This is a genomic window from Flavobacterium succinicans (assembly GCF_001662485.1).
Taxonomy (GTDB): domain Bacteria; phylum Bacteroidota; class Bacteroidia; order Flavobacteriales; family Flavobacteriaceae; genus Flavobacterium; species Flavobacterium succinicans_A.
In genome coordinates this window covers 288,358-381,731 of record NZ_JMTM01000046.1, presented here as the reverse complement: position 1 = coordinate 381,731, position 93,374 = coordinate 288,358, and the positions used below count along the sequence as shown (strand labels likewise).

Genomic DNA, 93,374 nt, shown 5'->3' with positions numbered 1-93,374 from the left:
AGCAATTTAACTAATCTTAAATGAAAAATCACCAACTATTTTTGACCACATTACCCCAAAAAAAATACCCGACAAGCCAAAAGCTCATCGAGTACTTCCAATTGAAATAATATAATCCTTCTATTTAAAAAATCTGACTTGCGATTTGTCTGATGTTTTCTGATTTTCCCATAGAATAATAATGCAAAACAGGAACTCCCGCGGCTTTTAACTCTATAGATTGTTGAATCGCCCATTCTATTCCAACTTGGCGGATTTCGGCATTGTTTTTACATTTTTCTACCCCAGCAATTAAATCCTCAGGCAAATCGATACGGAAAATTTGTGGCAATACTTGCAAATGTCTTTCTACCGCAATAGGTTTTATCCCAGGAATAATAGGAACTGTAATGCCCATTTCTCTGGCTTTGGCTACGAATTCGAAATATTTAGCATTATCAAAAAACATTTGAGTCACGACATAATCCGCTCCAGCGTCAACTTTTTCTTTAAGACGTTTCAAATCGGTTTGCAAAGAAGGGGATTCCAAATGCTTCTCAGGATAACCCGCCACCCCAATACAGAAATCGGCTTTATTATCAATGTCCATTACTTCGTGCAAATACTTCCCTTGGTTCAATTGATAAATTTGGCTTACTAAATCAGAAGCATATTTATTCCCACCGTTGGTTGGCACAAACGATTGCTCGTCTTTCATCGCATCACCACGCAAAGCCATCACATTATCAATGCCTAAGTAATGACAATCCACCAACAAATACTCGGTTTCTTCTTTGGTAAACCCTCCACAAAGTACGTGCGGCACCGTGTCGACATTATATTTGTGTTTGATTGAAGCACAAATCCCCAAAGTCCCTGGACGCATTCTTGTCAACTTCTTTTCTAATAACCCGTTCCCTTTATTTACGTAGATAAACTCTTCACGAGAAGTGGTCACATCAATAAATGGCGGCTTGAACTCCATCAAAGGATCGATGTTGTCGTATAATTCCTGAATGCTTTTGCCTTTTTGTGGCGGAATAATTTCAAAAGAAAACAAGGTTTCTCCTTTGGCGTTTTCTATATGTTGTGTTACTTTCATTTCCTTTAGTTTGAAGTTTAAGGTTTAAGGTTTAAGGTTCTCACGAACAACTTTAAACTTTAAACTTTAAACAAATTTTCAACTTTAAACTATTATTAATCAGCTATATTCGGATTCAACCATTTCATGGCTACATCGGTCGAAACATTTCTTCGTTTGGCGTAATCAATTACTTGGTCTTCTTTGATTTTACCAAGTCCGAAATACTTGCTTTCTGGATTTCCAAAATAGTACCCAGAAACAGATGAAGCTGGCCACATCGCCATACTTTCCGTCAAAGTCACCCCGATTTCTTCTTCAACGTTCAATAATTTCCAGATAGTCGGTTTTTCTAAATGGTCTGGACAAGCTGGATAACCAGGTGCTGGACGGATTCCTTTATACGATTCTTCAATCAAATCTTCTTTACTTAACACCTCATCAGCGGCATAGCCCCAAATTTCTTTACGGACTTTTTCGTGTAAATATTCGGCAAAAGCCTCTGCAAAACGGTCGGCCAAGGCCTTCACCATAATCGAATTATAATCGTCTAATGCTGCCTCAAATTCGGCAGCCCATTCGTCTACTCCAAAACCAGTGGTTACACAAAAAGCTCCCATATAATCCACTTTCCCACTTTCTTTTGGCGCAATAAAATCAGACAAAGCAATGTTGGGCGCTCCTTTGGTTTTTTGAGCTTGCTGACGCAAAGTCAAAAATGTTTGTAATGGATTTCCATTTTCATCTTTCAATTCGATATCGTCGTCGTTGATTTGATTCGCAGGGAAAATTCCGTAAACGCCTTTTGCGGTTAACTTTTTCTCCTCCAAAATAACTTTCAACATCGCTTGTGCATCCGCAAAAACTGAAGTGGCTTGTTCACCCACAACTTCATCGGTTAAAATTGCAGGATACTTCCCGAATAATTCCCACGTTCTGAAAAATGGCGTCCAATCGATATAAGGCACCAAAGTTTCTAAATCGACTTCTACGATTTGTTTGCCAATTACTTTGGGTTGTACTGGAGTAAAATTATCCCAATCCAATTGCAATTTATTTTTTCTAGCTTCCTCGATAGATAAGAAATTCTTATCTCGTGAACGATTCAAAAACGTTTCTCTAAACGCATCGTATTCTGCACGAATATCGCTGGCATAAATTTTTCTGTTATGGTCCAATAAATTACCCGCTACGGTCACCGCTCTCGAAGCATCGTTTACGTGAATTACCGTTTCTCTGTATTGAGGCGCGATTTTCACCGCGGTATGCGCACGCGAAGTAGTGGCTCCACCAATCATTACAGGGATTTTCATATTGCGTTTGTCCAGCTCTTTCGCCAAATACACCATTTCGTCCAAAGACGGCGTAATCAATCCACTCAATCCAATAATATCTACCTCGTGCTCAATAGCTGCAGCAATAATTTTTTCTGGAGGCACCATCACACCCAAATCGACTATCTCATAGTTATTACAAGCCAATACCACCGAAACAATATTCTTTCCAATATCGTGTACGTCACCTTTTACAGTAGCCATCAATATTTTTCCGTTCCCAGATTTGTCTCCAACTTGCTTGGCGGCTTCAATGAAAGGTAAAAGATAAGCCACTGCTTTTTTCATCACACGTGCCGATTTTACCACTTGTGGCAAAAACATTTTACCCGAACCAAACAAATCTCCCACGACATTCATTCCTGCCATCAAGTTGATTTCGATTACTTCGATTGGTTTTTCGGCGGCCAAGCGTGCTTCTTCTACATCAATTTCTATAAAAGCATCCACTCCTTTTACCAAAGAGTGCGTGATTCTTTCCTGTACGGTTCCATTACGCCATTCTTGTATTACTGCTTCATTTGTTTTGGAACCGTCTCCTTTTACATTTTCAGCAAAATCCAATAAACGTTCAGTAGCATCGTCGCGTCGGTCCAGAATCACATCTTCAACGTATTCTAATAAATCTTTTGGAATCTCATCGTAAATCGACAACATTTCTGGGTTTACAATTCCCATCGTCATTCCGTTTTGAATCGCGTGATACAAGAAAACCGAGTGCATCGCCTCTCTCACCACATCGTTTCCTCTAAACGAAAACGACACATTACTCACCCCGCCACTAATATGTGCGTGCGGTAAATTTTCGCGAACCCATTTAGTCCCTCTAAAGAAATCCAAAGCATTCAAGCGGTGTTCTTCCATTCCTGTAGCCACAGGAAAAATATTCAAATCGAAGATGATATCTTGTGGTGGAAATCCAATTCCCAACAAAATATCATACGAACGCTGGCAAATTTCGATACGCCTTTCGTAATTATCGGCTTGACCTACTTCGTCAAAAGCCATCACAATCACCGCCGCACCATAGCGTTTGATTAAGTTCGCGTGATGTATGAATCGCTCCTCGCCTTCTTTCAAAGAAATCGAATTCACAACACATTTCCCTTGCACCACTTTCAAACCCGCCTCAATGATTTCCCACTTCGAGCTGTCAATCATAATCGGCACACGCGAAATATCTGGTTCCGCCGCAATCAGATTCAGGAATTTGGTCATAGCATATTCACCATCCAACATTCCTTCGTCCATATTCACGTCGATAATCTGTGCGCCCCCTTCTACTTGTTGGCGCGCAATATCAAGCGCCTCATCGTATTTCTCTTCCTTTATCAATCGAAGAAATTTTCGCGAACCCGTCACATTGGTTCGTTCCCCCACATTCACAAATACGCTTTCCGGCGTGATGATTAAGGGTTCCAATCCTGATAATACTAGGTTTCTTCTTTTTTCTGCCATTTCTTTATTTTGAGTTACTCAGTGGCTAAGTAGCTTAGTTACTAAGTGATTTTCTATTCTATTTTTTATCTCCAGCTCGTCTTCAAAACTAAACTGGGTTTTCTTTTTTTATTTTGGGCGTGTCCCAAGGGCCGGGCTATCCGTTCCCGCTTTTTTTCTTGATAAAAAAATCAAGAAAAAAAGCTCCACTACTATCCCTCACGCAGTATTGTGCATACAACACCTTTTTTGTTTCAACGAAACGATTCCGTTTTTATAATTCACAACGGAATCAATTTCGTTGCTATTGTCCTTCCGACGAAGGAGGAATCGCATCAAGTGACTCACGTAATGTGATTCCTCCTTCGTCGGAAGGACAAAACCGGAACAGTCTTTTACATCACCGCCGTCGAAACCCTCGGCTTATACTCCTTGGCGATATCGGCAATTAATTTGATATGCTCTGGGGTGGTGCCGCAGCAGCCTCCTATGATGTTGATTAAATTATCTTCTAAATAAGAACGAATTTGAGCTTGCATTTCCTCAGGCGTTTCGTCGTATTCTCCAAAAGCATTCGGCAAACCTGCATTAGGATGCGCCGAAATATTGAAAGAAGTATTATGCGACAAAGTTTGCAAATAAGGCTTGAGCAAATCGGCACCCAAAGCGCAATTGAATCCTACACTCAACAACGGAATGTGCGAAACCGAAATCAAGAAAGCCTCAACGGTTTGTCCAGAAAGAGTTCTTCCTGAAGCATCGGTGATGGTTCCTGAAACCATAATAGGCACATCGATGTTGCGTTCTTCTTTGACTTCTTCGATGGCAAAAAGTGCGGCTTTGGCATTCAGCGTATCGAAAATGGTCTCTACCAAAAGAATGTCACAACCACCATCCAACAAGGCTTCGACTTGTTGTTTGTAAGCGATGCGTAAATCATCAAAAGTTACGGCGCGGTATCCTGGGTCATTCACATCGGGCGACATACTTGCAGTTCTGTTCGTGGGTCCAATGGAACCTGCAACAAAACGCGGTTGGTCTGGATTTTTGGCGGTGAATTCATTGGCTACTTCACGCGCTAGTTTAGCCGATTCGTAGTTGAGTTCGTATACCAAATCCTCCAAATGATAATCGGCCATTCCGATTGTGGTTCCTGAGAAGGTGTTGGTTTCTACAATATCGGCTCCTGCCTCAAAATAGGCGGCGTGCACGGCTTTGATGGCCTGTGGTTGCGTGAGAGACAATAAATCATTGTTCCCTTTTAACGGATGTGGAAAATCTTTGAATCGTTCGCCACGAAAATCTTCTTCGGAGAAATTGTAGCGTTGTAACATCGTTCCCATCGCTCCGTCGAGCACGAGAATTCTTTTTTTAATTTCTTCTTGTATTGTTGACATACTTTATTTTAAACCGCTAAGTCGCAAGGGCGCAAAGCTTTATTACTATTTCCAAATATTCACTATTTGAGGCTCTTTAGCCCCGATAGCAGTGTAAATCCTTGTGTGCCGGGGTTCGGCATACAAGATTGTAACGGATAGCGGGAACGTTGATACCAAAAAAGCGGCAATGATGCGCTCATTCAATTATTTAAAAATGTATCGGGAAAGGGGTTTGAAAAAATACGAGACTGTATTTTGTTGTTATCTATCCGAGCTATGCTTGGTAGAATGTAGCACCTTCTTTAAAAAAGTAAAGGGTTGCTAAGGTTTCATCGGGTCTTTTCCCTCCGCCTTTCGTGATAACTTTCAATAAAAATAGGAACAGTGCAAAGTAACGACATAACGCTAACAATTGCAAGTGTTTTTTTAGAAGTTTAAAAGTTTAAAAAAAGGTTTAAATTGTTTAAAGTTGTTTAAGATTGTCGCCGAATCGAGGCAACACTTAAACTTTTAAACAATTTAAACCTTTAAACGGAATAAACGAAACTATACAATAGCTTTCACTACTGCTTTTGGCGCTTCTTTACGAGTACCGTCGAATCCGTCAACACCTGAAACGGTGGTGTATTTCATCACATATTTTTTACCTGGATTGATAATTTGGTAAGCCGCTTGACACATTAACGTGGCTTCGTGGAATCCGCAAAGAATCAATTTTAATTTGCCTGGATAGGTATTTACGTCACCAATGGCGAAAATCCCAGGAATATTGGTTTGATAATCTAAAGCATTGTTTACTTTGATGGCGTTTTTTTCGATTTCTAATCCCCAATCGCCGATAGGTCCTAATTTTGGAGTCAATCCGAAAAGTGGAATAAAATAGTCGGTAGCGATGGTTTGCTTAGCGCCTTTGTCGTCTTCTACCACTACAGATTCGATGCGTTCGGCACCATTTAAGCCAACTACTTCTCCTGGAGTTATCAATCTGATTTTTCCAGCAGATTTTAATTCTTGTACTTTCTCTACAGAATCTAATGCGCCACGGAATTCGTTACGACGGTGAATCAAGGTTACCTCTGATGCTACATTCGACAAGAAAATACTCCAGTCTAAAGCAGAATCTCCACCACCAGCAATCACAACTCTCTTATCGCGGAATTTTTCTGGATTCTTGATAAAGTATTTGATTCCCTTGTCTTCGTAAAACTCAATGTCTTCGATTAAAGGTTTTCTAGGTTCAAAACTTCCTAAGCCTCCTGCAATAGCAATAACTGGAGCGTGGAATTTTTTTCCTTTATTAGATGTTACAATAAAGCTACCATCTTCTTGTTTTTCGATGGTTTCTGCACGTTCTCCTAGGGTAAATCCTGGCTCGAATTGCTTGATTTGTTCCATTAAATTATCCACCAAATCTCCGGCTAGTACTTCTGGAAATCCTGGAATATCATAAATAGGTTTCTTAGGATACAATTCTGACAATTGTCCGCCTGGCTGTGGCAAGGCATCCAAAATATGACATTTTAATTTTAATAATCCTGCTTCGAAAACGGCAAAAAGCCCTGTGGGTCCTGCTCCTATTATTAATATATCTGTTTTAACCATTTTTTTTTATTTATACTTATTACTTCCTTTTTTTTTTTATTTTTTTCGAGCAGATTGCGACCTGTCCCTTGGTGTTCAAATAAACGATTAATTCCTTTGAGAATTCGTGATAAATATCACTTGGGTGTTTTTTTTATTGTGATGAAGAACAGGTCGCGACCTGTCCCTACGGTATTATTTATTATTTTTTAATGCCTCGGTGATTTCATTCATACGTTGCACCTTTTCTTCAAAATTTCCTTTCAACGTTTTGCGATATTCATTCAGGTTTTCGACCATTTTATTCACATCATCAGGAATGACCTCTTCAAAAAATTCGCGCAATCGCTTGGCGGTTGTCGGTGATTTCCCGTTCGTTGAAATAGCGATTTTCACATTGCCTTTGGTCACAATTCCGCCTAAATAATAATCGCATAAATCGGGCGTATCGGCAATATTACAAATCAAATAACGCTTTCTGGACAAATCATACACACGCTTGTTTACCTTCAAATCATCCGTGCAAGCTATTACTAAATTACGCTTTCGAAGCATCCAACGATTGAATTTTTTGGGCGTCAATTTTACTGAAGGATGTTTTTCAGCCAAAGCTTCCAACTCGGGAAGAAATCGCGGTGCGACCACTTCAACATTCGCATTTGGGCTTGATTTCAACATAAAAGACAACTTTTCTAAACCCACATTTCCGCCACCTACAATCAAAACATTTAATTGATGTAGTTTTAAAAACACGGGATATAATTCGTTTCTTTCCATTGTTTATTTTGTTGGGTCAGGTCACGACCTGACCTTACTGTTTTTGTTTTTTAAGTCAGGTCTCGACCTGACGCTACGATAAATTCTTCGTAAAATCCTTTTAACTTCATCGGGTTAAAACCCGAAGCTATTCAATTAATTGTTCCTATGAACTTTTATTTATCGGATTTCTTTCGAAATGAACTCTTCGTAAAATCCTTTTAACTTCATCGGGTTAAAACCCGACGCTATTCAATTATTTGTTCCTACGGAACTTTTATTTATCGGATTTCTTTTGAAATAAATTCTTCGTAAAAACCTTTTAATTTATTGCTTTCTTTTACCACTTCGCCAATTACAATGATGGCGGGATTGCTCAAATTATGCGCTGCTACAACAGCTTCTATCGTATCAATAGTTCCTACCCCAATTCTTTCTTCTGGAGTCGTTCCGTTTTGAATGATGGCAATAGGCGTTTCACCTTTGCTTTCCTCTTGAAATAGCGCCACGATTTGAGCCAACTTACTCATTCCCATCAAAATCACCACTGTTGCCGTTGATTTGGCAGCTAGCTGAACATCATTTGATAATTTTCTTGCCGATGTTGTACCAGTAATTACCCAAAAACTTTCAGATACACCACGTTTTGTCAACGAAATCCCTTGATAAGCAGGAACTGCAATTGATGATGAAATACCTGGAACGACAAAGGTAGGAATTCCAAAGCTTTCAGCGTGCTCAATTTCTTCACTTCCACGCCCAAAAATAAATGGGTCACCTCCTTTTAATCGAACAACGTGACCGTAAGTCAAGGCATTATCAACGATTAACTGATTGATTTGCTCTTGCGAATAGGCGTGACTTCCTTTACGTTTGCCTACAAATATCTTTATGGAAGATTTTGGTGCAAACTCCATTAATTCTTCGTTAGCCAAAGCATCATACAAAACGACATCGGCTTCGGCCAAGGCTTTTACTCCTTTTATAGTCAAAAGGTCTGGGTCACCTGGGCCTGCACCTACTAAAGTAACTTTAGGACCACTCCTACTCAATCCAATAGAACGAGAGGAGGAACTATTTCCTGTTATTTTATAGCTCATCTGATTCTTCTTTAATTTTTAGACAAATCCTCTGCTCTGTATGTTTCAATCGTTTCAAAAAACGCAGTTGCTGTCGCAATGTATTCTTTGGCAAAAGTTTCAGATGGTTCGTTTTCTTTAATTTGATAAACCAATTCTTTAAAAGAAGTGGCTAATTGTATTTTATTCGTCTCCACAAAAACGGTATCAAACAAATCGATGATTCCTGCGTGATGGTTTGTTTTTTGGTTTTCGGCTAATAACAAAGCTTTGGCTCCATTTACAAATCCAGCATAAGCCAAGTAAATCGCATCCGACCATTTTTGATCCTCGAAAGCTTCTTGTGCAAACGTCAATTTGTCTTTGGCTTCGTATAACAAAGTTGCTACTAAATCAATCACAACACCAGCACATTCACCCACACCTACTGCTTTTACATAATTATCAGCGTTACCCCAATCTACAAAATCAGCTTCGGTTAAATTGGTTACATCGGCCAAAGGTTTCAAAAATTCGTAGAAATATTTCTCCCCTTTAGCATCGTAATAGTTCAAGAATGACTGACCGTTGGCATTGGCTTCAAAATCATTCAGGATTAATCGTAGGGCTTCTGGACCACGACGGCTCGGGATTTTGATTACTTTATCCGAAAAACGTCCTTGTCCGTTTCCTAAATTTCCTCCACCTAACAATACTTGTAAAGCTGGTGCCACCAGTTTACCTGCGTTGATAGACATTCCTTGGAAACCAATTTCGGCCATATTGTGTTGGCCACAAGCGTTCATACAACCACTAATTTTTATTGTGATTTCGTTTGAATTGGCATAGTGTGGATATTCTGTCGCTAAAACTCTTTCTAATTCTACTGCAATTCCAGTACTACTTGCGATTCCTAAATTACACGTATCGGTTCCTGGACAAGCGGTAATATCAGCGGTGCTATTGTATCCTAAAGCAACAAAATCTAATTTGGCTAATTCTTGATAAAAGAAAGGCAACGCTTCTTCTTTTATATGACGAATTAAAATATCTTGACGCAACGTAAAACGCAATTCGTTGGTTGCATAATTCTTAATTAAATCAGCCAATTGTCTTGCTTTATCAATATAAAAATCGCCAAGAGCTACTTTGATTCCGATAGCCACATAACCCGCTTGTTTCTGCTGAATAACATTGGCCTTTTTCCAAGCTTCGAAGGCAGCGACATCATCAATCACAACTTGTGGAGCATCCAATACTGGCGTTGGAATGGCTTTTTCAAAAGGAGTTGTATCAATTTCAACTACTTGATGCGATAAAGCTTTTTTCTCTTCATCGACCAAACGCAAAAATTCCTCTTTCCCAATTTCTTTAATCAAAAACTTCATTCTCGCTTTCAATCGTTTGGCTCTTTCGCCAAAACGGTCAAAAATTCTTAGAACCCCTTCGGTTGTTGGAATGATTTGATTGGCAGGAATAAATTCAGATAATAATTCGGCGTGATGGGGTTGAGAACCTAATCCACCGCCAAGCATTACTTTGAATCCTTTTTCTCCATTTACAATCTTTGGAATAAATCCTAAATCGTGCAAATAGCTCAAAGCGGTATCTTTATCAGAAGAAGAAAAAGACATTTTGAATTTACGTCCCATTTCTTGACATACTGGATTTCTCAAGAAAAATTCGAATAGTGCGTGTGCATATGGAGACACATCGAAAGGTTCGTCTGGGTCGATACCAGCAGTTTCGCTAGCGGTAATGTTTCTAACCGTATTCCCACAAGCTTCTCTTAGGGTAACATCATCTTTCTCTAGCTCAGCCCAAAGTTGTGGTGTTCTATCCAAACTCACATAGTGAATTTGAATATCCTGACGCGTAGTAATGTGCAAACGTCCCGTAGAATATTCTTCAGAAACTTTACAGATACGGTGCAATTGTTCGCTAGTCACTTTACCAAAAGGCAACTTGATACGAATCATTTGCACGCCTTCTTGACGTTGCCCATATACACCTCTTGCTAAACGAAGAGAACGAAAACGTTCGTCATCGATTTTTCCATCGCGGAATAAAGCAATTTTTCTTTCTAAATCGATTATATCCTTTTGGACAATCGGATTCTCTATTTCGGTTCTAAAACTTTCCATAAGCCCCACCCCAGCCCTCCCCAAAAGGGAGGGAGCCGAGTCTATTATTTAGTTAATAATTTGTTTCATTTTACGTTATTCCCACTAATTTCCCACTTGGGGCTTAGGGGCTTATTTTATAAATCCAACGCCTGCAGTGGTGTTGGTTGCAGCATCAATTAAAATAAAAGCTCCATTTGATTTGTTATCGTTGTAAGCATCAAAATAAATGGCTTTGCTCAATTTTATAGTTACTTCACCAATTTCGTTTATAGCTAATTGATTAGCTGGTGTCACTCCAGAATAATCGGTTGCGATTACGTTTTTCACACTGTCAATTTTAGCCAAAACTCTGTTGGTGTTGTGTTGCACAAAATACTTTGCTCCTGCTACTAATTTTTTGCTATCCATCCAACAAACGGTTGTGGTGATGTCTTTTTCAATTCTAGGAAGCTCGCTTGATTTTACAATCATATCACCGCGAGTCACATTGATGTCATTTTCCAATTCGATTGTAATGGAAGAACCAACGCTCGCCTCATCAAATTGTTTGTCGAAAAAGTGAATATTCGTAATTGTAGATTCCGTCAAAGAAGGCAGTACCGTTACCGCATCGCCAACCTTAATATTGTTTCCGTATAATTTTCCAGCGTATCCTCTAAAATCGTGGTACTCTTCCGTTTTTGGACGAATTACGGTTTGTACTGGGAAACGAGCTTGTCCATTATCGTAAATATCTTTGGGCTCTAAACCTTCTAAATGCTGCAAAATAGTTTGTCCAGTATACCAAGGCATTTTTCCCAAAGTTTCTACTACATTATCTCCTGTCAAAGCACTCAATGGAATGTAGCTTACGTTTTGTTCTTTGTAGGCACTTTTTGCATTTAAGGCTTGGAAATCAGCTTTGATTTTATTAAAAACTTCTTCCGAATAATCCACCAAATCCATTTTGTTGATGGCAACAATCACATCTTTCACTCGCAATAAATTATTGATAAAAAAGTGACGGTACGTTTGCTCAATTACTCCTTTTCGAGCATCAATCAAAATAATTGATACTTGAGAAGTCGAAGCACCAGTTACCATATTACGGGTATATTCTACGTGACCTGGTGTATCGGCAATGATGTAACTTTTTTTCGCAGTAGAAAAATAAATATGCGCTACATCTATCGTAATTCCTTGCTCTCTCTCGGCCACCAAACCATCCGTCGCCAAAGAAAAATCTAAGTAATCGTATCCTTTTTGCTTGCTACTTTTTTCTATTGCTTCAATTTTATCGGTAGTCAAGGATTGTGTATCGTATAATAATCTTCCGATTAACGTACTTTTTCCGTCGTCTACACTTCCTGCTGTTGCTATTTTTAAAACTTCCATTTATTTTTTGTTTAAAGTTTAAGGTTTAAAGTTGTTTAACTTTCTCCTTACATCTTTTAATTTTTTAAATCCTTAAATCTTTCAATTGCTATTCTAAAAGTACCCTTGTTGTTTTCTTTTTTCCATAGCGGCTTCCGAACGTTTGTCGTCGATTCTGGCGCCTCTTTCAGAAATGGTAGAAGAACGAATTTCTCCTACTACTTCAGCAATAGTGGCGGCATACGACTCTACTGCGGCAGTACAACTCATATCACCAACGGTTCTGAAGCGAACAATTCGTTCTTCGATTTGTTCGTCTTCTTCTTGGTACACATAAGGAGAGTGTGACCAAATTAAACCGTCTCTCAAAAAAACTTTTCTTTTGTGTGAAAAATAAATCGACGGAATCTCGATTTGTTCTTGTTCGATATAACTCCAAACATCCAATTCGGTCCAGTTTGAAATTGGAAAAACACGAACGTTTTGACCATTTTCGATTTTACCATTCAACAAATCAAACAATTCAGGACGTTGGTTTTTTTCATCCCATTGACCAAAATCATCACGTACTGAGAAAATACGCTCTTTGGCTCTCGCTTTTTCCTCGTCTCTACGTGCTCCACCGATACAAGCATCGAATTTAAATTCTTCGATGGCATCCAAAAGTGTTGTCGTTTGCAGTGTATTTCTACTAGAATACTTTCCTGTTTCTTCTATTACTTTACCTTCGTCAATAGCATCTTGTACATTGCGAACGATTAATTCTAATCCTAATTCTGCCACCAATTTATCTCTAAACTCAATGGTTTCTGGAAAATTATGTCCTGTATCTACGTGCAACAACGGAAAAGGAATTTTTGCTGGAAAAAAGGCTTTTTGTGCCAAACGCACCAAGGTAATCGAATCTTTCCCGCCCGAAAAAAGCAAAACAGGTCGGTCAAATTGAGCAATTACTTCTCTGAATATGTAAATAGCTTCGCTTTCTAAAGCATTTGTTTTTAATACTGAACTCATTATTTTTAGTTTAAGAGTTTAAAGTTTAAAGTGTAAGGTTGTTGTGACCTCGACTAAAATCTTACCACTATTATTGTTTTTTCTATTCTCTTTATTCTATTTTCTAAAATCTGCCTTCTATTTTTGGTGCAACCCACATTCTTTGTGACTGGATTCCCAAGACCATCTTCCGGCTCTGATGTCTTCACCCTCTGCAATAGCTCTCGTACAAGGTGCACAACCGATGCTCACAAATCCTTTTTTGTGCAATGCGTTTTGTGGCACATTGTTGGTATCAATATATTCTTGAACTTCTTTTAGACTCCACTTCAGCAAAGGATTGAATTTGATGATGTCAAAATGGGCATCGTATTCAAAAAAGGCTAAGTCACTTCTATTCTCAGATTGCTCGGCTCTCAAACCTGTAACCCAAATTTGATTCCCTGATAATGCCTTTTTCAATGGCACCACTTTTCGGATAAAACAGCATTCTTTTCTGTTTTCTACCGATTCATAAAAACTGTTAGGTCCTTTGGTATTCAACAAGTTTTCTACTTGACTCGTTTCTGGATAGAAAGTCTGAATAGTCACTTTGTATTTCTTTAGCGTCTTATGAAAAACATCATAAGTTTCTTGAAACAATCTTCCAGTATCAAGGGTAAATATTTTTATCGGCAACTCGTTTGTTGCAATTAAAGCTGTTATTACCTGGTCTTCTTGCCCAAAAGAAGTCGAGAAAACCACTTTTTCTGGAAATTCATTAGCCAAAAAAGCCAAGGTTTCCTCGATGGAAAGGTTTTCGGTTTTTTGTATTAACTCTTGTACTAGTAAAGCACTCATATTTTTTTAATTTAAAATCTATTACCCTATCGGCTTTGTAGATTACTTTGCAAAAGTACTATTATTTTCTAAAACACAAAATTTATTTTAAAAAAAATAAGGCTGAGTTTTTTATCAAAAAACCCAGTCAATTAAGCAATTAAAAGATTTAAGAGTAATAAAAAGAATAAAAAAGTGAATTGAAAAAATATACTTCTGTTATAGCCCCGGGAGTAGCGGCATCCTTTGTTGCCGGGGTTCGGCAACAAAGATATAGCGAATCACGGGAGGAGACGTGATGAAAAAGAACAATTCGTGCTCCGAAAAAATTTAATTCTACTTAATCCATAGGATTATTGTAAAATTGTTTTACATTTGCAAAAAAAAGTTTCAATGGATTTTCATATAGGATTTGTAATTGCAGGTTTAGTAGTAGGTTTTGTGGTCGGAATGACCGGTGTTGGCGGTGGGTCATTGATGACTCCTATTTTGTTATGGTTTGGTATTCCTCCTACTACAGCGGTTGGTACCGATTTATTGTATGCCGCTTTTACCAAAATGGGCGGAATTTTTGTCCATAACAAAAAGAGAAACATCAACTGGACCATTGTGGGTTGGCTTTCGCTAGGAAGTGTACCTGCCGCTGCTGTAACGCTGTGGATTTTGGAAAGCTTTAAGGCGGATATTACGGGATTGAATACTATAATTAAATACAGTTTAGGCTGGGCTTTATTGTTTACCTCAATTGCAATTGTTTTCAAACAAAAATTATTAGTGTTTTCACAAAAACACGCGGGAGATAAATTTCACAGTGAAAGCAAAACTCAAAATTTACTGACCGTTGCTATTGGGGTGATGCTAGGTGCAACAGTGACATTGACGTCTATTGGTGCTGGTGCCCTAGGAACTGTAACGCTGTTTTTTTTGTATCCACTTTTACCTACTCCAAAATTGGTTGGTACCGAAATTGCACACGCCGTTCCTTTAACACTTGTGGCTGGCTTTGGGCACGCATCGATGGGTAATATGGATTGGCCATTACTAGGTCAATTACTTATGGGCTCACTTCCTGGTATCTACATCGGCAGTATGCTCAGTGGAAAAGTTCCAGACTTATTACTTAGAAATTCAATTGCAGTGATGTTGTTTTTTGTGGGATATAAATTAATTTTTTAATTCTCTCATACCACTAAATAAACTTTCTAGAACCGAAACGGTAACTAAAAACATACCAAATAACCGCAAATTCGCAAATTTTAAAACCTAGTTAAAATTTGTGAATTTGCGGTTAATTTTTTTAAAAAGCAATGTCTGCCAGGGTGTTGTTCTCCAAAATCATCAAGGTATTGTCACGTACTTCCATCATCAATTTACGAACGGCGCAGGTGGCTTCGTCGTTGCAATCGTCGCAGGGCTCATAAAAATTATGACTAGCACAAGGCAATAACGCAATAGGCCCTTCTAGAACACGATACACTTTGGCCATATTGATGTCTTTGGGTTCTTTGATTAAATAGTATCCGCCACCTTTTCCTTTTTTGGCGCCCAGAAAACCTGAATGACGGAGTAGTAATAAAATGCTTTCCAAAAACTTCAAAGAAATATGTTCTGCTTTAGCAATTTCGGCAATTTGCACAGGCGTATTGTCCTTTTGACGTGCCAAAAAAGTAAGCGCTTTGATTCCGTATTTCGTTTTTTTTGAAAGCATAATGATTTTGGGTTGACGTATAACGATTGTAGCTTTTACCTACAACAATCTTTACCTTATTATGGTAACAAAAATATACTTTTTAACAATATAAACACAAAACCCACGGCTGAAACCGTGGGCTATTGTATATGAATCAATAATTAAACTTTTTATGCTAAAGCCTGATTCAAATCAGCAATCACATCTTCTACGGTTTCTAATCCTACAGAAACACGTACTAAACCATCAGTGATGCTGACCGCCAAACGCTCTTCTACTGATAATTTACTATGCGTGGTTGAGGCTGGATGCGTTACAATAGTTCTAGTGTCTCCCAAATTAGGCGATAACGAACATAATTTTATTTTATCCAAAAAGGCTCTTCCTGCTTCAAGTCCGCCTTTGATTTCGAAGGCTACAATGTTACCACCCAATTTCATTTGCTTTTTGGCAATTTCGTATTGTGGATGCGATTTCAAGAAAGGATATTTCACTTTATTGACTTGGGGATGATTTTCCAAAAACTCCGCTACTCTCAAGGCATTTTCACAATGTCTATCGACACGAACCGCCAAAGTTTCTAAACTTTTAGACAATACCCAAGCATTAAATGGCGACAAAGAGGGGCCTGTCAATCGAGAAAAAAGATAAATATCTTTAATCAAATCGGATCTTCCAACGGTAATTCCTCCTAACACTCTGCCTTGTCCATCGATTAATTTGGTAGCCGAATGAATCACCAAATCCGCTCCCCATTTGATAGGTTGTTGGATGTAAGGCGTAGCAAAACAGTTATCGATAATCAAAATCAAATTGTGCTTTTTGGCAATGGCACCCAATAATTCCAAATCAATGATATCAATGGCTGGATTCGTTGGGGATTCCGCATAAAGAATCTTAGTGTTGGGTTGAATACAACTCTCAATCGTCTCGGGTTGATTAATATCGAAATAAGTCGTTTGTATATTCCACTTTGGAAAATAATTCATAAACAAAGAATGCGATGCTCCAAAAACACTGCTCGACGAAACAATATGGTCGCCCGACTTCAGCAAAGCTGCAAACGTAGAATAGATGGCCGCCATTCCTGATGCAAAAGCATAACCAGCTTCAGCGCCTTCCATTTTGCAAATTTTATCAATAAACTCAATGGTGTTGGGGTTGCTGTAGCGACTGTAAACATTACGTTCTTTTTCTTCTGCGAATGAAGCTCTCATATCTTCGGCATCCTCAAACACAAAACTTGACGTTAAGTATAAAGGCACCGAATGCTCTAAATATTGTGTTCGTTCTATCTGACCGCGAATGGCTTGGGTTTCAAAACCAAAATCTTGTTCGTTCATTTATTTTTTTGTTTTTAACACGAATTGCACGAATTTGCACAAATTCTTATTGTTTTAAATTTCAAAAACAAACTGACAAATCTGTGTAAATCTGTGCAATCTGTGTGTTTTTTTGCTTGAATAATTTATAATTCCTCTCCGTTCAAAACCACTTTGTAATGAATGGTTGCGGTTGGTTCTAATGTTTTGGAAACAGAACAATATTTCTCAAAAGAAAGTTGTGCTGCACGAGCGGCTTTTTCGGGGATAATATTACCTTCCAAATAAAACACTACGTGAATGTCTTTGAAGGGTTTGGCTTCGCCCACTTGTACACGTTCTCCTTCTACCTCAGCTTTAAAAGAGGTGATTTCCTGACGTTGTTTTTTCAAAATCGAAATCATATCGATGCCGCTACAACCTGCCACACCCATCAATACTAATTCCATTGGACTTGGTCCCATATCATTTCCACCAAATTCAGGACGCGCATCTACATTTACTAGATGGCCTCTGTCATTTTTTAACTCGAAATGGAAATTTTCGTTTACTCTGTTAAGTGTAATTTTCATTGTTTAATTTATTGTTTAATTCTATAGTTGGATATAGGTTATTATGTGATTCTTCAATAACATTAATTTTACTTTCAATATCAATGTGAGTTATTCCTGATGCTAATAAAAGTACTCCTCCAAACCAAACAAAAAGAAGAGAAACACCAATGTAATTTTTACTTTTTTCTTGATATACAGATAATACTATCCCAATCATAGTAAAATTCCACATTATTGAAAAAATTAAAATAAATAAAATCGAGTCATTTAAACCTGTAATGATTACAGATTCATTATTGTCATTTGGATTAACATAAACAATGATTCTAGTAGCATTGCCTAGTATAAAAAATAAATCATCATGGTCTTCTATGTTACTCCCCTTATAACCAAAAGCCAATCTATCACCTGTATATTTTTTTGAATTAATTTCATACTCATATTGAATTAAAACTTGTGATGTCGTTTTTAAATCATGACTTCTATGAGTTTTTAAATCAGTTTTTACAATATCCGCAGGAATTTGCAACCAATCTTTAGACTGTTCTGATTTGAAAATGCTATAACAACTAAAAAGCAAAGTCCATAATCCAACCAATAAAAAAGGAGCAATAAGACCGATTCCACAACCCCAAACAGTAATTTTTTCCTTTATATGATCTAACTTATTATTTATCATACTTTATTCCTAAAATCATTTATCTTTTTATTCCCCCTTCGGGGGCTAGGGGGCTTTTACCCTTTATCCGACAACCTCAAAACATCTCCAAAAACACCTCTCGCCGTTACTGCTGAACCTGCTCCTGCTCCTTGAATTACAATAGGTCTATCACCATACGATTCGGTGTAAATTTCGAAGAAAGAATCCGAGCCTTTCAAACCTCCCAAAGCGGTATCCGAAGGTACGGAAACTAATTTTACTTCTAGATTTCCTTTGTCGTTTTGCAAATCGCCAGACAATTCTCCAATGTAGCGCAAAACGTGGTTGGGTTGTTGTTCCGCTTTTATTTTGGAATAAATAGGGTCGAACTCTTTTAGTTTATTCAAGAAAGTCGACACATCACCTTCACGCAAATGCTCTGGTATCAAATTTTGAATAGCAATCTCATCAAACTCGTTTTGCAAATCCAATTCTCTCGCCAAAATCAACAGTTTTCTACCTACGTCGTTACCACATAAATCTTCTCTTGGGTCGGGTTCGGTGTAACCGTTATCGATGGCTTCTTTCAAAATTTCGCTAAAAGGAACATCTTTGGCCGAGAAATTATTGAACAAATAACTTAACGTACCTGAAAATACTCCTTTGATTTTGGTGATATTTTCACCTGACAAATGCAACAATTTAATGGTATCAATCAAAGGCAAACCTGCACCAACATTGGTTTCGTACAAATAACTTTTTTGATTTTCATCCAAAACCTTTCTCAATTTTTTATAAAAACTATAGCTCAACGTATTGGCCACTTTATTAGAAGAAATCAAGTCAAAACTACTTTCAACTAATGGAATATAATTTTCAACAAAAGCTGCACTAGCGGTATTATCGATAGCAATTAGATTTTCTAGATGATGCTCCTTCGCGTAGGCGATAATCTCATCAATAGAGTAAGAATGTCCGTTAGTTTGAATTTCATTTCTCCAATTCGGCGATACTCCATTTTTGTTCAACAAGACATTTTTAGAATTGGCTATTGCAAAAACATTCAATCGGATGTCTTTTCGTTTTTCAATGGCATCTGCCGATTCCAAAATTTGGTTAATCAACGTTCCACCTACCAATCCGTGTCCGAAAATCGCGATATTAATTTTCTTCGAAACACCAAAAATTTCCCCGTGGATTACGTTCAAGGCACGGTTCAATTCAGACTTATGCACCACCAAACTCACGTTTTTTCCTGTCACAGTGTTGTTGAACAAAATCGGAACAATCTTGTTTTTGATTAAAGCCGTGTAGGGTTTGTGAAACGTACTCAAATCCTGCCCGATAATTGAGATTACAGAAACTTCATCAGTAACCGAAATTTTATTTACGTCTTTGGAATAAAAGTCATTTTCGAATTCTTTTTCCAATTCTATCATCGCTTTACTCGCTTTGTCAGCCGCAACTACCAAACCAATACCACGTTCAGAAGACCCTTGCGAAATAATACTAACACTAATATCATTATCGCCCATCACTCTAAAAATACGCGCATCAACACCCGTTTTCCCAAGCAAACCACGGCCTTCTAAATTCACCAATGCCACATTCTCCAATACCGAAAGTGTTTTAATTCCTTCTTTTCCAGCATTCGAAGTAATCAAAGTTCCTTTGTTTTCGTGATTGAACGTATTTAAAATTCGTAGCGGAATATTTTTTTCCAAAAGCGGGATGATAGTTTTGGCGTGCAAAATAGTAGCGCCAAAATTGGCTAACTCATTGGCTTCGTTAAACGATAAAAAGTCAATTTTTTTAGCATCTTCTACTAATTCAGGATTGGCGGTATAAATTCCGTCCACGTGCGTAAAATTCTGCAATTCGGATGCATTCAAATAATTAGCAAAAAGTGATGCTGTGTAGTTACTTCCGTTTCTACCCAAAGTCGTTGCCTCATTTTTGTTATTCGAACCAATAAAACCTGTAATTATATTGACTTTATCGCTGTGTTGTTTAAAAAACTGCACCACATTTTTCTTAGAAACCTGCTCGATAGGCTGCGCATCACCAAATTTTCCATCGGTTTTTATCAATGCTCTAGCGTCAGCAAAATTGGCGTTGATACCTTTTTCTTTCAAAATAGCTGTAATCAATTTGGCCGATAGCAATTCGCCTTGCGACAAGACTTGGTCTTTTATTTTTTCGCTATAATCGCCAATCAAACTTACACCTTCGAACAATTTTTCGAGCACGGTAAATTCCTCAGACAAATCCACTGTTGGATAATCCGCTTGTTGATAAGCTTTAAACTTCTCGAACAAAGGTTTGTAGTTTTCATTCTTAGACGCAATCGCTAACAAATCTTCCAACTCATCCGTTGCATTCCCTCTTGCCGAAACTACAACGGCAAATTCTTCACCCTTCAATACTTTATCAGTAAGGATTGCCAAAACTTTTTGAAGTCCTTCTCCATTGGCCAATGATTTTCCTCCGAATTTTAATATCTTCATTTTATTCTATTTTACGAGTCATTCAACTCCTTTTATTTACTTTATTTTTACTCTTTCCCCTCATTTAATTAGGGCGTGACCCTGTTACAAAAAGGGGCTTATTTATAGCGCCGTTTACAAAGCCCCTTTTTGTAACAGCGTCGGGCTATACGCGCTACTTTGGTAGCCAGCTGCTATCCCTCACGCAAGATTCCACAAGAACTTGTAGTGGAATCTCATTTCTTCAACTATTCAAAAACCGTTGCAAGCAAACGATTCAACTGTTCAAATTCTATCAAAAAAGCATCGTGTCCGTGAATCGATTCAATTTCTTGATACGATGTTTGAAGCTGTAATTGTTGCAATTCTAGATTTGTTTTTCGGTTTTCCGTTGGGGTAAAAAACAAATCGGTATTGATTCCAATGATATGAATATTGGCCGTTATGGGCGCTACCACACTTTCAAAAGAACCTCTTCCACGAGTGATATCAATGGTTTTCAACAACTGATTCATCAATTTATAAGAAGCCAATTGAAACCGTTGTTGCAATTTCTCTCCGTGATGCGCCAACCAACTTTCGATATTAAAAACACCCAATTCGCTATTAATCGTTCGGTTGAATTTGGCTTCAAACGATTCGGGAGTACGGTAACACAACATCGCGTGTATTCTTGCGTCTTCAATAGGACGAGAGGAGTTATTCAGAATTTGTTCTTGCAAATAGCAATTGGCCATCAACCAATCGGTCGCCTTCCAGTCCGTTGCAATTGGAATTAAATGCTGAGCGAGTTGTGGCGACAAAGCGGCCATTTCCCAAGCAATTCCTCCACCAACAGAACCTCCAATAATAGCATAAACAAGATTAATCTCGAGTTGTTGTAAACCTAAATTAAAAAGCTGCGCCACATCACGAGCAGTAAAATCCAAATAGGATTCAATTACACTGCCGTCAAAACCATTGCCTGGCACATTAAAGGCAATGACGGTATATTTTTGAGTGTCGATAGTTTTTGCAGGTCCAATTAAATCGTTCCACCAACCTGTTGCGCCAATCACTTGTGAGTTTCCTGTCAACGCGTGATTTACTACCACAATCGGAGCGGTATGCAAAGCAGGTCCAAAAACTTGATAACTTAAGTTTAGCGTAGCATAAAAAGCACCACTTTCGGTGGTAAAATTAGTAAGGGTAAGTATGTTGGGTTTATTTTCCAATCTCAAATCTTTGATGTTGTTGATTTGTATTTGGAATATTAGAAAGAAAAACTAGTGGAGACTAGAGGTATTTTGTTGCGTTATCTTTTTCGCTAGGCGAATAGAATGTAGCACCTTCTTCGATTTCCGAAGGGTTGCTAAGGCTTCATTGGGTCTAATCCCTCCGCCTTTCTTTATAACATTTCAATACGTTTGTGAACTTAAAGCTGCAAAGTAACTATTTATTTTTTTAACACGCAAATTTTTAAAACAACAACCAAGTTACAAATCAATTGTGAACTTGGTTATTGCTAGCTTATTGAATAGTATATTCTTTAAATGAAAAGCGTATCGTTTTCGTTAGAATACATATGAAACAACATTGATTTTTTAGTAGTTTCATTCGTAGCTTCAGAAGATTTATCCATAATAAAACGTGGATGAATCAACTCGTGTACGGTTTGGTCTACTTTTTCTATTTTGTTTTTGATGTTTTTTCTACTAAAGAAAGAAACTATTTTGCGGAAGGTTATATTTGTTATCATGATGATTGTTTTTTATATGTTTGTCTATTTATTTAATCTGGAAAGCTGTCAAACACAGCTTTCAAATCGGCTTTTAAATCCTCTATATCTTCTAATCCGACCGAGAGTCGAATCAAATCTTTGGTCACTCCTGTTGTTACTTGGTCATCATCAGACAATTGCTGATGTGTGGTACTCGCGGGATGAATGATTAACGACTTGGTATCTCCGATGTTAGCCAAGAGTGAAAATAGTTGGGTTTCATCGGCTACTTTTTTCGCTGCTTCAAATCCTCCTTTGAGTCCGAAAGTTACGATACCACTCTGACCCTTAGGTAAATATCTCGTTACCAAATCGTAATACTTACTAGAGGACAAACCAGGATAATTTACCCAAGCTACAGCATCTTGTTCTTCTAACCATTGGGCCAAGGCCAACGCATTTTCACTGTGCTTCTGGACTCGGATTGGCAAAGTTTCTAAACCTTGAATGATTTGAAAAGCATTGAACGGACTCAATGCTGCTCCGTAATCTCGTAATCCTTCGATACGAACTTTAGCGATAAAAGCAGCATTCCCTAACGCTTCGTGATACACTAATCCGTGATACCCTGCGGATGGCTCGGTAAATTCAGGAAACTTTCCGCTACTCCAGTCAAAAGTTCCAGCATCAATGATAACCCCACCTAGCGAAGTCCCATTTCCCGAAATGTATTTCGTTAAAGAGTGAATTACAATATTCGCGCCAAATTCAATCGGATTGAGCAAATAAGGAGAAGGAACGGTGTTATCTACAATGAAAGGAATTTTAAGCGATTGAGCCTCAGATGAAATAGCTTTTAGGTCCAAAACATCTAATTTTGGATTCCCTAACGATTCGGCAAAAAAGACTTTCGTATTTTCTGTAGCGGCTTTAGTAAAATTCACCGCTTCCGATGGATCAACGAAAGTGGTAGTAATCCCAAGTCTTGGTAAAGTCACACTCAAAAGATTATACGTCCCTCCATACAAACTGTTAGAAGCTACAATATGATCACCCGCTTTTAAGAGTACCAATAAAGTTGTAGCTATTGCAGCTGTACCCGATGCAGTAACTACAGCTCCAATACCTCCTTCAAGCGCTGCTAAACGTTGTTCCAAAATATCGTTTGTTGGGTTATTCAATCGAGTGTAAATAAAACCAGCTTCTGATAAACTGAATAAATTAGAAGCGTGTTCAGAATTATTAAAAACATAAGAACTGGTCTGAAAAATAGGAACCGCACGTGTCCCAGCAGTTTTAGTAGTATCGTGTCCTGTATGTAGTGCCTTAGTGGCGAATTTAGTTGTACTCATTTTTTTTAATTTTTTACTTGTAATTTTTAATTGTTTTGGTAACAAAAAACCCTTTTAGAAATGGATCCAAAAGGGTTTAAAAAAGTTATTTATAAACTTACTTTCGGAATCAGCACATATCAATCATACACATACCCATAACCATTGCCATGGCATTCTTAATAGACTTGACATTTAGAGATTTGGACTGATGTTGATTGATTTGCTTCATAAGATTCAAATTTTTAGTATTATTTTCTTTTGTTGTAAATAAAAAAGCCTCCCGTTTTTGGCGGGAGGCTTTTGCTATATTTTGGTGAATTTAAATATTTGCAATACACAACCCGCAGGAATGATCCTGAATGGCTTTCATCATTTTACAAGAGACTAAAATCATTTTTTATTGTTTTGTTTTCACAAATGTGCAAACTAAATTCCGAAAAACCAAACAATTAGTAAGCTTTTATGAAATGTTTCGGTTAAAACTAACAAAATCGCTGACATATGGGTGCTATCCTAACATTAATTCAAAAAAAAGTTAAGATTAATTTGAAATTAAAAATCGTTTCATACCTTTGCGCCCGAATACAGAGGAAAAATTTGAACTGATTGCAACCTCTTCATAATGAACTATTCATTGTGAATACTGAAAACAATTTTCAGTATAAAAAATGCTAAAGCAGGAACACTCCCCCTTTAGTTTTTTCAGCAATTTCACTTTCCTCTATTAATTTTTAATATACAAATTATTATGGCTTATTTATTTACGTCAGAGTCTGTTAGTGAAGGACATCCAGACAAAGTTGCCGATCAAATTTCGGATGCATTAATTGATAATTTTTTGGCATTTGATGCAGACTCCAAAGTAGCATGTGAAACTTTAGTAACTACTGGACAAGTAATTTTGGCTGGTGAAGTAAAATCAAATACGTACTTAGATGTACAACAAATTGCTCGTGAAGTCATTCGCAAAATTGGCTATACTAAAAGCGAATACATGTTTGAGGCCAATTCTTGTGGTATTCTTTCGGCTATTCACGAACAATCTGCCGATATTAATCAAGGAGTAGATAGAGCGAGTAAAGAAGAGCAAGGAGCAGGTGACCAAGGAATGATGTTTGGTTACGCAACAAACGAAACCGAAAACTACATGCCATTGGCACTAGATTTATCGCACAAATTATTACAAGAATTAGCGATTTTAAGACGTGAAAACAACGAAATCAAGTATTTGCGTCCTGATGCTAAGTCTCAAGTAACTTTAGAATACAGCGATGATAACAAACCCACTCGTATCGATGCGATTGTGATCTCTACACAACATGACGATTTTGATGAAGAATCAGTGATGTTAGCTAAAATCAAAAAAGATATTGTAGCCATTTTGATTCCAAGAATTATCGCTAAAAATCCAGAACACGCACATTTGTTTAATGATAAAATCCAATACCACATCAACCCAACAGGAAAATTCGTTATTGGAGGACCTCACGGAGACACTGGTTTAACTGGAAGAAAAATCATTGTAGACACTTACGGCGGAAAAGGCGCTCACGGTGGTGGAGCTTTCTCAGGAAAAGATCCAAGTAAAGTAGACCGTAGTGCAGCTTATGCTACTCGTCATATTGCTAAAAACTTAGTAGCTGCTGGTGTAGCTGATGAAATTTTAGTACAAGTTTCTTATGCGATTGGTGTAGCAAAACCAATGGGGATTTTCATCGAAACCTATGGAACTTCAAAAGTGAATTTGACTAATGGTGAAATCGCTAAAAAAGTAGAAGAAATTTTCGACATGCGTCCTTACTTCATCGAACAACGATTAAAATTAAGAAACCCTATTTATAGCGAAACAGCGGCTTACGGACACATGGGACGTACTCCTGAAACCGTAACCAAAACTTTCTCTGCTCCAGGCGGATTAACAAAAACTGTAACTGTTGATTTGTTCACTTGGGAAAAATTAGATTTTGTAGATCAAGTAAAAGCTGCTTTCGAATTGTAAGATCAAAGCATTTCAATAAATCAAAAGCCTTCTTGTTGTAAAAACTTGAAGGTTTTTTTTATTTCTCAATTTTAAAATACCATCTTAATACAACAACTTTTGATTCAAAACAAAGTCGAATACACTAAACCCAAAAAAAATGATTTCATTAACAAAAAACAATTAATATTGTTAATTTAAAATTAATATTTCTTTTTACATGGTCTTTTTTCTTAATTTTGTTGAATATTTCATAATTAATTAACCGATTTATACAATAACAAAATATGAAAACTTATTTTAAATTACTACTTGTAACCTTTGCATTAACTTTATTTACTACTTCCGTTGAAGCTCAAGGCAACAGGGACAAAAATAAAAATTGGGGCTCCTCAAATTCTATTGGAAAATGGGAAAAAATAGGTACACAAACCGTTCAAAAAACTGGAGAAAAAGATGATTTCAGACCTTCCAACAGAAAAAGCTATTCAGCTCTGAAAGTGATGGTTAGAAAGAACACTGTCAATTTCAACAAAATGACCATTTATTTTGAAAATGGACAAAAACAAGATGTTGAATTAAGAAACATCATTAAAGACGGCGGTGAATCTAGAGTCATCAACCTATCTTTCAAAAGAAGAATAGACAAAATTCGTTTCGAATACAGAACCAGAAACTTAATAGGTAGCCGCGCCGAAGTAGATGTTTGGGCTAGGAGTTAATTTTCTAAAAAATACTTATTTTAAACATCACTTTTTTTTGGTAAAAGTGATGTTTTTTTTTTGCTTTGGACTAAAAGTTACAACTACAAATTATATTTCACGGAGAAAATCAAGTAACGTGGCTGAACGGTGTACTGAGAGGTTCTCGTAGCGAATTGCGAAAAACTATCGTCGTTGAGTGAGGTAGTATTCAATAAATTCGTACCGCTGATTTTATATTCTAATTTGCTGTTTTTCTTTTGATAAATCAAACTAGCATTCAAAAAATCATATTCATTATTAACGGTTTTGTCGTTGTTGTAATAATGATAAAACTCATACTCGGCTACAAATGAGAAACTGTCTAAGAAATAGTAATCTAACTTGGCAAAAGGGCGATCGGTATAAAAAGTATTCTTGTTATAGTCATTGATTACTATATTGTAACCTACTTCTAGATTCGGAAAACTCTTGTAATTGGTAGAAGCCCTTAACGTATAACTTTGTGTAAAACTCTCATTGGCGATAGTTACATTGTTCTGCTTATTATTAAATTTCGACCAATTCAAATTGGTATCAAAAGAAGCTTTGTATTTCTTCAAAAACGAACGTCCATAAGAAGCGCGTCCCGAGATGGTTTCGTCGGCAAAAGGAGAATTAAAAGGCACTGACGTTTGGTTTACGCCATTAAAAGTAGCATCTGTTTTAATGGCATCTACCGTTTTGGTGTAATTTACAAAAGCGGTAATGTTTTCCATATTGAACATATTGTATTTGAAATAACGCAACGAATGTTGTTGCGCCGTAGCATTTTCTAGCGCTCTAAAACCTCGTGTTAAACTATTGTAGTTCGAAAAAACATAACCTTCAACCAATCTATTGATATCGGTAAAATTGTTGGTATACGAGAAATTATACGTCAAGGTCTCGGCTTTTTTGATTTGGTAAATCGCCACAAAATCAGGTAAGGCTCTGAAGAATTTCTGACTGAATTCGGTTCCTAATTGCGCATTAGTCATATTGTAACTGTGCAAACTCACACCTGGCGTAAACGTAAATTTACCCGCAAGAATCTTATAATGCAATCCTAAAAAGACATCATTAAAACGATAATCTACATCGTTGGTATTCTCCGAAGCTGTCAAATCGTTTACTGTGCCATTATCCAAGACCTGAAAAATAGAAGAATTAAAATTTTGATACGAATACGTATTGCCTAAAGTCAAATTGATATTACTTTTGGGCGTCAACATATAGTAATAATCTAATTTAGCGTCGAGTTTGTTCGTTTTTACAAATCGGTTTTGGTTGATGTCGTTTCTATTTTGACCTGGTTGATAGCCGCTTAAAGTAAAAGGTTGCGACTGCAAATTGGCATTGTAAAACGGATCTTCTTCTTGGTATAAACTTTGCATTTCTACCGCAAAGACATTTTTTTCATTCAAGGTAAAATAAGCACTCAAATTCTGATTTACTGATATTGGATCTTGCTTTTTTAGCGTAGCTATAGATTCAGTAGCCGAACTATTTTGCACTATCGATTCACGAAGCAACGAAGTGTTTTCGTCTTGCTTGGACAACTTGGTCAACACATCATAATCCAACTGAAAATTAGTCGAGGGTTTATAGGTTGAGCTCAACTTGAATAACCCTAAATTACTGTTTTGATGTGCCACTTCTTTACGATTTTCGGTAGAAGCTACTTCAGAAGAATTCGGTTTCAAGATATTATTTTGAGAAATGGTTTCTAAATCGGTAATCGAAGATGAAACAATTCCAAATCCGCTTACACTCCAAGCTTTATTTACATTGTACGAGAAATTGGTCGCGCCAAACTTCGTATCAATTTCTTTAGCTCTATTATTTCTTGCCAAAGCAATTCCCAAATCATTAGAAGAAACATTAAAACTAGACCCCCCCTTAGCCGACAAACCTCGAAATCCACCAGTAAACTTAAAATAATCCTGAATCGTCAAAGGCAATTCGCCTATGTTATTGAAATTCGAAATCAAGTTTATGCTGTACTTTGGACTATAGTAAAACAACTTGGGATTAATCACATACCTGCTTTCTTTGTGCGCCACGCCAACACCCGCGTTGATATCTCCAAACCAAAAATTCTTCTTCCCAGATTTCAATTTAATATTCATTCCAATATTATCTTGATTGTTTTCCACTCCTTTCAGAATCGAGTTTTCGTTGTAATTACGCAATACTTGAATCTTGTCAATCGCATCGGCAGGGATATTTTTTACGCCCAATTTGGTGTCACCATCAAAAAAATCTTTCCCTTCCACCATCAGTTTGGTTACTTTTTTGCCTTCTACTTCAATCTCACCATCGGCATTTACCTCAACACCGGGCAATTTTTTCAATACATCTTCCAGTTTTCTTTCGGTTCCGGATTTAAACGAATCGGCATTGTACACAATCGTATCTCCTTTTATAGAAACAGGCATTTCGCGTACAATTTCTACCCCATCCAATTCAATACCACCTGCATCCAAAGCAATATTTTTGACCAAATTAGTCGAAGCCGTCGTCACTTCGACCTCTTTATTTTGCATCCCCAAAAAACTCACTTTGACTAAATAAGTGGTGTTGGGTTTCAAATTCAAACTGAATTTTCCTTTATCATTCGTAATGGCATAAGCATCCATCGCTTTGGTGGTTTTATTCACCGCCATTACGTTGGCCATTTCAAGTCCTGCGTTTTTAGAGTCGGTAATCAAACCATCGAGTTTAATGGTTTGTGCAAAAGATACAATAGAAAACAGAAAAAGAGCAATTCGAAGCAATGCTTTCATGGAGTGGTTTTTTGAATGCGTAAATAGAATTTTTATGCTTTTTTGGAGCAGGAGCAAAAGGCTTCATCAAGATACAAAGTCCCGTCGTCCGCTATATCTTTGCCTTTTTTGAAAACAAAAAGGCAAAGGATGCCGCTCCCACCGGGGCTAAAAGGCAACATGATTTTTTATGAGTAATCATTTTCAGTTGAAGAACCGAAAACCACAAAAGTGATCTTACAATCATCCGCCTGATCTAATAATGAATTGTCCGCCATTACCGCCTCTACCGCGATTCATTTCTCGCATTTCCTCCATTTTTTGCATCATCGTTTCGTCGAACACCTTTTGAGTCACCACTTTTCCATTAGTGGCTGGCTTTATGGCGGCTTTCTCTTTCGGATTCAACACCACTTTAGAACATAAAATTACCGTTCTACCATCGTTTACCTCCAAAATCAATCCAGGCAATCCCCAATAGCCTTCTGGACCTTGGTTAACTGGAATTTCGGGCGTATACCAAGCTGTGATGGTTTGTTCCTTAGGCATTTCGATCATATCCATAATGCTCGATTTCTTTTCAGTCGTCGCATCTTTTTTCTCTTTATCCGTACCTTCTTTTGGTTTTTTATCGTCTTTTGGTCTAAAATTTCTAAAATCCGATTTATTTATTGGCACAACTGCGGTAGCTTTATAACAATTGTAGCCCCCAATTACTCGGGTTTCCCCTTCCATTTTCCATTTCATGTGGGTTAACGTGTCTTTTACCAAAAACTCTTTGCCCATGAATTCTTTATCTACTGTATAGGTTTTGTCTTTTATGTTCTTATAATACGTTCCACCGCCACCGGTAAAGGAAGCCATCATTCGCATTCCGCCGCCACCGCCTTGTCCGGGTGCTTCTAATTTTTCTTCTTCTTTGTAAATCGATGCCGACTTGTCAAAACTTAGGATGTATGTTTTCTCAAACATTTTCTTCATTCGATCCTCGATGTTTTTCATCATTTCGGGAGTAATATTTTTATTCCCTTCCATTCTGGTCTTAAAATCAGCGGTGCTCGTTTTAGATTCATACACTGCCATACCTTGAAATTCCTGAGCTCTTAGCCCAATACTGGTTAAAACCAGAGCCGTCAAAAACAAAATAATTTTATACATGGTTTACAAATTTTTCAATAAGACGAGATTCAAATTCTTTTGTTACACAATTAGCTTACAAAAAGATATAGACTTGCGAAAAATGAAAAGGTTTAATTGTAAATTAGCGAAATGAAGAAGTCTTTACTATTTTTAATAGCATTTTCGTATTTAATCCAATGCTATTCTCAAATCAAAGGGATTCCAACGCAAGAAATGCCGAACGCTCCCAAAACAGTCACGTTTTTGGCTTACGATGCTTTTGCCTACGTTTACACTATAGAAAATAACGTTTTCAAGAAAAGTAAAGGCTCCGAAAACTGGGAATATAAAAACGTAACCTTGGGAAAAATCACCAAAGTTGACCTTCAAAATCCACTCAAAATAGTGTTGTTTTATGAGGATTTCAATACGGTAATCCTACTAGATAACCAACTTAACGAAAGCCAAAGAATTAATTTTTCGGAGCATCCTACACCCATCAATGCTACAGCGGTGGGTATTGCTTCTCAAAACCAATTATGGGTCTACAACAACCTCAATCAACAAATTGGATTGTATGACTATCTCAAAAACGAGTACAAAACCATTAGTACCCCTCTGCCAGGGAAAATCAAAAACTACACCACTGATTTTAATTCATTTATCTGGATGGATGACAATGCAGAAGGCTACTCTTGTTCACTATTTGGCGCCATTAGAAGTATAGGCAAATTCCCAAATGCGGACCAAGTACAAATCATCAATTCCACTCAAATACTGTACAGTGTAAACCAAAAAATATCACTCTTGAGCCGTCAAAAAGATACAGCATGGACAAGTACACCACTTCAGCTCTCTGAAAAAAGGTTTGAAAAATTCTATTACTTAGCCCAAAATTTAGCTATTTTTACAACCGAAGGAATTTATAATTTTAAAATCATACTACCGTAATGCACATAGCAGTAGCAGGAAACATAGGTTCAGGAAAAACCACCTTAACACAATTATTGTCAAAACATTTTAAATGGGAACCACATTACGAAGATGTGGTTGACAACCCTTATTTGGACGATTTTTATCACCAAATGGAACGCTGGTCTTTTAACCTGCAAATTTATTTCTTGAACAGCCGTTTTCGTCAAGTAATGCAAATTCGTCAAAGCGGTAAAAAAATCATTCAAGACCGTACGATTTACGAAGACGCTCATATTTTCGCACCCAACTTGCACGCGATGGGATTAATGACCAATCGAGATTTTCAAAATTATACTTCCTTATTTGAATTGATGGAAACGATGGTACAACCACCAGATTTATTGATTTATTTAAGAAGTTCCATTCCTAATTTGGTGGGACAAATTCACAAACGCGGACGCGAATACGAAAATTCCATTTCCATTGACTATTTGAGCCGTTTGAACGAACGTTACGAAGCGTGGATTCAAAGTTATACGAAAGGAAAACTTTTGGTGATTGATGTTGACAATATCAATTTTGTGGATAACCCAGAAGACTTAGGAAACATCATCAACAGAATTGATGCAGAATTGAACGGATTGTTTTAGAAACACCGATTAAACAGATTTATAAAAACAAAAAGCTTTGCAGATGCAAGGCTTTTTTGTTTAAACTTCCAAAACAGATTCTAATGACTTTTTAAAATCATTTTCTATTTTATTGTTATAAAAAGGAACACCTGTTATTCTGTACCTGTCTGTGTTAATTTTGATTGTTCTTTTTTCTACTTCTAATTCTTTTAGAAAATCTTCTTTCCATTTATCATGAGAAATCAAGTGCCCACCTTTTGGTTCTATGAACACTTGAAAAGTCAATTCCTCTCCTTCTTTTTGTTTACAAAACAAAAGAAAATCGGGTTCAAAAGCACGACCTAATTTGTCAATGATTTTTATCTCTCTTTCATTTCTGATTAAAAAGATATTGTCAAATTTTTGATTTAAACTTTCAAATCTTTTGGCAAACATTTTTACAAAGTCTTTCTCTTCACTTGTCCCGTAATTTGCATTGTAAACATACCACGGTTCATTAACTACCAGACTTTCTTGTCCGTCAGCTCTTTCGTCGTACTTGTTTATTCGTAAAGGTTTGTCTCTAAAAACCTCGTGTACTTTTTTCTGAATATATTCTGAACCTTCATATTGTGTCAAATTTGCTTTTATCTCAATTTCAATTGACGACAATAAACCTTGAATTGCGTGTAAATAGTCCTTATTCGAAATATTTTCTAAACGTTTTTTATTTCCAAAAAAAGCAATTTCAATACCACCAAGATAATCCTTGTCATTGATAAAAAAACTTGTTGACGGAATATTTGGAAAGTATTTTGATAATTTATCGAAATGGAAAAATGGATTTTGAGCTATCGCTGTCCTAATAATGTGCTGATTTTCTATTTCACTCAACTTAACATCTTTTGCAATTACCTTATCATCAATGCTTTCAAAATCGGCAGAAAACATTCCTGACATTCTACCAGATCCCGAAGACAAGATATGTTCATGATTTCTCTTGACAACTCCCAAATCAGCAAACGATTTTATACCTGCATAACTCTTTTCTTTTCGCTTATTAAAAACGACTGTTCCTGTTTTATAAAAATCAGTTTTTTTGAAATCATCCTTCAATTCAAGACACAATTGAACAAAATCTTCCTCTTTTTCTGTGCTTCCAAAATGCTCTAATGCTTTTTTGAGTTCCGAAATGTATTTGCTTTCGTCTTTGGTGTGGTAATACAACTCTTCCAAAACCTTGAAATCATTATCTATTGCATCATCATACTTTCTTCTGTATTTATCTTGATCGATATCTAAAATAAACGGAAAATATCGTGCTCCTCTACCTATTAACTGCGCTTCGGCAACGGTAGTCTTTCCAAAAGTTTTATTAGATCCGCCCGAATTTTGTCCTTCATACAAACGCACAATATCAAAAAGATTCAAAACGTCCCAGCCTTCATTTAACTTTTGAACGGCAAAAATAGCTCGAATTGGATTGTTCGCATCTTCTAATGTATTTAATTTTATCTGATTGGATTCGGCTTCTTTATCGTCATTGGCACTCAAACAGTTTTCTGGTCGGAAATTCGATTTTAGTCTTTTAGCTAATTCATTTGAAGATAACTGAATGCTATCAAAAAAAGAAAAAGCTTTCTGAACAATTGTTACCGTTGAAGTTTCTCGAATTGAATTGATACTATTCTCATCTAAACTTTCTATCAATTGATGAAAATTTTGTTTGTTTCGTTCTGATTCTTTTATGGTTTGTTTTGCCTTAAAAAGAATAACTGGTTTTAAATTGATGTTTTGTTTGGTCGCTAATTCTTGTCTATATTGATTGAGAATAATGGCTTGAATGACACGTTCTTTTTCATCATAATTAGATCGAATTAAATTGATTTCTTTTGAATATTTATCCAATCGAAACTGTTTTAAATCGTATTTAAACAAAACTTTATCTTCGTATTTCTTGACAATATCTTGCTTTTCATAATCCAAAGTAGCAGTAAACTCTAACAATATATTATTCAAATCTGCCTGATGAATATCCTCAATCAGTTTTTCCCAGCTTTGAAACAATTGGGTTTGGCTTTGTGTATTGGCATTATAATGATGTGCTTCGTCACCCAATAAAACAATTTTTCTATTCTTAAATTCCTCCAAACTCAAAGCGTTTTCTTTCTCGCTTTGAACCAAATCTGAATGCAATTTTTGAATCGAAGTAAAATGAATGTTGATATTTCTGTCATCGGCTTCATCAAAGTTTCTCACTTCTTTCATGTATACTTTTCGTCCATTGACAACAATATCTTGATTGAATAAATATTTGCTCGCCGACGCATTCAAAAAGTTTTCTCTTGTTTTATCCAATATGGTGTTAGAATGTACAAAAAACAAAAAGTTGCGATAGCCTTTCTCATACAAGTAGAGCATTAATCCAGCCATGATAAGTGTTTTACCACTTCCTGTAGCCATGTTGTACATTAAATGAAATGGTTTTCTGGGTTTACCTTGAAAATCTTCGTTGTAAAAAAGTATAAAACGCTGAAACGCTTCTTTTTGATAGTCTCGTTCTCCGTAACCTGGTTTAAGATTGTCAGAAATATAATTGGGGATTTCAATTTTGGTAATGGCTCTTTTGCCAAACTCTTCGATTAATGTATCGTATAAATAAGCCATAGTCCTGTTGTTTTATTATACCTACAAGGTTTGAAAAAACCTTGCAGGAATCGAGTTGACCTGCAAGGTTTCCAAAACCTTGTAGGTCTTACATCTATTTTTTGAGTTGATAAAAATCCTGCGTTACTTTTAATTCATCGGCTGTACACTCAAAATCTTTATCCTCTAAAGAAGAAAGATTAACATACAATTGATTTTTATCCAGCAAAGCCATCAAAAGTTCTTGCTGTGCCGAAAATTCCATTTTTTTGAAGTCCTCTAAGTGTTCTTCTTGTTTTTGAATAGCGATGTTGTAATTCAAAAAAGATTTGTTTTTCATTTCCTCCCAAATCTCTAACAAAGTCTTGCTGTCTTTAGCTTCTACGATTTTATCTAAAAAAGTTTGATTGTATTTTTTGAGTTCTATATAAGTGAAAGAACCACCACCTTGCCAATTGACGGATTTAGAGATTCCTGTTGAGTCTCCATTAATCACATTATTTAATCTTGCAAGAGACAAATCAATTTGACTTTGCATTTGTTCAATTCCGATGTATTGAACCTCTAATTTATGAGCAACAGCAATACTTGACCCAGAACCTATATGAAAATCCAACACAACATTTCCTTTTTTCAATCCTGATATTTCAAATAATTTCTCAATAAATTTTTCAGGCTTTTTACCATTTTTAAAAATCACTCCCCCTTCTTCTGAAGAATTATTAAACTCTTTTTCAAAATCAAAATAATTTGGATAAGGATTACCTTTTTCAGTATTTACTTTTAATGGTTTTCCTTGATAATAAAACCCATTATTACCATTATCAAAAGGCTGTCTAACAAAACGATACCCTAATCCATCTCCTTTTTCTCCCATTTTTAAAATTTTGTACAGAGCTCCATTTCCATCTTTATCTTTGCGTTTTCTTAAAAAAAGTTCATAAAATTCAGATGCAGAACCTTTTTGGGTTATTAAAGAGCCTCTAATATTATATTCTTTTAAGTTACCTTCTTTGCTTTTAACTAATTGATAACTGTTCCTGTCATAAATTTCAACATCAAAACCATTTATTTTTATAATTTCACTTGGCTTAGCATTTTCCACTAAAATGATGTCAAAGTTGTAGTCTAAATCTTTATCTTTTTTTATTTCAACTCTATTTGGCACATAATTTGGCATTGAATAACAAATGGTTTGCTCCATTACTTTTTGATACTTTGCATCTTGACGTAAGATTCTATTCTCGTGTCTTACTTTTATATGAAAAATATTTTCAAATCTTTCTTTACCAAATATATCATCTAATACACTTCGTAAGTAGGTATATTCATTATCATCAACACTTACAAATACAACACCATCATCTGTAAGAAGTTTTTTTGCAACTTCCAATCTATTCTTCATAAAAGTCAACCAGGTAGAATGATTAAAATTGTCATTATACCCAAAACTATCACTACCTGTATTATATGGTGGGTCGATATAAATGAGCTTTACTTTTCCAGCAAACTCTTCTTTTAAAGAATGCAAAGCCAATAGATTGTTGCCTTTTATAACCAAATTATCGGTTATAGTACCTTGCTCATTTCTAGTAAAACCTTCAAATGCTTTTTCTCCCTCAACAGTAAAGGTTTTGGCATTGGTAAAAACTTTTGGGTCTAACAATTGGTTGATTTCGTCTTGTGCCAACACTTCATTAAAGAAAATTTCTTCCCGTTTGTCTTCTTCTCGACTTTGCCCTCCTTCAAGAACACAATCTTTATAAGGCCAAACTAGAGCTACTTCGTTTCGTTGATTTAAGAATTTGCCGTCAATCGTTAATCCTATTTTGTTTTTATAAGCCGTAAAACTATCGTTCAAATAGTTCTTTTGCTCCATAAATTCAATAAATAAAGCTTGATTGAAAACCAAAACATCTTTAACAGTAATAAAAAAATGAGTTTTAATTTCTGGATTTTCGAGTAATAAAGAGATTAATGCTTCATCATAATTTTGTGCTTTGCTGATGATTACCCATTTTTTCAGATCGCCGTCATCGGTTACATAATTGGGTTCATTTTTTAAGAGGGCTTCGATCGTAGTGTATAGTTTCATTTAGATCATTAATTTTTTCAAATATAATTAATAAATCAGTTGTAAACAATCTGATATTTACAATCACTCTTATTTAATACGACGAAAGTAACTTTCCAAATATGGAAAAAAGAGTTCGGAAATCGGAAATGAAACAAGAAATTTTTCTTTTAGGGAATCGTATTGAGGAGATTATCAAAGAAAAAGGGTTGAAAACTAGGGAAGTTGCCCACGATGCTGATATGGACGTAGAGAATTTAAGAAAGTACATTAAAGGAAAACAAGAAATGAAAGTAGGAACAATGCTAAAGATTGCTTTTGCATTAAATGTTGAAGCAACAGAATTAATCAAAGATTTAAAAATCAATAAATAAACATTACATTTGCAGTCCTTTAACGAAGAATATTGAACTATTTCTTTATATTTACGTATGTTTAGACGAATCAATAACGACAAAATCGGGAATGTTTTGAACTATTTTGCCTCACAGATAGACTATCTATCTATGACCAAAACGTTGAAACTATTATATATTCTAGACGAAACTTCCATAAAGGAAACAGGAACTCCTGTAACTTGGCTTGACTATAAAGTTTGGGAAAATGGACCTGTTGCTATTGATGTATATAACGAAATCAAGCATCAAGAAGTTTTCTGTTATCAAGGCAAAGAGTTATCATTATTACAAGCTATCCAATTAGAAAAAAAATTCAATTCCGATAGAAATTCCGAAGAAGTTTTTTTGAAGCCTAATGGTAATTTCGATGAAAGTCTCTTTAACAGATATGAATTAAAGTTGTTAGCAACTATTGTTTTCAAATACGGAAATTGGACCGCTGCACAATTAATTCATTTCCTTCATGAAGAAGGTTCGCTTTGGCACAAAATGGTTTCTGAACACAACTTAAAAGATCATTTTAAACAAATAGGTAAAATCACGAATCATTCTATTGAATTTAGTGATTTATTAGAAAACAATCCTATTTTACAAATGGCAGCAAAATCCTCATTTGAAGCTTTATCTTTTCAGGAAAGCATAAGTTAAATTTAATATGCTTGACGAAATTTTACAACAAGGCCATTTAGTATTGATCGAAGATTATCAATTTCAGGATGGAAACGGTAGCAAAGACAAATTTATGATTGTATTAAATCGCAATGATGAATTTGGATATATTATTCACACTTTGACAACCTCTCAAAACAAAATGAACTTGCCATCTGGTAATTTTGGTTGCTCTGTTGTTGGAAACATTCCATACTTTTTTATACAAAAAGAAGTAGAACTTGGTAAAAACAAATTTAGTTTTGCTAAAGATACTTTTGTCTTTTTCAGAAATAATGTTCGCAGAGAAAACCTATCTTCTTTTCTAAAATATAACGAAAAAAATCTTATTCTGAAAGAAAAATTACCAAATGTCTTTTTGAAAAGACTTCTGAAATGCATGCTAAAATCTGAATTTATCGATTTGAATATAGAAAAGGAATTGATTGCAATTAAAGACCAACTTTAATAAAAAATGCCTCTAAAATTTAGAGGCATTTTCATGTAATATAAATGAATAATTATTTCAAAGCATTTACTTTCGCTTTCACTTCTTCCTCAGTTCCTTCGAAAGTTTGAGTAGTTGTAGTTCCGTTGGCGGTAGTAGTTACTGTCGCTTTGGTTTTTCCGTTATCATTGGTCATTTCCACACGAACATCTTTCATCGTAGTCAATTTGATGGTTTGTGTTTTTTCGCCCACAAATTTTCCATCGGCATCGTACATTGACAAACATTTGGCGGTACATTCTTCTGAACAACCATTTTCTTTGCACATCGCTGCACATTCGTCTTTGGTCATAGTGGCCATTTTAGCTGGGTCGCATTTTTTGGCTTCGCACATCATTTCTGTTTTAGCTCCACCTGTGCAACAAGACGCCGTTGCAGCGGTATCAGCATGACCACTTCCTAAGATAGGAGCAATCACTAATCCAATCAAACAAGTTAATTTGATCAAAATGTTCATAGATGGCCCAGAGGTATCTTTGAAAGGGTCTCCCACTGTATCTCCTGTTACCGCCGCTTTGTGTGCGTCAGAACCTTTGTAGGTCATTTCTCCATTGATCATAACCCCAGCTTCGAAAGATTTCTTAGCATTGTCCCAAGCACCTCCAGCGTTATTTTGGAAAACTGCCCATAATACTCCAGACACAGTTACTCCAGCCATATAGCCTCCTAACATTTCAGCAATCAATTGGTTGTTATCACCGTAAACTAATTTACCAAGTAGCACAATAGCAATTGGAAAACCAATGGTTAATATACCAGGCAACATCATTTCGCGTAAAGCGGCTTTGGTGGAAATTTCTACACATTTGCCATATTCGGGTTTTCCTGTTCCTTCCATAATTCCTGGAATTTCTTTGAACTGACGGCGTACTTCGTACACCATATCCATCGCAGCTTTTCCAACAGAATTCATTGCTAAAGCAGAGAAAACCACAGGAATCATTCCACCCACAAATAGCATCGCTAAAACAGGCGCTTTAAAAATATTGATTCCATCAATTCCTGTAAAAGTTACATAAGCTGCAAACAAAGCCAATGAAGTTAATGCCGCAGAAGCAATCGCAAAACCTTTTCCAGTTGCTGCGGTAGTGTTTCCAACAGAATCCAAAATATCGGTTCTGGTGCGTACTTCTTTCGGTAATTCACTCATTTCAGCAATCCCTCCTGCATTATCAGAAATTGGCCCAAATGCATCAATTGCTAATTGCATAGCGGTAGTCGCCATCATTGCAGAAGCCGCTAAAGCCACACCATAAAACCCAGCCAAAGCATAAGAAGTCCAAATGGCTGCTGCAAATAATAAAACCGTTGGGAAAGTAGAAATCATCCCTGTTGCTAAACCAGCGATTACATTAGTTCCAGCTCCAGTTGATGATTTTTGAACGATAGCCATTACTGGTTTTGTACCTAAGCCCGTGTAATATTCCGTTACGGAAGAAATCGTTCCACCCACGATCAAACCTACAATCGTTGCATAGAAAACACGCATTGAGTCGATGTCTTTCATTCCTTCGCCATAAAACTCCATTTTCATGGTCGTAGGTAACATATATTGTACTAAAAAGTAACATGCGATTAATGTCAACCCAATAGACACCCAGTTTCCGATATTTAAGGCTTTTTGTACTTGAGCTTCTTTGGCATCATCACTACTGATTTTTACCAACATGGTTCCGATGATAGAAAACAAAATTCCGAAACCAGCAATCGCCATCGGCAATAAAATAGGACCGATTCCGCCAAAGGCATCCTCAATTTTCCCGCCCATATCTTTAATCACGTAGTTTCCAAGAACCATAGCTGCCAATACAGTCGCTACATAGGATCCAAATAAATCGGCTCCCATTCCAGCAACATCTCCCACATTGTCACCAACGTTATCTGCGATAGTTGCAGGGTTTCTTGGATCGTCTTCAGGAATTCCAGCCTCTACTTTTCCAACTAAATCGGCACCAACATCTGCCGCTTTGGTATAAATTCCACCACCAACTCGGGCAAACAAAGCAATAGACTCGGCTCCTAAAGAAAAACCAGCTAAGGTTTCTAAAACAATCGTCATGTCTTCGGTAGAAGTCCATTCGCCATTCATAAAGATTCTGAAAAAGATAATAAAAAAACCGGTTAACCCTAAAACAGCTAAACCGGCTACACCTAATCCCATTACGGTTCCTCCACCAAAAGATACTTTCAAAGCTTGAGGTAAACTAGTACGTGCGGCTTGAGTAGTTCTTACATTGGTTTTGGTGGCAATTTTCATTCCCATATTTCCAGCCCAAGCCGAGAAAAATGCTCCAAAAACAAAGGCGATAACTATTAACAAATGAGTCTTTACACCAGGTAAAAAAGTGATTCCTGCCAAAACCGCACTTGCTAAAAGAACAAACACGGCCAATAATCTATATTCTGCTTTTAAAAAAGCTAAAGCTCCTTCATAAATATAATCTGATATCTCCTTCATTTTGCCATCACCAGCATCTTGTTTGAGCACCCAAGCTCTTTTTACCCACATGAACAAAAGTCCAATAAGCGCCATCACAATAGGCACATAAATCATAAATGTATTCATAAAAAAAAATATTTTTTGGTTAGTTAAATAATCTAGTTGGTAACGAATTTAAACAAAAAAAGCAACACTCATTGCTGAGTATTGCTTTTTTTATAAATTTTGATGGTTAAAATTATTTAATACTAAATAATCCCTCTGGTTTATTTTCGATATCATCAAAACGCTTGGTACATTCTTTAATGATTGCATACGCTTCATTCACGTCTCCCCAACCTTCAACATCTACTTTTTTGTTTTCCAAATCTTTGTATACTTGAAAGAAATGTTCAATCTCTTTTAATAAGTGTGGATTTACATCTGAAAGATTTTCTAATGAATTCCAAATTGGATCAGAAACAGGCACACAGATTACTTTTTCATCTGGCCCCTTATCGTCTGCCATGTGAAAAACGCCAATTGGCTTTACTTCCATCACACATCCAGGAAACGTTGGTTCATTTACCAATACCAAAACATCCAATGGATCGCCATCTAAGGCCAATGTTTCTGGAATAAATCCATAATCTGCTGGATACATCATAGAAGAGAATAACATTCTATCAAAACGCATTCTTTTAATAGCAAAATCGTACTCGTATTTGTTTCTACTTCCTCTTGGTATTTCGATCAATACATCGAAAGTTTTTAATTTGTCTGCAGTCATTTTTATTACCTCTTAGCTTTATATAAAATTTTTGCAAAAGTATGCAAACCGAACGTTTTTACAAGAAAAAAATAAGGATATATAACTATAACGTTTTCGGCAATTAAGGATTATAAACCACTTTTCGGTTGCGTTTGCACAAATAGTGATGCCATAACAAATAAGTAGCAAAAGAACGATGGGGTTTCCACTGTTCTGCGCGCTGCTCCATCTGCTCTTTGTCGTGTAGATCAAATAATTCTTTGAAGGTATTTACCACGGCTATATCTCCAAGGGGTAGCAAATCTTGTGCTTGTAGCGAAAACATCAAATAAATATCGATAGTCCAATGGCCGATTCCTTTTATTTTGATTAATTTTTCGCGAACTACTTCGGCCGAAAGTGAAGATAATTCTTCAAGAACCAATTCTTTTGAAAGCAGTGCAGCGGCTAAGGCTTTGATATAGGTTATTTTTTGACGACTAACACCCACTGCTCTCAATTGTTCATCATTGAGTTGCACAACCATTGCTGGAGAAAAGGGTTTAGCCACTTCTTTTACTCGCAAAAAAGTCGCTTTGGCAGAATCTATAGAAACTTGCTGTTCTAAAATTAAAAGCACGAGTGTCTCGAAACCTTCGGGACGTTGTGGAATGGTGGGCAAGCCGTACTTTTCGGCTATAGTTTTGAAAACTGTTTCTTGGGCAATTAATAACGAAAAAGGTTCTTGCATAATCGAGTGTTTAGCCCAGATGGAAGCGGCATCCTCTAGTGGCGGGGTTCGCCACTAGAGATATAGCGTACAGCTGGATGAGCTCCTAAAAATTAAACCCAAAGGTTCCTTTGACTGTAAAATTTTGCGCATCGGGCGTGTTGAGATAGCTACCGCGCCATGCAAAATCTATTCTAAATACTTTGAAAATATTTCCAATTCCGGCACTGTATTCCCAATAGATGTTCTCGGGAGCAACATAAGGTAATCCAGAAGCATTGATCGCTCTGTTGGCCTCTGAGATTGTTCCATAAACGCCTTTTACCCCTACGACCTCTCGCCAATTGAGCTTTCGCATGAAGGGAATTCGAGCAAACAAACGCCCTTGAAAGTTGTGATTCCATTGTAAGGTTACGTATTGATCGCTTATGAATTCGTAGAAATTCAGATTATTGAAGGTATTCTCGATACTGAAATACGTTTGATTCCCAGGAATAACGCTCATCAATCCTAAAGGAATGGTGCCAAATGTTTTTCCGGCTTCTAAAATTAAATTGGTTCTTCCGAGTGGTCCGATAATGAACGGCTGTTTGTAATACACCTGAATTTTATCATATCTAAAGTCACTATTTAAGACACCTTTGAATCCGTGGCTAAAATTGACAAAAACACGACTGTACGGACTGTCTACAATATCTCGTTCTACGCCAAACCCAATGGTTTTTCGGTTGGGAGTGTACTCAATTTGAAGATTTGCTTCGGACTGTTTCACCTCACTTTTTGTAACACCTAGAGGATTCGAAGCCGATGGCAAAGTGGTATAATAATCTAAACTAAAGGTTGGCGAGGCTGAAACCAAGGTGCGATGTGAAATCCCGGTTTGAAAGGTCCAATTCTTAAAAGGTTCAATCTCGAACGAAAAACTGGTAAGATTGATATTCGTAAGTTTTCCGTTGTTTCCTGTAGTAAACAAAGCCGAGGAGGCAAAACTTCGTCCCAAGACATCATTGGTCGTGGTCAAACTGGCACCGATTTGTTCGATATCTCTTCGATTTCCTCCCGAGATAATGATTCGGTTTTTCTTATCGACCATCCATTTCCCAGAAACGCCATATTTGAATTTTTGATCATTAAAACCATAGGCTGTAAAAGCCTGAACGCGCCAGGGGTCATTGGGGCCAAAATAGGTTCTTCCGCCCAAACGAAGTCGAATGCCCTCTACTTCGTTATAACCAAAGGTGGAAAAAACATTACCAAAATCAAAGTTATTGAACTCTACATAACCACTTCCTAAGATAGAAACCAAGCTGTACAATTGCTTAAACTTTTTGACGGTTTGCAAGGTGTCAAGCATTTTGTAAACGCCTTTTTCGTCTTTGGAGAGTTTTTCAAAGCGATGCTCTTCCCAATATTCTTCGGGTTTATTGTAGACTTCGTTGTCTATAAAATTGACTTCGTCTTTGTAAAAAGCAGGAGATTTGGGTTTGTTAAACTCATGATTGCGATAAAAAGTGGTTCTTTTGCCATATACCCCCTTAGACTTTTCTTTTTTGTTTAACGCAAAATCCGACATTAAATAATCTCGAGTTAAAAGAAAAACAGAGTCGTTCATTACCTCAAATTCTTGTTCGATATAAATGTCTTTTACCCAGTTAATATTGGCGCTCTTGGTTACCGCCATATTGATTTTCTTAATGGCAAAAGTGGTGTCGTTTACCCAAAAATCTCCTTTAAAGGTCAATTCGTTTTTACGTCTTGGATAGAAAACAATATTAAAACACCATTTGTTGTCGATTAATGCACTATCACGCAATACATAATTATAGACATCAATCCCTGTTCTAGAAAGTGGACTTGTAAAACTTTTATCGAAAAAAGTTAAATGATTGTCATAGATATTATAATCAGAATACAAATCTTTGACAAAAGCTAGTATTTGTTGATTTCCATTAAATCCAGAAGTTTTATTGGCTTTATTGATTTCTTTGACTTTCTTGAGGCTATTATCTCCATACACATCATACAAAGCTTCGTTGATAAAAATGGGCAAATAGGTTTTTCCAGTAACTTTTGACGTATCGACTTGTTTAAAGACAAACTCCATGCCTTTGAAAATTTTATTCTTCATAAAAGCACTGTCAATGGTGTTCATGTCAAATTCAATCTTCTCATACTTTTCCATTTGATATTGATTGAATTGGTACAAACCGTTTTTGCGTTTGCGTTCCCAAATTTTACGCAAAATATCTAAGGCCGGGTTGTTTTTTTTAGAAGTTTTACCAGTAAAAATAACCACTTCATTCAATTCCTCCATTTCTTTCAATACAATTTTAAAATTGTAACTCACCGCCTTTTCCAAGGTGATTTCCTTATCAGAAAAACCAGCTGAAGTAATTACTAAAACCGTATAGGTTTTTGGAGACTCAATGTAAAAACGCCCATCTTCGTTAGATACAATTCCAACATTAGAATTTTTAAACACAACATTAGCATAGGGAATTGGTTGATTGGCTTTATCGACCACAATACCACTAACCTTAGTTTGTGCATTTACAACAGCAACTGATGCAAATAGAAGTATAATGAGATATAAAATTGATTTTTTCATAATAAAAAAAGGCTTCATCGAACGTGTATCGATGAAGCCCCAAATATAACAAGTTAGATGATAAGTAGTCGTCTTAAACCGCTACTAGGACTGTTAAAAAAAACCTATTTTATGCTTTTTAACATCTCTTATTTTCTGTACAATACTTTTTTAACTGCTTTTATTACGTCATCAGCATTCGGTAACCACTCTTTTAAAAGTACTGGAGAGTAAGGTGCTGGTGTATCAGCTGTTGTGATTCGCTGGATTGGCGCATCCAAGAAATCAAAAGCCTGTTCTTGAACTAAATAAGTAATTTCTGAAGATACACTAGCAAAAGGCCAAGCTTCTTCTAGAATTACCAAACGATTTGTTTTCTTAACCGATTTCAAAATCGCTTCTGTATCCATAGGACGAACCGTTCTCAAATCGATTATTTCACAAGAAATCCCTTCTTTGGCCAAATCATCAGCTGCTTTAAAAGCTTCTTTAATAATTTTTCCAAAAGAAACAATTGTTACATCAGTTCCTTCTCTAGGAACATCGGCCACTCCTAGTGGTATAGTATATTCACCATCTGGCACTTCGCCTTTGTCGCCATACATTTGTTCTGATTCCATGAAAATCACCGGATCATTATCGCGAATAGCCGATTTCAACAATCCTTTGGCATCATATACATTCGAAGGCACTACAACTTTTAGCCCTGGAGTATTCGCAAACCAATTCTCGATAGCTTGAGAGTGCGTTGCTCCTAATTGTCCAGCAGAAGCTGTTGGCCCTCTAAAAACAATCGGAATATTAAATTGTCCACCAGACATTTGACGCATCTTGGCAGCATTATTAATAATTTGATCAATACCCACCATACAAAAGTTGAAGGTCATGTATTCTACAATCGGACGACATCCATTCATGGCTGAACCTACAGCAATACCAGTAAAACCAAGCTCTGCAATAGGAGTATCAATAACTCGTTTTTCACCAAATTCGGCCAACATTCCTTTCGATGCTTTGTAGGCACCATTGTATTCAGCAACTTCTTCACCCATTAAGTATATGGACTCATCGCGACGCATTTCTTCACTCATCGCTTCGCAAATCGCCTCTCTAAATTGTATCGTTCTCATATTATAATATCTATGTGTGTTTTTTCGAACAGCAAAAATAAATATTTTAAACTACTTTAAAGCATAAAATAGGTTTAAAATTATTAGGAGCCATTTCCAGCTATCCGCTCTATCTCTAGTGGCGAACCCCGCCACTAGAGGATGCCGCTCCTATCTGGGCTAGGGTTCAGCGTACAAAAGACCTATTTCGTTTTCATATCAAGAAAGTGTTTAAAACAAATAAAATTAATTTTGTTAAAAAGAGAGCAAACGAAAACAATACTAAACCCATCCCAACTGTTTCTCTCTAAGTTTTTCGAGAGAATACAGACCCTCTAGCGAAATCGTAATAGTTTTGAAAAAATATTATGCATGCATAGTAAATATTCCAATTATTATTTTAAATTTGTAAAGCTTTATCAAAAAAAAACAAGTCTTATGAAAATATTAGTTTGCATCAGTCACGTTCCTGATACTACTTCAAAAATTAATTTCGTTAACGGTGATTCAGAATTCGACACCAATGGCGTTCAGTACGTTATCAATCCAAATGACGAATTTGGATTAACTAGAGCCATCTGGTTTCAAGAACAACAAGGCGCAACAGTAACTGTTGTAAATGTAGGTGGCCCAGACACCGAACCTACTTTAAGAAAAGCATTAGCAATTGGAGCCAACGAAGCCATTCGTGTAAATGCTACTCCAACAGACGGTTTCTTCGTAGCCAAACAATTGGCAGAAGTAATCAAAAATGGCGGATACGATTTAGTAATCGCCGGAAAAGAATCCTTAGATTACAACGGCGGAATGGTTCCTGGAATGATTGCTGGAATCTTAGGGTACAACTTTTTGAACTCTTGTGTAAGTGTTGCTGTTGATGGAACATCAGTAACTGCTTCCAGAGAAATCGATGGTGGAAAAGAAACTGTAGCTACAACTTTACCATTAATCATTGGAGGTCAAAAAGGATTAGTTGAGGAAAAAGATTTGCGTATTCCAAACATGAGAGGAATTATGACGGCAAGAACTAAAGCCTTAACTATTTTAGAGCCTGTAGATGCTAATGTAGCTACTAAAGCAGTAAAATTTGATAAACCAGCTCCAAAATCAGCAGTAAAATTAGTAGCCGCTGACAACTTGGATGAACTAATCAATTTGTTACACAACGAAGCGAAAGTAATTTAGTATTCAGTAATCAGTTTTTAGTGTTCCGTTTAAAAATCTAAAATAATTCAGTTTTAAGTCTCTGTTTTCAGTTGCAAAACTTTAAATCTTAAACTTTAAACTCTTAAACAAAAAAATCATGTCAATACTAATATACGCAGAATCTGCAGAAGGAAAATTCAAAAAAGTAGCCCTAGAATTGGCTTCTTATGCAAAAAAAGTAGCTGAAAGCTTAGGCACAACAGTAACAGCTGTTACTGTAAACGCAGGAGATGTTTCGGAGCTCTCAAAATACGGTGTAGATAAAGTTTTAAAAGTGACTAATGACCAATTAGCAACTTTTTCAGCAAAAGCTTATGCAGATGTTATCAAGCAAGCTGCTCAAAAAGAAAGCTCAAAAGTGGTGATTCTTTCATCAACTACAGATAGTATCTATTTGTCTTCATTAGTAGCGGTTGGTTTAGAGGCAGGTTTTGCTTCCAATGTTGTGGGATTGCCGGTAAGTACCGCTCCATTTCAAGTAAAAAGAACCGCTTTTTCAAACAAAGCTTTCAATACTACCGAAATTAATACTGAAGTAAAAGTATTAGGAATTGCTAAAAATTCTTACGGTATTTTTGAAAATGCAGTAGCAACCACCGAAGAAGATTTTGCACCAAGCATTGATGCTAACGATTTTGGTGTAAAAGTAACCGCTGTTGAAAAAAGTTCAGGAAAAATTTCTATTGCCGATGCAGATATTGTAGTGTCAGCAGGACGTGGAATGAAAGGTCCAGAAAACTGGGGAATGATCGAAGAATTAGCAGGCGTTTTAGGTGCTGCAACAGCTTGTTCAAAACCGGTATCCGATTTAGGATGGAGACCTCACGGAGAACACGTTGGGCAAACAGGTAAACCAGTTGCTACTAATTTATACATTGCGGTAGGTATTTCTGGAGCGATTCAGCATATTGCGGGTATCAACTCATCAAAAGTAAAAGTAGTTATCAATAGTGATCCAGAAGCCCCTTTCTTTAAAGTAGCCGACTATGGAATTGTTGGAGACGCTTTCGAAATTGTACCTCAATTAATTGAAAAATTCAAAGCTTTCAAAGCACAACATTCATAGCAATTAGTAAGCTGTTTTTAGTCCTTAATTTGCACAGATAAACCTTTCCTTGACAACAAGAAAAAGAACCAAGAACTAAGGGCTAGCAACTAAGTACTAATTTAAATCACAATAAGGCTACCTAAAAACAAGATAATTGTATCTTTGCTTTAGGTAGCTCTTTTTTTTGTCCCTTTTTTTGATTAAAATTGCACCTTAAAAAAACCTAATAACTAGCAACATCAATAGTTATTTTTTCTATAAAAAATCCATGAGCTTAGTAAAATTAACCATAAAAGGAATATCATACAGTCAGACACAAAACGGAGCTTATGCTTTAATTTTGAACGAAGTGGATGGCGAACGAAAACTACCCATCGTTATTGGAGCTTTTGAAGCACAGTCAATTGCTATTGCATTAGAAAAAGAAATTAAACCTCCGCGTCCTTTGACGCATGATTTATTTAAAAATTTTGCCGAACGTTTTGATATAGTTGTAAAACAAGTGATCATTCACAAATTAGTCGATGGTGTTTTTTACTCCAGTATTATTTGTGAAAGAGACAAAATCGAAGAAATTATTGACGCAAGAACCTCGGATGCTATCGCATTAGCACTTCGATTTAGCGCCCCTATTTTTACTTATAAAAACATTTTGGATAAGGCAGGCATTTACTTAAAATCAAATCCAAACCCTACCGATCCAGGTGCTGAAGAAATTGACAACATCCTATCCAACCCCCAAACTTTTGGTCATGGAGAAGAAACCAATCAATCAGGACCAACCTATGCCAATCATAGCTTACAGGAATTAAACGAACTATTAGAACAAGCTGTAGCTAATGAAGACTATGAAAAAGCAGCCAAGATAAGAGACGAAATATCCAAACGTTAAGCAAATAATTGCTTTTTAACATAAAGACACCCCAAAAAAGCAACTAATAATTGTGTTCATTCAATTGTATCCCTATGAAACTAAAACAACTCATTTTTGGCTTTGCACTACTTTTGGCACAAGTTACTTTGGCACAAGACTATTATTTGCATTGCGGCTCTATACTTGATACGAAATCAGGCAAATTACTTCCAAATAAAACCATTGTTGTTGCTAAAAACAAAATAGCTAAGATACAAGAAGGTTTTGTTGCCAAAGCCAATCCAAATGATATTGAAGTTAACTTAAAAAACAAATTCGTTTTACCCGGACTAATTGATCTTCATGTTCATATAGAAGGAGAACTAAATTCTAAAAGCTACGTTTCAAAATATATTGACAATGAAGCCGATGTTGCTTTTCAAGCAGTGAATTGCGCTGAAATCACTTTACTAGGCGGTTTTACTACCATCAGAGACTTGGGAGGTACAGGAGTTAATATTTCACTACGAAATGCAATCAACAAAGGACTGATCAAAGGGCCTAGAATTTATACTGCAGGAAAAGCCATTGCCACAACAGGAGGTCATGCCGACCCAACAAACGGGAGCAACAGAAAACTCGTTGGTGACCCAGGTCCACATGAAGGCGTAATCAATTCTCCAGAAGAGGCAGTAAAAGCCGTTAGAGAACGCTATAAAGAAGGAGCAGATGTAATTAAAATCACGGCAACTGGAGGCGTTTTGAGTGTTGCAAAAAGTGGCAAAAACCCCCAATTTTCTATCGAAGAAATAAAAGCTATTACTGCAACGGCCAAAGATTATAATATGCTAACCGCAGCACACGCTCATGGAGACGAAGGCATGCAAAGAGCCATACTGGGCGGAATCAAAACCATTGAACACGGCACTTTTATGAGCGAAGAAACCATGGAACTCATGAAAAAATACGATACTTACTTAGTTCCTACACTAACCGCCGCAAAAGAAGTAGAAAAAAATGCAGAAGTACCCGATTTCTATCCAGAAATAGTAGTGCCTAAAGCTCGCGAAGTAGGTCCTCAAATTAAAGCAACCTTTGCCAAAGCATACAAAAAAGGCGTAAAAATTGCCTTTGGAACCGATGCTGGTGTATTTCCACATGGAATAAATGGAAAAGAATTTGGGTATATGGTCGAAGCTGGAATGCCAGAAATAGAAGCCATTCAAGCTGCAACCATCACCAATGCACAATTACTTGGAATTGATAAAGAAGCTGGACAACTAAAAGAGACTTTTTGGGCGGACATCATCGCTGTAAATGATAATCCTCTCAAAAACATCAAAACATTAGAAGCAGTTTCTTTTGTAATGAAAGACGGAAAAATTTATAAAAACCAATAATACAAAGGCCTCATACCATGAAACAATACCACGACTTAGTTAAACACGTTTTGGAAAACGGCACACAAAAAGGAGATCGTACTGGAACGGGCACCAAGAGTGTATTTGGGTATCAAATGCGTTTTGATTTAGCCGAAGGATTCCCGATAGTAACTACCAAAAAACTACATTTAAAATCCATTATACATGAATTATTATGGTTTTTAAAAGGAGAAACTAACATTGCTTACTTACGAGAACACGGCGTAAAAATATGGGATGCATGGGCGGACAGTAAGGGTGATTTAGGTCCCGTTTACGGCCATCAATGGCGCAATTGGAACAGTGAAGAGATTGATCAAATCTCCGACTTAATTACGGAACTCAAAACCAATCCCAACAGCAGAAGATTATTAGTTTCTGCATGGAACCCATCGGTATTACCTGATACAAAAAAATCTTTTGAAGAAAATGTAGCCAACAACAAAGCTGCATTGCCTCCATGCCACGCTTTTTTTCAATTTTATGTAGCGGATGGAAAACTATCTTGTCAATTGTACCAACGTAGTGCTGACATATTCTTAGGAGTACCTTTCAATATTGCCTCCTATGCTCTATTAACACTTATGATAGCACAAGTTTGTGACCTAGCGCCAGGCGAATTCATTCATACATTTGGTGATGCACACATATACAACAATCATTTTGAACAAATTGAATTGCAACTCTCAAGAGAACCAAGACCTTTGCCGAAAATGACACTAAACCCAAATATAAAAGACATCTTCGCCTTTACATACGAAGATTTCACCTTAGAAAATTACGACCCACATCCTACAATAAAAGGAAGCGTTGCTGTATAAAAAAACCGCTTCTATCGCGGTTTTTTTATATGATCTATAAAGCTAAAATAGAATTTTCAGCACCGGCATAATCATTCCACTTTAAACCATCAGCTTCAGGGTCGTTTAGATAAGCGCCATCAATCCAATATTTAAACTCATAAGAAGAATCTTTTGGCAAATCGAAAACACCTTTAAAAGTACCATTTTTTAATTTTGCCAAAGTACCTTCTTCTACACTCCAGTTATTAAAATCACCTACTACTGCCGCGGAAGCTGCTTCTTTTGCCAAAATAGAAAAAGTAACTTTACACACTGGTTTTGTTTTAACAAATTGTTTTTTAATAGCCATAACTTTTTGATTTTTAAAATTTTAAGACAAGGTAACTGATTTAAAAACAACTACAAACACCTTAGATTCATTTTTATAACTTAATACAAATCAATGTTAAAAATTAAATAAATCAATAATTTAAAGACTAATAAAAAATAAAATTAGAAATTAACAAATTCTCAAAACCATGTAAAACATGATATAGATTATCACTTTTGCAAAATAAATTTTATCTTTATCTACAAAAAAACCATGGATCAAGCCATTCACGAACAATACGAATATGCTAGACGAAGAATTAAGCAAAAAAAGAGATTGTACTTTCATTTTGTACTTTTTGCATTGACTAGTATTTTTTTATTCATAGCACATCGCTTCTTTGCTATTGGAGCAGAGAATAATTGGTGCATATGGATTATTACTTTTTGGGCCTTTTTATTTGTGCTTCACTTTATAAAAGTATTTATAACAGACCGTTTTATGGATAAAAATTGGGAAAGAGATCAAATTGATCGATTAGTAGCTTTGCAACAAAAAAAAATAAGTCAATTGCAACATCAAATTGAAAACGAAACCAAATAAAAAATGATTACACTTATTGCCGCTGTGGCCGATAATCGTGCTTTAGGCAAAAACAACGATTTACTTTGGCACCTCCCCAATGACTTTAAACGATTCAAAGCAATAACTTCGGGTCACTATATCGTTATGGGCAGAAAAACTTTTGAAAGTTTCCCCAAGCCATTACCTAATAGAATCCATGTTATCATTACTCGACAAAAAAATTATCAACCCGAAGGATGCATTGTGGTTGATTCCATAGAAAAAGCGTTTGAAGCTTGTTCTACAACAGATAACATTTATGTCATTGGAGGAGGAGAAATCTACAATTTAGCCATGCCTTATGCCGATCTATTGGACATTACTAGAGTGCATCATGAATTTGAAGCAGATACTTTTTTCCCTGAAATTGATCCTAAAAAGTGGCAATTATCAAAGTCCGAAAAACATTTGAAAGACGAGAAACACCTTTATGATTATAGTTTTGAAACCTATTCCCCGATAAAATAATCAAACGCTATAAAACAAAAAAACATCCTTTTCAGGATGTTTTTCGTTTTGTAAAAGAAATGATTTTGTTAATGACTTTCTAGTAACAGAATTTGAGACAACAATATTAAAATACCAAGAAACAATATTGATCCAGAGACTGAAATAATAATGTTTGATACTTTTTTTGAGTAAAACTCAAAGTAGCCTTTAATACCAAATACCACAAAGATACTAAAGACCAAAAAAATTAAAATTTCCAAAAACAAATTTAATCCTAAGAACGTATTTTGCGCTTGAAAAAAAGTACCACTCACAAGAGCGATATTTTCAAAACTGACAACTAGAACAAAAGTGACTATCAGCGCAATGATAAACAATTTGATTTGAGTCATTAAATTAATTCTAATCATTTATGATTCTTTTACATGACAAATTTGACTAATATTTTCATACTGTACAATACCCACTTTTAGTGATATTTCATTTTTTTTTGACAACCTAAAAATGCACCTTTAAGAAAAGTCAATTCATAAAAATCTAGCTTTGATAATAGAGTTTATAGTATATTTGTAGAAATTTAATACAATGTCAGAAAAAGTTACCCCCTATAAAGATTCACAATTAAGCAAAAAAGAACAGGTCGCCAACATGTTCAACACGATATCAGGAAATTATGATAATTTAAACCGTGTTATTTCTTTTGGCATTGACATTAAATGGCGCAAAAAAGTTTTGGATTTAGTAACAAAATCTAATCCAAGCACCATTCTTGATATTGCAACTGGCACAGGAGATTTAGCCATTTTGATGGCGCAAACCCAGGCTAAAAAAATCATAGGATTAGACATTTCAGCTGGGATGTTAGCAGTAGGAGTTGAAAAAATAGCCTCCAAAAAACTCTCTAACCGTATCGAAATGCTTTTAGGCGACTCCGAGAACATGCCTTTTGAAGACAATTACTTTGATGCCATTACCGTGGCCTTTGGGGTTAGAAACTTTGAAAACCTAGAAAAGGGGCTGTCAGAAATTTTAAGAGTATTAAAACCGGGAGGAACTTTTGTAATTTTAGAAACTTCGGTTCCTGAAAAAACGCCTTACAAGCAAGGTTATCATTTTTATAGTAGAAATATTTTACCTTTAATTGGAAAGTTATTCTCAAAAGACAATACAGCATACGGTTATTTGTCTGAATCATCAGCTGTTTTTCCTTATGGCGAACGATTGAACAATATTTTGAGAAAAACAGGGTTTATAGATGTAAAAGACATGCCTCAAACTTTTGGGGTGGCTTCCATATATTATGCATCAAAAAAATAATTAGAAACTATCCCGTTTCCTATGAAAAAAATACTTGTTCTCTTTTTTATGCTTTGTTTAACCTATGCAAATGCACAAGGAAATAAACGCCTTTTTAGCAAAGACCCAATCATCAATTTAGAAAACTTTCAAAAACAAAAATTGTATTTTGGATTTTATATGGGACTTAATGGTTTTGATTTCAAAATTGATTACAAAGACAACATACCAGATATATTAATAAAAAGAAGTACTGGCTTTAATGTAGGTTTGGTGTCTGATATAAGACTTCAAGAATACATCAACTTAAGATTTGAACCAGGGTTATATTACACCAAAAGAGATTTGTACTACCCTAGTAGCTATTTTCCAACCACACCTACTGCAAGTGATAGATTAAGAGAAGTAAATAGTACTTATATTCATTTTCCTTTATTGGTTAAATTTTCTGCACTACGAACCGGAAATGTTAGACCCTACTTGGTGGGTGGCGGCTCATTTACGTTAAATTTGTCCAGTAATGCTAAATCGTTGGACGACAATGCAGAGGGAAGATTCAGAATGAAATCATGGACAACCAACTATGAATTAGGCTTCGGAATTGATATTTTTTCTGAGTACTTTATTTTTTCACCATCCATACGAGGGGTTTTTGGAATAAATGATGAATTAATAAGAGACAAAGACCCTAATAGCCCTTGGACTAGCAATATTGAATCCATAAAAAACAGAGCTATTTTTATCAACTTTACTTTTCATTAAAAAACCCTACGCTTACATTCACTCAAAACAATTGCTGCGGCAGTAGCTACATTTAAACTTTCGGTTTGCTGTAAGTCACCAAAACGAGGAATTGTAATTTTTTGAGTAACCAAAGCTTCTATTTCTGGAGAAATTCCATTTGCTTCATTTCCTAAAATAATAATTCCTTCAGCCGGAAGCTCTGTGCTATACAAAACATCGCCCTCCATAAAAGTACCCAAAACAGCCAACTTTGTAGCCTTCAAATATGTTTTTAAATCCAAGTAATTCACATTCACTCTTGCTATAGAGCCCATAGTAGCTTGCACTACTTTTGGATTATACAAATCGACTGTTTCTTTTGAGCAAATCACTTGCTTAATTCCAAACCAATCACATAATCTCAAAATCGTCCCCATGTTTCCAGGATCTCGAATGGTGTCTAACGCGACTATTATTCCTTCATTTAAGATTATTCTTTCTTTTGGAATTTTAAAAACAGCCAAACAGGTATTGGGAGTAGTTAGGGCACTAATTTTTTTTAAATCAGCATCAGAAATAACGGTTTTTTGCGTTAACGGAATAGTTTTAAAATCATCAACCGTACTATAAAGATGTTCCAACTCAAAATTAGAACGCAATAACTCATCAATTCCTTTTACGCCTTCGGCAATAAATAATTGATGCGCTAATCTATATTTTTTTTGATGCAAACTCGATATAAGCTTTATTTGGTTTTTACTAACCATAAAAAAATGTACTTTTGAATTAAATTTATTTAGAGCACTTGAAAAAGAATACCACAAAAGTAGTTGCATTTCTTCTAATTGCAATAATTATTTCGGCATGTAATGCTGTAAAACGAGTTCCTGAGGGCAAATTTTTACTAACAAAAAATCAAATAGTAGTAAATGACAAACCCATCAAGGATCAAACGGCATTCGATCAACTGTATCAAAACCCGAACGGAACCATTGTTGGATTCAGATTAAGACTAGCCCTCTATAATGCCGCCAACTTAAATCCAGATTCTACTTATCAAGCCAAATTCACCAACAATCCCGGGAAATACGAAAGAAAAGCCAAGTGGTTGTCTGCAAAACAAGTAGACCGACTTGGAGAATCATTTTATTACAAAGGCATTCATGAATTTCTAAAAAAAGTAGGTGAACCCCCTGTTATTATTGATACAATTAAAACCCAAAAAACGGTTAATCGATTAAATAATTACTATTTCAACAATGGCTATTTCAATGCCAAAACCTCCTACTCTATTGATACCGTTGGCTTTAAAAAAGCAAAAATCAAATACAAAATTGCTTTATCAGATCCTTTTATTTTAGACACCATCAGCAAAGTAATTTCGTCACCAGCCTTAGACTCGCTCTATAATTCGACTAAGGAAAGTAGTTACATCCAATCAGGAAAACAATATAAAACGAGCGATTTTGAAGAAGAAAAAAACAGAATCACCACTTACTTTAGAAACAACGGGGCTTATCACTTTCAGCCCAACAATGTTAGTTTTGACATAGACACCATTGGCAAAAAAAACAAAGCCGATGTAAAAATGATCATTAAAAATTACTCGTATCAAAAAGACGACTCTACTTATACTCTTCCGTTTAAACTTTTTAAAATAAGTGATGTAAAAATTTACACCGATTTTTCCGCCAAAAATCCACCTGAAACCGTAACTGACAGTACAGAATATAAGGGATTTCATCTATACAGCCATGGAAAACTAAAATACAAACCATCTGCAATTACAGATGCTGTTTTCTTGACAAAAGGTTCTTATTTTGGAGACTACAAAACGGTACTTTCTAACCGCTCTCTAAATAATTTAAAAATATTTGGTTATCCTAGTATCCAATATGAAGTAGACCGAAAAGATAGTACCGCTCAATCTCTTATTGCAAAAATATATCTTTCTCCAAGAAAAAAATTCAGCTTTGGAACTACTTTGGAGGCAACCCACTCTAATATCCAAGATTTTGGAATTGGAGCCAGTATAACCGAAACCATTCGAAATGTATTTAACAGAGCCGAAACATTGGAAATTGGTCTTAGAGGCAACATTGGTTCTTCTAAAGATTTTGCCAACCCGAATGATGCATTTTTCAATGTAACCGAATATGGAATCAATTTAAAATTAAACTTCCCTCGCATTTTATTCCCTATCAATACCGACAAAATCATTCCTAAACGAATGATTCCGTATACCCAAATTTCTTCGGGATTCAACAAACAAAGAAACATTGGCTTAGACAAAGAAAACTTTACTGCTTTATTCACCTATAACTGGAACCCAATTCGTAATAATACTGCACGAGTAGAATTGTTGAACGTTCAATTTGTTAGGAATCTGAATCCAGACAATTATTTTAACGTTTACGGCTCCTCGTACAATGCCTTAAATAGAATAGCAAAAGACTTTAACACCAACACAGACTATATAGATTACGAAACAAAAAACCTCATAATTAACTCCGGAACAGATGGATTTATTTATGACGTATTAAACCTTGATACCGATATAAAATTTGATGACAAAGAATTTAAAGAAGTATTAAGTATAGAAGAAAGAAGGCAACGATTAACAGAAAACGACTTTATCCTTGGAACAAGTTACACTTTTACTCAATCTACCAAAAAAGACAACCAGGATAACGAATTTTATCAATTTAAAACCAAAATCGAGTCAGCAGGAACTTTATTAAGCTTGATTGCCAAAGCCAGCAACCTAACAAAAAGCTCATCCGGCAAATACGAAATTTTCAACTTGCCCTATTCAGAATATTTAAAATTGGAATTGGACTATATAAAACATTGGGATTTTTCGAAAGAAAACATTGTTGCCTTTAGAAGTTTCTTCGGCATTGCGCTCCCTTTTGGAAATGCAGATTACATTCCTTTCTCTAGAAGTTATTTTTCTGGAGGAACCAATGACAATAGAGCTTGGCAACCCTACAGTCTAGGACCAGGAAGTAGCGGTTCTATTCTTGATTTCAACGAAGCCAACATGAAGATTGCTTTAAGCGCAGAGTACCGTTTTAAAATTGCGGGAAGTATGAAGGGAGCATTATTTGCCGATGCTGGAAACATTTGGAATGTATCAGATGCAGTAACAGCAGACTCAGCTACTTTCACAAGTCTGAATGACTTAACAGAAATTGCTCTTGGAACAGGATTTGGACTACGATATGATCTTAGCTTCTTTGTAGTTCGATTTGACTTGGGCTTTAAAACCTACAACCCTGCCTACCCGATTGGAAACCGTTGGTTTAAAGATTTAAATTTCACAAAATCGGTCTTAAATTTTGGAATTAATTACCCGTTCTAAAATTAGAAATGATTAATTTTGCAAACTAATATGTAAAAAACAAATAACTTAAAAAATAAGTAAAATGGCACACAACATAAAACCAGGAGTTGCTACTGGAGACCAAGTACAAGAGATATTTAAATATGCAAAAGAGAAAGGCTTCGCGCTTCCAGCAGTAAATGTTACTGGCTCAAACACCATTAATGGAGTTCTTGAAACAGCAGCAAAATTGAACGCACCTGTTATCATTCAATTCTCTAATGGTGGAGCACAATTCAACGCAGGAAAAGGACTTTCTAATGCGGGTGAAAAAGCAGCAATCGCTGGTGGAATCGCTGGTGCAAAACATATTCATACCTTAGCAGAAGCATACGGCGCAACCGTAATTTTACATACTGACCACTGTGCAAAAAAATTATTGCCTTGGATTGATGGTTTGTTAGATGCTTCTGAAGCGCATTTTGCAGCTACAGGAAAACCATTATTTTCTTCACACATGATTGACTTGTCTGAAGAGCCAATAGAAGAAAACATCGAAATCTGTAAAGGTTATTTAGCTCGTATGAGCAAAATGGGAATGACTTTAGAGATTGAGTTAGGTATTACAGGTGGAGAAGAAGATGGTGTAGACAACTCTGATGTTGACAGCTCAAAATTATACACTCAACCTTCTGAAGTATCTTATGCATACGAAGAATTATCAAAAGTAAGCCCACGTTTTACTATTGCAGCTTCTTTTGGAAATGTTCACGGTGTATACAAACCAGGAAACGTAAAATTAACGCCAAAAATCTTGAAAAACTCTCAAGATTATGTTCAAGAAAAATTCAAAACAGGACACAACCCAGTTGATTTTGTATTCCACGGTGGTTCTGGGTCTACTTTAGAAGAAATTAGAGAAGCTATCGGATACGGAGTTATCAAAATGAACATCGATACTGATTTACAATTTGCTTTCACTGAAGGAATTCGTGACTATATGGTGAATAATTTAGAGTATTTAAAAACTCAAATTGGTAACCCAGAAGGTACTGATGCCCCAAACAAAAAATACTATGACCCAAGAAAATGGTTAAGAGAAAGCGAAGTAACTTTTAATGCTAGATTAGAACAAGCATTTGCTGACTTAAACAACGTAAATACACTATAAAAAAGTGATTCACTTTCAATTTTAAGTGTTCAGTTATCAAAACTGATAATTGAACACTTTATTGATTAATAAACAGAATACTTGATTACTGAACACTGAATACTATATAAATGGCTTGGTTTAAAAGAAAAGAAAAAGGAATTACTACCGCTACCGAAGACAAAATGGACATTCCAAAAGGGCTTTGGTACAAATCACCAACAGGGAAAATTATAGACGCTGACGAATTAGCACGTAACTTATATGTTAGCCCTGAAGATGATTTTCATGTTCGAATTGGTAGTGCAACCTATTTTGAAATTTTATTCGACAACAATGAATTTGTTGAATTAGATAAAAACATGACCTCGAAAGACACTTTACATTTCGTAGACACCAAAAAATATTCAGACCGTCTAAAAGATGTGATGGACAAAACACAACTCAAAGATGCTGTTAGAACTGGTGTTGGAAAATCTAAAGGTAAAGAGTTAGTAATTTGCTCTATGGATTTTGCTTTCATCGGAGGATCTATGGGGGCTGTGGTAGGAGAAAAAATTGCCAGAGGAATTGACTATGCCATCCAAAACAAATTACCTTTTGTAATGATTTCCAAATCAGGAGGTGCTCGTATGATGGAAGCGGCCTATTCCTTGATGCAATTGGCCAAAACATCGGTAAAATTAGCACAATTAGCAGAAGCTGGATTACCTTACATCTCTTTATGCACAGACCCAACCACCGGAGGAACCACCGCTTCTTACGCCATGTTAGGTGACATCAACATCTCTGAACCAGGAGCTTTAATTGGATTTGCTGGACCTCGTGTAGTAAGAGACACGACAGGAAAAGATTTACCAGAAGGCTTCCAAACCGCTGAGTTTCTTTTGGAACATGGATTCTTAGATTTCATTACACCAAGAAAAGAATTAAAAGACAAAATCAACTTGTATATCGATTTGATTCAAAACAACGAGATTCGATAAGTCTTTTTACTTTTAAATACAAAATCCCAAGGATTCCTTGGGATTTTTTTTATACTATAAACTAAAATATAATTGTATCGCTAAAACTTCGAATTACATCCCTGTTCGAATGGCCTCAACAGGATCTAAATTAGCAGCAGAAATAGCAGGTAAAATACCCGAAAGCAATCCAATAAAAGCGGCCAAACTTGTCCCTAAAAGAATATTACCAAAGCCTAAAACAAATTCGAAGTCCAACGCATTGGTCAACACAATTGCTATAACCCAAACAAAGAATAATCCAATTAATCCACCAATTAAAGAAAGAATTACCGCCTCAAACAAAAACTGAAACAAAATAAATCGGTTTTTGGCCCCTAAAGATTTTTGAATGCCGATTAAATTGGTTCTTTCCTTTACCGAAACAAACATAATATTCGCTATTCCAAAACCACCAACCAATAAAGAAAAACCACTAATTATCCAGCCAACGACATTCATTTGTCCAATAATTCCATCGATAAAATCGGTAAATCCTGAAAATACATTAATGAAAAAATTGTCAATTTCTCCTGCTTTTAAGCCACGAAAAGCTCTGAGTTTTTGCGTGATTTCACCTTTATAAGCCTCCATATCAACACCTTTTTCGGGTTTTAAAATAATTACGTTCGTCAAACCATCATTATTATCTCCAAATAATTGACGCACAAAATTTACAGGAATAAAAGCAGATGTATCGTCTTCATCAAAAATACCCGAGCCTTTTTTCTTTAGCACGCCAATCACTGTAAAACGCTTCCCGTACAAGCGTACCGTTTTGCCAATTGGATCGCTACCTTCGAATAATGACGAAGCGATCTCATCGCCTAAAACAATCACCGAAGCACCAGAATTAGCCTCGGACTCATTATAAAAACGGCCTTTTTCAAATTCCAACCCTTGAATATCAATAAACTCATGAGAAACTGGCACAATATTTACGTCACTAACTGTTTTTGACTCATGCTTAATAGATTCTCTTTTGGTAAAAATCTGATACGCCATCTGCTCCGTATCGGTCATTGCACCTTTTATATAAATGTATTCATCATATTTCACATTCGGAAACTGTTCTCTTTTCCACTGCGGAATTTCTGAAGGGCCAAAAGAAAACTTCATCAGATAAATGGTGTTTTTATCTAAACTACTCAAATCCTTGGATATTTTTCTATCCAAAGAATCGACCGCTGCCAAAACTGCTATTATTGAAAAAATACCAATGGTAACCCCTAATAAGGAAAGCAAAGTCCTTAATTTATTAGCCAACAATGCATTCATTGCAAAGCTAAAACTCTCTTTCAACAATCGAAGATAAACTAGCATAGACTTAAAAATTGTGTTAAGTAAAATTCATCAAATTTTATTCAAAAACCTAATAAATATAATACTTCCATAAGTACGAATTTAAATAAAAATGTTACAGCATTTCCTGTGAATTTATTTATAAAAATTAACTATTTTTGCACTTTCAAAAAAACTACTACACATGAACACTACTAAAAAAATACAATCAGCCTTAATTTCAGTGTTTTCCAAAGACGGATTAGAGCCAATTGTTAGAAAATTACACGAACAAAACGTTGTTTTTTATTCTACTGGAGGAACCGAAGAATTCATTAAAAACTTAGGCATTCCTGTAATCCCTGTAGAAGACGTAACCTCTTACCCATCTATTCTTGGAGGTAGAGTTAAAACTTTGCACCCAAAAGTATTTGGTGGCATTTTAAATCGTCAAGACAACGAAAGTGATGTGCAACAAATGAAGGAATATGAAATTCCTCAAATCGATTTAGTAATTGTTGATTTGTATCCTTTTGAAAAAACGGTTGCTTCTGGCGCAAGTGAAGCCGATATTATAGAAAAAATTGACATTGGTGGAATTTCATTAATTCGCGCTGGTGCCAAGAATTTTAAAGACACCGTGATTGTTTCATCAATGGATCAGTATGGTTTGTTTTTAGAAATGATTACCAATCAAAATGGAAGCACTACCTTAGAAGACAGAAAACTCTTAGCGACCAAAGCATTTCACGTGTCTTCGCATTATGACGGAGCCATTTTCAACTACTTTACTACCGACGAAACAATTTATAAAGAAAGTATCGCTAACGGTCAAGTCCTTCGTTATGGCGAAAATCCACATCAAAAAGGGTTTTTCTTCGGAGATTTTGAAGCCATGTTCGATAAAGTTCACGGAAAAGAATTATCTTATAACAATTTACTAGATGTTGATGCTGCCGTAAACTTAATCAATGAGTTCAAAACCGATGGCCCTACCTTTGCCATTTTGAAACACAATAACGCTTGTGGACTAGCCACTAGAACCACTATTAGCGAAGCCTACAACGCTGCATTAGCTTGCGATCCAACCTCTGCTTTTGGCGGTGTTCTTATATCCAATACCAAAATAGATCTTGCTACAGCCACAGAAATCAACAAATTATTCTGCGAAGTTGTAATTGCACCTGCTTATGACCCAGAATCTTTGACAATTTTAGAAGAAAAGAAAAATAGAATCATCTTAATTCAAAACGAAGTCGCCTTACCAGAAAGACAAGTTCGTACTTGCTTAAATGGATTATTGGTTCAAGACCGAAACACTATTACCGATAAAGCAGAAGACTTAAAAACGGTAACTATAACCGCTCCAACTGAGCAAGAAGTTAAAGATCTGATTTTTGCTTCGAAAGTGTGTAAAAACACCAAATCAAATACGATTGTTTTTGCTAAAAACGGTACGCTTATTGCATCAGGAACAGGCCAGACCTCAAGAGTTGATGCTTTGATGCAAGCTGTAGAAAAAGCAAAAACATTTGGATTTAGCTTAGAAGGTGCTTCTATGGCAAGCGACGCCTTCTTCCCTTTTCCTGACTGTGTAGAATTAGCCAAAAAAGCAGGAATTACCGCTGTCATACAGCCTGGAGGATCCATTAAAGATGAGTTAAGTATCAACTATTGCAACGAAAACAATTTGGCAATGGTATTTACAGGAACTCGTCATTTTAAACATTAATTTGTTTAACTTTGTTTAATAATTTTTACAATACATAAAAACCTATGGGATTTTTTGATTTCATGACTGAGGATATCGCGATAGACCTTGGTACCGCAAACACTTTAATCATTCACAATGATAAAGTAGTTATTGACAGTCCTTCTATTGTCGCTAGAGATAGAGTATCAGGCAAAATCATTGCCGTTGGCAAAGAAGCCAATATGATGCAAGGAAAAACGCATGAAAACATAAAAACAATTAGACCATTAAAAGATGGTGTAATTGCAGATTTTGATGCTTCTGAAAAAATGATCAGTATGTTCATCAAAAGTATCCCTGCGCTAAATAAAAAAATGTTTACTCCAGCATTGCGTATGGTTATCTGCATTCCATCAGGGATTACCGAAGTTGAAATGCGTGCCGTAAAAGAATCTTGTGAACGGGTAAACGGTAAAGAAGTTTACTTAATTCATGAACCAATGGCAGCCGCAATCGGTATCGGTATTGACATTATGCAACCTAAAGGAAACATGATTGTAGATATTGGAGGAGGTACTACTGAAATTGCTGTAATTGCTTTGGGCGGTATTGTTTGTGACAAATCTGTAAAAATAGCAGGGGATGTATTCACAAATGACATCGTTTACTATATGCGCACCCAACACAACCTTTTTGTTGGAGAAAGCACCGCTGAAAAAATAAAAATCCAAATTGGAGCTGCTATAGAGGATTTAGAGAGTCCGCCAGAAGATATGTCTGTTCAAGGACGTGATTTATTAACTGGTAAACCAAAACAAGTAGAGGTTTCTTATCGTGAAATTGCGAAGGCATTAGACAAATCGATACAAAGAATAGAGGATGCTGTGATGGAAACCCTTTCGCAAACACCTCCAGAATTAGCAGCCGATATATACAATACAGGGATATATCTAGCTGGCGGAGGCTCTATGCTAAGAGGACTTGACAAACGAATTTCTCAAAAAACAGATTTACCAGTATATATTGCTGAAGATCCATTGAGAGCTGTTGTACGAGGAACCGGTATGGCCTTAAAAAATATTACTAAATTTAAAAGTATCTTGATTAAATAAGCGTTTACAAAAGTCAACTTAAATATAACCCATCCTCTAATTATCACTTAATTATTCCATTACAAAATGCAGCAAATATTTAATTTTATTACTAGAAACAGTTATAGAATACTGTTTTTGCTGCTTTTGGGAATATCATTAACACTCACTATTCAGTTTCATTCCTTTCACAGAAGCAAAGTCATAAGCTCCGCTAATGTAGTAAGTGGCAGCATTTATAAAGAAATAAATGAAACCAAAGAATACTTAAACTTAAGAAAAGAAAACGAAGACTTAGCACTAGAAAACGCGATGTTGAGGAGCCTACTCTTTCAGGTTAAAGATTCTGCTTTTATGTCAAAACTCGACACTATTAAAGGAGTTAAACCCTCGGATATTGTAGTTGCCAAGGTAATCAAGAACTCCTATAGTGTTTACGAAAATTACCTTACCCTTGACGCAGGTGCCAAACAAGGCATTAAACCTGATATGGCTGTAATCAATAGTCTTGGAATCGTAGGAATTACGGATGACACTTCAGAAAACTACTCAACTGTAATTAGTATTTTGAACAAAAAGTCAAGAATTAATGCCAAAATAAAAAAGTCCAATCATTTTGGATCATTGATTTGGGACGGAAAAAGTACAGGTTTCGTTCAATTGGTCGATGTGCCTAGACTTGCTACCATTCATAAGGGCGATACAGTTGTTACAGGAGGTCAATCTGTCATTTTCCCAGAAAACATTAACATCGGTACCATTCATAGAGTTTTTCGTGATAAGGATAATCAAACTAATTTTTATACTCTCGAAGTAAAACTATTTAACGACATGACGAATTTGGGTCATGTTTATATTCTTAAAAGCAAAGGAAAAGAAGAAATTACAAAATTAGAAAACCAAAGAAAGAAGGATGAATAGTACATTGATTGTAAATTTTTTCCGTTTTATAGCATTATTAGCAATACAAGTCGTTGTTTTTAATAATATGAATTTCTATGGCTATATAAGTCCCTTTCCTTATATTTTATATATTATATTGTATCCTGTAAACGGAAATAAATCAACATTGCTTGCCTCAAGTTTTATGCTCGGTTTGATTATGGATATGTTTACAAATTCGGGTGGAGTACATGCCACAGCTTGTTTAATTTTGGCTTACTATAGACCTTATATTTTCAAATTCTCTTTTGGTCTTAGCTACGAATACCAAACGGTAAAACTGAACGATGTATTGACCCCTGAACGGTTCTCTTTTTTGCTCATATCCATTCTTTTACATCATATCATTCTTTTTACATTAGAAGCATTTGAATTTAGTTTTATCCTAGATGTAGTATTGAGAACCTTACTAAGCGCTGCTTTTACCTTATTGTTATCCATCACCATTATATACCTTATTAAGCCAAATAAACGATGAGAAAAGTCTTGTTGCCTGCTTTAATTATTATTGGCGCTGCACTGCTTGTAATTCGAATATTTTACCTTCAAATCATTGATGACACTTTTAAATTAAAGTCCGAAAACAATGCTATAAAGATAAAATACGATTATCCTGAGCGTGGTTATATTTATGACCGATTTGGAAAACTATTGGTTGCCAATCAAGCCTCCTATGATATCATGGTAATTCCTAGAGAGATCAAAAATTTAGACACCTTAGAATTTTGTCAACTTCTAAATATAAAAAAAGAGGATTTTATTAAAAACATCGAAAAGGCTAAAGTATACAGCCCAAGACTTCCTTCGGTCTTTTTATCACAATTAAACAAAGTTGAATTTGCAGCTTTTCAGGAAAAAATAAGAAATTTTGAAGGTTTCTATTTTCAAAAAAGATCCTTACGAGATTACCAAGCCAATTTTGGTGCCAATATTTTTGGTTTTATCACCCAAGTAAATGACAACATCATCAAAAAGAACCCATACTATAAAAGTGGTGATTTAATTGGCAAACAAGGAGTAGAAGAAAGCTATGAAGAAATTCTGAGGGGAATTAAAGGAGTAACCTATACACAGAAAGACAAATACAATCGTGAAATCGGGCCTTACAAAGACGGACGTTACGATACAATAGCCGTTCCTGGAAAAGACATTACGCTAACAATAGATGCAGAAATTCAAAAGTATGGCGAAGAATTGATGATCAATAAAAGAGGTGGAATTGTTGCCATTGAACCTAAGACTGGAGAAATTCTGGCTTTAATAACAGCCCCCTCTTATGATCCTGGCATTCTAGTAGGAAGACAACGTTCAAAAAACTACACCAAATTGTATCGTGATTCTATTGCAAAACCGCTATATGACCGAGGACTTTTGGCTGAATATCCCCCAGGTTCTCCTTTCAAAATCATGACGGGACTTGTAGCGCTTCAAGAACAGGTTATTGATGAAAACACAACCGTAGCCTGTCATCACGGATTCAGTTATGCAAGAGGCCGTTTTATGCGTTGTCACTGCCGTGGAGGTTTATTGCAATTACACAGAGGAATCTATGAATCTTGTAATGCCTATTTTGGAACGGCTTACATGAGAACTATTAATAAGTATGCTAAACCAAGTTATGCTGTTGACGTATGGAGTAACCACGTAAAAAGTTTTGGTCTAGGTCAATTTATGGGATATGATTTACCAACAGGACGTAGAGGAAAAATCCCTACATCAGCTACCTACAAAAAAATGTATCCAAACGGGGGCTGGAGAAGTACGGCTATTGTATCAAATGCCATCGGACAAGGTGAAGTTTTAATGACTCCAATTCAATTAGCCAATATGATGGCAACTGTTGCTAATGAAGGCTATTATTACACGCCTCACATCATTAAAAAAATTGCAGGCACCACTATTGATAAAAAATTCACAACGAAACATGTTACTACTGTAGATAAAAGCCACTTTAAACCCATCATCAGCGGTCTATTTGACGTTTATAATATGGGAACCGCTGCTAGTCTAAGAGTAGAAGGCATTGACATCTGTGGAAAAACGGGTACAGCAGAAAATTTTGCAAAAATTAATGGGGTTAGGACGCAATTAAAAGATCACTCTATTTTTGTGGCATTTGCACCAAAAGACAATCCAAAAATCGCTATTGCCATTATGATTGAAAACGGAGGCTTTGGCGCTACAATTGCAGGACCGATTGCCAGTTTGATGATTGAAAAATATTTAAAGAAAAAAATCACAAGAACGGATCTTGAAACTAGAATACTCAACACAAGTTTGCAAGGTCAATATGCAAAATTAGGTGGATTGAATGAGGATGTAAAAAGAGAGTTACGAATTAAAGATTCTATTGCACAACTCAAATTAAAGAAACAAAATCCAAAACTTACGACTGAAGTAAAAACGGACAGTACTAAGAAAAACTAAATCATTTGTACTAAAATGAAAAACCAAAGTATAACTAGCAATATTGACTGGATTTGTGTACTAATTTACATAGCACTTGTTGTTTTAGGATGGCTAAACATTTACTCTTCTTCTCTATCCTCTGAAGAAGGCACCTCAGACAAACAATTGATATTTATACTATTTGCTATTCCGTTAATCTTTACAGTGCTTTATGTAGACGGCAAGTTCTATGAAAAATATGCGTCTATTATTTTTGCAGTTTCGCTAATATCATTACTCGGTTTATTTGCGTTTGGAAAAACAATTGCTGGACAAAGATGCTGGTATGCCATTGGTAGTTTCACCCTACAACCCTCAGAGTTTGCAAAAGCTGCAACAGCTCTAGCCTTGGCAAAGTATCTGAGTGACCCGCAGATCAACCTTAAAGAATTTAACAGACAGATTCAAGCATTAGCGATAGTATTTTTGCCTGTAATGCTCATTTTACCTCAGCCAGACCCAGGTAGTGCACTTGTTTACAGCATCTTTATCATAGTCCTCTATCGCGAAGGTTTGCCAGGATGGTATGTTGGGACCGGGTTTGCTATCATACTTCTTTTTGTATTAACGTTAGTTCTAGAAACCTATGTTGTAATTCTATTCGCCGCATTGGTGCTGCTGGCCATACATTTTAAATCACGTTTAGCCGATAGAAATATCCTCAGAAGTTTTCTGATTTTAGCTTTAATTTCAGGATTTGTTTTTTCAGTAAGTTTTGTATTCGACCATGTATTCAAACAACACCACAGAGATCGTTTTAATATCGTATTGGGCAAAGCTGTAGACGACAAAGGATTTGGCTACAACACCAATCAATCTGAAATCGCCATTGGTTCTGGAGGTTGGTTAGGAAAAGGATTTTTAGAAGGCACTCAAACTAAAGGAGGATTTGTTCCAGAACAACATACCGATTATATCTTTACTACAGTTGGAGAAGAATGGGGCTTTTTGGGCGCAAGTGTAGTTATTTCCTTGTTTGTCATTTTGTTATTGCGCATCATTTATTTAGCTGAAAGACAAAAAACGAAATTTAGCCGTGTTTATGGCTATTCCGTTGCTGCCATACTATTCTTGCACTTTTTTGTAAACATAGCAATGGTAGCTGGTGTCTTCCCTACAATTGGTATTCCGTTGCCTTTCTTTTCTTATGGAGGTTCTGGGCTCTGGGGATTCACCATTTTACTGTTTATTTTTATTAAGATGGATGCCAATAAAGTAAATGAATGGTAAGTCAATTAAAACTCCATTCTTTGTAGCTTACATTTTTTTCTAATTGATTTTCAATAGTATCTGGCAGCTCTGGAAAAAAATCTATTCCCGTTAATTTTTCTAATTGATCAACAGACACCACATATTCATATAGAGGTTTAGTGCTTGCATTATTTGGAATCAAAAAAGCAATTAAACGGTATTTACCCTGATTTTCATCCAAAACTATTTTGTAAAAATAATTGGGTACTGCTACTTTTTCTTTGCCAATAGTTTTTAAATTTGGAGCTAAAACCCCTGCTGTAACAATAAATAATCCATCATATTTTACCGCCCAGTATCTAACTTTTTCTTCTAATCGATTCCATATTCCGCTATTGAATTTATGGTCTTGAGGCGAAATATTTGAGGTTAAAAATGTAGCTTCATAGGCTTTTTTATTAAATCCTCTATCAGCTGCAGGACATAAGTGCCCTTTGTCATAGCCTGATTTCTTATAATTGCGCCAATCGGCTGAATTTGTAGTTACTTTATCATCTTGAATAAAAAAAGGACGTTTAAAGTGGACATTAACAACCTGTTCTTTCTTTAATTCATAAGCTACCCATCCCGCTTGTTCGTACTTTTCATTATAGGATAAAATATAAAAATCATGATCTACAATTGCTTTAGTGGTAGACTTTGGTAGAAAATCTATCTTAGCCGTATTGAATTGATCAAAAGCAAATAATGCAATAGAAATGGTATCAGATTTAACCCCATCAACTTTACCATTTTGTTCTTCTACAAAAGAAAAAAATGGGATAAAAAGGAATAAAATAAATACTTACTCATTTTTTAATGCTTAAGAGATTAAACAAAAACGACCCAAAATAAGTTATTTTGAGTCGTTTTCCGAAAAAATAATCTGATTAGGATTTGACCAATTTACTACTCAAGGCTTTTGAAGGCATTGATTTTACGATAGTCTTCGGTTGCAAATCATCCAAGACATTAAGTGCTTCTTCAACATAAATATCTTTAGACAAGCTCTCGTGCCATCTTTCTCTTTTTTCTTTTAATGTTGGATCTTTTTTGTACTCTTCGATTTCATAAGGTAAAGAAGAAAACTTCAATTGATTTTTATACTCAAAAATTGGCTTATACTTTTTAGCCTTTTCTTCTACGCTATTTTGTGCGGTTCTAAATTTATCAATATTTAAGCTGTATGTATTCTCGTTGCTTTTACTATCAATCCATTTAGCGTTTTCTTCTATTAATTTAAACTGAGGATTTTCAGCAATTCTAGCTTTACTTTTGGCAATGGCTTTATCAAAATTTTCAGTGTTTTTCCATTGCGTAAAAGGAGCAGCGTCAATCTTGTCCCATGGCATAGCATTATCAACATCGCGTTCGCCCATCTTTAGATAAGCATAACGATCTGGCATTACTACATCACTACTAACACCTTCACGCTGAGTAGACCCACCATTGATTCTATAAAATTTTTGAGTAGTCGTTTTTAAAGCTCCTAAATCACCCACAGAACTATTACGGACAAATTGATTCAAATCAATCACGTTTTGAACTGTTCCTTTTCCGTAGGTTTGCTTGCTACCAATAATAATTCCGCGTTTGTAATCTTGGATAGCAGCCGCTAAAATCTCTGATGCAGAAGCTGAAAAACTATTCACCATAATTACCAATGGGCCATCCCATTCTATTTTTGGATCCCTATCGTAAAGCACTTCTTTTTTCTTGCCCGCAGATTTCACTTGAACAATTGGCCCCTCTTGAATAAAAAGTCCAGCAATATCAACTACAGTAGACAAAGAGCCACCTCCATCATCTCTTACATCTAAAACAATTCCGTTTACTTTAGCTTGCTTCAAACGTTCTACCTCAATAGCAATATCTTTACCCGCATCACGTCCGTCACGATTTTCAAAATCGATATAAAATTTTGGCAAATAAATCACTCCATAACGCAATCCGTTTTTCTCCACCACACTAGATTTAGCATACGTTTCTTCAATTTCAACAATATCACGAACAATAGAAATGTTTTTAATAGTTCCATCCACCTTTTTTACTGTTAAACGAACAATAGTGCCTTTCGGACCTTTAATCTTTTTAACAACATCATCCAAACGCATTCCTACCACATCAACAGGTTCGGCACTAGCTTGACCTACTTTCAAAATAACATCTCCAGCCTCGAGTTGTCGACCTCTCCAAGCAGGACCGCCTGAAATCAATTCACTGATTTCTGTAAAATCATTTTTCTTTTGCAAACGAGCGCCAATTCCTTCGAGTTTCCCACTCATGCTCACGTCAAAACGTTCTTTTTCTTCTGGTGCAAAATAGCTTGTATGCGGATCAAAGCGAGTCATAATGGAATTGATATACACCGTAAACCAATCATCTCTGGTCAATTCTTTAATAAAACCAAAAGATTCGTCTAAAGACTTTCCAATATTCACTCTACTTTCTGCTTCTAATTCTGCAAAAGTCTTTATTTTCGTATTTTTATCTGCTTTTAAATTAGCATCCATTCCTAAATCAGAACTTAACTCTTCTGTTTTAGTTGTTTCTGCACCTTCAACTGCTTTCCCTTTACTTTCTTGCAAACGCAAACGCTCCGTAATAGAAGACAAGGCAGACAATTTCATTTGTTTACGCCATCTTTCTACCAATTCTTTATTGTTTTTAGCATAAGGCATTTTTTCATAATCCGTGTCGAAACTTTCATCGATAGAAAAATTATTCGGAGTAGCCAATAATGCTTTGTAGACTTTCTTGCTTTCTTCCATACGAACCATCAAGCGAGAATAAGTCAACTCGAAAAACGTTAATTCCTTATTGTTGATTTGGTCATCTAAATCCAATTCGTATTTAGCAAATTCATCGATATCTGATTGCAAGAAAAAGCGTTTAGAGGGATCTAAGGCTTGAATATAATCTTTATACACCCCTTTTGAAAATTCGTCATCCATAACCGCCGGATCATAATGCCCTTTTTCAATTACAAAAGTCAACAACTCTAACAAGAGTCTATCTCTTTCAGGATCTACAGTGTCCTTCTTTGTACCATTAATGGTAAAAGCAAACAAGACTCCTGACAAGCATAATGTAGCAAGTATAATTTTAAAATTTTTTCTCATAAAAGTAATAATAGCATTCATCAATCAAATGTGTAATTTATGTAAAGATAAAGCCAAGAAACATTGGCTCTTTATAAATTTTTGTTAAAGATATAAAAATGTTGATAGGATTTAATTTTTATGAAAAAAGTTAACAAAAAAAAGGGCTTAGCTCCTTTTTAATACGAACCCCTAGTATATTTGTGAAAATTTAAATGAAAACCATGCCTTCCAAAAAACCACTTCTATTAATTACCAATGATGACGGGATTTCCGCACCTGGAATCCAAGCTTTAATCAGTGTAATGACTCAAATTGGAAATGTGATCGTTGTTGCTCCAGATAAACCTCAGAGCGCGATGGGACACGCCATTACCATCAACAGCACTTTGTATTTGAATAAACTTTCGAAAGAGGGCGATGCGATCACACAATACAGCTGTTCTGGGACTCCAGTAGATTGTGTAAAAATGGCCACCAATGAAATCTTGAAACAAAAACCAGATTTATGTGTTTCAGGCATTAATCATGGATCCAACTCCTCCATTAATGTCATTTATTCTGGAACCATGAGTGCAGCCGTTGAAGCTGGAATCGAGGGTATTCCTGCCATTGGATTCTCGCTTTTGGATTATAATTGGGATGCTGATTTTTCTCCTATTTTGTCTTTCGTAAAAAAAATAGCCCTCGAAACCCTAGAGAAAGGACTTCCAGCAGGAGTTGTTTTGAATGTCAATTTTCCGAAACTAGAAGAAAATGACATCAAAGGCATTAAAATTTGTCGACAAGCCAAAGCACAATGGGTAGAGAAATTCGACAAAAGAAAAACACCTTTCGGAAAAGAATACTATTGGTTAAGTGGCGAATTCGTCAACCAAGATAAAGGAGAAGATACCGATGAATGGGCTTTAGAAAACGGCTATGTTTCTGTAGTTCCTGTTCAGTTTGATCTGACGGCACACCACACCATTCAACAACTCAACACTTGGAATTGGAATGAATAAAATCGATTTATTATATGGTTTCCTTGTTGGAATAGCAGCTTCGTTACTAGGCTCATTTTTGTTTATGACTTTTTTCACAGACTATGAATTTATTGAAGGCGTTCAAATACTAAAATCACAAGGCTATTTAGGTAAACTAATCACCGTTGGATCTTTATTGGATTTAATTGCATTTGGAATTTTATTAAAAACGAATAAAGACTTGATGGCTAGAGGAGTAGTTTTTTCCGTTATCATTTTAACGATAATCACCTTGTTTTGTATGTAGCCAAAAAAACAGCATTTTTTATGCAGACATAGCGCCAAAATAAATAAGTGTATTCTTATTTTACTCCCAAAAAAAAACTTTATTCTGTTCCTATTAAAAGAGAAATGAATTATTTGCTTTAATTTTATACTATATAATAATTTATGTTCAACTTAAACATTAAAAATATGAAAACTCTAATTTTGGCTAAATCATTAATAAAAAAAGGATTTGTTCTCGCTTTCCTTTTTGCGATCTCTTTGGTTTACTCTCAATCTACTCCCAAAAAGAATGACATCACGCCCATCGATTCTACTTATTTTGCTAAAGATCGACTAAAAGGAAAAGTTGTCATAATTACTGGCGCAGCAAGAGGGATTGGGCGAGCAACAGCCATTAGAGCTTCCAAAGAAGGGGCGTTAGTTGTAATCGCAGACTGGTTAGAAAAAGAAGGTAATGCGACTGCCAAAACGATTGAAGCCAATGGAGGAAAAGTATTATTTGTAAAAACAGATATTCGAAGTACAGAAGATTGTAAAAAATTGGTCAGTGAAACTATAAAAAAATTCGGAAAATTAGACGGAGCCGTTTTGAATGCTGGAGTAATGGACGGAATTCACTCTGGTGACCCATTAGATTATGACAAACAAACCGCTTTGCTTCCTGCAGCAGTTGATGCCGCTACGGACGAATATTGGGATTTCGTTTTTGATGTCAATGCTACTGGTACTTTCAAATCGATGCGTTCTGTATTGAAACAATTGCTTAAAGAAGGCAAAGGAGGATCAATAGTAACCGTTGGTTCTATTGCTGGGTTAACGGGTTTAGCAGGTAATCCAGCTTATGTTGCGAGTAAATATGCTGTAAACGGTTTGACTAAAAACGCCGCTATTGATTATGCACCTTATGGAATACGTGTAAACTCAGTAAACATGGCAGCTACGAAAACACCAATGACAGATAAAGCCTTTGAATTTGTAAAAGAAGTAAAAAAAAGAGGCATCACAGGAATGGGAGGTGCTAAAACAGAAAGTTTACTAATGCAAAATGACAGCAAACACAGAATGTCAACCCCATGGGAACAAGCTTCGGTAATTTTGTTTTTATTATCAGATGAAGCTTCTAATCTAACAGGAGGCACCTACGCAACAGACGGAGGATGGACTGCTTACTAACCTAAAAGTAAATGATGAAAAAAATTGGAATTCTTTTCCTATTCTTCTTTATAGGAGTAAATGTAACTTTTGCTCAAGAAAGTGGTAATTTTTTGGAAGGCGAAAACATTCAGTCTGTTGTCATAGAATTCAAAAATCCTTTGGATGACGATTTAAATCAAAAGAATTTAAAAGCAAAAATTGACCTGCTTTTTCCTGTTTATCCGCAAACTACAGTAAGAACCATTTTGTTGGATGCTTATACTGCCAAGGTAAAACAATTACCCGAAGTAGCTGATGCGTACTATGAAGTTAGGCCATCACTTACAGGAGATATCAGCGTCACCTTGAAAGTAACACTAAGCGACACTTTGAAAGACAAACCTTCAAAAAGCGGAGTTTTAGCCGGAGGAAAAGATTTCCCCTTGTTGTATATGGATAATAAATCTTTACTAACTACAAGATTTGCTTTGGCCGAAATGTTGTATTCTAACAATAACTCTTGGTACGGAAGAGATGATGCTATGCTACAAGGAAACCCACTTGTAGACGGCCCAGCCGGAAAAGGGTATACAGGTTGGTTTGAAGGCTGGGTTTCAGGAGGAATATACGGAATCACAACATTGTCGAATAAACGCAATATTTATTTATATGGAGGTGCTAGCGTCATTATGAGCGGAAGTGCTGGAAGGGAATTATTTACAGATGTTTCCAGAATACATACTGCTTTTGATGATGCTTATATTGGTTTTTTTGGTACTAAATCTTTTTCAAAAGGCAATCTATTTAGTTATAATTTTTCCGTTGGAAGGCAACAATTTACGATTGGCAACGGTTTCATCATTCGAAACACCGCTTCGAATGGTGGAAATAGAGCTGCATTACAACTCAATCCAAGATGGGCGGCAGATTATCTAGGATTAGCAACCATTAAGTACAACAATATAATGTTGCAAGTATTTCAAATCAATCCCGATGAATTACCCATTATCGACTCACGAACAGTGATAAATGGTTTCAATACGGAATATGGAATTAATTTGGGTCATAAAGTTGGTTTTACCTATCTGAATGTATCTAGATCAGATTTTGGTTATTATACACCTACGGGTGATGTTTTTAGACGCAATGGCCTTAATCTCTACAATATTCGTTATTTTAAAAATTTGACCCAAGGAAAGGCTGGGCTTTTAATTAAAACCGAATTGGCTCACGAAACCAATTCTAATTTCAAAATGTCTGCTTTTGCTGGCTATGGAGAAATAGGATGGAGTTTTGCCAAAGCCAAAGCGTCACCAACCTTCATGTATCGTTTTTCATATTTTTCTGGAGACGATCCCACTACTAAAACTTTCGAAAGATGGGATCCATTGTTGACTGGCGGAAATGGTGAAGATTGGGTTTTGGGTGCCAATCATTTTAAAATTGTACAAAACAGCAATTTGATTGCCCATAAAATTCAAGCTAGTTTAAGGGTTAGTAAAAAAGTGGAATTAGTACCTCAATATTTCTATTTTCAAGCGGCAAACAACAACAATGTAGGCGGAAATCCTGCATTAAGTTACATGCCACAAAAAGAATACGGACAAGAAGTTAATCTCACTTGGAAATATTTTCATTCTAGAAAATGGTATTTTCATGGACATTTTGCGCAAACAATTCCAGGTGCAGGGGTAAAAGAAGCATTAGGAGGTGATGCTAAATCTTGGTTTAGTGCTATGTTGTTTTTTAGATATTCTTTGAACTAAATTTATCTTAACCAGCATAAAATGTTTATTTGAATCCGTTATAACCAACAAGAGGCAAAGTGTTTTTATTACCTTTGCCTCTTATTTTTTGATTCCATTTTTTGAAGCAAAAAAATATAACGAAATTGGTCTGAAAAAAACTTAGAATCATCTAATTATGAAATACTACATTATTGCAGGAGAAGCCTCAGGAGATTTGCATGGATCCAACCTGATGAAATCTATTTTCCAAGAAGATCCAACGGCCGAAATTCGTTTTTGGGGCGGAGACTTAATGCAACAAGTAGGTGGCACCCTAGTAAAACACTACCGCGATTTAGCCTTTATGGGGTTTGCAGAAGTGGTTATGAACTTAAAAACCATTCTCAACAACATCAAAATATGCAAAACCGATATTTTGGCATTTCAACCGGATGTTATCGTATTTATTGATTATCCTGGTTTCAATTTGAGAATTGCTAAATGGTCAAGGAGCTTAGGATTCAAAAATCACTATTATATTTCACCACAAATTTGGGCTTGGAAAGAAAGCCGAATTAAGGAAATCAAGCGAGATATTGATAAAATGTATGTGATTCTTCCGTTTGAAAAAACCTTTTACGAAGACAAACATCATTTTCCAGTTTCGTTTGTAGGCCATCCTCTTATTGATGCTATTCAAGCGCATCCCGTAATTGATGATGCTGCTTTTAGAAAAGAGAATCAATTGAACGATTTGCCAATTATTGCTTTATTACCAGGAAGCCGTAAACAAGAAATCACCAAAATGCTGAGTGTTATGCTTAGTGTAGCCGAAGATTTCAAAGATTACCAATTTGTAATCGCTGGAGCGCCAAGTCAGGAGTATTCTTTTTACCAACAGTTCATTACTTCGGATAACATTAAATTTTTATCAAACAAAACCTATGATTTGTTACAACACGCTACTGCAGCTCTTGTGACTTCTGGAACAGCAACCCTCGAAACCGCATTGTTCAAAGTACCTGAAGTAGTTTGTTACAAAGGAAATTGGATTTCGTACCAAATTGCCAAAAGAATCATTACCTTAAAATACATTTCACTTGTCAACTTGATTATGGACAAAGAAGTAGTCACCGAGTTGATTCAAGACGATTGTACCACCCAACGCATAAAAACAGAATTACAAAAAATTCTAGATCCTGAGCATCGAAAAGTGGTGCAAGAAAACTATACTATACTTGAAAAAAAATTAGGAGGTAAAGGAGCAAGTAGTACCACTGCAAAATTAATTGTAACCGACATAAAAAAATAAAACAAACACTATTTCTTACTAAATTTGTATTTTAGTAGTATGAATGTGTTACAATTTCCACTTATTAAAATTACGGTTGGATTTATACTAGGCCTTATTGCGGCTTATTATATACCATTTTCTCTACCTTTTAGTCTCGCATTTGTTGTAATTGCAGTATTAAATTTACTTACGGCTTATTGGTTTGCAGTAAAAAAAAATATCCGCGGTCTATATTTTGAAGGTGCTACTTTATTACTATGTTTTGCGATTGGCATCGGTGTTCTAATCACACATACCGAAAGTAATCATAAAAACAATTACACCAACCATCCTGAAGTTTTTCAAAAAGCCAATTGGATTCAGGTTGCCGTAAGAGAAAGACTTAGAAGTTCTCCTCAAAATAATCGATACCTTGCGTTACTTCAAAGTATCAATGCAAAAAAAAGTAGTGGCAAAATCATTCTGACTATTGCTAAAAACAAAAACATTCAAGCCTTTGAAGTTGGACACCAATTGCGATTTAAAGCTCAATTGATACCCCCAGAAAAACCAAAAAACCCGAATCAATTTGATTATGCAACCTACTTAAGAAACAAACAAATTTACGCGCAAGTAGATCTAGATCCTGAAGCAATATCGTATCATAAAACACTTTTAAAAGACATTTGGTATTATACTTCAAAATTGAGGACTATCATTGTAACTCATTTAGAGAAAAGTGGCTTTGATAAAAAAGCATTGCCAGTAGCGATGGCATTACTAGTAGGCCAACAACAGGATATTGATCCCAACATTACAAAAGAGTACCAATATGCTGGTGCCGTACATATCCTTTCGGTTTCGGGATTACATATTGGATTTATTGTACTACTCATCAATTTTCTATTGCGTCCAATACCCAATACCTCAAAAGGTCGGTTTCTTAAGTTATCCCTTTCTTTAGTAAGCTTAGCGCTATTTGGTATTTTAGCAGGTCTTGCTCCTTCTGTAGTGCGATCTATTACGATGTTCTCGTTTGTAGCCATTGGTCAGTATTTAAGAAGAAGCAGTAATATCTATCACACCTTGGTGGTCTCAATATTTTTGATTTTATTGTTTCAACCTTATTTTTTATTCGATGTAGGGTTTCAATTAAGCTATGCGGCTTTGTTTTTTATCGTTTGGCTCCAACCTTTGCTGGCTAGCTATTGGACGCCAAAAAATAAAATACTAGAGTTTTTCTGGGATATTATTACGGTTTCTTTTGCCGCACAACTAGGAACATTACCGTTGAGTATTTATTATTTCCATCAATTCCCAGGCTTGTTTTTTGTGACCAATCTATTAGTGCTTCCGTTATTAAGTGTCATTATGTTACTTGGGGTAATAGTAATGATGATTGCGACATTTACAGCCATGCCCATTTGGTGTATCAAGCCATTAGAATGGGGCATTACCTTCATGAATGCAATAATTGGTTGGGTTGCTTCATTTGAAAGTTTCATTTTTACGAATATTCCGAGTACGTTTTATTTAACTTTAGCCTCTTATGGATTACTAATCGCGTTGGTTTTATGGTGGAAGAAAAACTCATTTACTAGACTCGTTTGCACTCTCTCTTCAATAATCATTCTTCAATTGGTTGTGCTAAAAAACAAGCTAGACTATGGCAATAGTAAAGAGTGGGTTGTGCTAAATACTTCAAAAAAAACAATTATTTGTCAACGAATAGGCAAAGAATTAGAAGTCATTTCGAATGACCTTACAAATGAAGAAATCCAAAAAAATACGGTTTTACAAAATTATGCAACAGCAACTTTCAGTAGCATTGAGAAAAGAAGCCCTTTAGAAAATTTCGCTTATTTTAACGGAAATCGCATTCTCATTTTAGACAGTAGCAGTGTCTATTTTCCAAATAAAGCAACCGATATTTTACTATTAACTGCCTCCCCAAAAGTAAATTTAGAGCGCATCATAAAAGATAATCGACCAAAGATGGTCGTAGCAGATGCTTCTAATTACAAATCATTGGTAACCTTATGGAAAACAACATGCATCAAACAAAATATCCCTTTTCACTCAACTCGTGAAAAGGGATATTTTAGGATCAAAGAGTAAAAAATCTAAAAATTATTTTTTCTTTTGAGGTAAAAAACCATTGGCAACAGCCAACCAAGCAGATGGTCCTCCAGCTACATAGCCTGTGCTTCCTAAGCCTTGAAAATTAGTTTTACCATTCTTTGTAACCCCTTTGGCAAAATGAATCGTGGGATAACCTTGAACTCCGAAGGCTTGTTGCAATTCCTCATTTTGCTTCCTAATCTCGGCAGTTTGGTATTGTTTTCTAGGATAATCAAGCTCTACTAAAACCACATTCTCTTTGGCCCATTTTGAAAATTCTGGCGTTTGCAATACTTCCTTTTGCAAACGAATACACCACCCACACCAGTCACTTCCTGTAAAAAATAACAAAAGAGGTTTATTCTCTTTATTCCCTACTGCAATGGCTTCGTTTACATTAGTGAACCATTTTAGTTCTTGCGCTTGTCCTTCGATTACACATAAGGTTAACAAAAGAAAAAATACTATTTTTTTCATATAGGTAAAATTTATTTGTTAGCGGTCATATTCGGTAGCGCCTTTTTCTTATCAGTGTCTGTTTGCAACAAACCTGTTTTTAATGGCGATTTCATATGATGCAATTTATTTTGACAAATGTATATAAAATTCTAATCTATAAATGACAGCTATTTTACTTCTTGCATTAATTTTCTAACCAATGGTGAAAGTAAAATCAAAACGACTCCAGCAATTAAAGCATAAATGGCCAATTGTAAATAACCATCCGCATAAACATTTAATTTTTCCAAATTACTTGCTTGTTCCGAAGCTTCGGCAATATTCGCACCTAAAATTCCAGCAAAATATTGACCGTAAGCACTAGCCAAGAACCACATTCCCATAATTACGGCTTGTGTTTTGGAAGGTGACAGCTTCGTCATTGCAGACATTCCGATAGGTGACAAACACAATTCACCCAAAGTGATTACAAACCATCCAAAAGTAAAGATACCTAAAGAAGTTCGTCCAAAACCATCAGCAAAAAATTTCGTATAATAGAACACCCAGAAGCCACCAGCTAAGAATAAAAAGGCAAGACCAAACTTAACCACTGTGTTGGGTTCAATCTTTCTTTTGTCTAACCAAAGCCAAACCAAGCCCACCAAAGCTGCAAAACCAATCACAAAAAAAGAATTCGCCGAATTGTTCACTCCGTTAGGACTCAAAACAACTCCTCCAATAGTATTATTCAAATTGTTTACAGCAAACAAACTTAAAGACCCTCCGCTTTGCTCGAAAAAAGCCCAAAAGAAAATGGAGAAAATAATGAAAATCAATGCTGCAAATAATTTTTTATTCTCCGCTAAAGTGAAGTTTTTCATTTCGTAAAGCAAATACAAAATAGAAGCGGGTCCGATACAAATCATAAAGTAATCAGTATAATGTGTATTGGCAACCATCACAATTATCAAAGGAATAACAAGTAATGATCCTACATAAGTTACTATTTCTAGTTGCTTGCGTTTAGAGACCATCATCTCTTTCAATGGAGAAAGACCAATTGGGCCTAAACTTTTTTGGGTTTGAGTAAAAGTCAACAAACTAATAATCATTACAATTGCTGCGAAACCAAAACCAACATTCCAACGCAAATGTTCCGGAACAATTGATTGCCACATGGATCCTTCGGCAACAGCGATACAAATGTAACCACCAATCAAAGCTCCTAGATTTACCCCCATATAAAAGAAAGAAAAACCAGCGTCACGTCTTGGATCACCTTCAGGGTACAACTGCCCGACCATTGATGAAATATTAGGCTTAAAAAAACCAGTTCCTACAATGGTAAAACCGAGACCAATGAAGAAAAAGTTTTTAGGATCTATTGACAAAATCACACTACCAATAATCATTAGAATACCACCCCAAAAAAGTGATTTTCGCAAACCTAAAATCTTATCAGCAAACAAGCCACCGATAAAAGTAAACGCATATACCCAAGCTTGAGTCGCTCCGTATTGCAAATTAGCTACGCGCTCATTCATTCCTAAATGACTCACCATAAAAACCACCAACATCCCGCGCATTCCATAAAAACAAAAGCGCTCCCACATTTCGCTAAAAAACAAATACCACAACTGTTTTGGGTATTTGCCTTTAAAATTCTGAATTTGTTCTAAGGTTAAATTTGATTCCATTTACTTGATTTAATTAATTCCTTTTTCTTTCATCACCTTATTCAATTCTTTTACTAAAGCGAACATCAGTAATGTTGCAAAAATTAAAAGACTAAAATTAATCCAGAAAAAGTTGGCTTTGTTTTCATAAGAATCCCACATACTGGCCAAAACGCCGCTTAATTTATTACCAATTGAAGTGGCCAAAAACCAACCACCCATCATTAATGAAGTAATGTTTTTTGGACTTAATTTTGAGACCACAGATAATCCCATCGGACTTAAGAATAATTCACCGATGGTAATGACTCCATAATTGGCCACCAACCACCATACGGAAACTTTTTCTGATCCATTATTCCCAATGTGAACCGCAGCCACCATAACCAAAACCGATAAAGCTGAGATCAACAGACCAAAAGCAATTTTGGTAGGTGTTGAGGGTTCTTTTTTTCTGCTACGCAAAAAAGTAAAAAACGCCACGACCAAAGGCGTCAAGAGAATGACCCAACCCGGATTAATCGATTGGCTCAAGTTTGCCGACCAAGTATAGATCTTACTGTCTTCTTTAGGCAATTTTTCTTTGGCTACATTTCTAAAATACAAAGGATAATCCACCACTTTGATGACTTTTCCGTCTTCTTTCTGAATTCTAAAAGCGGCATCGTACAAGGCAACGGAGTCCTTTTTATAGGTCAACGTGTCAGTAAGCACCAACTTTGAACCAATTTGTTGTGCCACACCTGTTAATTCTCTATCGGTATATTTGTCGCCCCAATTATTTAAAGCAGAACCATTCAATTTAAAAACCGCCCAAAACAAAATCACCACTGCAAAAATTGAAAGCAAAGCCCCAATAGGACGTTTATCTTCCACTTTAGCTTTAAAATAAAGACTTCCGTAAAAGAAAACAACAGGAATACAAGCAAATACAAAAGCATCGGTACTATCCGAACCAAAAATGGAACTGTCAAGATTAGTATCCGAAGTAATTCCTTTGATCAACCAACCAATTACTCCAAAAATCAACGAAGGCAATAAAATAAAAAGAACAATTTTATAAAAAGGCATATCGCCTTCTTGCACTCCTTTCTTTTCGGTTTTATCTCCATAATGTTTGGTACCTAACATAAAAACCAAAACACCAATAAACATCCCCACACCAGCAGCCATAAAAGCTTCTTGCCAGCCAAAGAGAATTTTTAGTGCCGCACCAAAGAAATTACAAATGAAAGCCCCAACATTGATTCCCATATAGAAAATGTTGTACCCTTCGTCTTTACGATCTTTAAATTGCTCATCATTGTAAAAGTTACCCAATAAAGTAGAAATATTAGGTTTAAAAAAACCATTCCCTACAATTACTAACGTCATCGCAGTGTACAACATTGGAATGCTGTGCACTCCCATAATCAAGTACCCCACTCCCATCATTAATCCACCAAGTATAATGGATTTTTTGTAACCCAAATAACGGTCCGCAATTAATCCACCAATAAAGGGAGTCAAGAACACCAAGGCGATAAACGTTCCGTACAAATCCGAAGCTTCTTTTTCGGTCATCGAGAAACCCGTTTCTACATCTTTCAGATAAAGCGTAAAAATTCCAATCATTAAATAATAACCGAAACGTTCCCACATTTCAGACAAAAACAAATAAGGCAAAGCTTTAGGATGATTCTTCCACATAAACAACTATATTAAAAAAACAAACCTACAAGAAATCTTGTAGGTTTAAAAAGAGTATAAATAAATTAACGAATACCGTGCATCATTTTTTTCAAAAATGGCGTCAACAAGAATAGAATAATTGCAGCCACACCAGTTGAAATAACGAATACCATAAAAAATTCAAATAAATTATGGATTTCAAAACCTGCGAAAACAGGATTATTTGGACTAATTTGATTGGTTTCTAAAAGTTGCAATTGCTCTGGAGTTGGAACCATCTTTTTATCCAAAATTGCTTGTAAATCGATTCCTAGCTCTTTAGCTTTAATAAACTTATCCCCAGTAGCAGGGAGAATAGAACCTAAGGTTCCAGCCAAAGCATATCCTGAAGCATTAGACAAAAAGAAAACGCCGTACAACAATGAAGAAAAACGTTTTGGAGACAATTTACCAACTAATGAAAGTCCAATTGGAGACAAACACAACTCAGCACAAGTATTGATTAAATACAAAAGAATTAACCATTTAATCGCCAACAATCCAGAAGTTCCTAAATCTTTTACTTGAGTAGCAATCATATAAAAACTAACTGCAATCAAAAACAAACCAATGGCTAATTTTACAGGAGAAATAGGTTCTTTATCATTTGCTCTTAATTTATCCCATAACATACTAAATGGAACTGCTAATGCCACCACGAACAATCCATTGAAAATTTGCACCATCGAAGCTGGCATTTGGAAGCCAAAGAAATTTCTATCCGTTTGGTAATCGGCAATGAACGTCAATGAAGAACCTGCTTGTTCAAAAGCTGCCCAGAAGAAGATGATGAAAAAAGAAATAATATAAATTACCAAAATACGGTCGCGTTCTATTTTGGTCAACGAACTATCCGATAAAATCAATCCCGCTAAAGTTATACCCGCAGCATAAATAATTGGATAAATAATCGTTTTTACAACATTGGTTCCATCTACAGAAAAATGAAACGCGAGAAACAAACCTACAAAAGCAACTACAGAAAGAGCTAAAGCTTTTGTTGAAAAAACAGCACTTTGAGCTTCCCCTTCTTCATAATCAGAAGATTCATTTTTAGAAGGCAATCCACCTAATGGTTTTCCTTCAGGAGAAACTACATATTTATCTTTTAGGAAATAAAACAAAATTGTACCAATGAACATCGCTGCTGCTGCTGCCAAGAATCCCCATTTGAAAGCATGAATATCTCTGATTCCGCCAGTATCTTTTACATCGCCCAAATAAGGACAAATAAACTGACCTAAAAAAGCCCCTAAATTAATTCCCATATAGAAAATAGTAAAAGCAGTATCCAATTTGCTTTTTTCTTGCTTTGGATACAAACTACCCACCATACTTGAAATATTTGGTTTAAAGAATCCGTTTCCGAAAACAATGATTCCCAATGCGCTATACATTAACGTAGTTGCCAATGATAAATTGGTTGGAAAAATACTTCCGCTAAAGAACAATAACAATTGCCCTACCGCCATCATTAATCCACCTAAAAGAATACAGTTTCTATTACCAAAAAAACGATCTGCAATAAAACCTCCCAACATCGGTGTTAAATAACACAATCCCAGAAAACCACCATATATTAAAGAAGCATCTTCTTCTTTCATTAATAATGAATTTACTAGGAACAGCACCAATAGGGTTCGCATTCCATAGAAATTGAATCGTTCCCACATTTCTGTCCCAAACAATACCCAAAGTCCTTTTGGATGTGCTGTTTTCTCTTGAGTTTCTACCATATTATTTTAGTTTAAATTAAATGATTTAGGTTAGTTATTATAAATTTTCAAGGATAAAGTTAGTCATTTTATTATAAAGTTGAATTCGGGTATAGCCCCCAAAAATTCCGTGGTTTTTGTCTGGATAAATTTGAGAATCAAACTGCTTATTGGCTTGAATTAAGGCTTCCATCATTTGCATTGAATTTTGAACATGCACATTATCATCCGCCGAACCGTGAATCAATAAATATTTTCCTTTCAATTTTTGAACATGGTTGATGGGTGAGTTATCATCGTAACCTGTAGGGTTTTCTTGAGGCGTTTGCATGTATCGCTCGGTATAAATACTGTCGTAAAAACGCCAATTGGTTACTGGTGCCACGGCAATTGCCATTTTGAAAACATCGCTTCCTTTCAAAATACAATTGGATGCCATAAATCCACCAAAGGACCAACCAAAAATTCCTATTCTTGATTTGTCTACAAACGAATAACTACCCAATACTTTGGCCGCATCAATTTGATCGATAACTTCGTACTTACCTAATTCTTTTTGCGTTACTTTTTTGAATGCTGCGCCTTTAAAACCAGTTCCTCTTCCGTCAACACAAGCCACAATGTAACCTTTTTGCGTAAGCGAGGCAAACCAATAATCATCGGCATTGTTCCAGTCATTATTGACTTGTTGTGAACCAGGTCCTGAATATTGGAACATAAAAACAGGATATTTTTTATTAGGGTCAAAATCTTTAGGTTTCATCATCCACATATTGAGTTCAATTCCTTTTTCTGTTTTCAAAACAGAAAACTCTTTTGTTGGCAAATTGAAGCTTTTCAAATTATTGGACAAAGTTTGATTGTTTTCAATCATTTGCAGCTGCTTTCCTGTTTTGGCTTCATTCAAAGTATAAATTGGAGGCTGCGTTGCGCTTGAAAATGTAGTAATAAAATATTGGAAATTTGGACTAAAAGTTGCTGCACTGGTTCCAGTTTGAGACGACAAGCGCAGTTTGTTCTTACCATCCAAACCAATGCGATAAATATCTCGATTGATAGAACCATTTTCTACCGATTGATAAAATATGGTATTGCTTTTTTCATCAAATCCATAATAATTGGTCACTTCCCAATTTCCTTTGGTTACTTGATTTTTTAATTTTCCTGTTTTATCATATAAGTAGATATGATTAAACCCATCTCTTTCGCTTGTCCAAATAAAACTATTGTCTTTTAGGAAGGTCAAGTTATCTGTAACATCGATATACGCTTTGTCTTTTTCGTTTACAACAACTTTGGCAGTGGCTGTATTTCCATCAATAAATAACAAATCTAAGTTGTCTTGATGACGATTCAATACTTGAGCTGACAAAACGTTGGCCTCGTTTGTCCATTTTAATCTTGCAATATAAAAATCAGAATAGTTACCTAAATTCACGTCTTTTTTAGCTTGAGACGCGACATCATAAATATGCAATGAGACCACTGCATTTTTTTCACCTGCTTTGGGATATTTAAAAGTCTCTACTTTTGGGTATAAGTCTTTATGAAAAATAGACATGGAGAATTCAGGAACTTCTGATTCGTCAAAACGGATAAAAGCAATTTTTTTGCTATCCGCACTCCAGTCAAACGCTTTTACAAAAGCAAATTCTTCTTCGTACACCCAGTCGGTAATTCCGTTGATGATACTGTTCTTTTTTCCGTCTGTAGTAATTGGGGTTATCGATTTGGAGGCAATGTCGTAAACAAACAAGTTATTGTCTTTTGCATAAGCTATCTTTTTACCATCTGGCGAAAAAGTAGGTTCTTGAACTGGAAAATCAAATAACTTGACTAATTGTTTAGAAGTTATGTTGTATAAAAAATAATTAGCTGTAAAGGAATGACGAAAAATGGGTTGTGTCGAATTGGCAATTAGCATTAGTTTTTCGTCGTCGCTAAAGCTATAGCTATCAATTCCGTTTGATAGTTGAGGAAAGTCTTTAGTATCAATTAAAGTGGCTACTTTTTTTAATGTAGCATAATCGTACCAGTCAATTTGTGCGCTTCCGCTTGCTCTATTTGCATTCAAAACAGTATATTGGTTGGTGTTTTTCATGGCTTGTAAAGCATCCATTCCTTTGGTTCTAAAAGCACCGGTAAAGATCGATTCAACGGTTACCTTTTGTTGTCCAAAAACAGAACAAACGCCAACAAAAAAAAACAATGCCAATTTTCCTAATTTCATAAAAGTAAAATTTAAATGTTATCGTAGTAAAACATGATTTTATTTGAAATCACTACTGCTAATTATAGTAAAACTCGAACTGGATTAGGTGTGTTTTTTGTCATAGCTACAATAATGGAATAAAAACAAAAAACAGCACTAAATTAAGTTATGTGTAAAACGATGTCAATTTTAATAAAAAAATTACAATAATCGGTCATGAAATGTGTTAAAACTTACCAATCTCACATACCAACCCAAAAGCTAAGATTACAAGAAGTAATGGTTTTAAAAAAAAGCAAAACCGTATATTTGCCTGCAGAAACAATAATCAGCTGAAAATGAACAACACCATTGCAGGATTTTCAAAATTATCCAAAGAAGAAAAAATACATTGGATAGCCAACCACTATTTTTCTACTCCTACAGAAGCAATTGATTTATTAAAAAAATACTGGAATTCTGATGCTACTTTACAACAATTGCATGACGAATTCATCGAAAATACGATTACCAACTTTTATATTCCACTTGGTGTTGCACCAAATTTTTTAATCAATGGAAAATACAGCACTATTCCAATGGCCATCGAAGAAAGTTCGGTTGTTGCAGCCGCAGCAAAATCGGCTAAATTTTGGGCCACAAGAGGCGGATTTAAAACCACGATAATAAACACCGAAAAAATTGGTCAAGTTCATTTTTTATATACTGGAGATAAAGACAAATTGACCGTTTTTTTCAACCAAACAAAAACTACTTTCTTTTCTGAAACCGATGCGTTAACCAAAAACATGAGACAACGCGGTGGCGGAATTTTAAATATCGAGTTGAAAGACAAAACCGAATTGATTCCCAATTACTATCAATTGCATGCTACCTTCGAAACAAAAGACAGTATGGGCGCAAATTTCATCAATTCTTGCTTAGAACAATTTGCCAAAACATTGAAAGAACAAGCACAAACTTTTGACGCGTTTACTTCTGACGAAAAAGAAATCGAAGTAATTATGAGTATTCTTTCCAATTATGTTCCAAATTGTTTGGTTCGAGCAGAAGTTTCTTGTCCCATAGAAGATTTAGCTGAAAAACATATTCCAGACCCAGAAGTGTTTGCCCAACGATTTGTGCAAGCCGTTCGCATAGCCGAGGTAGAACCCTATCGTGCCGTTACACACAACAAAGGCATCATGAACGGAATCGATGCAGTAGTTTTAGCAACAGGAAATGACTTTAGAGCAGTAGAAGCTGGAATACATGCCTTTGCTTCTAAAAATGGCCAATACAGTAGCTTATCTCATGCCGAAATAGAAAACGGACAATTTAAATTTTGGTTAGAAATTCCACTAGCGTTAGGCACGGTAGGCGGATTAACCTCCTTACATCCGTTGGTAAAATTATGCCTTGAAATGCTAGAAAAGCCTTCCGCTCAAGAATTAATGCAATTAGTAGCCGTAGCTGGACTTGCACAAAATTTTGCAGCACTGCGTTCTTTAACGACCACCGGCATTCAAGAAGGACACATGAAAATGCATTTAAACAATATTTTAAATCAATTTATGGTAAATGAAGAAGAACGTCTTGCCATCAAAAAACATTTCAAAAACCATACTATTTCGCACAGTGCCGTTGTGAGCTACATAGAAGAATTAAGAAAATAAAAAACAACAATTTATTTTACGCATGAAGCAGACTTTTTACAGCAACGGAAAACTGTTACTTACTGGTGAATACCTGGTTTTGGATGGCGCCAATGCCTTAGCACTTCCCACCAAAATGGGGCAAAACCTACAAGTTGTTCCTCAGGAAAAACCAACTATCTCATGGAAAAGTTTTGATGCCAATGGCACCATTTGGTTTGAAGACGAACTAGAGCTGGAAGCCATTATTACTCACAAAGAAACCACAGATTCCTCGGTAAAAAACACTTTGTTGACTATTTTACATCATGCACAGTTGCTACAACCCAATGCCTTTCAAAAAACAACTGGATATAAGATTGAAACCACACTCACTTTTCCAAAAAAATGGGGATTGGGAACTTCATCTACTTTGATTAACAATTTGGCGCAATGGCTAAATATAGATGCTTTTGAATTGCTCAACAACAGTTTCGGTGGAAGCGGTTATGATATTGCATGTGCGCAACATAATACCCCTATTTTCTATCGCTTGGAACATCAAAAACCCATCGTTACACCCTTGGTGTTTCAACCAGAATTTGCCTCGAATTTGTATTTTGTATATCTGAACCAAAAACAAAGTAGTAAAGCAGCAATTGCAGCTTACTACAACAACAAAAATCAAAGTTTACAAGAGGATATTGTTGCTATTAATAAACTAACCTATGCTGCAGCCAATGCTAAAAGCATCAAATCATTTGCTAACGCACTACAACTACACGAAAATAAAATGAGCACCATTTTAGAATTACTAACCGTACAAGAAGCGCTTTTTCCAGATTTTGATGGCGTAATAAAAAGCTTAGGCGCTTGGGGTGGTGATTTTGTTTTGGCTATTTCTATTGACGACCCAACAGATTATTTTGCCGAGAAAGGCTACACAACAATCATTCCTTACAAAGAGATGGTTTTAGGGGCTTAAAATTACTCAAATAGGATTTTAGAAAATCAATCATCAAAAAATAAAATTTTTTACAAATAAAAAAGCCAGATACAAATCAATGCATCTGGCTTTTTTTATAAAATATAACAACTAGTTTTTGTCTAGAAACTAAATTGTTTTCTATTGTCTTCAATTGTAGCAGAAGCTTTCAACGCTGGAATCACTCTGTTACTATCTCCACTATTTTGTGCTTTCAATTTAGTTACATAAGCTGCGTGACTTTTCAATGTTGGCGCTTTTACTGTGCTTATATTTTTCACTACATAAACCCCAGTATTTCCTTCAATTGGAGCAGACATTTTATTAGCAGCCAAAGCTAATGCATTACCAACCACTTTAGCTTCTTGACCAACTCCACCTGGAAGTACAGCATTTTCTAATGTCAAACCTGCGGCTTGTTGTATAGGTGCACCGACTGTTTTTGAGATAGCTTCTAATGAACTTCCTGTCATTTTAGCTTTAATCATTTCAGCTTTTTTCTTATTCTTAAGAATTGGCTCTACATAAGGTCTTGCCAAAGATACAGCTACTAAACCTGAATTATCAATGCTTTTCACTTTAGCAATCACGTGACCTACATTAGCTACTTCAAAACGTTTGATGGAACCCACTTTTGAATCTTCTTCAAAAGCCCATCTAACAATAGCTCTTTGATTTCCTAATGAACCAAAATTCTCATCCATTGCTTTAGCTGTAACCAATGGAGCAACTGTTAATTTCATGTCTTTGGCTAACTTATCAAAATCTTTTTCTGCTGCTTCCATTTCAAATTGTGTCGCTTGAGCAAACAATTTATCAGAGGTTGCATCAGAAGCTTCGATACGTTGTGCCACTGTAGCTAAACGAATTCCGTCTTGTTTATCCGTAATTTTGATAATGTGAAAACCAAAAGGAGTTTCTACTAATCCTATTTTTCCAATTCCGTTATTGAAAACAAAATCATTAAACGGCTTTACCATTGCATTTGGACCAAAATACCCCAAATCACCTCCTTGTTGTGCCGATGAATCATCCGAAGCCGTAAAAGCCAACATCAAGAAGCTATCTGGATTTGCAGTAACTTGAGCCAAGATAGACTCCGCTTTAGCTTTAGCCTCTTCTTTGGTTCTTACTTCTTTTTTATTAGGTACTTGAGTTCCTTCGTAGCTAATTAAAATATGACTTGCTTTTGCATTTACCCCTGATTTAAAACCTAAAGATTTAGACAAACAGTAGTAGTTACCAAACTTGTAAGGTCCATAAACAGCACCTGATGGCAAGCTAAACAAACGATCAGCATCTACCGCAGGTAAATCTTTTTTGGCAATATAGGTAGAATCGTAAGGAACGTCAGAATTTGCATTCACAAAGTCAATCGCATTTTTAGCATTTTTAAACCCTGGAACCGTATCATTTTTTCCAGTTGCTTGATTATAAACAACACTTCCAGACAACAAGCTTGTGATTTTATTTTTAACTTCAGCTTCGTCTTGAGCTGAGGCTTTATCTTCAATCAATACATAAGAAATTTCACGAGACTCATCAGCCTTAAATTTCTTTTTGTTCTTGCTCATGTACTCAGTAATTTCAGCATCAGTAACTTTTACATCACTGTCCTTAATAGTAGAATATAAACCAGCTACATAAGCAAAGTTTACTTTATTAGCTTCTGCTTCGTATTTATACTTACCTTCAGCGTCTGTAGTGTAAAGACCTGATTTCACAAGTGTGTTGTAAATTTGATACTTAGCGTTGATTTCAGCATCTTTCTCTCTGTCTTTCAAAAATTGTGCTTGTTCTGGATTTGACTTGAAAAAATCTTTAAATTTAGCTAAGTCAAATAGTCCAGCGGCGTTCAAAAACATTGGGTTTTTACCGATATTTTGATCTGCTTTTAACACTTCAATAATGTGTTTTTCACCAACACGCAATCCTAATTTTTCGAACTCAGAAGTCAACAAAGCCAATGTAACTTCTTGTTCCCAAACTCTGTTAGCGGCATCCGTTGGAGTAATTCCTTGACCGCTTTTTTCAAGATTACTTACTTTAAGTCTGAAATCTTCAAAAGCAATATCTTTATCATTAATACTTCCAACATCTTTTGTGTTTTGACCAAGGCCACCTTTTCCAATAAGATCTTGTATGATAAATGCAAACAATGCAATTGCGATTGCTGCAATCAATAAAGCGGAACGTTGTCTAATTTTTGCTAAAACTGCCATTTCTATTGTTGTTAATTTTTATATTCAGTTTGCGAAAATACAATTATCTAGTTAATAATAACAATTGGAGTGTTTTATTTTAGAAGTTTTTTTTAAGTTTTAAAAAAAAAATGCGTTTGCAGTTATTTTAACGAACACCGTCTTGTTTTTAAAACCGCTTCTATAGAAAAAATATTTTCAATGGTTTGCTCTACCCTTTTTGAGACAAAAAACTATTGATTCGAATTGCGATCTTCGAAACGTTTAGAATATTTAGCTCTAAAGAAGAACATAAAAACAGCCACTGCTGCTATTCCAAAACTAAGCCAAGGACCTTGTGTTGGCTCATTCCATTTGGTTATGCCATCGTAAACAAAAAACAAGGCAAAAGCCAAATAAGCGTAAGAAGTAAATTTTAAATATTTCATTATATATCGATTTTATTTATTGGCTTCAACTTCGCCAGAGATTTTTTGAGAATTTATCACTTTAAAGTCTTTACTAAAATCTATCCCTTGACCAGTAGAGGACCCTTTTGGGCTGGTAAAAGTAAAACGGCGTTCGGTATAAAACCATTCGTTTTTTTGATCAAAGTACAATTGCTCTGTTTCCAAAACCTGACCATCTTGTGTCGTAATTTTTACTTTTCCTTGCAAATCAATTATACCTGTCGATTTATAAGAAATGGCATAATTAGACCTTACAAAGGTTTGCTTTCCTTTAGCATCATACAGGGTTACATCGATTCCTTTTGGAAATTCTGTAAAAGGAAAATCTACTACCGAATAATCTAACATCTTAGAACTAATCAAAATAGCAGAAATTCTACCCGAGTCGGTATACTTTACATTGATTGAATCAGCTTCACCAGTTGGATTAAACTCGGAAAGATTTATTTTTTGTAATTCTTTAAAATTACTTTCACAAGAAACTAAACTCCAAAGTAGAGTCGTTAACAGCAAAGCAGCAAAATAATGTTTTAAGGAAAAAACCATTGAATTGAATTAAACACTACTTTCTAGTAGAATTTTCTTTTAACAAACCATTTGTCGTTCAAAGAGAAACTTACACTTGCATTGAAATAATTTTCTTGAATTAAGCCAGCAGCTGTAGTTCCTTTTATCCCATACTCCAATCCAATATTAAAATTAGAATACGATCCTAGTGACGGCAAACCAAAACCTATAGTCACTGATTTGTCAACAATATTTTGATTTTGAACCATCAAACCTGTTTTTTCGAAACGAAATCCACCTCTATACACGATTCGTTTTGCATAGCTAGTAAAAGAATTGTAATTAGGGATATAATATCCACCTAAACTGTAGCGGCTGTATTTATTGAAAGTCACACCGGTTACATTGTTGTAATTGTTTGCCAAGTTCCCTGCTTCTCTCATAGCTACTTCTGCTCCTACCATCCATTTTCTAGATTCTCCAAAACCTAACCCTAACGTCAGCTTACTTGGTAATACTAATTTTTTAGCAGTATTAACTTCATCAAAACCTTCTGGATCAATATCATAAGTTCCATCATAATCCACTGTAGAAATAGTTCTAGTATTTTCAGAAGTTAAATTGCCTTTGAAAGTATAATTCACACTAGAATACAGATTTACTTTCGGAGTAATTTTTGCTTGATACATAGCGCCTAAGTTAAAATTGAGTCCAGAAACATACGCCACATTAGTTTCTCTTGTTCCAACTGGCACAT

At 35.7% G+C, this 93,374-nt stretch carries 76 protein-coding genes and 2 riboswitches (1 of these 78 running past the window's edge); of the genes, 34 read left to right on the top strand and 42 right to left on the bottom strand.

The window, feature by feature from the left end; all coding sequences use genetic code 11:
• Positions 1 to 124 precede the first annotated feature (124 nt).
• The 10 genes from metF to FLB_RS08870 form a co-directional block, all read right to left on the bottom strand.
• On the bottom strand, positions 125 to 1,081 hold the full coding sequence (gene metF / locus FLB_RS08915; RefSeq protein WP_064715596.1) for a methylenetetrahydrofolate reductase [NAD(P)H]: 957 nt from the start codon (positions 1,079 to 1,081) through the stop codon (positions 125 to 127).
• Positions 1,082 to 1,176: 95 nt separating this feature from the next.
• Entirely contained in the window at positions 1,177 to 3,852 is a 2,676-nt protein-coding gene (gene metH, locus FLB_RS08910; RefSeq protein WP_064715595.1) for a methionine synthase, read from the bottom strand.
• A gap of 374 nt (positions 3,853 to 4,226) precedes the next feature.
• Positions 4,227 to 5,228: a homocysteine S-methyltransferase family protein gene (locus FLB_RS08905; RefSeq protein ID WP_064715594.1), complete on the bottom strand. Its 1,002-nt coding sequence runs from the start codon at positions 5,226 to 5,228 to the stop codon at positions 4,227 to 4,229.
• Positions 5,229 to 5,468: 240 nt separating this feature from the next.
• Positions 5,469 to 5,576: riboswitch (SAM riboswitch) on the bottom strand.
• A 180-nt stretch (positions 5,577 to 5,756) separates the two neighbouring features.
• The gene (locus FLB_RS08900) at positions 5,757 to 6,812 is read right to left on the bottom strand and encodes an NAD(P)/FAD-dependent oxidoreductase (RefSeq protein WP_064715593.1); all 1,056 of its coding nucleotides are present in this window, start codon (positions 6,810 to 6,812) and stop codon (positions 5,757 to 5,759) included.
• A gap of 174 nt (positions 6,813 to 6,986) precedes the next feature.
• Complete coding sequence (locus FLB_RS08895; RefSeq protein WP_064715592.1) at positions 6,987 to 7,568, bottom strand: bifunctional precorrin-2 dehydrogenase/sirohydrochlorin ferrochelatase; 582 nt, start codon at positions 7,566 to 7,568, stop codon at positions 6,987 to 6,989.
• A 260-nt stretch (positions 7,569 to 7,828) separates the two neighbouring features.
• Positions 7,829 to 8,647, bottom strand: coding sequence for a uroporphyrinogen-III C-methyltransferase (gene cobA / locus FLB_RS08890; protein ID WP_082923254.1), 819 nt, complete (start codon positions 8,645 to 8,647; stop codon positions 7,829 to 7,831).
• An 11-nt stretch (positions 8,648 to 8,658) separates the two neighbouring features.
• Positions 8,659 to 10,749, bottom strand: coding sequence for a HEPN domain-containing protein (locus FLB_RS08885; protein WP_064715591.1), 2,091 nt, complete (start codon positions 10,747 to 10,749; stop codon positions 8,659 to 8,661).
• Between the two features lie 111 nt (positions 10,750 to 10,860).
• Positions 10,861 to 12,105, bottom strand: coding sequence for a sulfate adenylyltransferase subunit 1 (locus FLB_RS08880; protein ID WP_064715590.1), 1,245 nt, complete (start codon positions 12,103 to 12,105; stop codon positions 10,861 to 10,863).
• A gap of 93 nt (positions 12,106 to 12,198) precedes the next feature.
• Positions 12,199 to 13,098: a sulfate adenylyltransferase subunit CysD gene (gene cysD / locus FLB_RS08875; RefSeq protein ID WP_024981945.1), complete on the bottom strand. Its 900-nt coding sequence runs from the start codon at positions 13,096 to 13,098 to the stop codon at positions 12,199 to 12,201.
• Positions 13,099 to 13,215: 117 nt separating this feature from the next.
• A complete protein-coding gene (locus FLB_RS08870; RefSeq protein ID WP_064715589.1) occupies positions 13,216 to 13,917 on the bottom strand; it encodes a phosphoadenylyl-sulfate reductase in 702 nt (233 codons plus the stop codon).
• 372 nt (positions 13,918 to 14,289) lie between these two features.
• On the opposite strand from FLB_RS08870, the gene FLB_RS08865 reads away from it, so the two are divergent.
• On the top strand, positions 14,290 to 15,072 hold the full coding sequence (locus FLB_RS08865; protein WP_064715588.1) for a sulfite exporter TauE/SafE family protein: 783 nt from the start codon (positions 14,290 to 14,292) through the stop codon (positions 15,070 to 15,072).
• A 121-nt stretch (positions 15,073 to 15,193) separates the two neighbouring features.
• Here FLB_RS08865 and FLB_RS08860 read toward each other — a convergent pair whose 3' ends face one another.
• The 8 genes from FLB_RS08860 to FLB_RS08825 all read right to left on the bottom strand — a co-directional run bounded on the left by FLB_RS08860 (position 15,194) and on the right by FLB_RS08825 (position 23,639).
• Positions 15,194 to 15,604, bottom strand: a complete 411-nt coding sequence (locus tag FLB_RS08860) for an RrF2 family transcriptional regulator (RefSeq protein ID WP_064715587.1) — start codon at positions 15,602 to 15,604, stop codon at positions 15,194 to 15,196.
• A gap of 152 nt (positions 15,605 to 15,756) precedes the next feature.
• Positions 15,757 to 16,929, bottom strand: coding sequence for a trans-sulfuration enzyme family protein (locus FLB_RS08855; protein ID WP_064715586.1), 1,173 nt, complete (start codon positions 16,927 to 16,929; stop codon positions 15,757 to 15,759).
• Positions 16,930 to 17,054: 125 nt separating this feature from the next.
• The gene (locus FLB_RS08850; RefSeq protein ID WP_064715585.1) at positions 17,055 to 17,480 is read right to left on the bottom strand and encodes an OsmC family protein; all 426 of its coding nucleotides are present in this window, start codon (positions 17,478 to 17,480) and stop codon (positions 17,055 to 17,057) included.
• Entirely contained in the window at positions 17,464 to 18,141 is a 678-nt protein-coding gene (locus tag FLB_RS08845) for a DUF3592 domain-containing protein (protein WP_064715584.1), read from the bottom strand. Before FLB_RS08845 ends, FLB_RS08850 begins: the two co-directional genes overlap by 17 nt.
• 56 nt (positions 18,142 to 18,197) lie before the next feature.
• A complete protein-coding gene (thrA, locus tag FLB_RS08840) occupies positions 18,198 to 20,609 on the bottom strand; it encodes a bifunctional aspartate kinase/homoserine dehydrogenase I (RefSeq protein WP_064715583.1) in 2,412 nt (803 codons plus the stop codon).
• A 227-nt stretch (positions 20,610 to 20,836) separates the two neighbouring features.
• Positions 20,837 to 21,802 (bottom strand): alpha/beta fold hydrolase, encoded by a 966-nt coding sequence (locus FLB_RS08835; protein ID WP_157490587.1) that lies wholly within the window; start codon positions 21,800 to 21,802, stop codon positions 20,837 to 20,839.
• 77 nt (positions 21,803 to 21,879) lie between these two features.
• A riboswitch (SAM riboswitch) is annotated at positions 21,880 to 21,984 on the bottom strand.
• 132 nt (positions 21,985 to 22,116) lie between these two features.
• Complete coding sequence (locus tag FLB_RS08830; RefSeq protein ID WP_064715581.1) at positions 22,117 to 22,326, bottom strand: hypothetical protein; 210 nt, start codon at positions 22,324 to 22,326, stop codon at positions 22,117 to 22,119.
• A 32-nt stretch (positions 22,327 to 22,358) separates the two neighbouring features.
• Positions 22,359 to 23,639 carry an O-acetylhomoserine aminocarboxypropyltransferase/cysteine synthase family protein gene (locus FLB_RS08825; protein WP_064715619.1) on the bottom strand — a complete coding sequence of 427 codons (1,281 nt, stop codon included), beginning with the start codon at positions 23,637 to 23,639 and terminating at the stop codon, positions 22,359 to 22,361.
• A gap of 730 nt (positions 23,640 to 24,369) precedes the next feature.
• On the opposite strand from FLB_RS08825, the gene metK reads away from it, so the two are divergent.
• Together metK and FLB_RS08810 are read left to right on the top strand one after the other, a co-directional pair.
• Positions 24,370 to 25,620 (top strand): methionine adenosyltransferase, encoded by a 1,251-nt coding sequence (metK, locus tag FLB_RS08815; RefSeq protein WP_064715579.1) that lies wholly within the window; start codon positions 24,370 to 24,372, stop codon positions 25,618 to 25,620.
• Positions 25,621 to 25,886: 266 nt separating this feature from the next.
• Positions 25,887 to 26,321 carry a hypothetical protein gene (locus tag FLB_RS08810; RefSeq protein ID WP_064715578.1) on the top strand — a complete coding sequence of 145 codons (435 nt, stop codon included), beginning with the start codon at positions 25,887 to 25,889 and terminating at the stop codon, positions 26,319 to 26,321.
• An 83-nt stretch (positions 26,322 to 26,404) separates the two neighbouring features.
• On the opposite strand, the gene FLB_RS08805 is transcribed toward FLB_RS08810, so the two are convergent.
• Together FLB_RS08805 and FLB_RS08800 are read right to left on the bottom strand one after the other, a co-directional pair.
• Positions 26,405 to 29,107, bottom strand: coding sequence for a carboxypeptidase-like regulatory domain-containing protein (locus FLB_RS08805; protein WP_064715577.1), 2,703 nt, complete (start codon positions 29,105 to 29,107; stop codon positions 26,405 to 26,407).
• A 222-nt stretch (positions 29,108 to 29,329) separates the two neighbouring features.
• Positions 29,330 to 30,244: a GLPGLI family protein gene (locus tag FLB_RS08800; RefSeq protein ID WP_064715576.1), complete on the bottom strand. Its 915-nt coding sequence runs from the start codon at positions 30,242 to 30,244 to the stop codon at positions 29,330 to 29,332.
• Between the two features lie 111 nt (positions 30,245 to 30,355).
• On the opposite strand from FLB_RS08800, the gene FLB_RS08795 reads away from it, so the two are divergent.
• Both FLB_RS08795 and FLB_RS08790 read left to right on the top strand, forming a co-directional pair.
• A complete protein-coding gene (locus FLB_RS08795; RefSeq protein WP_064715575.1) occupies positions 30,356 to 31,156 on the top strand; it encodes a hypothetical protein in 801 nt (266 codons plus the stop codon).
• Positions 31,156 to 31,770 carry a deoxynucleoside kinase gene (locus FLB_RS08790; RefSeq protein ID WP_064715574.1) on the top strand — a complete coding sequence of 205 codons (615 nt, stop codon included), beginning with the start codon at positions 31,156 to 31,158 and terminating at the stop codon, positions 31,768 to 31,770. The genes FLB_RS08795 and FLB_RS08790 overlap by 1 nt, the downstream gene beginning before the upstream one ends.
• A gap of 60 nt (positions 31,771 to 31,830) precedes the next feature.
• On the opposite strand, the gene FLB_RS08785 is transcribed toward FLB_RS08790, so the two are convergent.
• Positions 31,831 to 34,398 (bottom strand): DEAD/DEAH box helicase family protein, encoded by a 2,568-nt coding sequence (locus FLB_RS08785; protein WP_064715573.1) that lies wholly within the window; start codon positions 34,396 to 34,398, stop codon positions 31,831 to 31,833.
• Positions 34,399 to 34,492: 94 nt separating this feature from the next.
• Entirely contained in the window at positions 34,493 to 36,472 is a 1,980-nt protein-coding gene (locus tag FLB_RS08780; RefSeq protein WP_064715572.1) for a DNA methyltransferase, read from the bottom strand.
• A gap of 101 nt (positions 36,473 to 36,573) precedes the next feature.
• On the opposite strand from FLB_RS08780, the gene FLB_RS08775 reads away from it, so the two are divergent.
• From FLB_RS08775 to FLB_RS08765, 3 genes are read left to right on the top strand one after another with little or no spacing between them, the layout of a single operon-like run.
• A complete protein-coding gene (locus tag FLB_RS08775; RefSeq protein WP_064715571.1) occupies positions 36,574 to 36,825 on the top strand; it encodes a helix-turn-helix domain-containing protein in 252 nt (83 codons plus the stop codon).
• 57 nt (positions 36,826 to 36,882) lie between these two features.
• Complete coding sequence (locus FLB_RS08770; protein WP_082923253.1) at positions 36,883 to 37,497, top strand: type II toxin-antitoxin system antitoxin SocA domain-containing protein; 615 nt, start codon at positions 36,883 to 36,885, stop codon at positions 37,495 to 37,497.
• 7 nt (positions 37,498 to 37,504) lie between these two features.
• Positions 37,505 to 37,966, top strand: a complete 462-nt coding sequence (locus FLB_RS08765; RefSeq protein ID WP_064715569.1) for a hypothetical protein — start codon at positions 37,505 to 37,507, stop codon at positions 37,964 to 37,966.
• Positions 37,967 to 38,018: 52 nt separating this feature from the next.
• Here FLB_RS08765 and FLB_RS08760 read toward each other — a convergent pair whose 3' ends face one another.
• The 5 genes from FLB_RS08760 to FLB_RS08740 all read right to left on the bottom strand — a co-directional run bounded on the left by FLB_RS08760 (position 38,019) and on the right by FLB_RS08740 (position 45,661).
• A complete protein-coding gene (locus FLB_RS08760) occupies positions 38,019 to 40,571 on the bottom strand; it encodes a sodium-translocating pyrophosphatase (RefSeq protein ID WP_064715568.1) in 2,553 nt (850 codons plus the stop codon).
• Positions 40,572 to 40,683: 112 nt separating this feature from the next.
• On the bottom strand, positions 40,684 to 41,214 hold the full coding sequence (locus tag FLB_RS08755) for an inorganic diphosphatase (RefSeq protein ID WP_064715567.1): 531 nt from the start codon (positions 41,212 to 41,214) through the stop codon (positions 40,684 to 40,686).
• Between the two features lie 103 nt (positions 41,215 to 41,317).
• On the bottom strand, positions 41,318 to 41,926 hold the full coding sequence (locus tag FLB_RS08750; RefSeq protein ID WP_064715566.1) for a DNA-3-methyladenine glycosylase family protein: 609 nt from the start codon (positions 41,924 to 41,926) through the stop codon (positions 41,318 to 41,320).
• 85 nt (positions 41,927 to 42,011) lie between these two features.
• A complete protein-coding gene (locus FLB_RS08745; protein WP_064715618.1) occupies positions 42,012 to 44,513 on the bottom strand; it encodes a DUF5686 and carboxypeptidase-like regulatory domain-containing protein in 2,502 nt (833 codons plus the stop codon).
• A 128-nt stretch (positions 44,514 to 44,641) separates the two neighbouring features.
• The gene (locus FLB_RS08740; RefSeq protein ID WP_262487458.1) at positions 44,642 to 45,661 is read right to left on the bottom strand and encodes a pyruvate dehydrogenase complex E1 component subunit beta; all 1,020 of its coding nucleotides are present in this window, start codon (positions 45,659 to 45,661) and stop codon (positions 44,642 to 44,644) included.
• 378 nt (positions 45,662 to 46,039) lie between these two features.
• Between FLB_RS08740 and FLB_RS08735 the strand changes: the two genes are divergently transcribed.
• From FLB_RS08735 to FLB_RS08715, 5 genes are all read left to right on the top strand, one after another.
• Entirely contained in the window at positions 46,040 to 46,786 is a 747-nt protein-coding gene (locus FLB_RS08735) for an electron transfer flavoprotein subunit beta/FixA family protein (protein ID WP_064715617.1), read from the top strand.
• A 118-nt stretch (positions 46,787 to 46,904) separates the two neighbouring features.
• Positions 46,905 to 47,873: an electron transfer flavoprotein subunit alpha/FixB family protein gene (locus FLB_RS08730; protein ID WP_064715564.1), complete on the top strand. Its 969-nt coding sequence runs from the start codon at positions 46,905 to 46,907 to the stop codon at positions 47,871 to 47,873.
• A gap of 250 nt (positions 47,874 to 48,123) precedes the next feature.
• The gene (locus tag FLB_RS08725; RefSeq protein WP_064715563.1) at positions 48,124 to 48,747 is read left to right on the top strand and encodes a bifunctional nuclease family protein; all 624 of its coding nucleotides are present in this window, start codon (positions 48,124 to 48,126) and stop codon (positions 48,745 to 48,747) included.
• A gap of 74 nt (positions 48,748 to 48,821) precedes the next feature.
• Complete coding sequence (locus FLB_RS08720; RefSeq protein WP_064715562.1) at positions 48,822 to 50,108, top strand: metal-dependent hydrolase family protein; 1,287 nt, start codon at positions 48,822 to 48,824, stop codon at positions 50,106 to 50,108.
• A gap of 17 nt (positions 50,109 to 50,125) precedes the next feature.
• Positions 50,126 to 50,950: a thymidylate synthase gene (locus tag FLB_RS08715; RefSeq protein ID WP_064715561.1), complete on the top strand. Its 825-nt coding sequence runs from the start codon at positions 50,126 to 50,128 to the stop codon at positions 50,948 to 50,950.
• 34 nt (positions 50,951 to 50,984) lie between these two features.
• On the opposite strand, the gene FLB_RS08710 is transcribed toward FLB_RS08715, so the two are convergent.
• Positions 50,985 to 51,281: an isoamylase early set domain-containing protein gene (locus FLB_RS08710; RefSeq protein ID WP_064715560.1), complete on the bottom strand. Its 297-nt coding sequence runs from the start codon at positions 51,279 to 51,281 to the stop codon at positions 50,985 to 50,987.
• Between the two features lie 234 nt (positions 51,282 to 51,515).
• On the opposite strand from FLB_RS08710, the gene FLB_RS08705 reads away from it, so the two are divergent.
• Both FLB_RS08705 and FLB_RS08700 read left to right on the top strand, forming a co-directional pair.
• Positions 51,516 to 51,845: a 2TM domain-containing protein gene (locus tag FLB_RS08705; RefSeq protein ID WP_064715559.1), complete on the top strand. Its 330-nt coding sequence runs from the start codon at positions 51,516 to 51,518 to the stop codon at positions 51,843 to 51,845.
• Between the two features lie 3 nt (positions 51,846 to 51,848).
• Positions 51,849 to 52,334, top strand: a complete 486-nt coding sequence (locus FLB_RS08700) for a dihydrofolate reductase (protein ID WP_064715558.1) — start codon at positions 51,849 to 51,851, stop codon at positions 52,332 to 52,334.
• Between the two features lie 68 nt (positions 52,335 to 52,402).
• Here the strand turns inward: FLB_RS08700 and FLB_RS08695 are convergent, their stop codons facing one another.
• Positions 52,403 to 52,726 carry a hypothetical protein gene (locus tag FLB_RS08695; RefSeq protein WP_231891067.1) on the bottom strand — a complete coding sequence of 108 codons (324 nt, stop codon included), beginning with the start codon at positions 52,724 to 52,726 and terminating at the stop codon, positions 52,403 to 52,405.
• 175 nt (positions 52,727 to 52,901) lie between these two features.
• On the opposite strand from FLB_RS08695, the gene ubiE reads away from it, so the two are divergent.
• Together ubiE and FLB_RS08685 are read left to right on the top strand one after the other, a co-directional pair.
• Positions 52,902 to 53,633 carry a bifunctional demethylmenaquinone methyltransferase/2-methoxy-6-polyprenyl-1,4-benzoquinol methylase UbiE gene (gene ubiE, locus FLB_RS08690; RefSeq protein WP_064715557.1) on the top strand — a complete coding sequence of 244 codons (732 nt, stop codon included), beginning with the start codon at positions 52,902 to 52,904 and terminating at the stop codon, positions 53,631 to 53,633.
• A gap of 21 nt (positions 53,634 to 53,654) precedes the next feature.
• Positions 53,655 to 54,374 (top strand): porin family protein, encoded by a 720-nt coding sequence (locus tag FLB_RS08685; protein WP_064715556.1) that lies wholly within the window; start codon positions 53,655 to 53,657, stop codon positions 54,372 to 54,374.
• Here the strand turns inward: FLB_RS08685 and FLB_RS08680 are convergent.
• Positions 54,371 to 55,102 (bottom strand): TrmH family RNA methyltransferase, encoded by a 732-nt coding sequence (locus FLB_RS08680; protein WP_064715555.1) that lies wholly within the window; start codon positions 55,100 to 55,102, stop codon positions 54,371 to 54,373. The genes FLB_RS08685 and FLB_RS08680 overlap by 4 nt on opposite strands.
• 38 nt (positions 55,103 to 55,140) lie before the next feature.
• On the opposite strand from FLB_RS08680, the gene FLB_RS08675 reads away from it, so the two are divergent.
• The 3 genes from FLB_RS08675 to accD all read left to right on the top strand — a co-directional run bounded on the left by FLB_RS08675 (position 55,141) and on the right by accD (position 59,796).
• Entirely contained in the window at positions 55,141 to 57,699 is a 2,559-nt protein-coding gene (locus FLB_RS08675; protein WP_082923252.1) for a BamA/TamA family outer membrane protein, read from the top strand.
• A 64-nt stretch (positions 57,700 to 57,763) separates the two neighbouring features.
• The gene (gene fbaA, locus FLB_RS08670) at positions 57,764 to 58,831 is read left to right on the top strand and encodes a class II fructose-bisphosphate aldolase (RefSeq protein WP_064715554.1); all 1,068 of its coding nucleotides are present in this window, start codon (positions 57,764 to 57,766) and stop codon (positions 58,829 to 58,831) included.
• Positions 58,832 to 58,941: 110 nt separating this feature from the next.
• Positions 58,942 to 59,796 carry an acetyl-CoA carboxylase, carboxyltransferase subunit beta gene (gene accD / locus FLB_RS08665; protein WP_064715553.1) on the top strand — a complete coding sequence of 285 codons (855 nt, stop codon included), beginning with the start codon at positions 58,942 to 58,944 and terminating at the stop codon, positions 59,794 to 59,796.
• 93 nt (positions 59,797 to 59,889) lie between these two features.
• Here the strand turns inward: accD and FLB_RS08660 are convergent, their stop codons facing one another.
• Positions 59,890 to 61,137, bottom strand: coding sequence for an ABC transporter permease (locus tag FLB_RS08660; protein WP_064715552.1), 1,248 nt, complete (start codon positions 61,135 to 61,137; stop codon positions 59,890 to 59,892).
• A 163-nt stretch (positions 61,138 to 61,300) separates the two neighbouring features.
• On the opposite strand from FLB_RS08660, the gene purH reads away from it, so the two are divergent.
• The 6 genes from purH (at position 61,301) to rodA (ending at position 68,499) form a co-directional block, all read left to right on the top strand.
• On the top strand, positions 61,301 to 62,827 hold the full coding sequence (gene purH, locus FLB_RS08655; RefSeq protein ID WP_064715551.1) for a bifunctional phosphoribosylaminoimidazolecarboxamide formyltransferase/IMP cyclohydrolase: 1,527 nt from the start codon (positions 61,301 to 61,303) through the stop codon (positions 62,825 to 62,827).
• A gap of 44 nt (positions 62,828 to 62,871) precedes the next feature.
• Positions 62,872 to 63,900 carry a rod shape-determining protein gene (locus FLB_RS08650; protein WP_064715550.1) on the top strand — a complete coding sequence of 343 codons (1,029 nt, stop codon included), beginning with the start codon at positions 62,872 to 62,874 and terminating at the stop codon, positions 63,898 to 63,900.
• A 66-nt stretch (positions 63,901 to 63,966) separates the two neighbouring features.
• A complete protein-coding gene (gene mreC / locus FLB_RS08645) occupies positions 63,967 to 64,800 on the top strand; it encodes a rod shape-determining protein MreC (protein ID WP_064715549.1) in 834 nt (277 codons plus the stop codon).
• Positions 64,793 to 65,299: a hypothetical protein gene (locus tag FLB_RS08640; protein ID WP_064715548.1), complete on the top strand. Its 507-nt coding sequence runs from the start codon at positions 64,793 to 64,795 to the stop codon at positions 65,297 to 65,299. Before mreC ends, FLB_RS08640 begins: the two co-directional genes overlap by 8 nt.
• Positions 65,296 to 67,248 (top strand): penicillin-binding protein 2, encoded by a 1,953-nt coding sequence (mrdA, locus tag FLB_RS08635; RefSeq protein WP_064715547.1) that lies wholly within the window; start codon positions 65,296 to 65,298, stop codon positions 67,246 to 67,248. Before FLB_RS08640 ends, mrdA begins: the two co-directional genes overlap by 4 nt.
• A 15-nt stretch (positions 67,249 to 67,263) precedes the next feature.
• A complete protein-coding gene (rodA, locus tag FLB_RS08630; protein WP_064715546.1) occupies positions 67,264 to 68,499 on the top strand; it encodes a rod shape-determining protein RodA in 1,236 nt (411 codons plus the stop codon).
• A gap of 1 nt (position 68,500) precedes the next feature.
• Here rodA and FLB_RS08625 read toward each other — a convergent pair whose 3' ends face one another.
• The gene (locus FLB_RS08625; RefSeq protein WP_317039026.1) at positions 68,501 to 69,142 is read right to left on the bottom strand and encodes a DNA/RNA non-specific endonuclease; all 642 of its coding nucleotides are present in this window, start codon (positions 69,140 to 69,142) and stop codon (positions 68,501 to 68,503) included.
• A gap of 247 nt (positions 69,143 to 69,389) precedes the next feature.
• A complete protein-coding gene (locus tag FLB_RS08620; RefSeq protein ID WP_064715544.1) occupies positions 69,390 to 71,642 on the bottom strand; it encodes a carboxy terminal-processing peptidase in 2,253 nt (750 codons plus the stop codon).
• A gap of 182 nt (positions 71,643 to 71,824) precedes the next feature.
• On the opposite strand from FLB_RS08620, the gene surE reads away from it, so the two are divergent.
• From surE to FLB_RS08590, 6 genes are all read left to right on the top strand, one after another.
• The gene (gene surE, locus FLB_RS08615) at positions 71,825 to 72,604 is read left to right on the top strand and encodes a 5'/3'-nucleotidase SurE (RefSeq protein WP_064715614.1); all 780 of its coding nucleotides are present in this window, start codon (positions 71,825 to 71,827) and stop codon (positions 72,602 to 72,604) included.
• Positions 72,597 to 72,872, top strand: a complete 276-nt coding sequence (locus tag FLB_RS08610) for a hypothetical protein (protein ID WP_064715543.1) — start codon at positions 72,597 to 72,599, stop codon at positions 72,870 to 72,872. Before surE ends, FLB_RS08610 begins: the two co-directional genes overlap by 8 nt.
• Before the next feature lie 167 nt (positions 72,873 to 73,039).
• Complete coding sequence (locus FLB_RS08605) at positions 73,040 to 74,026, top strand: SDR family NAD(P)-dependent oxidoreductase (protein ID WP_082923256.1); 987 nt, start codon at positions 73,040 to 73,042, stop codon at positions 74,024 to 74,026.
• An 11-nt stretch (positions 74,027 to 74,037) separates the two neighbouring features.
• Positions 74,038 to 75,753: a hypothetical protein gene (locus FLB_RS08600; protein WP_157490586.1), complete on the top strand. Its 1,716-nt coding sequence runs from the start codon at positions 74,038 to 74,040 to the stop codon at positions 75,751 to 75,753.
• Between the two features lie 157 nt (positions 75,754 to 75,910).
• On the top strand, positions 75,911 to 77,026 hold the full coding sequence (lpxB, locus tag FLB_RS08595; RefSeq protein ID WP_064715541.1) for a lipid-A-disaccharide synthase: 1,116 nt from the start codon (positions 75,911 to 75,913) through the stop codon (positions 77,024 to 77,026).
• A 39-nt stretch (positions 77,027 to 77,065) separates the two neighbouring features.
• Complete coding sequence (locus tag FLB_RS08590; protein WP_064715540.1) at positions 77,066 to 79,105, top strand: ComEC/Rec2 family competence protein; 2,040 nt, start codon at positions 77,066 to 77,068, stop codon at positions 79,103 to 79,105.
• A 12-nt stretch (positions 79,106 to 79,117) separates the two neighbouring features.
• Here FLB_RS08590 and FLB_RS08585 read toward each other — a convergent pair whose 3' ends face one another.
• From FLB_RS08585 to FLB_RS08565, 5 genes are all read right to left on the bottom strand, one after another.
• Positions 79,118 to 79,585, bottom strand: coding sequence for a thioredoxin family protein (locus tag FLB_RS08585; protein WP_064715539.1), 468 nt, complete (start codon positions 79,583 to 79,585; stop codon positions 79,118 to 79,120).
• A gap of 149 nt (positions 79,586 to 79,734) precedes the next feature.
• The gene (locus FLB_RS08580; protein ID WP_064715538.1) at positions 79,735 to 81,246 is read right to left on the bottom strand and encodes a peptide MFS transporter; all 1,512 of its coding nucleotides are present in this window, start codon (positions 81,244 to 81,246) and stop codon (positions 79,735 to 79,737) included.
• A 9-nt stretch (positions 81,247 to 81,255) separates the two neighbouring features.
• Positions 81,256 to 82,914: a peptide MFS transporter gene (locus FLB_RS08575; protein ID WP_064715537.1), complete on the bottom strand. Its 1,659-nt coding sequence runs from the start codon at positions 82,912 to 82,914 to the stop codon at positions 81,256 to 81,258.
• A 65-nt stretch (positions 82,915 to 82,979) separates the two neighbouring features.
• On the bottom strand, positions 82,980 to 84,671 hold the full coding sequence (locus FLB_RS08570; RefSeq protein WP_064715536.1) for a peptide MFS transporter: 1,692 nt from the start codon (positions 84,669 to 84,671) through the stop codon (positions 82,980 to 82,982).
• A 37-nt stretch (positions 84,672 to 84,708) separates the two neighbouring features.
• Positions 84,709 to 86,880: a S9 family peptidase gene (locus FLB_RS08565; RefSeq protein WP_064715535.1), complete on the bottom strand. Its 2,172-nt coding sequence runs from the start codon at positions 86,878 to 86,880 to the stop codon at positions 84,709 to 84,711.
• A gap of 320 nt (positions 86,881 to 87,200) precedes the next feature.
• Between FLB_RS08565 and FLB_RS08560 the strand changes: the two genes are divergently transcribed.
• Together FLB_RS08560 and FLB_RS08555 are read left to right on the top strand one after the other, a co-directional pair.
• Positions 87,201 to 88,517: a hydroxymethylglutaryl-CoA reductase, degradative gene (locus FLB_RS08560; RefSeq protein ID WP_064715534.1), complete on the top strand. Its 1,317-nt coding sequence runs from the start codon at positions 87,201 to 87,203 to the stop codon at positions 88,515 to 88,517.
• Positions 88,518 to 88,539: 22 nt separating this feature from the next.
• Entirely contained in the window at positions 88,540 to 89,460 is a 921-nt protein-coding gene (locus FLB_RS08555) for a GYDIA family GHMP kinase (RefSeq protein ID WP_064715533.1), read from the top strand.
• Between the two features lie 122 nt (positions 89,461 to 89,582).
• Here FLB_RS08555 and FLB_RS08550 read toward each other — a convergent pair whose 3' ends face one another.
• The 4 genes from FLB_RS08550 to FLB_RS08535 all read right to left on the bottom strand — a co-directional run.
• A complete protein-coding gene (locus FLB_RS08550) occupies positions 89,583 to 91,682 on the bottom strand; it encodes a peptidylprolyl isomerase (RefSeq protein ID WP_064715532.1) in 2,100 nt (699 codons plus the stop codon).
• Between the two features lie 212 nt (positions 91,683 to 91,894).
• Positions 91,895 to 92,089 carry a hypothetical protein gene (locus FLB_RS08545; RefSeq protein ID WP_064715531.1) on the bottom strand — a complete coding sequence of 65 codons (195 nt, stop codon included), beginning with the start codon at positions 92,087 to 92,089 and terminating at the stop codon, positions 91,895 to 91,897.
• A 12-nt stretch (positions 92,090 to 92,101) separates the two neighbouring features.
• Positions 92,102 to 92,656 (bottom strand): LPS export ABC transporter periplasmic protein LptC, encoded by a 555-nt coding sequence (lptC, locus tag FLB_RS08540; protein ID WP_064715530.1) that lies wholly within the window; start codon positions 92,654 to 92,656, stop codon positions 92,102 to 92,104.
• Between the two features lie 23 nt (positions 92,657 to 92,679).
• Positions 92,680 to 93,374: the 3' portion of a hypothetical protein gene (locus FLB_RS08535; RefSeq protein WP_064715529.1), read on the bottom strand. Its footprint extends 553 nt past the window's final position; 695 of the gene's 1,248 nt are visible here — the last part of the coding sequence; the start codon falls outside the window, past its right edge — the gene reads right to left on this strand; its stop codon occupies positions 92,680 to 92,682.

Coding starts and splice junctions, on each gene's coding strand:
- metF (WP_064715596.1), bottom strand. CDS start 1,081: ATGAAAGTAACACAACATATAGAAAACGCCAAAGGAGAAACCTTGTTT.
- metH (WP_064715595.1), bottom strand. CDS start 3,852: ATGGCAGAAAAAAGAAGAAACCTAGTATTATCAGGATTGGAACCCTTA.
- FLB_RS08905 (WP_064715594.1), bottom strand. CDS start 5,228: ATGTCAACAATACAAGAAGAAATTAAAAAAAGAATTCTCGTGCTCGAC.
- FLB_RS08900 (WP_064715593.1), bottom strand. CDS start 6,812: ATGGTTAAAACAGATATATTAATAATAGGAGCAGGACCCACAGGGCTT.
- FLB_RS08895 (WP_064715592.1), bottom strand. CDS start 7,568: ATGGAAAGAAACGAATTATATCCCGTGTTTTTAAAACTACATCAATTA.
- cobA (WP_082923254.1), bottom strand. CDS start 8,647: ATGAGCTATAAAATAACAGGAAATAGTTCCTCCTCTCGTTCTATTGGA.
- FLB_RS08885 (WP_064715591.1), bottom strand. CDS start 10,749: ATGGAAAGTTTTAGAACCGAAATAGAGAATCCGATTGTCCAAAAGGAT.
- FLB_RS08880 (WP_064715590.1), bottom strand. CDS start 12,105: ATGGAAGTTTTAAAAATAGCAACAGCAGGAAGTGTAGACGACGGAAAA.
- cysD (WP_024981945.1), bottom strand. CDS start 13,098: ATGAGTTCAGTATTAAAAACAAATGCTTTAGAAAGCGAAGCTATTTAC.
- FLB_RS08870 (WP_064715589.1), bottom strand. CDS start 13,917: ATGAGTGCTTTACTAGTACAAGAGTTAATACAAAAAACCGAAAACCTT.
- FLB_RS08865 (WP_064715588.1), top strand. CDS start 14,290: ATGGATTTTCATATAGGATTTGTAATTGCAGGTTTAGTAGTAGGTTTT.
- FLB_RS08860 (WP_064715587.1), bottom strand. CDS start 15,604: ATGCTTTCAAAAAAAACGAAATACGGAATCAAAGCGCTTACTTTTTTG.
- FLB_RS08855 (WP_064715586.1), bottom strand. CDS start 16,929: ATGAACGAACAAGATTTTGGTTTTGAAACCCAAGCCATTCGCGGTCAG.
- FLB_RS08850 (WP_064715585.1), bottom strand. CDS start 17,480: ATGAAAATTACACTTAACAGAGTAAACGAAAATTTCCATTTCGAGTTA.
- FLB_RS08845 (WP_064715584.1), bottom strand. CDS start 18,141: ATGATAAATAATAAGTTAGATCATATAAAGGAAAAAATTACTGTTTGG.
- thrA (WP_064715583.1), bottom strand. CDS start 20,609: ATGAAGATATTAAAATTCGGAGGAAAATCATTGGCCAATGGAGAAGGA.
- FLB_RS08830 (WP_064715581.1), bottom strand. CDS start 22,326: ATGATAACAAATATAACCTTCCGCAAAATAGTTTCTTTCTTTAGTAGA.
- FLB_RS08825 (WP_064715619.1), bottom strand. CDS start 23,639: ATGAGTACAACTAAATTCGCCACTAAGGCACTACATACAGGACACGAT.
- metK (WP_064715579.1), top strand. CDS start 24,370: ATGGCTTATTTATTTACGTCAGAGTCTGTTAGTGAAGGACATCCAGAC.
- FLB_RS08810 (WP_064715578.1), top strand. CDS start 25,887: ATGAAAACTTATTTTAAATTACTACTTGTAACCTTTGCATTAACTTTA.
- FLB_RS08805 (WP_064715577.1), bottom strand. CDS start 29,107: ATGAAAGCATTGCTTCGAATTGCTCTTTTTCTGTTTTCTATTGTATCT.
- FLB_RS08800 (WP_064715576.1), bottom strand. CDS start 30,244: ATGTATAAAATTATTTTGTTTTTGACGGCTCTGGTTTTAACCAGTATT.
- FLB_RS08795 (WP_064715575.1), top strand. CDS start 30,356: ATGAAGAAGTCTTTACTATTTTTAATAGCATTTTCGTATTTAATCCAA.
- FLB_RS08790 (WP_064715574.1), top strand. CDS start 31,156: ATGCACATAGCAGTAGCAGGAAACATAGGTTCAGGAAAAACCACCTTA.
- FLB_RS08785 (WP_064715573.1), bottom strand. CDS start 34,398: ATGGCTTATTTATACGATACATTAATCGAAGAGTTTGGCAAAAGAGCC.
- FLB_RS08780 (WP_064715572.1), bottom strand. CDS start 36,472: ATGAAACTATACACTACGATCGAAGCCCTCTTAAAAAATGAACCCAAT.
- FLB_RS08775 (WP_064715571.1), top strand. CDS start 36,574: ATGGAAAAAAGAGTTCGGAAATCGGAAATGAAACAAGAAATTTTTCTT.
- FLB_RS08770 (WP_082923253.1), top strand. CDS start 36,883: ATGTTTAGACGAATCAATAACGACAAAATCGGGAATGTTTTGAACTAT.
- FLB_RS08765 (WP_064715569.1), top strand. CDS start 37,505: ATGCTTGACGAAATTTTACAACAAGGCCATTTAGTATTGATCGAAGAT.
- FLB_RS08760 (WP_064715568.1), bottom strand. CDS start 40,571: ATGAATACATTTATGATTTATGTGCCTATTGTGATGGCGCTTATTGGA.
- FLB_RS08755 (WP_064715567.1), bottom strand. CDS start 41,214: ATGACTGCAGACAAATTAAAAACTTTCGATGTATTGATCGAAATACCA.
- FLB_RS08750 (WP_064715566.1), bottom strand. CDS start 41,926: ATGCAAGAACCTTTTTCGTTATTAATTGCCCAAGAAACAGTTTTCAAA.
- FLB_RS08745 (WP_064715618.1), bottom strand. CDS start 44,513: ATGAAAAAATCAATTTTATATCTCATTATACTTCTATTTGCATCAGTT.
- FLB_RS08735 (WP_064715617.1), top strand. CDS start 46,040: ATGAAAATATTAGTTTGCATCAGTCACGTTCCTGATACTACTTCAAAA.
- FLB_RS08730 (WP_064715564.1), top strand. CDS start 46,905: ATGTCAATACTAATATACGCAGAATCTGCAGAAGGAAAATTCAAAAAA.
- FLB_RS08725 (WP_064715563.1), top strand. CDS start 48,124: ATGAGCTTAGTAAAATTAACCATAAAAGGAATATCATACAGTCAGACA.
- FLB_RS08720 (WP_064715562.1), top strand. CDS start 48,822: ATGAAACTAAAACAACTCATTTTTGGCTTTGCACTACTTTTGGCACAA.
- FLB_RS08715 (WP_064715561.1), top strand. CDS start 50,126: ATGAAACAATACCACGACTTAGTTAAACACGTTTTGGAAAACGGCACA.
- FLB_RS08710 (WP_064715560.1), bottom strand. CDS start 51,281: ATGGCTATTAAAAAACAATTTGTTAAAACAAAACCAGTGTGTAAAGTT.
- FLB_RS08705 (WP_064715559.1), top strand. CDS start 51,516: ATGGATCAAGCCATTCACGAACAATACGAATATGCTAGACGAAGAATT.
- FLB_RS08700 (WP_064715558.1), top strand. CDS start 51,849: ATGATTACACTTATTGCCGCTGTGGCCGATAATCGTGCTTTAGGCAAA.
- FLB_RS08695 (WP_231891067.1), bottom strand. CDS start 52,726: ATGATTAGAATTAATTTAATGACTCAAATCAAATTGTTTATCATTGCG.
- ubiE (WP_064715557.1), top strand. CDS start 52,902: ATGTCAGAAAAAGTTACCCCCTATAAAGATTCACAATTAAGCAAAAAA.
- FLB_RS08685 (WP_064715556.1), top strand. CDS start 53,655: ATGAAAAAAATACTTGTTCTCTTTTTTATGCTTTGTTTAACCTATGCA.
- FLB_RS08680 (WP_064715555.1), bottom strand. CDS start 55,102: ATGGTTAGTAAAAACCAAATAAAGCTTATATCGAGTTTGCATCAAAAA.
- fbaA (WP_064715554.1), top strand. CDS start 57,764: ATGGCACACAACATAAAACCAGGAGTTGCTACTGGAGACCAAGTACAA.
- accD (WP_064715553.1), top strand. CDS start 58,942: ATGGCTTGGTTTAAAAGAAAAGAAAAAGGAATTACTACCGCTACCGAA.
- FLB_RS08660 (WP_064715552.1), bottom strand. CDS start 61,137: ATGCTAGTTTATCTTCGATTGTTGAAAGAGAGTTTTAGCTTTGCAATG.
- purH (WP_064715551.1), top strand. CDS start 61,301: ATGAACACTACTAAAAAAATACAATCAGCCTTAATTTCAGTGTTTTCC.
- FLB_RS08650 (WP_064715550.1), top strand. CDS start 62,872: ATGGGATTTTTTGATTTCATGACTGAGGATATCGCGATAGACCTTGGT.
- mreC (WP_064715549.1), top strand. CDS start 63,967: ATGCAGCAAATATTTAATTTTATTACTAGAAACAGTTATAGAATACTG.
- FLB_RS08640 (WP_064715548.1), top strand. CDS start 64,793: ATGAATAGTACATTGATTGTAAATTTTTTCCGTTTTATAGCATTATTA.
- mrdA (WP_064715547.1), top strand. CDS start 65,296: ATGAGAAAAGTCTTGTTGCCTGCTTTAATTATTATTGGCGCTGCACTG.
- rodA (WP_064715546.1), top strand. CDS start 67,264: ATGAAAAACCAAAGTATAACTAGCAATATTGACTGGATTTGTGTACTA.
- FLB_RS08620 (WP_064715544.1), bottom strand. CDS start 71,642: ATGAATGCTATTATTACTTTTATGAGAAAAAATTTTAAAATTATACTT.
- surE (WP_064715614.1), top strand. CDS start 71,825: ATGCCTTCCAAAAAACCACTTCTATTAATTACCAATGATGACGGGATT.
- FLB_RS08610 (WP_064715543.1), top strand. CDS start 72,597: ATGAATAAAATCGATTTATTATATGGTTTCCTTGTTGGAATAGCAGCT.
- FLB_RS08605 (WP_082923256.1), top strand. CDS start 73,040: ATGAAAACTCTAATTTTGGCTAAATCATTAATAAAAAAAGGATTTGTT.
- FLB_RS08600 (WP_157490586.1), top strand. CDS start 74,038: ATGATGAAAAAAATTGGAATTCTTTTCCTATTCTTCTTTATAGGAGTA.
- lpxB (WP_064715541.1), top strand. CDS start 75,911: ATGAAATACTACATTATTGCAGGAGAAGCCTCAGGAGATTTGCATGGA.
- FLB_RS08590 (WP_064715540.1), top strand. CDS start 77,066: ATGAATGTGTTACAATTTCCACTTATTAAAATTACGGTTGGATTTATA.
- FLB_RS08585 (WP_064715539.1), bottom strand. CDS start 79,585: ATGAAAAAAATAGTATTTTTTCTTTTGTTAACCTTATGTGTAATCGAA.
- FLB_RS08580 (WP_064715538.1), bottom strand. CDS start 81,246: ATGGAATCAAATTTAACCTTAGAACAAATTCAGAATTTTAAAGGCAAA.
- FLB_RS08575 (WP_064715537.1), bottom strand. CDS start 82,914: ATGTGGAAGAATCATCCTAAAGCTTTGCCTTATTTGTTTTTGTCTGAA.
- FLB_RS08570 (WP_064715536.1), bottom strand. CDS start 84,671: ATGGTAGAAACTCAAGAGAAAACAGCACATCCAAAAGGACTTTGGGTA.
- FLB_RS08565 (WP_064715535.1), bottom strand. CDS start 86,880: ATGAAATTAGGAAAATTGGCATTGTTTTTTTTTGTTGGCGTTTGTTCT.
- FLB_RS08560 (WP_064715534.1), top strand. CDS start 87,201: ATGAACAACACCATTGCAGGATTTTCAAAATTATCCAAAGAAGAAAAA.
- FLB_RS08555 (WP_064715533.1), top strand. CDS start 88,540: ATGAAGCAGACTTTTTACAGCAACGGAAAACTGTTACTTACTGGTGAA.
- FLB_RS08550 (WP_064715532.1), bottom strand. CDS start 91,682: ATGGCAGTTTTAGCAAAAATTAGACAACGTTCCGCTTTATTGATTGCA.
- FLB_RS08545 (WP_064715531.1), bottom strand. CDS start 92,089: ATGAAATATTTAAAATTTACTTCTTACGCTTATTTGGCTTTTGCCTTG.
- lptC (WP_064715530.1), bottom strand. CDS start 92,656: ATGGTTTTTTCCTTAAAACATTATTTTGCTGCTTTGCTGTTAACGACT.